The organism is Friedmanniella luteola, from assembly GCF_900105065.1.
In the GTDB taxonomy this organism is placed as follows: Bacteria; Actinomycetota; Actinomycetes; order Propionibacteriales; family Propionibacteriaceae; genus Microlunatus; species Microlunatus luteolus.
Genome location: NZ_LT629749.1, coordinates 3967866 through 4081270, shown reverse-complemented (window position 1 = coordinate 4081270; position 113405 = coordinate 3967866). Strand labels below are relative to the sequence as shown.

Here is a 113405-nt window from a genome sequence, read left to right as displayed (position 1 = left end):
GCGCGGCAGGTGCAGGCGCTGCGGACCCTGGCCGACGGGCTGCGCCGGGACCTGACCGCGGCGCCGTAGCGCTCAGTCGCCGCCCTGCCCCTGCCCCTGCCCGCGGCCCTGGTGGGTGCTGGTGGGCTTCGCCTTCTTCGCCTTCTTCGTGGGTTCCTCGGTCGCCGTGCTCGTCGCCGACGCCGTCGGCTCCGGGTCGCTGGTGGGGCTGCGGGTCGTGGGGGCGCTGCTGGTCGGCGCCTCCGAGGTCGGCTCGTCGTCGTCCGGGGCCTCGCTGGTCGCGTCGCCGCCGGGGTCGCTCGTGGGGCCGCCGGCCTCGTCGTCGTCGGCCGACGCGCTGGGGGCGCTCGAGCGGGTCGGTGCCCGGGTCTGCGTGCCGCCGCCGCCCGACGTCGTCGCCTCCGTCGCGCGGGCGAAGCGGACGCGGACCGCCGCGTCCAGCGCCGCCTCCTTCCCCTCGCCGGGCTTCACCGAGACGACGTCGCCCGGATCGACCTCGCCGTCGCCGTCGACGGCCTCGGTGCTCACGTCGGTGAAGCCGAGGTCCTCCAGCTGGGCCTCGACGTCGGCCACGGGACGACCCACCAGGTCGTCGGGGATCGCGGCCGTGGCGGGACCGGCGTTGACCCGGAGCGTCACCGTGGTGCCCGCCGCCACCCGCGCGTCGGCGGCCGGGGCCTGGTCCAGGACGGTGCCGACGGTCTTGTCGTCCTTCCCGGCCGTGGGGGTGACCCGCGGCACCAGGTCGGCGTCGCGGAGCGCGGCCTCGGCCTGCTCCCGGGGCTGTCCGTCCACGTCGGGGACCGTGACGGCCGCCGCCCCGTCCGCTGCGGGCCCGAAGACGCGGAACAGCCCGAACGCGCCGAGGCCGAGGACCAGGAACACGGCCAGGGCGACGAGCACGGCCCGACCCGCGGCGGACCGGCGGCGGTCGGGGGGCTCGGACGGGTCGGCCGGCGACGGCGCCCCGGCGGCCGGGCCGACGAGGGCCGTGGGAGCGGTCGGGGACCCGGAGCTGCCGTCGGTGCCGGCCGCAGCGGTGGCGGTCGCGGCGGCGGGAGCGGCCACCAGGCGTCCGGGCAGCGCGGCGGTGTCCGCCGTCGCCGCCGGGCTGGACGGCGGGGGTGGCGGAGCCACGGCCTGGCCGGCGAGCAGCCGGTCGACGTCGTCCCGCATCTCCGCCGCGGTCTGGTAGCGGTCGGCGGGGTCCTTGGTGAGCGCGCGGAGCACCACGGCGTCCAGGCCGGGCTCCAGGGACGGGTCGAGCCGGCTGGGGGGCACGGGCTGCTCGCGGACGTGCTGGTAGGCGATGGCCAGCGAGGTGTCGCCGACGAACGGCGGCCGACCGGTCACCAGCTCGAAGAGCAGGCAGCCCACCGAGTAGAGGTCGCTGCGCAGGTCGACCGTCTGGCCGAGCGCCTGCTCGGGGGACAGGTACTGCGCCGTGCCGATCACGGAGGCCGTCTTCGTGAGGCTCGTGGCGCTCTCGTCGACCGCGCGGGCGATGCCGAAGTCCATCACCTTGACCGCGCCGTCGGTGGTGATCATGACGTTCGCGGGCTTGATGTCGCGGTGCACCAGGCCCATCGCGTGGCTGTGGGCCAGCGCGTCCAGCACGCTGCGGGTGATCCGCAGGGCGCGCTCTGGCGGGAGCGGCCCGGCGTCGAGGATCGTCCGCAGCGTCGAGCCCTCGACCAGCTCCATGACGATGTAGGGGAGCGAGACGCCGGTGGCCGGGTCGGCACCCTCCCCGGTGTCGAAGACCGACGCGATGGCCGGGTGGTTCAGGCTGGCGGAGGCCTGCGCCTCGCGCCGGAAGCGGGCCTGCGCCGTCGGGTCCGCGGCCAGGTGGAGGCCGAGCCGCTTGACCGCGACGGCCCGGTCCAGCCGGCGGTCGAGCGCGCGGTGCACGGTCGCCATGCCGCCCTGCCCGAGCGGCTCGCCGAGCTCGTAGCGGTCGCCGACGACGACGGGTTCCCCGCTCACCCGTCCGCGTCCCGGCTCTGTCGCTGCACCCGCACAGTCTGCCGTCTTCTCCGGGCGGAGGGGTCGCGGGTGCCGCACCGCGGTCGGGCCCGGAACTGTCGGCGCCGGCTGGTAGCACGAGATCCTCGACGACGAGGGGAGCCGCGATGCGCTTCGGGATGAACGTGCCGATCTTCGGCGAGTACGCCGACCCACAGCTGCTGGCGGCGCTGGCGGTGGAGGCCGAGGACTCCGGCTGGGACGGCTTCTGGGTCTGGGACCACCTGCAGTGGAGCGGCGAGGGCGACGGAGAGCCGCGGCAGCCGTCGGTCGACCCGACGGTGGCGCTGGCCCTGATCGCCGCGGCCACCTCGCGGGTGCGGATCGGGCCGATGGTGCTGCCGCTGGCCCGTCGTCGGCCCGCCAAGGTCGCCCGCGAGCTGGCCACGCTCGACCACCTGTCCGGCGGGCGGCTGACGGTCGGCGTCGGGCTGGGCGGGCCGCCGGGCCTGGAGTTCGGGGACTTCGGCGAGGAGACCGACGCCCGCGTCCGCGCCGCCAAGCTCGACGAGGGCCTGGCGGTGCTGCAGGGGTTGTGGAGCGGCGAGCCGTTCACCTTCACCGGGGAGCACCACACCGTCCGGGAGGCCCAGCTGCTGCCGCCGCCGCTGCAGGAGCACGTGCCGATCTGGGTCGGCGGCGAGTGGCCCCGCCGGGCCCCGTTCCGGCGCGCCGCCCGCTTCGACGGGGTCCACCCGCTGATGTTCTCGGTCCCGCCGGACGAGCAACCGGCGGCGCTCGCCCAGCTGGTCCGCTACGTGGCGCAGCACCGCACCGGGTCCGGCCCCTACGACGTCGTCTTCGGCGGGGACACCGTGGGCGACGGCGGGGCCGCGGACCGGGCGCTGGTGGGCCGCTTCGCCGACGCCGGCGTCACCTGGTGGATGGAGGGCATCTCGCACTGGCGGGGACCGCTGGTCGCGATGCGGGAGCGCATCCGGCGCGGCCCGCCGGGCCCGTGACGACCAGGGGCCGGCGTCCTCGGCCGGATCCGCGCGGCGGTCAGGCCAGGGCGACGCGGACGGCGGCGGTGACGTCCAGGTCCCGGCCGCGGTCGAACGCCTCGTCGTAGGCGGCCGCGCCGAGCACCGCCCGCGCCTGCCGCTCCGCGGCCGCGCCCAGCGACGCGTCCGGGACGTAGTAGGCGTACACGCCGCCGACGACGTCGCGGAAGCCGCGCGCCGCGCCCAGCAGGACGGGCACGCGGTCGTGGCGGCCGTCGACGGACTCGACGACGGCCAGGCTGTCGAGGAAGTAGGCGAGGTTGGCGAGGTCGACGGTCTGCTCCGACAGCACGATGCCCTCCTCGAGGTAGGCCCGCGCCCGCCGGTACTCGTGCGCGGCCAGCGCCGCCTGGGAGAGGTTGTAGAGCGCCACGTAGGTGGAGAGCCGGTCACCCCGGCGGCGGGCGATCTCCAGGCCCTCGTGGACCTGCGCCTCCGCGCCGACGGGGTCGCCCTGCAGCAGCACCACCGTGCCCAGCCAGACGTGCGTCAGCGAGCTCATCCAGATCCCCGGCTCGCCGGCCTCGGCGCAGGCCGGCAGCGCCCGGCGGAAGCGGTCGGCCGCCACGGTGAGGTCCCCGACGGCCAGCGCCGCGAGCCCGGTCCCCGCCAGCGCCTTGCAGACCACCTCCGGGTCCTGCAGCTCCTCGCCCAGGCGCAGGGCCTCCGCCCAGTAGCGCGCACTGGCGGGCATGTCGCCCCCGGCGTAGGCCATGGTGGCCGCGCTGAGGGTGACCCGGGCGAGCACGGCCGGGGTCAGCGCGGCGGGCAGGCAGCGCTCGGCCTGCTCGCGGCCGCGGCGGAACTGCCCGCGGAGCCACCAGTACAGCCACAGCTCCCAGACGATCCCGCCCGAGGTGTCGGGGTCTCCGCCGGTCAGGCCGCGCTCGACGGCCACCAGCAGGTTGGGCTCCTCGGCCTCGGTCCGGGCCAGCCAGAGCACCTGGTCCGCGCCCTCGTAGCCGCTGGCCGCCTGCCGGGCGAGCGCCCGGTAGACCTCGGCGTGGGCGCGGGACGCGCTCTGGGCCAGCGGGCCGTCCAGCAGGGCCTGCGCGTACTGCGCGACCGGCTCCAGCATCGTGTAGCGGCGCCGGCCGTCCTCCCCGGTCCGCAGCACCACCATGGACTGCTCGACCAGCACCTCGAGCTGCTCGACGACGTCGGCCGCCGAGAGCGCGGTGCTGGCCACGACGACCTGCTCGACGGCGTCCAGGGTCGCGCCGCCGCGGAACACCGACAGCACGGTGAACAGCAGCTGCTGGGCGGGCGTCAGCAGGCCGTGGCTCCAGTCGAGGGTGGCCCGCATCGTCCGCTGCCGCTCGGGCAGGTCCCGGGCGCCGGAAGAGGAGTCGAGGACCGAGTCCAGCCGCTCCAGCAGCGCGCGGGGCGTCAGCAGCCGGAGCCGGGCGGTCGCCAGCTCCAGCGCCAGCGGGATGCCGGACAGCCGGGCGCAGAGGGTCGCGAGCGCCTGGACGCGGTCCGGCGTCAGCTCCAGGCCGGGGGCGACGGCCCGGACCTGGTCCAGCACGAGCGCCCCGGCGGGGGAGGCGGCCAGCTCCTGCTCGGTGAGCGCGTCGGGGGAGGGCAGCGCGAGCGGACCGACGGGGTACTCGTGCTCGCCGCGGACGCGGAGCGGCGCGCGGCTGGACACCAGCACGGTCACCGCCGGGCAGAGCGCCACCAGGCGGCCGAGGTCGGCGGCCGCGTCGACCAGGTGCTCCAGGTTGTCCAGCAGGACCAGCACGCATCGCCGGCCGAGGTGGGCCGCGACCAGCTCCACGGCGTCCGGGCCGTCGGCCCCGGAGAGACCGAGGGCACGACCCAGGGTGTCGAGGACGGCGGCCGGGCTGGCCACCGAGGCGAGGGCGACCTGGACCACGCCGTCGGGGAAGTCGTCGGCCAGGGCAGCGGCCAGCGCCACCGCCAGCCGGGTCTTCCCGACGCCGCCCATCCCCGTCAGGGTGACCAGCCGGACGCGACCGGAGCGCACGAGGCTGGTCAGGGCGGCCAGGTCGCCGTCGCGGCCGTGCAGCGGGGTGGGCGGCACGACGACGCCGGGCGGCGGCGTCGGCGCGGACGACGTGGGCCGGCGCTCGGGGGTGGCGGGGGCCGGCGTCGGCTGCGTGGCCGCGGGGGCGCGCCGGCTGGGCAGGGACGCGATCAGGGCCGCCTGCTCCGCGCCGTCCAGCTCCAGCGCGGTGGCCAGGGCGCGGACGGTGTGCGGGTAGGGGCGGGTCCGGGCGCCCCGCTCCAGCGCGCTGACCGCGTGCGAGGTCAGGCCGGCCCGGCTGGCCAGCTCCTCCTGGGTCAGCCCCACCCGTTCCCGCAGCGCACGCAGCCGGTGCGCGAAGGGTGCGGCGGCCCCGTCCGCCTCGTGCAGCACGCCTGTGATCGTAGAAGACCGTCGCCGAGTGTGCGAGAACTGTGCGGGTTCCGTCCGTGGCCGTGCAGCACCCGGCAGGACGAGGATCGTCCCCGTCGCCTACCGGGGACGGGCAGGTCGGACGGAGTCGGGGGGGCCGCCGTGGACGTGCTGAGGTACACCGCCTTCAGCCAGCACCCCGCCGGGGGGAACCCGGCGGGAGTAGTGCTCGACGCCACGGGCGCGGACTCCGAGGTGATGCAACGGGTCGCCGCGGACGTCGGCTACTCCGAGACGGCCTTCCTGTTCCCGGTCGGTGACGACGACTACGTCGTGCGGTACTTCAGCCCCCGGGCCGAGGTGTCGTTCTGCGGGCACGCGACCATCGCGGCGGCGGTGGCGCACGCCGAGCGGCACGGTCCGGGCACGATGACGCTGCACACCCGGTCGGGCCGGGTCAGCGTGCAGACCACGTCGTCGACCTGCGGGATGCTGGCCGCCACCCTGACCAGCGTGCCGACCCAGGTCGCCGCGCTGCCGGCCGCCGACCTGGAGGCGCTGCTCGCGGCGCTGGGCTGGTCGGCGACCGACCTCGACCCGGCGTTGCCGCCACGGGTGGCCTTCGCCGGGGCCTGGCACCCCGTGATCGCCGTCCGCGAGCGCGCTCGGCTGGCGGACCTGGTCTACGACTTCGCCGCCCTCCGGACGCTGATGAGCTGGCGCGGCTGGACGACGGTGGACCTCGTCTGGCGCGCCTCGCCGTCGGCCTTCTTCGCGCGCAACCCCTTCCCGCCGGGCGGGGTGGTCGAGGACCCGGCGACCGGGGCGGCGGCCGCCGCGCTGGGCGGCTACCTGCGGGCCCTCGGGGCCGTGCCCCTGCCCAGCACCATCGCGGTCTTCCAGGGCGAGGAGCTGGGCCGGCCGAGCCAGCTCTCCGTGCACATCCCGGAGGCGGCGGGCAGCGGGGTGGACGTGACGGGGCACGCGGTCGAGCTCCCGCGACTGGCGCTGGCCGGCACGGGGCTCGCGCACCTGGTGGGACGGGGCTGACCGGACCACCACGACAGGCTCCGGGAGCGGGCCGCGGTCTCGGGGGAGCCGCAGCCCGCTCCCGGTGCAGGACGCACCCGGCTCCGGCCGGGTGCCAGGGGGAAACACCCAGGGGGGCCGGCTCGGTGGCCGCGACGGTCGGCCACCGGACCGGTCCGGGTGCCCGGCGCGGGGCCGATGAGTTCGACCACCGACAGCGGTCTGCCCGTCATCACCCTGCGCGTCCCACGGCGACGAGGCCAGGACGGGCGTACGAGCGAGGAGCGGGCATGAGCGGAGCAGTGCTGCTGGTGGGGACCAAGAAGGGGCTGTGGATCGGGCGGTCGGACGACCGGGACCGCTGGACGTGGTCGGCGCCGGAGTTCTTGATGCAGGGCATCTACGGGCTCGGCGTCGACGACCGCGGCGCCGTCCCGCGGCTGTTCGCCGGCGGCACCAGCGAGCACTGGGGGCCCGGCATCTACTACTCCGACGACCTGGGCGCGAGCTGGACCGAGGCGCACGGGGCCGCCGTGCGGTTCCCGGCCGACCTCGGCAGCAGCGTCGAGCGGGTCTGGCAGATCCAGCCGTCGGTGGTGGAGCCGGACGTCGTCTGGGCCGGCACGCAGCCGTCGGCGCTGTTCCGCTCCGAGGACCGCGGCGAGTCGTTCACGCTGGTCCGCTCGCTGTGGGACCACCCGCACCGGGAGGAGTGGGGGGCCGGGTTCGGCGGTCAGGCCATCCACACGATCGTGCCGCACCCCGAGAACCCCCAGCAGGTCACGGTGGCCATGTCGACGGGCGGCGTCTACCGGACCGCCGACGGCGGTGGCACCTGGGCGCCGGCGAACCAGGGGATCAAGGCCTACTTCTTCCCTGACCCGTGGCCGGAGTTCGGGCAGTGCGTGCACAAGGTGGCCGCGCACCCCGCCGCCCCGCAGCGGCTCTTCGCGCAGAACCACCACGGCGTCTACCGCTCCGACGACGGCGGCGACCGCTGGGTCTCCATCGCCGACGGGCTGCCCGCCGACTTCGGGTTCCCGATCGTCGTGCACCCCCACCAGCCGGAGACCGTCTACGTGTTCCCGCTGGTCGCCGACGGCGCCCGGATCCCGCCGGAGGGCCGGGCCCGGGTCTGGCGGTCGACCGACGCCGGGGAGAGCTGGACGCCGTCGGGTCGCGGTCTGCCCGACGACTTCTGGGCCGCGGTCATGCGGGACGCGATGACGACCGACCACGGCGACCAGGCCGGGCTCTACCTCGGGGCGCGGGACGGTTCGGTGTTCGCCAGCCTCGACGACGGCGACTCCTGGGACCAGCTGGCCGCGCACCTGCCCGACGTGCTGGCGGTGCGGGCGCTCGCCGTCTGAGGGGTCGTCGCCGGTCACGAGGGGGGTGGGCATGGACGGTGGGGCCGGCGCCGAGGCCTACCCGCGTCAGCCCGAGGAGCTGACGGCCGGCTGGCTGACGGAGCGGCTGCGCGCATCGGGCGCCCTGCCCGAGGGGCGGGTCGCCGGCTTCGGCTCGGAGCCCCTGCACCCGGAGCGGGGGATGACGGGGGTCCTGGTCCGGCTGCGGCTGACCTACGACGGGGCGGCGCCGGGTGCGCCGGCCACGCTGGTGGCGAAGTTCTCCTCGCCCGACCCGTACGTGCGCGCCCTCGTGCACTCGCTCGGCTACGTCGAGCGCGAGGTCCGTTTCTACCGCGAGCTGGCGGCGGACACCCCGGTCCGCACCCCGCGCTGCCACGCCGCCGCGGTCGACCTCGCGGACGGGGCGGCGGTGCTCCTGCTGGAGGACCTGGCGCCCGCGGACCACGGCGACTGGCTGGACGGCGCGACCGTCGCGGACCTGCGGCTGGTCCTCGACGCGATCGCCGCCGTCCACGTGGCCTGGTGGGAGGACCCGCGGATCGCGGCGGAGGACTGGCTGGAGCTGCGCGGACCGCTGTCGGTGCCGCACCTGCACGACCTGGTGGACGCGACGTGGCCGACCTTCCTCGCCCGGCTGTCGGTCCCGGTCACCGCGGAGATCGAGCAGGCCGGAGCGCTGTTGAGCGAGCACCTCGAGGCGGTCGCCGGGTACCTGCTGCTGACGCCGCCCCGCACCCTCGTCCACCAGGACCTCGACGGCCCCAACCTGTTCTTCCCCGAGGCCGACGGCGACCGGTCCGTCGCCGTGATCGACTGGCAGGCCGCGACGCGGGGCCGGCCGGCGGTCGACGTCGCCTGGTTGCTGGCCGGCTCCTGCGTGCCCGAGCAGCGCCGGGCGGCCGAGCGCGAGCTGCTGCGCGGCTATCACAGGCGCCTCGTGGCGCTGGGCACCACCGGCTACCCGTTCGAGCGGCTGTGGGACGACTACCGGCTGGCCCTGCTGCTGCCGGCGGCCCGGCTGGCCGGTGCCGTCGGGGTGCAGGTCGGTCCGCGCGGTGGGTTCTGGGACGTCGTGTTCCCGCGCTACGCGCAGGCGATCGCCGATCTGGAGGTGGGAGCACTGCTGGCCGCGGGCGACTGGGGCCCTTCAGCGGCGTGCTGAGGAGGAAGATGGGGTGCCGCCCGGCAGACGCCTCTCGGCGAGTGGCCGCTCGAAGCGGCGAAGGGGTGAGGCCCGGGGGTCTTGCACCGGACGGCACTGGTCTGCACAACCAGCGGTCGGGGCCGGGTATTCCGGGGCGAGCGGGGTGACGTGCAGCACACGGGCCGTCGGTCCGACGGTGTGTGCGCTCCACCGGCGGTGGGTACCCCCGGGCGCAGGGCACGGCGACGGCGGCGTGTCCTGTCCTCGACACCGTGCTCTCCGGAAGTGCCACCCGTGCCCGTAGCTCCTCTCGTCCCGCAGCCCGCCGTCCGCCTCGTACGCCGGAGCGTCTCGTGATCCCCCACCCGGTCTGGACCCGCTGGTTCCACGTCCTCACCCTGAGTGGCCGCCCGGCCGAGCCGCAGGGCCGGCGGACGGCCTGGCTCGCGGCCCGGCACGTCGTCTGCCCGCACTGCACCAACCTCGACACCACCAGCCCGCACTGCAGCAACCGTCGGTGCGACTGGGCGTCCTGCACCTGCGGCGCCGTCATCTACGGGGGCCGGCGGCACCGCCACCCCCGGCACGGCAGCGGGGCCGACACTTGCCACGACCCCGTCGCCGCGGCCTGACCACCTTCCCGCGACGCCCCGAGGCCGCCATACTGCGGGCGTGACGTACGACCTCGAGCTGGCCGACCGGCTGCGGGAGCGGCTGGCGTCGGAAGCCGACGTGACCGAGCGGCGGATGTTCGGCGGGCTCGCCTTCCTGGTGGCCGGGCACCTCGCCGTCAGCGCCAGCGGCCAGGGCGGCCTCCTGGTCCGCTGCGACGCGAGCGACCAGGAGGCGCTGGAGCGGGACCCGCGGGTGGGCCCGTTCGTCATGCGGGGCCGGCCGATGACCGGCTGGGTGCACGCCGACGTCGACGGCTCCGTCGACGACGCGGACCTCGACGGCTGGCTCGACCACGGTCTGGCCTTCGCCCGCTCGCTGCCGCCGCGCTGAGCGCCCCGGCTCGGCCGGCCGGCACGGGGGCGCGTCAGACTGCCGCCATGACGGATGCGGACGGGGCCGGACAGCGGGCGCTCTCGGTCGTGGGGGCCGCGGTGGTGGTCGTCGACGGGGTCGGGCGGTCGACCGCGCCGGTGCACGTCGTCGACGGCCGGGTGAGCGTGGAGCCTGCGCCGGGCGCCGAGGTCCTGGAGGCTGACGGCTGCGTCGTGACGCCGGGGCTGGTCAACGCGCACCACCACCTCCTGCAGACGGCGTTCCGGACCCTGCCGGGCACCCGCGGCGTGCCCATGGCGACGTGGCTGCCCACGATGGCCGCCGCCTACGCGGCGGCAGGGGTGGACCCGGAGCTGTGCTCGGTGGCCGCCCGGGCCGGGTTGGCGGAGGCGCTGCTCTGCGGGGTCACGACCGTCGCCGACCACCACCTCACCTGGCCGGCCGGCGCCGACACCGTCGGGATGGCCCGGGCCACCGCCGCGGCGGCCCGGTCGCTGGGCGCCCGGCTCGTGTTCGTCCGCGGCACCGCGCGGGACGACCCGGAGACCGCCGCGGCCTCCGCGACCGCGATCGCGGAGGCCCTGGTGCCCGGCCGGCCCGACGGGGTCAGCGCGGACGGGCTGCTGCAGCTGGCCGTCGGCCCGGCCGGGGTGCACAGCGACGGCGAGGAGACCTTCCGCCTGCTGGGGGAGGTCGCGGCCCGGTTCGGGCTGCGCCGGCGGACCCAGAGCAACGAGCAGGTGGACGTGGCGGTCGCCGCCGAGCGGTACGGCCGCCGTCCGCTCGAGCTGCTCGCCGCGTGGGGGTGGCTGGCCCCCGACGTCACCCTCGCCCACCTCTGCGACGTGACGCCGGCCGAGGTCGAGCGGATCGCCGACGCGGGGGCGACCGCGACGCACGCCCCCGGCTGCGACCTGCCGATGGGCTGGGGCGTCGCCCCGGTCGCCGCGCTCCGGGTGGCCGGCGTCCCGGTCGGGCTGGGGACCAGCGGCGGCGGCAGCAACGACGCCGGGCACCTGCTGGCCGACGCGCGGCTGGCGATGCAGGTCGCCCCGCTGGGGGGCGGGGCGCTGGCCGCCCGGGAGGTGCTGGAGATGGCGACGACGGGGTCGGCCGCCGGCCTGGGCCGGCCCGAGCTCGGCCACCTGCGCCCCGGCGCGGCCGCCGACCTCTGCGTCTGGGACGTCTCCGGGGTCGCCGACGCGGGGGTCGCCGACCCCGTCGACGGGCTGCTCTGGGCCGCCCCCGGCCGCCGGCCCCGGCACGTCGTCGTCGCCGGGCGGGTGGTCGTCCGCGACGGCCGCCTGGTCAGCGCCGACGAGCAGTCCGTCGTCGCCGGCCTCCGGGCCCGCGTCGGTCGCTGACGGTCGGACTTCTGGCGCCTGGACCACCCTGGGGGTGGTCGAACCGCCAGAAGTTGCGGCGAGGAGGTGGCCAGCGGGTCAGAGGTCCAGCACCAGCCGCGGCCCGGCGGCCCGGGAGACGCAGATCATCATCGTGTCGGCCGCCTCCTGCTCGTCGGGGGTCAGCACGGAGTCGCGGTGCTCCACCTCGCCCTCCAGCACCGGGGTTTCGCAGGTCCCGCAGGTGCCCTTGCGGCACGAGGAGACCACGAGGACACCCTGCTCCTCCACCACGTCGAGCACCGTCTTCTCCAGGGGCACCAGGGCGGTGACCCCGGTGAGCGCCAGCTCCAGCTCGAACGGCTCCTGCCAGACCGGGGGGCCGAACTCCTTGGCCTCGAAGTGCTCGACGTGCAGCTGCGAGGACGGCCGGTCGCCCCAGGCTCCCTCCACCGCGCTGATCAGCGCGACGGGGCCGCACGCGTACACGTGCGCCGTCGACGGCAGCGTCGCCAGCGTGACCGCGACGTCCAGCCGGGTGGCCTCGTCGCTGACGTGCACCCGGACGCGGTCGCCGTAGCGCCGGACCAGGTCGTCGACGAAGGCCATCCGCCGGCGGGACCGGCCGGCGTAGAGCAGGGTCAGGTCCCGGCCGTCGGCGTCGGCGGCCGCCGCCATGGACAGGAACGGGGTGATGCCGATACCGCCGGCCACGAGGACGACGGGCGCTCCCGGCGGCGGCTCGAAGACGAAGTGGTTGCGCGGTCCGCGGATCCGGAGCGGTGCGCCCTCGCGGAGGTCGCTGTGCACGGCCGCCGAACCGCCCCGGCCGTCGACCTCCCGCAGCACCGCGACCCGGTAGCGCGACCGGTCGGCCGGGTCACCGCACAGCGAGTACTGCCGCTCCAGCACGTCGGTGGTGGAGCCCGTCAGCAGCAGGTCGACGTGCGAGCCCGGCTCCCACGGCGGCAGGTCGCGGCCGTTCTGCGCGACCAGCTCCAGCAGCACCACGTCGTCGGCGACCTGCCGGTGGACGCTGATGACGCAGTCGCGCTCGACGTCGCTGAACATGCCGCTCACGGGGCCTCCTGGCTGCGGGTCTCCATCGAGGCTCGACTGTAGGACGTGGGGGACCCGGGCTCCTGCCCGGAGCCGCCCGGCGGGACCGGCTCCTCCGGGCCGCCGGCAGGCTTTTACCGCCCGGGAATCGGGCAGTCACACGACCGGAACATCGGCTCCCTAGCGTCCTCGACATCGGCGTCGTCGACGTCGCCAGCGGGAGGGGGAGCAGGTGCCGGGTCCCGCGGAGCTGTCGCTGCTCAGGAACGCGACCCTGGCCGACGGGTCCCGCGTCGACGTCGAGATCGCCGCCGGGCGGGTGGTCGCGGTGCTGCCGGCCGGGCAGGCCGAGCCGACCGCGGCCGAGCTGGACCTCGACGGCCACCTGCTGCTGCCGGCCACCGCCGACCCCCACGCCCACCTCGACAAGGCCCGGTCCTGGGACGCGATCCGGCCCCCGATGGGGGACCTGGGCAGCGCCATCGCCGCCTGGCGGGCCCACGCCGCCACCATGACCGAGGACGACGTGGCGGCCCGCGCCCGCGCGCAGGCCCTCGCCATGCTGGCCGCCGGCACGACAGCGATCCGCTCCCACGTCGACATCCGCACCGGCGACGACCCGACGCTCGGCACCCGGGCGCTGGTCCGGGTCCGCGAGGAGCTGGCCCCGCTGCTGGACCTCGAGCTGGTCGCCCTGGCCGGGCCGGAGACCACGGACCGCGCCGTGGAGGAGGCCCTCGACCTCGGCGTCGACCTGGTGGGCGGCGCCTGCCACCTGGCCCTGGACCCGCACGACGACCTGGCGCGGCTGCTGGCCATCGCGGAGCGCCGCGGCGTCGGGGTCGACCTGCACGTCGACGAGTCCCTGGACGGCCCCGTGACGCTCGACGCGTTCGCCCGCGCCGTCCGCGGCTGGACGGTCAACGTCTCCGCCGGGCACTGCTGCCGCCTCGGCACCCTGCCCGGGCGTGAGCGTGCCCGGGTGATCGCCGAGGTGCTGGCCAGCGACGTCGGGGTCATCGCCAACCCGATCACCAACCTGTACCTGCAGGGCTGGCAGCACCCCACGTCGACCCCGCGCGGGCTGACGCCGGCCCGGGAGCTGCTCGACGCCGGCGTCCGGTTCGCCGCCGGAGCCGACAACGTCCGCGACCCCTTCAACCCGCTGGGCCGCGGCGACGCCCTGGAGACCGCGATGCTGCTCGTCGTCGCCGGCCACCTCACCGTCACCGAGGCCTACGCCGCGGTCAGCTCCGGAGCCCGGGAGGTGATGCGGCTGCCGGTCGCCGGTCCCGTGGTGGGCGCCGTCGCCGACCTGCTCGCCGTCCGGGGCGCCGACCTGGCCGCGGTCGTCGCCGACGCCCCGGCCGACCGGGTGGTGGTGCGCGGCGGTCGGGTCGTCGCCCGCACGACCACGGCGACCGAGGTCGCGCTGCCGTGGTCGGCCCCCCTCGCTCCCGCGCCCGTCTCCCCCGAGCCCGTCCCACCCGCCATCACGTTGGAGGCCTCCCGGTGACCGCACCCACCACCCCTGCCGCCGGGCCGCGGGCGCCGGCGGGTCCCGAGCCGGACGCGGCGGGGGAGTCGCTCGTCGACTTCGCCGGCGTCGCCATGCAGTTCCCCAACGGGACCGTGGCGCTGTCGGGTGTCGACCTGACCGTGCGCCGCGGCGAGTTCGTGACCGTCGTGGGGCCCAGCGGGTGCGGCAAGAGCACCCTGCTGCGGATCGCCTCCGGACTGGAGACGGCCAGCGAGGGCACGGTCGCGCTGGGCACCAGGCGGATCGGCTACGTGTTCCAGGACGCGACGCTGCTGCCGTGGCGCACCGTGCAGGCGAACGTCGAGCTGCTGGCCGAGCTGAACAAGCAGCCGCGGGCCGCCCGGGCCGAGCAGGCCCGGCAGGCCATCGAGCTGGTCGGGCTCGGCGGGTTCGAGAAGTCGCTGCCCAAGCAGCTGTCCGGCGGCATGCGGATGCGGACCTCGCTCGCCCGGTCGCTGACCCTGGACCCCGAGCTGTTCCTCTTCGACGAGCCGTTCGGCGCGCTCGACGAGATCACCCGGGAACGGCTCGGCGACGAGCTCCTGCGGATCTTCGGCGAGCGCCGGTTCGCCGGCCTGTTCATCACCCACTCGGTGGCCGAGGCGGTCTACCTCTCGACGCGGGTGGTGGTGATGAGCGGGCGCCCCGGCCGGATCGTCGACACCTTCGAGGTCGACCAGACCTACCCGCGCGACCCCGACTTCCGGTTCACCCCGGAGTTCGCGGCCCTCAGCGGCCAGGTCTCGCACGCGCTCCGCGGGGCCCACTCGTGACCGCCACGGCGGTGAAGCAGGCGGCCGCCGAGGCCCAGCCGAAGGTCCCCTCGACCCCCGGCCGCACCGGCGGGGACCGGGTGAAGGTCTACGGCCCGCCGCTCGCGGCCTTCGCCGTCATCCTCGTGGTCTGGTACGCGCTGGCCGCCTACCTGGAGTCCATCGGCCGGACGACGATCCTGCCCGACCCGACGCGGATCGTCGTCGACTCCTTCTTCCCGGCCGACCCGCGGGACCGGCCGATCACCGGTGACCTGCTCGACGCCCTGGCGCTCTCCACCGGGGTGGCCCTGACCGGGCTGGCGATCTCCATCGTGATCGGGATCGGCTGGGCGGTGATCATGTCCCAGGCCCGCTGGGTGGAGCGGTCGCTCTTCCCCTACGCGGTGATCCTGCAGTGCATCCCGATCCTGGCCCTGGTGCCGCTGATCGGCTCCAGCCTGGGCTACAGCCTGTCGAGCCGGGTGCTGGTCTGCGTGCTCATCTCCCTGTTCCCCATGGTGTCGAACACGCTGTTCGGGCTGCAGGCGGCGGACAAGAGCCAGCGCGAGCTGTTCCAGCTGCAGGGGGCGAGCCGCTGGACGGTGCTCACCAAGCTGCAGTTCCCCGGGGCGATGCCGGCGATCTTCGCGGGCATGCGGATCTCCGCCGGGCTGGCGGTGATCGGCGCCATCGTCGGCGACTTCTTCTTCCGACGCGGGCAGGCCGGGCTCGGGATCTTGATCAACAATTACGCATCGCGGCTGCAGACCGCCGAGCTGTGGGCGTCCGTCCTCACCGCCTCGCTGCTCGGCGTCGTGATCTTCCTGGTCTTCGGCTGGATCCAGAAAGCGGCCGTCGGCCGCTGGTACGAGCCGTCCTCCTGACCCACCGGCCCCCGAGCCCGTCGGAGGACCGACCCCGCGTCCCGAGCCCCACCCCGCGTCCCGAGCCCCACCCCGCGTCCCGAGCCCCACCCCGCATCCCGAGCCCCACCCCGCATCCCGAGCCCCACCCCGCGCCCTGAGCCCGTCGAAGGGCCCGCTCGACCCGACCCGCCTCTGAAGGAGAACTATGCTCGCTCCCCGGTCCCACCGCCTCGCCGCCGTCGCCACGCTCGCCCTCCTGGTCGGGCTCGGTGCCTGCTCTGGTGCCAGCCAGGAGCAGGAGGCGGCGCCCGTCGCCGCGGAGGCCGGCGCCGTCGACCTCTCGGCCGACTGCCCGGCCACCGTCGTCATCCAGACGGACTGGAACCCCGAGTCCGAGCACGGTGCGCAGTACGCGATGCTCGGCACCGACTACACGGTCGACACCAAGCTCAAGACGGTCAGCGGTCCGCTGATGAGCCAGGGCAAGGCGACGGGCATCGACGTCGAGATCCGCGCGGGCGGCCCGGCCATCGGCTTCGAGGCGGTGGCGGCGCAGATGTACAAGGACGACGACATCACCCTCGGCTACGCGAGCACCGACGGCCAGATCCAGACGTCGCAGGAGCTGCCCGTGAAGGCGGTGATGGCCCCGCTGGACATCAACCCGCAGATCATCATGTGGGACCCGGCCACCTACCCGGACGTGAAGACGATCGCGGACCTCAAGGCGGCCGGGGCGATCGTCCGCGTGTTCGGCGGCAACTCCTACGTGGAGTACCTCGTCGACAGCGGCCAGCTGGACCGCGAGCAGATCGACGAGGGCTACGACGGCACCCCTGCCAACTTCGTGGCCGCGCAGGGCAAGGACGCGCAGCAGGGCTTCGCCAGCGCCGAGCCCTACATCTACGAGAACGAGGTCAAGGACTGGGCCAAGCCGGTCGCGTTCCAGCTGATCCACGACGCCGGCTGGAAGATCTACGCGGGCGCGATGTCGGTGCGCACCGACCGGTTGGAGGAGCTGACGCCCTGCCTCAAGAAGCTGGTACCGGTCATGCAGCAGGCCGAGGTCGACTACTACGCCGACTCCGCCGCGACCAACGCGCTGATCCTCGACCTGGTCGAGCAGTACGACACCGGCTGGGTCTACTCCGAGGGCGTCGCCACGTTCTCCGAGGAGCAGCAGAAGAAGCTCGGCCTGGTGGGCAACGCCGGGAACGCGACGATCGGTGACTTCGACACCGCCCGCGTGCAGGGGATCCTCGACGTGATGGTGCCGATCGCGGAGAAGCTGGGCTCGCCCGCCCAGGAGGGCCTGACCGTCGACGACCTCGTCACCAACGAGTTCCTCGACCCGGAGATCGGGCTGGCCGGATGAGCGCCGTGCTGGCCGGAGGGGTGCGCTGATGTCGGTCGAGAGCCTGCACGCCGAGCTGGTCGAGCTGCTCGGTCCGCGCGGGGTGTCGACGGACCGCCGCGTCCGGGAGAAGGCGTCGCTGGACGGCGCCAAGATGTCGCCGATCATCGTCGAGCAGCTGCCGCTGGGGATGGCCGACGTCGTCGCCTTCCCCACCGACGCGGAGCAGATCGCGGCCGTCGTCGGCGCCGCCGTCCGGCACGGGGTGGCGATCACCCCGCGTGGCAAGGGCACCGGCAACTACGGCCAGGCGATCCCGATGCCCGGCGGGCTGGTGCTGGACGTGTCCCGGGCCCGCGCGGTCGTCGAGGTCGGTGACGGCGTCATCACCGCCGAGGCCGGCGCGTCGATGGTCAGCCTGGAGCAGGCGGCCCGGGAGACGGGGCAGGAGCTGTGGATGTACCCGTCGACGGCGCAGTCCAGCATCGGCGGGTTCCTCGGGGGCGGCTCCGGCGGCACCGGCTCGATCGAGCACGGCAGCAACAGCATGGGCTTCGTCGCGGCGCTCGACGTCGTGCACGCCGTCCCCGACGCCACGCTGCTGCACGTGGAGGGTGAGGAGGCGCAGGCCTACCTGCACAACTACGGCGTCACCGGGATCATCGCGCGGGCGACCGTCCGGCTGGACCCGGTGCGCGACTGGCACGGCTTCTACGCCAGCTTCGACACCTTCGACGACCTGCTCGGCGTGCTGCGGCCGATCGGCGGGCTGACCCCCCTGCCGCGGCTGGTCTCGGGTGACCTGCCGACCCTGGCGAACGCGCTGCCGTTCGACCCGGCGATCCCGGCCGACCGGGCCAGCCTGCGGGCGATCCTCGACGTGGCGACGCTGCCGCAGGCGACCGCGCTGGTGCAGGCGGCGGGCGGCCGGGTGGAGGACGTCCGGCCCGGTCCGCAGCCGTGCGTCAAGATCAGCACGCTGTCCTACAACCACCCGATCGAGTGGCTGCAGAAGACCGCGCCCGGGCGCTACTTCCACCTCGAGGTGGGTGGGCACGCGCTGGTCGACCGGATCGACGAGGTGCACGCGGTGTTCGAGGGCGGGATGCTGCACATCGAGGCCCAGTACGACGGGTCGCCGATCGGCATGCTGGCCGGGGTGTACGTGAGCCCCGAGCAGGTCTACGCCGGGATCGACGCCCTGCGCGCCCTCGGCGTCGGCGTGCACAGCCCGCACCAGTGGCACGTCGACTTCGAGGTGGAGCGGACCCGGGCCCTCGCCGCCCGGACCGACCCGCAGGGCCTGCTCAACCCGGGCAAGCTGGTCACCGAGCTGGCCCCCGGCGCGGGCAAGACGATGGGCGGCCGGACCACGGTCGGGTCGTCGTCGTGACCCGGCTGCTCGCCGAGCTGTCCGGACCGGCGGTCGCGTCCACGCTGACCGCCGACTCGGTGGTCGTCCTCCCCACCGGGGCGGTCGAGCACCACGGACCCCACCTGCCGCTGGTCACCGACGCCCTGCTCGCGGAGTCCCTGGCCAGGGCCGCGGTGGAGCAGGGGGTGGCCGAGGGGCTCGACCTGTGGCTGCTGCCCACGCTGACCTACACCAAGTCCGACGAGCACCACTGGGCGCCGGGCACGCTGTGGCTGAACCACGACACGCTGATGTCGACGCTGGTGGACCTCGGCCGCTCGGTGGCGGCGACCCCGGCCCGCAAGCTCGTCTTCATGAACGGCCACGGCGGCAACACGGCCCTGCTGCAGGTGGCGAACCGCGAGCTGCGGCGCCGCTTCGGCCTGGTCACCTTCTCGATGCCGGCCGGGATCCAGACGGCCGGGACCGGCGGGGGTGACGGTGCCGACGAGCTGGGGCTCGGCATCCACGCCGGGCACGGCGAGACGTCGCTCGTGCTGCACGTCCGCCCCGACCTGGTCCACATGGACCGGGCCGAGCGGCACGTGCCCGAGCACCTGGCGGAGCTCCGGTACCTCGGCATCAACGGCAAGCCCGTCTCCTTCGGCTGGCTGAGCGACGACTTCGACGACTCCGGCGTGATCGGCGACCCCACCCAGGCCACCGCCGAGGCGGGCAAGGCGATCTTCGAGGCCTCGGTGGCCGGCTCCGTCGCCGCACTGCACGAGATCGCCGCCTTCGCGCACCGGCGATGACGCCACCGCTCCCCGAGCCGGGCACGCCGCTCCCTGAGCCTGCCGAAGGGCCTTCGACAGGCTCAGGCCGCGGCGTCTCCCCTGAGCTCGTCGACGGACCGCACGCCTGGGCCCGCTCGTGGCTCCCGGCCGACGACGACCCGGCGCGACCGCTGATGACCCTGGCGACGCTCGGGCTCGACGGCGGCCCGTCGGCGCGGACGGTCCTGCTGTCCGCCGTCAGCGAGGTGGGCTTCCGCTTCCACACCGACGCCCGCTCCACGAAGGCCCGGGAGCTGGCCGCCGACGACCGGGTCTCGCTGGTGATCGTCCTCCCCGAGCGGGCCCAGCAGCTGGTGGTGCAGGGCCGGGCGGTCCCGGAAGCCGCGGACGAGAGCCGGGAGGCCTTCGGCCGCCGGTCGGCCTACCTGCGCCACCTCGCCTGGGTCAACGACGCCGAGCACGCCCGGCTGCCCGACGAGGAGCGGCAGCAGGCCTGGGCGGTGGCGGTGGCGGAGACCCCCGACGGCCCGCTCGACCCGCCGGGGACCTGGTGCGGCTACGAGGTCGTCCCGCACCGCTACGTGTTCTGGGAGGGCCGCGCCGACGGGGCCAGCCACCGGACCGCGTTCGTGCGGACCGCCGGCGGCTGGTCCGTCGATCACCTGCCCGGCTGAACCCGCCCCGCCAGGTACTGCCGCCAGCCCCCGTGCGCGGTGATGTCGAGGGCGTCGGCCGTCGCGGCGGGTTCGACCAGGAACCCCGGACGTCGGCGACCGTCGGCGAGCGCGACCGAGCCGATGGTCATCGGCGCGGGCAGGGCTGCGACGAACAGCCCGAAGGCGGCCGCGGGGAGCGCCCAGAGCTCCCCGACGACCGCGGCCCCGCCGCTGGCGACACGGAGCAGCCCCGGCTTCGGGGGCACCGTGGCCAGGGCCCAGAGCCGGTAGGTCGCGGCGGTGCGGACGGTGCCGACCAGGGCTCCGCCCAGGGTGAGCAGCTCGTGGTTCAGGGGCTGGCCGCTGAGGTGCGCGCCCAGCACCAGCAGCTCGACCGACGGGGCTGTCGGGACGTGCGGTTCCGCCGTCCAGCACTCCGTGCCCGCGACCGCCACTCCTCAGCCCTCGGCCGGGACGGAGCCGTCGACGGCGTCCGTGGCTGGCGGCTGGGTCGGGCCGGACGCGTCGGGCGCGACCCGGTGCAGCAGGCTGAAGCCGGCCATCGTCGCGGCGAGCAGGAGGTAGCCGAGGGCGACGCCGGGCGCAGCCGCCCAGCCCACCTGGTCGGCGTGCAGCAGGCCGATCCAGGACAGCGCCGCGCCGACGAGGGCGGCGAGGGCCGCCCGTCGGAGCTGCTTCTCCAGCACGAAGGTGACGATCGCGCCCAGGACGATGCCGGCCAGGGTCGCGCCCTGCCCCAGGACGTGCAGGCCGTGGTAGACCAGCCCGGCGTCGCCCAGCGCCGCCTCCCCGACCTCGGCCGCCGTGGTGCCGGCGGCGGCGAGGGCGTTGTCGATCAGCCCGGCCCCCCACGCCGCCAGGTTGGGGATGATCGCGGCGACCACGGCGGCGGCGTGCAGCCGCGGGGTCGACTGGAACGCCTGGGCGCCGATGAGGAGGCCGATGTAGAGCAGGATCGGCACGATGGCGGGCAGCGGGAGCACGGTCGAGAGCAGGCCGAACAGGCCGGCGAAGCACAGCACGGCGATGAAGGCCCCGCTCGCCAGCGAGTAGCTCGCGCGGCCGCCGGCCTCCTTCCAGCCCGGGTGGCCGATGTAGACCGCCGGGGGGAACGGCGAGCCCAGGGCCGAGCCGATGATCGCGCCGGTCCCGTCGGCCAGCAGGACGCTGCGCAGGTTGTAGCTGTCGCCGGCAGCCGACGCGCTCTCCACGTTGCTCATGGCCTCCAGGAAGTTGTAGACCCCCAGCGGGACGGCGGTGGCCAGCAGCGGGGCCATCTCACCCAGCCCGGCGGCCAGCAGCGAGAGGTTGAGGCTCGGGACGGCGATCGCGACGTCGGCGGCGGCGGACGCGACGTCGGGCACCGACAGGTACCCGCCGATCCAGCCGACCGCCGTGCCGACCAGCAGTGCGGCCAGCCCGATCGGGACCCCGCCGGGCAGCTTCAGGTCGGTGAAGAAGCCGACGAGGATGATGCCCAGCACGGGCAGGCCGATCCACGCCGCCTCCCAGATCTGACCGGCCGGCCGCATCGAGATGAAGCTCAGCGAGATCCCGGCCAGGGTGCCGAGCAGCGCCGCCCTCGGGGTGATCCTGCGGATGAACGGTCCGACGAAGGCGCCGATCAGCACGATCACGCCGATGATGAAGGCCCAGGCGAGACCCGCTTCCCACGCCCGGACCGGATCCCCGGTGGCGAGGAAGATCGGCAGCATGATCACGAACACGACGATGAACATGTGCGGCACGCTCGGGCCGTAGGGCAGGGCGGTGACGTCGGTGCGCTGCTCCTTCCGGGCCAGTCTCCTGGCCAGGAAGGTGTAGTAGGCGTTGCCGGCGATCAGGGCGATGCCCAGGGCGGGCAGGACCGTGCCCAGGACGCGGTCGGCGGGCAGCCGGACGACGAAGATCAACAACGACGTCAGGGTGAGGACGTTGACCAGGATGTTGAAGGCGAGACCGAAGAAGGCGTTGAGGTCGCCCCGGGTCCACCAGGGGACGGAGAAGCGTTCGGGCGTGGCGGTGCCGGGGCGTGCGGCGGTGGTGGTCATGGTGTGGCTCCTGGTCAGGCGGCCGTGGTGGCGGCACGGGGGAGGGCGGCGAGCAGGGCGGCCGAGTCGCTGACCCAGCCGAAGATGCCGCCCTGGGCGGCGATCATGTCCAGGCCGACGCGCTGGAACTCCGGGAAGTAGGAGCCGACGCAGTCGGCGAGCACGAGCACCTCGTAGCCCCGGTCGTTGGCCTCCCGGACCGTGGTGTGCACGCACACCTCGGTGGTGACGCCGGTGACGACCAGGGCCTGGACCCCGGCCTCGTCGAGGACCTGCTGGAGGTCGGTGCCGTAGAAGGCGCCCTTGCCGGGCTTGTCGAGCACGACCTCACCGGGCAGGGGCGCGAGCTCGTCGATGATGTCGTGGCCGTACTCGCCGCGGACGAGGATGCGTCCGTACGGGCCGGGGTCGCCGATCCGCAGGGACGGCCTGCCCCGGCGGTGCTTGGCGGGCGGCAGGTCGGAGAGGTCGGGCAGGTGCCCCTCGCGGGTGTGGACGACCAGCAGACCCGCGGCGCGGGCGGCGGCCAGGACGCGCTGCAGCGGGGGCACCACGGTGGCCAGCTGTGCGACGTCGTTGCCCAGCGTCTCGCCGAAGCCGCCGGGGAGCAGGAAGTCGCGCTGCATGTCGATCACCACCAGGGCGACCTGGTCGGGCGCGAAGGTGAACGGCTGCGGTTCGGCGGGGACGGTGACGGGTTCGGGCATGCCGGAGCTCCTCGGGGCGCAGGGAGTGCGAGGGGACGCGCCCGGGCAGGAGGGCGCGCAGGGTGGGTCGGGGGCGCCGTTGCCCAGCAGGTCAGTCGGTGAGGGCGATGCGGGCCGCGACGGCCAGCACCTGGTCGTCGCTCAGGGCGGGTCCGAGGACCATCAGGCTGGCCGGGCGGCCGTCGGCGGTGAGACCGGCGGGGACCGCGACGGCGCACAGGTCGAGCAGGTTCGCGAAGTGGGTGTAGTGCCCGAGCACCGTGTTGGTCGTGACCGGGTCGGCCAGCACCTCGGGGACGGTGAAGGTGGTGCCCACGGTGGGGAGGACGAGCACGTCCGTCCGGGTGAAGACGCGGGCGACCACCGCGCGCAGCTCGGCGAGCCGGTACTGGGCGCGGAAGACGTCGGCGGCGCTGAACCGGCCGCCCCCGCTGATGATCTGACCGACGACGGGCAGCACGTCGTCGGGGTGCTCGGCGAGGAAGTCGCCGAACTCGACCAGCCGCTCCGCGACCCAGGGTCCGGAGTAGAGCAGCTCGCCGGCCTGCAGGAACGGCTGCAGGCTCGGCGTGCTGGTGCCGAAGAGCTCCTGCACGCGGGCGCGGGCCGCGTGGTGGGCCGCCGCCATCGGGGCGTCGCCGAAGAAGGAGAGCTCGGCCGGGTCGGGGAGGCCGACGACCAGGTCCTCCACCGACGACGTCCAGCGCACCCGGGGCCGGGTCCACGGGTCCCGTTCGTCCAGCCCGACCATCACGCCGAAGACCGTCCGGAGGTCCTCGACCGCGGTGCCGATCAGGCTGATGCAGTCCAGGGACCGGCAGGCGGGCACCAGACCGACCGTGCTCAGCAGGCCGCGGGACGGCTTGAAGCCGAGGACCCCGTTCAGGGCCGGCGGCACGCGCCCGGACCCGGCCGTGTCCGTGGCCACCGCGAACGGCACCTCCCCCACGGCCACGGCCACGGCCGAGCCGGAGCTGGACCCGCCCGAGATCAGGTCCCCGCCGTACACGCTCCGGGGCACCGGGTACGGCGTCCGGGTGCCGTTGAGCCCGGTCGCGAACTGGTCGAGGTTGGTCTTGCCCACCAGCACCGCACCGGCGTCGAGCAGCCGCTGCACCACGGGGGCCGTGGTCGTCGCGGTGTAGGCGTAGGCCGGGCAGGCCAGCGTGGTGGGCCAGCCGGCGACGTCGATGCTGTCCTTGACCCCGAACGGGACGCCGTACAGGGGCAGGAGTCGTGCCTCGGCGTCCGCCTCCAGCGCGGCGGCCCGGGCGAGGGCGGTCGGGCGGTCGACGACCGTGATCCACGTGCCGTCGGACCCGCGGGCCTCGACGAGGTCGAGGGTCCGGCGCAGGGTCTCCGTCGGGGTGCTGCGGCCGGAGCGGTGGTCCCCCAGCAGCGCGGCGACCGTCGGTCCGATGCTCGGACCCGTCCCCGTCTCGGCCGCCGGCGCTGCTGTCATCCCCATGCCGTCGATTGTTGACAATCGGGCGGTCGCGGGGGAAGGGGCTGGACGTTACGAGTGTGTTATTCCGCCCGTGACGCCAGGAGCGAGGCGGGGAGGAACCGCCGGGTGCCGTGGTGCTCGAGCTCGTGCAGGATCCGGTCGAGGTCGTTGGAGCGGAGCGCGTCGATGATCCGCTGGTGCCGGGCCAGGCCCTCGTCCGGACCGAGCGCCTGCGCCTCGCGCCGCAGGTTCAGGGCCATCGGCCGCTGCAGCTTCAGCAGGACGGGTTCGAGGGCGAGGTCCAGCTGCCGGTTGCCGGCCAGGGCGACGACCGCGGCGTGGAAGGCCCGGTGGGCGTCGTCCTTGGTCAGCGCGTCCCCGTCCTGTTCCGCATCGCGCATGCGGTCGAGCCAGCGGTGCAGCCCGGCGAGCTCGGCGTCGCCGGGGGGGACCGGCCGCGGGAACACCGACCGCACGGCGTGCTGCTCCAGGGCGAGGCGGATGCCGAAGAGCTGCGCCACGTCGGTGTCGCTCAGCTCGGTGACCCGCACGCCGCGGCGGGGCGCGTGCTCGACGAGGCCCTGCTGGGTCAGCAGCCGGAGAGCCTCCCGCAGCGGCCCCCGGCTGATGTCGAACCGCAGGCTGATCTGGTCCTCGATCAGCCGCTGTCCCGGCCGCAGCTCGCCGGCCAGGATCTCGGCCCGCAGCTGGCGGACGGCGACCTCGACCAGGCTCGGGGCGTGGAGTCCGGCGGTGGGTGAGGTCACGCACTCCCTCTCGGGCTCGCGGGTGGGCTCCCAGTCTCCCACCGGTCCCGCGCCGCTCCTCGTTACCCGGCCCTCACGCGTCGACCCCGAGCCGGCGGCCGATCTCGGCCAGCGCCTCGGCGAAGGGCAGCTCCTGGCCAGGTGCGCTGCCGCCGGACAGGTTGACCCCGGCGACGCCCGGAACCGCGAGCAGCGCCTCGCTGAGCTCGACGGCGGACGCGATCCCCGCCTCCCGCGGGTCGCGCGCGCCCAGGATGCGGTCGAGGTGGCCGGGCGGCAGGACCAGCCCGGGGAACGAGGCGAGCAGCGCGGCGCTGGCCACGTCGACGACGACCGGCACGCAGGGCAGGAACCACGGGTGGGCGCCGAGGTCGTGCACGTGCTCGACGAAGACCCGCACCGGCCCCGCGCCGCCGCAGTGGTTGACGAAGCAGACCTCCGCCCCGGTGCCGAGCTTCTCGACCAGCCGGGCCGCCCGGTGCGCCGTCGGGGGAGCGGTCGGGGACTCGCCGACCGAGGTGAGCAGCCCCGCGCCGACGGCGAGCTCGGCGAGCTGGGTGGAGTCGAGGTCGAAGACGGCGGCCGCGTCGGCGCGCGAGCCGAGCGCCGGGTGGTCGCCGGTGACGCAGTGCACGGCGTCGACGCCGAGGTGGGCCAGGGCGGCGAGCTCGCCCTCGAGCGCGACGCGGTTCCGGTCCCGGCAGGTGAGGCCGGTCCAGGCGCGGAGGCCGGCGGCGCGGACGAGGGCCGCCCGGTAGGCGGGTGGGAACTGGACCCGGCTGCGCGGGGAGTCGCCGGCCAGGACGGCGTGGACGGTGCTGCGGAGGAGGTTGCCGACGGCGGTGAGGGAGCCGGCGTCGAGCGCGGCGGCCGGCAGGTCGGCGACCACGACGCGGCCCTGGCGGAGCAGGTCGCGCAGGTCGGTGGGGCGCGGCGTCCCGGCGGGACCTGCGGGGCCGGCGAGCGGGTGCCGGGGCACGACCGGGACGTCGACGAAGGAGCAGCGGCGGTCGCCCAGCTCGCAGCTGCCGTCCGTCCCGACACCCCCGCAGGGCCCGTGGACCATGTGCTTGGGGCAGGCCTCGGTCGGGCCTCCCCGCTCGGGCCTCAGCGCAGCGGACCCGGGTCGTCCCGGCCGTCGCCCGGGCGGTCGTCGCCGGTCCTGCTCGCGTCGCCCGGTCGACCGTCCTCGATCCGGTCGTCCACCCCGCGGCGGCCGACCTCGTGGCCGCGCTGCTGCTCGGGACCGTCGACGAGGCCCGGGTCCAGCCGGGCGGCCTTCTGCTGCAGCTCGTCGGCCTGGCTCCGCTGCCGCTCGGCCTCGGCCATCCGCTCGCGGGCCTCGCGCTCACCCTCGGCGGCGCGGAGCTCGGCCTCAGCGCGGTCGCGACGGACGCGGGCGGCCTGCTCCTCCGCCTGGGCGCGTGCGGACTCGGCCTCGACCGACAGGCGCTGGGACTCCTGCAGCCGCTCCTGGGCCTCCGCCCGGTCACGCTGCTGCTTCTGCCGCCGCAACCGCGGGACCAGGGCGAGGACGAGGATCAGCAGCACGACGACGATCACGACGATCACGACGATCACGGTGGTGTTCACGGCGGGCCTCCTGGCCGGATCCTAGTGGCCCACCCGCGTTCGCCGCAGGCCGTTGGTCGCGCTGGGGATCAGGGCTGCAGGAGCTTCCGGGTGATGCCTCCGACGGCGTCGGCGCCGGTCAGCGCCATGGTCAGCTCCAGCTCGGCGAGGAGGTTCTCCAGCACCTGGCGGACGCCGTCGGCCCCGGCGAGCGCCAGCCCGTAGAGGTGGGGGCGGCCGAGCAGGCAGGCGTCGGCACCGAGGGCGAGCGCGACGAACAGGTCGGTTCCGGAGCGGATGCCGCTGTCCAGCAGCAGGGTCGGCCCGGCTCCGACGGCGGCGCGGATGGCGACGAGGGCGTCCAGCGAGGCGATGCTGCGGTCGACCTGGCGGCCGCCGTGGTTGGAGACGACGAGGCCGTCGACCCCGAGGTCGAGGGCGCGGCGGGCGTCGTCGGGGTGCAGGACGCCCTTCAGCAGCACGGGCAGGGAGGTGCGGTCGCGCAGGGTGGCCAGGTGGTCCCAGGAGAGGGCGGGGTTGGAGTAGACGTCGAGGAAGGTCTGGACGGCGGCGCGCGGCTCGGGCGAGCGGAGGTTGGCCAGCAGCGGGCCCGGGTGGTGGCGGCTGATCGACCAGAGGCTGCGCAGGGCGCCCAGGGTGACCGGGGCGCGTCCGGCCGCCGTCGTCGCTGCCTCCAGGCGCTCGCGGACCAGCGCGGCGAAGCGCGGGTCGGAGGTGTACTGGGCCAGACCGAGCCCGCGGGCGAACGGCAACGAGCCCCGGTCGAGGTCCTGCGGCCGCCAGCCCAGCACGGTGGTGTCGAGGGTGACGACCAGCGCGCCCGCCCCGCTCGCCTCGGCCCGGCCGATCAACGAGTCGACGAGGGCCTCGTCGCTCGACCAGTAGAGCTGGTACCAGAACGGCGTGGTGCCCATCGCCGCGGCCGTCCGCTCCATCGGGCTGCCGCCCTGGTTGGAGAGGACGTAGCCGACGCCGGCCGACCGCGCGCCCTCCGCGATGAGCACGTCGCTGTCGGGGCGGAGGAGGTCGGCCGCCCCGACCGGGGCCACCAGCAGCGGTGCGCGGTGCCGGACGCCGAGCAGCGTGGTGCTGAGGTCGCGCTCGACGACGCCGTGCAGCATCCGCGGCACGATCCGGTGGCGCTCGAACGCCTCGCGGTTGTGCCGCATCGTCGTGCCGCTCCCGGCGCCGCCCGCCACGTAGGCCCAGGCCGTCCGGCTCATGGCCCGCCGGGCCCGGCGCTCGAGCTCCTCGGCGTCGGTGGGGACGGCCGGCTTCCGGCCGAGCACCCCGGCCCGGTAGATCGCGTTCTGCCGCGCACGGCCGGCGCCCTGGCCCCGGGTCGGGCCGGCGGGGCGGTCGTCCGGTGACGCTGCGCTCATCCGGCGGTCGGTGCGAAGGCGTTGACGGCCTCGTGCCCGGCCCGCAGGCTGCCGTCGGCCTCGAGGAAGTGCAGGCACTCCGGCAGCCCGACCGGCCCGAAGGCGTCGCGGTGCAGGTCGGACACCAGGCTGTGGTGCAGCGCGTGCACCGTGAACCCGATCCCGCGCCGGCGCAGCTCGCCGAGGGTGTAGCGGAGCACCTCGACATGGGTGGCGTCGTCGCGGGCGCCCCACACCGTCTCGGTGGCCAGCAGGCCCTTGCCCGCCCTGGTGGCGATCGCCAGGCAGGCGTCCAGGTGCTCCTCGAACACCTGCTGCGACGCCATCGGGGTGCTGGCCGGGTCGAGGTTCCACATCCAGTACGGGTGGATGCTCACGACGTCGCTGAGCGGCTCGGTGAGGGTGACGGCGGTCGTGTTCGTGTAGTTGCCGATGGTCAGCGGCTGGGTCACCCCCAGGTGGTGGCAGACGTCGCGGAGCCAGCCGAGCCAGCGCAGCTCCGCGGCCCGCGCCGGGCTGGTCGGGTCGTCGACGTAGCCGCCCATCAGCGGCTCGTTGCACAGGTCCCACAGCACGACCCGGTCGTCGTCGCGGTGCCGGCCGACCACGTCGGTGAGGTAGTCGTGGTGGACCTCCTCGACGGGGCTGCGCCGCCGGCCGTGGGCCTCGACGTCGGCGAAGAGGTCGTCGGTCCGGTTCCAGGCGCTGTGCTGCGGGATCAGGTGGTCCAGCGGCACGCCGCCGAAGTCGCACACCGGGTCGAGCCAGCGGTTGAACAGCAGCGGGACGACGCCGATGCCGGCGGCGGCGAAGATGCCCAGCCCGGCGTCGAAGTTCGCGAGGAAGCGCGCCGGGTCACGCTGGTAGGCGTCGGGCGACAGCCACCAGCGGGCGGTGTTCCAGGCGGGGAAGTGCTCCTTGCCCCGGGCCACCTCGACCGCCATCCGGCCGTGGTCGTGGTGCTGCCACAGGTCCAGGCCGCTGGTGCCCCAGGACCCGTCGTAGTTGAACCCGAAGACCTCGCTGCTCTGCACGCTCGTCCCCTTCGACGCAGTCAGGAGGTGATCATGCCGTCCGTCGCCGCCGTGGCGGCGAGCAGGGCGAAGGACACCAGCCAGTGGGTCGCCATGAAGTCCCCGGCGACGATCTGCGCGGTCGCGGCCGCCTCCTGCTGGGCGGCCGCCGACGCGACCTGCGGCTGGACCCCGGCGGGCAGGTGGGGGGTGAGCAGCCGCAGCTGCCAGGCCCGGGAGAGCGCCAGGCCGACCAGGTGCACGGACTGGCCGTCGGTGGGGTCCCGCACTTCCGGCACGGCCAGGAGCGGGTCGTCCGGACCGCCCAGCCCGGGCAGGAAGGCGGCCAGCCACGGCCCGAACGCGGCCGAGGGCAGCAGTCGGCGCACGAGGTCCGCCTCGCACAGGGCCGGGGAGAGGAAGTCGCTGCCGCTCGGCTCCCACGCCGCGGGGTAGTCCCGGTCGCCGACGAACCAGCGGCGCCCCGCCTCAGCCACCGCCGCCACGACGTCGGCCCGGCCGAGCGCGCCGTACGCCTCGTGCAGCAGGGCCAGGGCGAAGGCGGTGTTGGCGTGCACACCGTGCCGGACGGGGTGGTCCAGCCGGGGTAGCCAGCCGAGCAGGTGCTCGGCCACCACCGTGCTGAGCGGTGCGAGCCCCGCGGACCAGCGCTCCGCCTCCGGCCGGGGGCAGCCCGCCACCGCCGCGGCCAGCGCCACCGTCCACGCCCAGCCGTAGGGCCGCTCCCAGGACGGGTGGTCGCGCAGGTAGGCGGCCTCGACCCCGAGCGCGGCGGGCGTCAGCCGCTCGTCGAGGAGCTCCACCAGGTCCCGCCGCGTCGCGTCGGCGAGGTGCTCGGGGGCCAGGGTCAGCAGGCGGACGGCGGACCACTGCATGTGCACCGAGGAGTGCCAGTCGAAGCTGCCCCAGAAGGCGGGGTGCAGCCGGCGCGGGTCGACGGTGAGGTCGTCCGGGCCTGCGCTGACGTGCCCGGCCGCGTAGGGGTGCGCCGTGCCGAGGACCCGGAGGACGGTTCGCGCCCACGCGTCGGCGGAGCCCCGCCAGCCGGCGGCGTCGTCGGGCATCAGAGCGGGGTGACGCGGAGCCGGCGCCAGCGGCAGGCCGCGCCCGGTCCCCACCGGTCGGCGCCCATCCCGGGGTCGTTGTCGTGGACCTCGAGAGCGATGTGGCCGGCAGGGCCCAGCAGCTCGGCCACCGCCTCCGGGTGCCAGTGCGGGTCGTCCAGCGTCGCGGTGTCCAGCTCGGCGACCAGCACCCCGTTGACCCAGGTCGTGAGGACCGGCAGGCGGCCGACGCAGCGGACCCGGAACGCGTTCCAGTCGTCCCAGCGCCAGGCCCGGAGGAACTCCTCGCCCGTCGCCGCGGCCCGGAGGTGGGCGCGCTTGTCGTCGGTGAGCGGCTCCAGGGTGGTCGCCGGGTCCTCGACGACCAGCCCGTCCGGCCGGCCGTCGGCGTCCCGACGGACGTCGAGGGTGAAGTTGATCGCGTGCACGCCGCCGATGCCGTTGCCGTAGAAGCCGCCGATGTTGCCCGACTTGCGGTGGTCCAGCAGCACCTGGAAGCCCTGGGAGCCGAGGGGGGTCGCGCGGAGCAGGAGGCCCGTGTCGGCGGGCCAGTCGGGGCGGGCCTCGAAGGTCAGCTCGACGTCGCCGTAGGTGGCGTCGGTCAGCAGGTAGGCGCCCTCACCCGGGACGCTCTGCCGGCCGACGACCGCGCCGTCCTCGACCGTCCAGTCGCCGGTGCTGGTCAGCGCGCGGCGGTAGCCGTCGGTGTCCCGGTCCGGCTGCGGTCCGCCCGGCTCACGGGGGACGGGCAGCCGCGGCACGGCGTGCCAGCCGCGGAGGCTCTCGCCGTCGAACAGGGCGATCGACTCGCCGGTCGGCTCGGTCGGGGTCACGGTGCTCCTGGTCCTCGGTCGGGGTGTCGGCCTCATCGTCGCTCGATGCATTCTGCGCGCGGGACGGCGGGGCCCGGGCCGTGCAGCTCCCTGCCGGCCCGAGAGGCTGTGTGAGCAGTCGGGGCCCCCGGTGACGGCCCTGTCCCGGCGGCGCGCGGTGTCCTACGGTGAGGCGTGCCCACCTCCCGGTCCTGCCGTCTCGGTGTCTCCCTGGTCACCGTCGCCGTCCTCGTGTCGCCCGCCGCCGGGGCCCCGGCCGCGGCGGCCGCACCCACCCGCCCGCCGGCTTCCGCGGCTGAGCTCCCCCTCGGCCCGGCCGGGCTGGGCGAGCAGCGGACCAGGACCGCCGTGCAACCCGGCGTCACCCTCACCACCATCGTCCGCGGGGCGGTCGACCCGGCGGCCGTCTGGACGGTCGAGCTCGCCATCCCTGGGGGTCCCACCTCGCCGGACCCCGACGCGCCGCCGGCCGCGCTCTCCGACCGGGCGAGCGCGGACGGGCTGGCCGCCCGCGTGCGCAGCGCGGGCTTCGACCCCCGCGTCGAGGAGGTGGTCACGGCGCCCACCGCCGACGACGCCGGCGGCAGCCTGGGCTGGCGGGTGCGGGTGGGCGGTGAGGCCATGAAGGCCGGCGCCGACGCCCTGCTGGCCCGGCTGGCCGCCGCCGGCTTCACCGGCAGCAGCCGCTACACCGGCTGGGACGGCGGCTCGACCGCGCGCGGTCCGTGGCAGGTCCGGGTGCTCACCATCGACCCGCGCCGGTTCTCCGGGTCCCTCGTCGCCTCCTACGGTCCCGACCTGGAGCGGCGCGAGACGACCAGCGCGCTGGCCCGGACCGCCGGGGCGACCGCGGCGACGAACGCGGGCTACTTCGTGCTCGACCCGAAGGCGGGCGCGCCCGGTGACCCGGCCGGCGTCGGGGTCTACGACGGCCGGCTGCTGAGCGAGACCGTCGGCCGTCGGCCCGCCCTGGTGCTGCACGAGGACGCCCGGCGCACGGCGGTGGAGCGTCTGCGGTGGACGGGCTCGGTCGCGCGCGACGGCCGGCGCCTGGTCCTGGACGGCATCGACCGGGTGCCCGGGCTGATCCGCAACTGCGGCGGCACCGCCGACGACGCGCCGACGGCGCGGCCCCGGCACGACGTCACCTGCACCGACGACGAGGAGCTGGTGGTGTTCACGCCGCAGTTCGGCGCGAGCACTCCCGTCGGTGCGGGCGCCGAGGTGGTCCTCGACCGGCGCTCGCGGGTCGTCGCGGTCCGGGCGTCCCGCGGGGTCGCGCTCGCGCAGGGTCAGCGCTCGGTGCAGGCCACCGGCGACCTGGCGCCGCGGCTGACCGCGCTCGCCCGCGTCGGGCAGCGGCTGCGGGTGACCACGGGGCTGCAGGGGTCCGGTCACCGGCTCCTCCGGCCGGGCTCGGGCGCGTTCGTCGTCAACGGCGGTCCGGAGCTGGTGCGCGAGGGCCGGGTGCACGTGACGGCGCGGGCCGACGGCTTCGTCCAGCCGTCGACGAGCGTCTACTACGGCTTCAGCCACCAGCGGAACCCGCGCACCTTCGCCGGCGTCGACCGGGCCGGCCGGACCCTGATCGCGACCGTCGACGGCCGCAGCACCACCAGCCTGGGCACGAGCATCGTCGAGACCGCCGCCCTGGCCCGGGCGCTGGGGATGCGCGAGGCGGTCAACCTGGACGGCGGCGGCTCCACGACGATGGTCACCGGCGGTCAGGTGGTCAACAGCCCGTCCGACGCCACCGGTGAGCGGCCGGTCGGCGACGCGCTGCTGGTCCTGCCGCGGGCGGCGTCGCACCGGTGAGCGCGCCGTCGGACCGGGGCGGGCGGGTGCCGCTCGACCGGGCGCAGGGGCCGTTCGTCCTCGCACTGGACATCGGCTCCACCGGGAGCCGCGGCGACGTCTACGACGCGGCCGGGCAGCCGGTCGAGGGGAACCGGCACAAGGTGCCGCATGCGTTCGCCGCCGGCGGCGACGGCACCTCCGTCCTCGACGCGGACGCCGTGGTCGGTGAGGTGGAGGAGATCCTCGACGCGCTCGCCGTCTCCCGGCTCGCGGGTCGGGTCGGCGGGGTCGCGATCGACACCTTCGCCTCGTCGCTGGTCGGGGTCACGGCGGACGGCCGGGCCTGCACGCCGTGCTTCACCTACGCCGACTCGCGCTGCGGTGCCCAGGTCGTCGCACTCCGGGAGGAGCTCGACGAGGCCGCGGTCCACCAGCGGACCGGGACCCGCCTGCACTCCAGCTACCTGGCGCCGCGGCTGCGCTGGCTGCGGGAGACCGACCCCGAGACGTTCCGCCAGGCGCGGCGCTGGATATCGCTGGGGGAGTACGTCTACCTCCGGCTGGCCGGCGTGACCGCCGCCGGGACCGCGACGGCGGCCTGGACCGGGCTGCTCGACCGGCGGACGGGGGCCTGGGACCCCGAGCTGGTCGCCGCAGCCGGGGTCGACGTCGAGCAGCTGTCGGAGGTGCGGGACCCCTCGGCCCCGCTGCGGGACGTCGCGGCGTCGGTGGCGTCGCGGTGGCCCGCGCTGGTCGGGGCCGCGTGGTTCCCGGCGGTCGCCGACGGGCTGTCGAGCAACGTCGGCGTCGGGGCGGTCGACGGCTCGGCGATGGCCGCGTCGGCCGCGACGAGCGGCGCGATGCGCGTGCTGGTGCACCACGTGCCGGACGAGCTGCCGTCCGGGCTGTGGTGCTACCGCGTCGACGCGTCGCGCTCGCTGCTCGGCGGCGCGGTCAACGACGTCGGCCGGGCGGTGACCTGGCTGGAGTCGACGATCCGGCTCGCGGCCGGTGCCTCCCTCGACACGGTGGCGGCGGCGGAGCCGGGGCCGGGTGCGCCGCTGGTCCTGCCGTACTTCTCCGGGGAGCGGGCGACCGGCTGGGCGGCGAACGCCCGGGCGACGCTGACCGGGGTCTCGGCGGCGACCACCGGGTCTGAGGTGGCCCGCGGGGTCCTGGAGGGTGTGGCGATCTCCTACGCCCGGATCGCCGACCAGCTGCGGTCGGTGTCGGGGCCGGCGTCGACGATCCTGGCCAGCGGCCGGGTGGCCCAGGACGTGCCGTCGTTCCTGCAGATCCTGGCCGACGTGCTGGCGGCTCCGGTGGTGCCGGTGACGACGAAGCGGGCCACGCTGCGCGGGACGGCGTTGCTGGCGCTGGAGGTGCTCGCACCCGACGTCGAGCGGGTGGGCCCGGCGGTGGGGGAGACGCTGACGCCCGTCGAGGGGCGGGCGGAGTACTACCGGGGCCGGCGGGAGGCGTACCAGGGGCTCTACGCGGCGGTGGTGGGGTAGGTCCGCCGCGGGGCGGTGCGGAGGTCTAGCGTCGGGCGGGTGGACGCCGACCTGAACTTCTACTTCGACCCCGTCTGCCCGTTCGCCTGGATGACCTCGAAGTGGGTGCGGCTGGTCGCGGCCCAGCGCGACTACGCCGTGGACTGGCGGTTCATCTCGCTGCGGATCGTGAACGAGGGCGTGGACTACGCCGCCCAGTTCCCGCCGGAGTACGAGGCGGGGCACACCGCCGGCCTCCGGCTGCTGCGGGTGGCGGCGCGGGTGCGCGCCGAGCACGGTCGGGACGCCGTGGGCGACTTCTACGCCGCGCTCGGCGAGCGGGTGTTCGAGACCGAGGCGCAGGGGGACTGGGCCGCGGGGGAGAACCGGGACACCCCGGAGTTCCTGGCCCCGGCGCTGGCGGCGGCGGGTCTGCCGGCCACGCTGGTCGCCGCCCTCGACGACGCCGACCAGGACGCGCTGATCCGGGCCGAGACCGAGGAGGCGCTCGCCCTCACGGGACGCGACGTCGGGACCCCGATCCTGCACGTCGAGCCGCCCCAGGGCACGGCGTTCTTCGGCCCGGTGATCAGCCGGCTCCCCAGCCCCGAGGACGCCGTCGCGCTGTGGGACCACGTCGTCGGGCTGGCGCGGTTCCCCGGGTTCACCGAGCTCAAGCGCAGCCTGCGGGAGCGCCCGCAGCTGCCCGCGTTCGGGGTGGTGGCCGGGGCGGTCGGGCAGCAGGAGGACTGGCACGGCGGGAGCCGTCGACAGCACGGCTGAGGTTCTGCCGGGCCAGGCAGCAGCTGCGGGGAGCAGACACGTGTGCGGCCGCCGAAGGGGCGTCCTTCCGCAGTTTCCAGCTGACTCCCGGTCCTCGCTCCCCGGCCGGCCGCTTACCGCCACCTGTTCAGTGATCCTCCAGCGCCTGCCGCAGCGCCGCGTTGGGGTGCGCCCGCGGCAGCACCCGCAGCACGTCGTCCAGGCAGTCCGCTGCGGGCCGCCCGGTCAGCAGCGCCCCGTACAGGGCCGCGACGGTCGGGGTCCGGCTCTGCGCCTGGACGCAGTGCAACAGCACGGTCCTGCCCTCGGACCGCAGCTGCCGGACGGCGGCTGCGGCGTCGTGCAGCACGAAGGTGAGGTGCGGGTTCTTGGCCGGGTCGGAGGAGTCGATGAGCCAGATCTCGACGTGGTCGCCTGCAGCAACTCCGGTGGCCGGCACCTCGTCGGCACCCAGCCGGCACAGGGAGACGACCGCGTCGACACCGGCCGGCAGCCGCTCGAGCGCGCCGACGCCGCTCAGCCAGACCTGCGGGTCGTGCGGGTGCCGCACGAGCACGTGCCGCTCGGCCCAGCGCCCGTAGTCGACCACGGCGTCGCTCGGCCAGCCGGCGCGGTCGGGCCGCCCCTGCTGGGCGCTGAGGACGCCGAGCCGGACCAGGTCGCGGGCTCGCAGTCCCGGCCAGCCGTGCAGGAGGCGACGCCAGGCCGACGGCACGGCGGATGCGCCCCAGGTGGCCCCGAGGCAAGCGCCGGCGATCGCCGCCACGGTGTCGGTGTCCCGGCCGCCGCGCACGGCGGCTTCCAGGGAGAGCCGCAGGTGGTCGGCGGGCTGCAGGCTGCCGTCAGACCCCTTCGGCACCGGCGTCCGGCTGATCGCCGACCAGGCCCCCTGCAGCGCCTCGACGACCCAGCCGTTGTGCGCGAACGACGACGGCTCACGCTCCTCCGCCACGTCCAGCCGCTCGGCCCACGCCGCTCGACGCTCCGCCGGCAGCCGGTCCAGGCCGAGGCGCAGCCCGTCGACGGTGCCGTGCACGACCGCATGTCGGATGGCCAGGCACCACAGCACGCAGGCCTCGCCCGCCTCGGGATCGGCGTGGGTGAGGGCGCTCAGCGCCATGGCGGCCTCGACGAGGGCGTCGGCGTCGTGCAGGAAGGCCAGGGCGACGGGCGCCGTCCGCATCAGCGAGCCGTTCCCACCCGTGCGCCCGGTTCGCCGGTGCAGCTCCTGCGCGGCGGCGCGCAGGTCGGCGGCCGACGGTGGACCGGACCGGCCGGCGGACGCCGCCGTGAAGACCGCGCGGGTCTGGACGCCGACGTCCTTCGCCTCGCGACCCCAGCCGACCCAGCGCCTGGCGACGCGGTCCTGGGCGGCGGACGAGCGGAGATCGGCGCCGGCAGCGCTCACCTCGGCGAGGGCCACGGCCATCGAGGTGTCGTCGGTCCACTCCCCGGGCGCCCAGCCGAACGAGCCGCCGCCGTGCATCTGGATCTCGACGTCGGCGGCCAGCGGCGGGCCGAACTCGTAGCCGGCGCCGAGGGCGTCGCCGCACGCCAGGGCGAGCAGGACGCCGACGGCCCGGTCGGACTGGGCGGCGGTCAGGGACGATCCTGGGGAGAAGTGCGTCATGGCGTGGCCTCTCGGTCGGCGAGCGGGGACGGGGGCGTGGCGGGCTCGCCGCGCCACAGGGGCGGGTTGAGCAGGGTGGCGGTCCCGGCGCGGTAGACCGCGGCCGGACGGCCGCGGCCGCTGCTGCGCTCGCCGGGCGCCCGCTCGACGAACCCGGGTGCACCGACGACCTTGCGGTGGAAGTTGCCCGGGTCCAGCGGCCGTCCCCAGACCGTCTCGTAGACGTGCCGCAGCTCGGCGATGGTGAAGGTCGGGCCGGCGAACGCCGTGGCCAGCGTTGTGTACTCGAGCTTGCCCCGGGCCCGTTCGACCCCGGCGAGCAGGATGTCGTGGTGGTCGAAGGGCAGCTCGCGGTCGAGCACCGCCTCGACCGGCTGCCAGCTGGCCCCGGCGGCGTCGGTGCCGGCCACGGGCTCGGGCAGGGCGGGCAGGACGGCCAGGTGGGCGACCGCGACCGTGCGTGCCCGCGGGTCGCGGTCCGGCCGACCGAAGGTACCCAGCTGCTCGAGATGGACGGGCTCGACGGCCAGCCCGGTCTCCTCGCGGAGCTCCCGCCGGGCGGCCTCGGGCAGGTCCTCGTCCTGGCGGACGAACCCGCCTGGCAGAGCCAGCCACCCCCGCCAGGGCTCGGAACCGCGCTCCACCATCAGCACGTGCAGGCGGTCTGCGCGGAGGGTGAGCAGCACGACGTCGACGGTGACGTAGACCGGCGGGAACGCCGAGGTGTAGCTCACCGGGATCAGGCGGCGGACGCGCTGCTGGCGCTGTGGAAGGTGGTTCCACCGTGCAGTGCGGTGAGCACCGGGCCGATGCTGTCGGCCAGGTGCAGCACCCGGCCGACCACCGCCGTCAGGGTCTCCTCGGTCACGGCGTCGGCGAACACGAAGCAGTCGACCACCACCAGCCCCTCGACCCAGTAGACGCGGGTGCCCAGGTGGGCCGCGTTCTGCTCGTTGATCTCCCGGAGGACGGCGACGCGAGCGGGGACGTCGCGGGCGGCGGTGGCGAAGACCTGGACGCCCCAGGGGTCGCCCGTCCGGGGCCGCACCCACGCCTGCGACGTCAGGCCGCGGACGGGGAAGTCGCCGTCGCCGTCGGCGGTGACGGGCTCGCCCGTGATGGTGGCGAGCAGGGTGGAGAGGTGGCTGCGGAGCCACCGGCGCTGGGTGCTGGTGCGAACGTCCATGAGGACCTCCTCGGGTCGGTCGTGCTGACACCGAGAACGCTATCTTGTGCTCCTGACAAATTTCCGAGAACGTCCAACCAGACGCCCAGGGCGCGCTCCAGCAGGTCCGAGCCCCGTCGAACCTGCTGCAGCGCGCACTCGATCTCGCCGGCGCGAGGGGCCGGCCCTCAGTCGTCGTCCCGGATCGTCCCGGCCACCGCCCGCGGCCCGACCACGGTGGCGTTGAACACCTCCCCGAGCTGCAGCCGGAACGTCTCGGTCGGCTCGGCGACCCGGTCGTCGACCAGGGGCACCTCGATCACCCCCGTCGCGCGGCCGACGTCGACGAAGCCGAAGGTCCGGGCCGGCTCGCCGGGCTCGCCCTCGACCTGCCAGTCGGACCCGCGCACCGCCGTCCCGGGCAGGACCACCGCGTCGACCGCGACGCCCGCGTCGCTCGCCGCCGACAGGGTCAGCGGGAACCGCAGCACGCCGGCGCCCTCGTCGGCGGTCGCGGCGCCGACCCGGAGCGTCGGGGCCGGGTCGTCGTCGAGGACGGTCGCCTGGCCGGTGTTCGCCCCGAGCACCGCGCCCGCGGGGGACGACAGGCCCGCCAGCGCGACCTGGTTGAAGCCGTCCCGGTCGTTGCCGAGCACCGGGACCCTGACGGTGAGCTTCGTGGTGCCGGCCGGGATCCGCACCCGGCCGGTCCGGCGGGGGATGACGACCGACTCGGCGGGCGGCGGGATGAGCTCCCCGCTGTCGCGGAACGCGCTCCACTCGACCGTCACGTCGCGGTCGCTGGCCCGGGACAGCACCGCGGTGAACCGGGCGGCCGTCGTGACGCCGGTGGGGCCCTCCGCGACCCGGGGGGCTCCGACCAGCCGCAGCGACGGCAGCCGCACGGGCTTCGACGTCCCGCGGGTCGAGCGGGTGAAGGCCACGTCGCTGACGTAGACCGCCCCCCGTGGCTTCCGGTCGGTGACCAGCTCGACCGCGCGGACGTCGCGCAGGTCCAGGCCGCGGAGCTTCCCGACCGGGACCCGCACGGTCCGCAGCTCCGTCCGGGGCAGGTCGCGCCCGGCACCCGGCAGCGGCTTCAGGGCGTCGCTCACAGCGCCCACCCGGACCCGGACCGACCGGCCGCGGCCGTCGACCACCCGGACCGTCAGGTCCTGGGTGCCGGCGACGCCCGGATCAGGGGCCGCCAGCAGGCGGAGCGCGTCGGCGCGGCGGACGTCCCGGCGGCCGGCGGCCAGCGGGAGCCGGACTGCACCTGTCGCCGTCCAGCGCAGGTGGCCGACGGTGGTCCCGGGCGGGTTCCCGACCAGCGGGGACGCCGACCAGGACGACGCCGTCAGCAGCTCGCGACTGCAGGCCGCCCGCCCGCGCGCCGTCGTCGGCACCGGGTCGGGCACCTCGCCCGGCTCGGGGTTGACCGGCTGCAGCCCCGCGCACAGGGTGAGCCGGGCGCCGCCCGACGCCGTCAGCCCGACGGGCAGCACCCGGTTGAGCGGGGCCACCTCGACCCGGTCGGGCGCGGGCGCGGTGTAGGTGGTCCGGACCACGGCCCGGCCGGCGGACCTCGCCCGGGCGCCGGTGCCGTCGAAGAGCGGCAGGAAGCGGGTCTCGCGGCCGACGGCGGTGCGGAAGAAGCCGGTCAGGTAGGCGCGGCCGGCGGCCCGCTGCTCCGCCGCCGTCAGCCGGTCCGGGTGCCGGGCGTCGCACGGCGACGCCGGGTCGTCGGGCTGGGAGTCGTCCGTGCCCTCGGAGACCGAGCCCGGCGACCACTCGGTGTTGAAGTAGTTGTGGTTGGCCCCCAGCATCAGCACGCCGGTCTTGACGCTGCGGTCGCCACCGGCCGCGCGGCGGGTGTCGTCCAGGTAGTGCTGGCCCTGCAGGTCGGCGACGTCGCCGTCGCAGTAGGGCAGCAGGACCCCGGTCGAGACCCCGGGCACGGTCAGCCGGGCGAAGTCGGTGGGGGCGATGAGGAACAGCCCGACGATGCCGTACGGCTTCGCGCGCTGGGTGTTCATCAGCGCGGCCCGGGCCACGCCCTCGCCGCCGCGCGAGTGCCCCATCAGCCCGACGCGGTTCAGGTCGACGCGGCCGCGGAGGAACGCCAGCGCGCCGCTGCCCCCGCCGCCGCGGCGGACCAGGTCCAGCGACGCCAGCACCAGCTCCCCGCGCGCCCGCTGGCCCGCGTCGAGGTCGGCGTTGCTGTAGACGTTGACGCCGTTGGCGCTGAGGGAGGCGACGACGTAGCCGCGGCTCGCCAGGGAGCGCGCCATCGCCGCGTAGCCGAGGTGGTTCGGCACCGGCTTCTCGCCCCGCGGGCACGGCCACACGCTGAGGTCAGGACCGAACCGCCCGCCGTAGCAGGCGCTGTGCATCCCGTGCAGGAACAGCACGACCGGGCGCCTCCCGGACGCGCCCACGGGCAGGTACACCCGTCCCCGCAGCTCGGTCTTCTTCCCGCCCAGCGCGGCCAGCGCCAGGGCCCGGTCGCCGAGGTCGTAGTCGCGGGTGCGCACGGCGTAGCGCCCGGTCGCCGCTGGGTCGTCGGCCAGCACCGGCCCGGTCGGGGCGCCCCAGCCGCCTGCCCCCGCCCCCGCGGCCCGGCGACCGGCCGCGGCGCCCCCGTCGCTGGCCCAGCCCAGGGTCACCGACGTCGCCAGCCGCACCCGCGCGTCGGTGGTGGTCGCGGTGTAGGTGCGCCCGCCGGCCGCGGCGCGGGCCACGCCCACCCGGCGGCCGTCCGCCAGCAGCACGGGCACGTCGTCGCGCACCGGGACCGGTCCGTCGGCCCGCCAGGTCACCGTCCAGCCGCCGGCGGTCCGTTCCACCTCCCAGGCCCGCCCCGCTCGGGGTGCCGGCGGGGCCCCGGTGGCCGGTGGGGCGACCAGCAGCAGGGCCGTGGTGAGAGCGAGCAGGACCGCCAGGATCAGCCGTCCGCGGGCAGGACTCGACAGGGAGGACATGAGCCCCACCCTCCCGCTGGCCCGCCGTCCGCGGCAGGACCACTCGGAACTGTGCGGGCAGTGTCCGAGTCCCCGCCCGGGGGGACGCCTAGCTGCCCGTCCACTGCGCCAGGTTGTCGCTCGGCGCCCCGCCGGCGACCGGGAACTGGCCGCCGACCCAGAGTCCGTCGGACCCGCTGGGGGCGAGGGCCAGCGCCCAGCTGGCGCCGCGCTCCCCGTCGCTCAACCCGCTGCCGAGCACGCTCCAGCTCCGGGCCGCCGGGTCGAAGGTGGCGACCCGCGCCGCGGGGACGGCGCCGGCCCGGCTGAACCAGCCGCCCACGCCGAGGACGCCGGCCGTGGTGGTCAGCGCCGTCACCTGGTGGTCCGTCCCGCCGCCGCAGGTCTCCCACGAGCCGTCCCCGGCGAAGTGCCAGACGGCGAGGTTCGCGGCGGGGAAGCCGGGCGAGGGCTGGTCGCCCAGCGCCATGATGCCGGCGACGTCGAACCAGCCGCCGACGTAGAGGTCGCCGCCGAGGACGTGCAGCGCGTGCACCCAGCCGGGTCCGCCGTAGCGGCTCGTGCCCTCCAGCAGCCGGTAGCCGGTGAGCAGGTCGTCGGTGTGCTCCGCGGCGGTGTCGAAGAGGACCATCCCCCACAGGCCGTCCACGACGGTCGTGTTCTGGTCGAAGAAGCGCTGGAAGGTGCCGCCGACCACCAGGTAGCGGTCGTCGATCGCCGCCAGCGCCCGGACCTCGTCGTCGTAGCGGGGGCTGTTCCCGACCGCCGACCAGGACGACGTCGCCGGGTCCCAGCAGGCCAGGTGGTCCGCCCGCACCCGGCCGGCGAGGTTGAACGTCCCGCCGACGTAGAGCTTCCCGCCGAGCACCGTCAGCGCGTACCCGGCGTCGTCGAGGCCGTCGCCCAGCGGGAGCCACGCCGAGCCGTCCCAGCGGGCGATGTTGTTCATCACCCTGCCGCCCGCGGTCTGGAACGCGCCGGTCGCGTAGAGGTCGCCGCCGAGGGAGGTCATCGCGAACACCTGGCCGTGGCTGATCGTGGCCGTCACCCCGCCGGCCAGGGCGTCCCAGCCCTGCCCGTCCCAGCGCGCGACCGAGCGGACGGGCAGCTGGCCGGCCTGGTCGAACAGGCCGCCGACGTAGACGGCGTCGCCGTCCGGCACGAGCGCGGCGACCGTGCCGCCCCCGTAGGGGTCGGCGTTGACGCCCTGGCCGAACGTCCGCCACCCGGTCCCCGACCAGACGGCGCCGTGCACCACCCGCAGCGCGCCGGAGAAGACGAAGTCGCCGAGGACGACGACGCCGCCGTCCGGGGTGGCGGCCAGCGCGCGGACGACGTTGTCGACGCCGTCGCCGACGCCCGCCCAGGCGGTGCCGTCCCAGACCGCGAGGTGCTGGGTCGCGGCGTTGCCGACGGTGGTGAAGGACCCGCCCAGGTAGAGGCCGCTGCCGGTGACGGCGAGCGCGGCGACCTCGGCGTTGGAGCCGCCGTAGGAGCCGACGTCGCCGAGCGAGGCGAAGCCGTCCGCGCCCAGCACGGCCAGGTTCCAGGCGTGCACGTCGCCCGCCCGGGTGAAGCGGCCGCCGAGGTGGACCGCGCCGGTCGCGTCGTCGACGGCGAGCGCGTTGACGAACCCCTGCAGGTCGTCGTCCCGGACGCCGGTGCCGTACGCGGTCCAGGTCCCGCTGGCCGGGTCCAGGGAGGCGAACGAGGAGACCTCCGTCTGGCCGGCCCGGTCGAAGGAGCCGCCCACGAACAGCTCCGTCCCGCGCAGCGCCAGGGCTCGCACCTCGGACGGCTCGGTGGAGTAGCTGGAGCGGACCCCGCCACCGGGCTCGGACCAGCGGCCGGTGGCGAGGTCGAGCGCCGCCAGGCTGTGGCAGTCGACGTCCCCGGCCCGGGTGAAGGTCCCGCCGACGTAGAGCGTGGTCCCGTCGCTGGCCAGCGCGCGGACGGTGGTGCCGTAGCTGCGGTCGGGGTCGGTGGGGCTGCCCGGGACCGCGGACCAGGCCCGGCCGTCCCAGCGCGCCAGGTGCGGGCTGACGACCGTCCCGCCGGCCACGGTGAAGTCGCCACCGACGTAGACGTCGGTGCCGACGACGGCGATCGCGCGCACCGCCCCGTCCAGCCCGGCGCCCAGCGGGTGCCAGCCGTGGCCGTCCCAGTGGGCGATCCGCAGGTGGCTGTCGTTCGCCATCCCGGCCATGCCGTAGATGAAGTTGCCCCCGACGTAGACGTCCGGCCCGGACACCGCGACCGCGACGAGGTCCCCGGGCAGCGCGGGTGAGCCGAACAGCGGCGACCAGCCGGCGTCGGCCGCGGCCGGTCCGCCCGAGGCGACCGGCGGTCCGGACGTCTCGGACGGGGTCGCGCCCGCTGGGGCGGTGGTGGGCGGAGGTGCGGTCACGGGGGCGGCCGCCCCGGCCGTCAACGGACCCCGACCCAGCTCGACGACGGCAGACGACAGCTCCACGACAGTTCCCCCCCGGGCCTCGGCGACGGGTCGATCGTGCCGCACCGGCGACGGGCTTGGGAAGACGCAGATCGTGTGAACCGGCGTGGTGCAGTCACCTCGTCGATCCGCACGCTGGTGCACGGGACCGGCGGTCCGACCGGGGCTTGCCCGCCGTGCCCGGCGCTCCTACGGTGAGGGATGGCCCAGCTGAGCATGAGCGCGCCCGTCGCGAGCACCCGGGCGACCCCGGCCGCCGACCTCGACCGGGCGGTGGCCGAGCTGCAGGAGCGGGCCCGCCCCTTCGCCCGCCTCGCCCCCGGCGCCAAGGCCGACCTGGTGCGCGCCTGCCTCCCGCGCGTCGTCGCCGTCGCCGCCGCGTGGTCGGCCCGCGGGCTGGAGGCGAAGGACCTGCCCCCGACGGCGGCCGAGGAGTGGCTGGCCGGTCCGCTGCCCGTGGTCCGGCACCTGCGCCTGCTGGCCGACGCCCTCGACGTCGTGGCGCGCGACGGGCGGCCGCCGCTCGGCACGGGCCACCGGCTGCGGGAGGACGGCCGGGTGGAGGTGGACGTCTTCCCGGTCAGCCGGGCGGACCGGCTGCTCTACGCGGGCACGACGGCGCACGTGCTGCTGCAGGAGGGCGTCGACGTCGACGAGGCCCGCCGGCTCCAGGCGCCCTTCTACGCCGAGACCGACCCCGACGGCGGCGTCTGCCTCGTCCTGGGCGCGGGCAACGCGTCGAGCATCCCGGCCATGGACGTGCTGACGAAGCTGTTCAACGAGGGCCAGGTCTGCCTGCTCAAGATCAACCCGGTCAACGAGTGGGTGGGCCCGCTCCTCGAGCAGGCCCTGGAGCCCCTGGTCAGCGGCGGCTACCTGCGCGTCGTCTACGGCGGCGCCGACGAGGGCCGCCACCTGGCGGAGCATCCGGGCGTCGACGCCGTGCACCTGACCGGGTCGGCCCGCACGCACGACGCGCTGGTCTGGGGGCCGCCCGGCGCGGACCAGGACCGCCGGCGGGCCGCCGACGACCCGGTGCTGCGGGTCCCGATCACCTCCGAGCTCGGCAACGTCACCCCGGTGGTCGTCGTGCCGCACCGCTACAGCGACCCGGAGCTGGCCTTCCAGGCCCGCTACCTGGCCACGATGGTGGCGAACAACGCCTCGTTCAACTGCATCTCCGCGAAGGTGCTCGTCACCGCGGCGGGCTGGCCGCAGCGCGAGAAGTTCCTCGCCCTGCTGACCGGCTACCTGCGGGCCATCCCGACCAGGCTGGCCTACTACCCGGGCGCGGCCGACCGCTACGACGCGCTGACCGGCGGCCGGGACGTGCAGACCGTGGGCGAGCGGGTCGGCGGCCGGCTGCCGTGGACGCTGGTCCGCGGTCTCGACGCGGGCGCCGACGACCCGCTGTTCCGCACCGAGCCCTTCTGCGCCGTGCTGTCCGAGACGGCCCTGGGCGGCACGGACCCGGTCACCTTCCTGGCCGACGCCACGACCTTCTGCAACGACACCCTGTGGGGCACCCTCAGCGCGGAGCTCGTCGTCCCGCCGGCACTGCAGCAGGACCCGGCGGTGGCCCGCGCCCTCGACCGCGCGGTCCTCGACCTCCGCTACGGCAACGTCGCGGTCAACCACTGGCCGGCCGTCAACTACGCGCTGGTCTCGCTGCCCTGGGGCGGGCACCCGAGCGCCACGCTGCAGGACGTGCAGAGCGGGCTGGGCTGGGTGCACAACACCTTCATGCTCGGCGGCCTCGAGAAGGCGGTGCTGCGCGGCAGCATCCGGAGCCGCACGACCCCACCCTGGTTCGCCGACCTGCCCGACGCCGGCCGGGCGGGAGCCGACCTGGTGCGGTTCGAGGCCGACCCGCGGCTGCGTCGACTGCCGGGCCTGCTGCGCCACCTGGTCTGACCGGCTCCCGCGGTCGGGCGTTCAATGGGACGCATGGCGCGGCGGTGGGTGGCGACGGACTTCGGCGGGCTCGACGTGTTCCGGGCGGTGGAGGTGGACGTCCCACCCCCCGGCCCCGGCGAGGTGACGATCGAGGTGCGCGCGGCCGGGATGAACCCGGCCGACCACAAGCACGTGGCCGCCGGCACGGACCGGAGCCTGCTGCCCGTCCCCGTGGGCTACGAGGTGGCCGGCGTGGTCAGCGCGCTCGGACCGGGCACGACCCTGGCCTCGGGCGGCGGAGCCGTGGGTGACGAGGTGCTGGCGTTCCGGGTCGTGGGCGGCTACGCCACGGCGCTCACCGTGCCCGCGCGGGACGTCTTCGCCAAGCCCGCGTCGCTCGGCTTCCCGGAGGCCGCCAACCTGCTGCTGGCCGGGGCGACGGCGGCCGAGATGCTGCACGTCACCACGGTCGCGCCGGGCGAGACGGTGCTGCTGCACGGCGCCTCGGGGGCGGTCGGCGTCAGCGTCCTGCAGCAGGCGCGGCTGCTCGGGGCCCGGGTGGTCGGCACCTGCGGCCCGGGCCGCGACGACGTCGTCCGCCGGTTCGGCGGCGAGCCGGTCCGCTACGGCGACGGCCTGGCCGAGCGGGTGCGGGCGCTCGCCCCGCACGGGGTCGCCGCCGCCCTCGACGCCGTCGGCACGGACGAGGCCGTCGACGTCTCCCTCGCCCTGGTGGCCGACCGCGCCCGGGTCGTCACCATCGCCGCCCGGGACCGCGCCGAGCGGGAGGGCTTCCCGATGATCGGCGGGGCGATGCCGGCCAGCCGGGCCTTCCGGGACGCGGCCCGCGCCCGGCTGGTCGCCCTGGCCGCTTCCGGCGACCTCGTCGTCCCGGTGGCCCGGACCTTCCCGTTCGACCAGGCCCGGGAGGCGCTCGAGCTGCTCAGCAGCGGGCACCCCGGCGGGAAGCTGGCCCTGGTCCCCTGAGGGCGACTGTGCGCTGAGGGTTCCCGGCGGGGGTGGTCGAGCCACATGAGCGCACAGTCGCGCGCCCCAGGACCGTCGGCGGCCGCCGACCCCTTCACAGCCACGGCTCCCGCGGTGGACGATCGTGCTGCCCACCCGGCTCGTCGTCCAGGAGACCTGCATGCCCAGCGACACCCGCAGCGCCAGCCCCGAGCTCGGGGAGGCGTACCGGAACAGCGGCTTCGACGCCCTGCGACCCACCGACCTGCTCCACGACGAGGTCCTCCAACGCCGCGAGAGCGGCTACGACGTCGACGCGGTGGTCGAGCAGGCCAACGCCACCGACCCGGACGACCGGGAGGCCGTGCTGGCCCTCGTCGACGGCATGACCACCCTCGAGCGGCGGCGAGACTGGGCGTACGAGGAGCCCGACGGCCTGGCGGCGATCCGCGCCAGCCTGGAGAGGGTCCCCGCTGGCTCCGCCGCGCCGCCCGCCCGACTGACGGACCAGGTGCACGCCGCGTGGCTCGGCCGGATCGCCGGCTGCAACGTGGGCAAGCCGGTCGAGATGGGCTCCCACTGGACCGTCGAGCACATCCGGGACTACCTGGAGCGTGCTGGCGCCTACCCGCTCGACGACTACGTCCCGGTGCTGGACCCGATGCCGGCCGGGTTCGAGCTGCGGGACAACTGGCCCGACACCACGCGCGGCAACGTCGACGGCTCGGCCCGCGACGACGACATCGACTACCCGATCCTCGCGCTGCACCTGCTCGAGACCTGGGGGACCTCGCTGCGTCCGGAGCACGTCGGCGAGGCCTGGACGATGCTGTTCCCGCTGAAGCAGGTGTACACCGCCGAGCGGGCGGCCTACGTCAACCTGACGAACGGCCTCCGCCCGCCGGACGTGGCGACCCACCGCAACCCCTACCGCGAGTGGATCGGTGCGCAGATCCGCGGCGACGTCTTCGGCTACGTCTTCCCGGGCGACCCCTGGGCCGCCGCCGCCCTGTCCTACCAGGACGCGGCCCTGTCCCACGTCGGCAACGGGATCTACGGGGAGATGTGGGCCGCCGCCCTGGTCTCCGCCGCCTTCACCGCGAGCTCGGCTCGCGAGGCGATCACGGTCGCGCTGGGGGTCGTGCCCCCGCGGTCCCGGCTGGCCGAGGCGATCGGCCACGTCCTGCGCCTGCACGCGGACGGGCTCACCTGGGAGGCCGCCCTGGAGCAGATCCGCCGGTCGTACGGCCACTACAGCTGGGTGCACACCATCAACAACGCCGCCGTCGTGGTGGCCGGCCTGCTCTGGGGCGAGGGCGACTACATGGCGGCCCTCGGCAAGACCGTGATGAGCGGCTGGGACACCGACTCCAACGGCGCGACCGTCGGCTCGGTCGCCGGGATCCTCGGCGGCACCGCCGGGCTGCCGGCCCGACTGGTGGAGCCGCTGCACGACCGGACCCGCTCCGCGCTGTTCGGCTTCGACAACTCCCGGATCAGCGACCTCGCCGAGCGGACCCTCGCGCTCGCCACCGGTGGGCTCACCGCCGGCCCCGCGCGCTGAGCCGGACCGGCGAGGACGTTGCTCCGTCGTGCCGCGAGCACGCGGCACGACGCAGCAACGTCAGGTAGTCAGGGGACCAGCCATCCCGAGCGGGCTGGTCCCCCGAGGACGGGGCGGCTCAGCGGCGGCGGCGGAGCAGCGTCCCCCCGGCCACCGTGAACAGCAGGCCCCAGAGGGCCAGCGCCAGCAGCCACGGGCCCGCACCGGTGTGCGCGAGCTGGGAGCTGCTCGACGCCGGACCCGCCGACGCCGTCGCGGCGGCCGTGGTGCTGGCGGGGACGACCTGCTGGGGAGCCGTGGTGAGGTCGGCGGCGACCGCGGTGACCGTGGTCGGGGCTGAGTCGGCGCCGGCGACCGGCCGCGGGTCGGACCCGTCGCCCGGCGTCGTGCCGTCGTCGGTGCCGTCGTCGGGGCCGGTGCCGGTGCCCGGGTCGGTGCCGGTCCCCGGGTCAGTCCCGGTGCCCGGGTCGGTGCCGCCGTCGGGGTCGGTCCCGCCGTCGGTCACGGCGCCGCAGTCACCACCGTTCACGCGGAGGCAGACCGAGCCGTCGGTCACCCCGGGCACGTCGACGTCCACGTCGACCCCGACGCCCGGCAGGACCGGGACGGTCGGGACGGCGTCGGTGCTGCCGCCGGTGCAGCCGGCGGCGTTGAGCAGGACGCAGGCGCTGACGGGGAGGTCGAGGACCTCGGCACCGGCGTCGACGACCGCACCGGGGAGGGTCGGCAGCGTCGGGCCGGTCGGGCTGCCGTCGGTGCTGCCGCTGGTGCAGCCGGTGGCGTTGAGCAGGACGCAGGCGCTGACGGGGAGGTCGAGGACCTCCGCGTCGGCGTCGACGACCGCGCGGGGCAGGACGGGCAGCACGTCCCGGACGCCCCTGCCGCCGGCCGTCGTGCCGCCGGTGCAGCCGTCGGTGTTCAGCCGGACGCAGACGTCGACCGGCAGGTCGAGCACCCGGGCGTCGACGTCGGCCGCGGCCAGCAGGCGCCGGGGCGCCGCGACGGGGGCGACCTCGACGTCCGCCGCCGCCCGGACGGACGGCTTCGTCGTCCGGGGCTCCGGCGCGGGCGTCGGGCGGGTCGCCCGGGGCCGGTCGACCTCGGCCTTGACCGTGGCCTTGACCGCCGGGCGGACCGGCGTCCGCGGGGTGGTGGCCCGGGTGGAGCTCCGGGTGCCGACCGCGACCTTCGCGCGCACCGCCGGTGCGGCGGCCTTGACGACCGCCCGCGGCTGCTGCGGCCGGACCGCGACGGCGACGCGCACCGGGGCCGGACGCGCGGGAGCGGTACGTGCCGCCGGGGTACTGGGCCGGCTGACCGGCCGCGACTGCTGCGGACGGGGAGTGGCGGACCGGCCGACACGGACGTCGGCGCTGATCTTCAGGGGGCGGGACCGGGCCTCGCCCCGGGGCTCGGCGGACGCGCCGGTGACGGTCTTGACGACGGCCTCGACGTCGAGCAGGCCGGTGTCGTGCTCCTCCGCCTGGGCGGCGCCGGCGCCGGCGGCGAGGGCGGTGACGGTGAGGGCTGCTCCTCCGAGCAGCCGGACGAACCATGCGTTCATGGGGGATCTTCTCTCTGGGTCTCACTCGATGAGGGGGAGCGGACGCCGGCGGGTGGCCAGGCGTCCGGTGCGGCCGAGCACGGGCTCAGGTCGCTCGCTGCGCCCGCCAGGAGGCGGGGCAGCGCCGGGGGAGTGAGGAGAGGTCAGTCGGGGGCGAAGCCGGGGAGGCGCGGCAGGCTCCAGGCCCGCAGCCGTCCGGTCCGCAGGGTCCGGCGCGCGGCAGCGCCGGCCAGGGCGGCGAGGCCGCCGTCGAGCAGGGCGAGCAGGGAGACGCCGCCCCCCAGGCCGGTCGCGGTGCCGGTGGCCGCCGCGGTCGCCGCGCCGGCCGCCAGGCCGCCGGTCACCAGGCTGAGCCCGACGACGGCGCCCCGCTGGGAGGCGTCGTCCGCGACGAGGGTGCGGGTGACCGTGTCGGCCGCCGCCGCGAGGACCGGGACGGCCGAGCCCAGCAGGGCGGTCCGGGCCACGGGGGTGTTCGGACGGAATGCCGGGGCCGCAGCCGTCCGGGCCACCGTCACGGGAGCGGGGTCGGCGTCGCGCGCTGCCGCGGCCTGGTCGGATGACGGCGCTCGGCCGACGGCCGGGACGAGGGGCGTGGTGACCCCGGGCCGGGGGACGCCCGGCGTCAGGACCGGTGGCCGCACCGGGCCGAGCGCCGGCGGCAGCACCGGTCCGACGAGGGGCGGGAGCGTGGTCACCGGCGTCAGCACCGGGTCCAGGACGGGACGGACGACGTCGTCGACCGTGCCCAGGACCTCCGGGACCACGGGCAGCCGGTCGACCGTCGCCGACAGGTCGGCGGTGAGCTGGTCGACCGTGCTGACCACGGGGGCGAGCGGGAGCGCCTCGACGGCGCCGTCGACGACGGGTGTGCGGGTGACCCGGGCGACGAGGTCGGCCACCGGCCGCACGGGCTCCACCGCCCGCCGGACCACCGGGGCGACGGCCTTCGTCGTCACCGTGCGGGTGACGTCGGCGGGCTTCGCGGCGCGGACCGTCCGGACGGGCGTCGCCCGGGTGACCGGTGCCTTCGCGACGTGGGCCTTGGCGACGGGCGCCTTCGCGACGTGGGCCTTGGTGACCGGTGCCCTCGTCGGGCGCGACTGGGGAGCGCGCGGCTTCGGCGCCGGTGTCGCCGGGGTGCTGCGCGCAGGGGTCGGCGGTCGCGACGCCAGCCGCGCGGGGGCCTCGACGACGCGGCGGACGGTCCGCTGCACCGGCGCGGTGACCGTGCGGGTCGGCCGGGCCGCCACCTTCTGCGCCTGGGCCGGCACCGCCTCGACGGTGCGGGCGGTGGTCCGGCTGGCCTCCGACGTGGTGGTGCGGACCGCCCCGGTGACGGTGTCGGCGAGGCCGTCGAGCCCGCCGTCGGCGTGCGCGGGGGTGGTGAGCAGACCGAGTCCGGCGACCGCACCGGCGACGACCAGGCCGGCGCGGACCAGCCAGGGACGCAAGCCAGCAGGGACGGACCGGGGAGTCGTCACCGCGGGCCGCCACTCTTCTCCCCCGAGCAGGAGGGCGTCGATGACTCGAGGATAAGCACGGCGGCGGACGGTCCGCAGGCGTTCTCCTCATCCCGGTCCCGAAGTATTCCGGCCACGCCCGGGGATCGGTCCGCCGCCGGGTGCGGCAGGCTGGGCGGGTGACGACACCCCGCCGGACCGACCGCACCGCCCTCGGCCTGGCCGCCCTGCTGACGACGACCGGCGCGATCCACCTCGTCGACCCGCACCGCTTCGACCCGGCCGTGCCCGGCTGGCTGCCCGGCAGCCGGCTGGCCTGGGAGCTGGCCTCGGGCGTCGCCGAGCTGGGCTGCGCCGCCCTGCTCGCGCTGCCCCGGACCCGCCGGTTCGGCGGGGCCGCCACCGCGGCGCTGTTCGTCGCCGTCTTCCCGGGCAACCTCCACATGGCGAGCCGGGCCCGCTCGCCGAAGGGGCGGGCGATGACCCTGGCCCGGCTGCCGCTGCAGGTCCCGCTGGTGCTCTGGGCCTGGCGGGTGGCCCGGCCGTCCTGACCGGTCGGACGCCACCGGGCCCAGGGCCGCGCCGACGTCTGACCGGTCCGCCCGGCCGGTGGCAGCGTGCGACGCGTCAGCCCCGGCGCGGCTCCTGCCGCGTCCACCAGGCGGCGACGGCCGCCCGGGAGCGCGAGTCGAGCTTGGTGAGCACGTGGCTGACGTGGCTCTCGACGGTCCGCTCCGACACCCCGAGCCGGCCGGCGATCGTCGCGTTGCTGAGACCCTCGGCGACCAGGGCCGCGACCTCGCGCTCACGGGTGCTCAGCCGGCCCGCGCGGGGCTCGGCGGCCTCGACCAGCGCGGTCAGCTCGTCCACCAACGGCGCCATCCCGAGCCGTCGCGCGAACCGCAGCCCCGTCTCGGCGTGAGCCCGGCCGGACCGGGTGGCCGCGCCGTCGAGGCGGGCGAGGGCGGCGTGGGTGAGCGCCAGGTACGGCAGCGCGTGCAGCCGCTCGGTCCGCGCGAGCGCGTCGAGCAGCAGCCGACGGCCCTCCTCGACCTCGCCCAGCAGCACGGCGAGCCGGCCCAGCGCGTAGCTGACGGGTCCGGTGTAGGGGGTGCTGGCGTAGGCGCTGGCTTCCAGGTCGGACCAGGGCGCCAGCAGGTCGCGCAGGACGGCCGCCGTCGCCGTGTCCCCCAGCCAGACGCAGATCTCGGCGTGGCTGACGGTGGCGATCAGCCACTCCGGGGCCCGTTCCGGCATCTCCTGCACGTGCGGGGCGATCGAGCGCCAGAGCGCGGCACCCTCCTCCCGCCGGTCCGCGGCGCAGAGCAGCGAGCACAGCCAGGCGCGGGCGAAGTAGGGCAGCCCGTCGACGGCGTCGGCGACGGCACCCGTCGCCGCGTCGAGCGCGGGACCCCCGGTCAGCTGCGCCGCCGCCGCGACCATCACGAGGTGGAGGTGCCGGACGTCGCCGGCCCCGCCCGAGGTCTGGAGCGCGGCGTCGGCGCGGGCCACCGCCTCGTCGAAGCGGCCGTCCCAGAGCCGCTGCGCCGCCTCGGTGAGCTGCAGGTGCGCCGTCCAGGTCCGGCTGCCCAGCCGTTCGGCGGTCCGCGCCGCGGCGGCGAGCTCGGCGAGCAGGTCGACGCGGTTCCCCCGGACGGCGTGCACGTCCATCCGCCAGCGCCGCCCCCAGAGCGCGTACTCCGCGACGCCCGTCCGTCGGCCGAGGGCGATCCCCGACCGGCCCAGCGCCAGCCGCTCGTCAAGGTGCGCGACCCCGAGCAGCTCCGCGTGCCGGGCCTGGAGCGCCAGGAAGGCGCCCTCGGCGTCGGCCCCCGGCGCTCCGTCGTCGCCGTCCGCGTCGGGGTCCTCGCGCAGGAAGGGGTCGGCCGTGGCCACCAGCTGGGCGCGCAGCCGGGCGGAGCGGACGGGGTCGCGGCCGCCCAGCCGGGCCAGGGCCTCGGCGGCCAGGGCGTGCACCCGGCCGTTCAGGACCGGGTCGGGCGTGCTGCGCAGGACGGTCGCCGCGTCGGCGAGCCCCGCGGCGTCGTCGGCCTCCCGGCTGAGGGCAGCGAGCCGCAGGCAGTCCGCCCAGGCGTCCAGCAGGTCGCCCGCCCGGTAGGCCGCGCGGGCGCGGGCCAGGACGTCGGCCCGGAGACCGGCGTCCGTGGTGCGCTGCTCCGACGTCTCGGGCACGGTCGCCACTCTAGGGTCGACGCGACCCGGACGGATCCCCCTTTTCCGTGGTCCGCTGCGTGCTTCCACCGATGGCGGGAGGGTCGTAGCGCTCCTAACGTCGCCGTCATGACCACCTCCCCGTCGCGGACCCGATGGCCGCGCGTCGTCCCGGCCGCTGCTCGTGGTGCCGCGCCGGCGCCTCCTCCCGGCACCGTCCGGGCCGGCTGGTCCGGCGTCGTCGGCGGGCTGCTCGGCGCCGTCCAGGCCGCGGTCGTGCTGGCCTGGCCCGACCAGGTCGGGCCCGAGCGCTACAGCCACCCCTTCGACGCGGGCGGCTGGGTGGTCGCCCAGCTCTCGTTCGCCCTGCAGCACCTGCTGCTGCTGGTCCTCGTGCTCGGGCTGGCCCGGCTGGCCTGGCGGCCGCGTTCCTGGCTCACCCGGTCAGGCCTCGTCGTCACGGCGGTCGGGCTGGTGGTCCTCACCGGGTGCGAGCTGTTCGCGCTGACGGCCGCCTCGGCCCCGGTGGGCAGCCCGGCGGCGACGGCCGTCGACACCAGCTACGGCCTCCCGATGACCGTCCTCGGGGTGGGGCTGCTGCTGGCCGGGGTGGGGTCGGCCCGGCGCGGACCGCTCCCCGGCCGGACGCGGTGGCTGCCGCTGGTCCTCGGCGGCTACGTCTTCGCCGTCCTGGTGCCGGCGGTGTTCGGCACCGACCTGGCGGGCCGGCTGGCGATCGGCGGCTGGATGCTGCTGTTCGCGGTGCTGGGCTGGGCCCTCGTCCGGGTGGGCCAGGGCGCGGGCCCGCCGTGACCGTCGTGCGGCTCGGGCCGCGGCCCACCGCGCCGCCCGCCGAGGACGCCGCACCGTGGCGGTGGCGCCCGGTGCTGGTGGGCGCGGTGGTCGGGCTGGCCTGGGCCGCGGCGCTCCGCGGCTGGATGACCCAGCTCGCCGGCCCGGGCTCGAGCACCAGCTGGCTCGGCACCGTGGGCCTGGTGCTCCTGCCCGGCCTGGTGCTCGGTGGCCTGCTCGGCCGGGCGGACGTCCGGCGCCGGGCCGGGGCAGCCCGGCGCCCGCTGCTCGTCGCCGCCCCCGGCCTGATGGCGGTGGCCCTCGCGGACCCGAGGATCGCGCGGGCGCTGGTCGAGACCGGGCAGGGCGGCGGGGCGATCGGGGTCGTGCTGGTCGGGCTGGCGGGCGGCTACGCCCTCGCGGGCCGGGGACGGCGCGTGCTGCGGGGGGCGGCGGGGCTCGTCGCCGTCCTCGGGGTGCTGCTGGTCGGGGTGGTGACCACCGAGCTCTACCCGCTCAGCACTCCGCGCGGGGTCTGGGTCTCGGTGCTCGGCTCCGGGCTGGTGACCGTCTTCTGCCTGGCCTGCGCCCTGCCGCACGCCGGCCCGCCGCAGGCCCGGGCGTGGCGCCCGGTGGTGGTCGGGGCGCTGCTGGGTCTCGTCTGGGCGGCGGCGCTCCGGGTGCTGATGGCGCGGCTGGTGGGGGCGGGGACGACGACGACCTGGGTGGGGACGGTCGTCTGGGTCCTCGCGCCCGGGGCGGCGGTCGGCGCGCTGCTGGGCCTGGCCGAGCACCACCGGCGGACCGGCGGCCGCCGGCACGGGGGCTGGCTGGTGCTGGCCCCGCTGCTCTTCAGCGCCGTCGTGGTGGCCGGTCCGGTGCGCGACCCGACGGCGGTGCTGGCGGGCGGGATCGGGGGCGGGGCGCTCGCCGTGCCGCTGCTGGGAGTCGTCGGGGGCGTGGCCCTCGGAGCCCGTGGCCCGCGGGTCGTCCGGCTGCTCGCCGCCGCCGTCGGCCTCGCCGTCGTGCCCGTCTGGGTGCTGGTCGCCCCCGACGTCGGCGGCCCCGGGTTCGCCGTCAGCACCCCTCAGGGTGCGTGGGCGACCGCGCTCCACCTGTCCCTGCTGGCGACCCTGGCGCTCGCGGCCGCGGTCCCGCTGCGGCCGCCCGAACCGGCTCCGGCGCTCAGGCCGCCGGTGCCGGGATGATCAGCAGCGTCGAGGTGGCGTGGGCCAGCAGCCGACCGGCGGCGTCGAGCACCTGCGCCTCGGCCAGCGCCGTCCGCCGGCCCTGCGACAGCACCGTCCCGACGCAGCGGACGCGGCCCGTCCCGGCCGTGACCGGTCGGGTGCAGGTGACGTTCAGGGAGGTGGTGGTGTAGCCGACCCCGGCCGGCAGGGTGCTGTGCAGCGCGCAGGCCGTGGCACTGTCGAGCAGCGTGGCGAGCACCCCGCCGTGCACCGTCCCGAGCGGGTTCTCGTGGAACTCCGCCGGGTCCAGCCCGAAGACGACGCGGCCGTGCTCGACCTCCTCCACCTCGAACCCGAGGGTGGCGGCGACCGGCGGGCCCGGCAGGTCGCGACCCATCCGACGGAGCAGCTCCAGGCCGGTGAGGCCGGGCTGGCGGGTGAGGGCGGCCGGGTCCTCCCAGGTGTAGCTGCGGGTCCGGGCGGCATCGGTCACGGCGTCACCCTACGACCGGCGCGGGCGCGGTCCGCCGTCGCCGTCGAGGCCCCTCGGCCGGCGCCCACCCGGTCGGCGCCCGCCCGGTCAGCGCCCGACGGCGTACCCCTGGCCGCCGCGCGGGTTGGCCGCGGCGCTCAGCTCGCCCGTCGCCGGGTCGCGGACGACGGCGGACAGCCGGCCCAGCGTCCAGTCCCCGGCGCGCGTCACCTGGTGCCCGCGGGCCTCGAGACCGGCGATGACGTCCGCGCCCAGCCGGTCCTCGACGACGGCGCTGGCTGGGGACCAGGTCCGCGGCCAGAACGAGCCGGCCATCGCGCCGGTGTGCAGGCTGGGGGCGTCGATGGCCTCCTGCGGGGTGTACCCGCCGACCAGCACGCGGACCAGGTAGACCAGCTGCCACTGGTCCTGCTGGTCCCCGCCCGGGGTGCCGAGCGCCGAGACGGGGACGCCGTCACGGAGCAGCAGCGTGGGGGTCAGGGTGGTCCGCGGCCGTCGGCCGGGTCGCAGCACCGACGGTGAGGCCGGGTCGAGCCAGGCCATCTGCAGCCGCGAGCCCAGGCAGAACCCGAGCTCCGGGATGTGCGGCGAGGACTGCAGCCAGCCGCCCGAGGGCGTGGCCGCGATCATGTTGCCCCAGCGGTCGACGACGTCGAGGTGGCAGGTGTCCCCGCGCGTCTCTCCGGCCCTGGACACGGTCGGCTCGCCGACGCCCTCGGCGCCCGGGTCGGGGGAGTCGGTGGTCAGCGGCGCCCGGTGGGCGGGGTACCCGGGCACGGCGCCCGGGCGGACCTCCGTCGACGCCCGGTCGGTGACCAGGGCGCGCCGCTCGGCGGCGTAGCCGTCGGAGAGCAGCACGTCCAGCGGGACCGGGGCCTCCCCGGCGTCGACGTCGGGGTCGCCGTAGTAGGCGTCGCGGTCGGCCATCGCCAGCTTCAGCGCCTCGAGCAGGTGGTGCGCCCCGTCGACGGTCGACGGGTCGAGGGCCTCGTCGGGGTAGCCCTCGAGGATCTTCAGGGCCTGCAGCAGCACGGGGCCCTGGCCCCAGGCGCCCGTCTTGGCCACCGTCCAGCCCCGGAACTCCGCGGTGGTCGCCGGTTCCCACGTCGCCTCGTGCGCGGCGAGGTCCTCGGCGGTGAGCACCGCCGCGTGGTCGCGGCCGTCGGAGTGCCGGTGCGGCGCGGCCAGGAAGGCGGCCGCGGCCGTGCCCACCAGCCCCGTCCGCCACTCGGCCCGGGCGGCGTCGATCCGTGCCTCGCGGGTCGCGGCGTCCCGGCCGGCGTCGAGCATCCCGCGCAGCACCGCGGCGTAGGCCGGGTTGGTCATCAGCTCCGACGCAGGCCGGGGCCGCCCGTCGACGAGCCAGAAGTCAGCCGAGGTCGTCCAGTGCTGGGTGAACAGCTCATGCACCGAGGCCACGGTGGCGGCGACCCGCGGCACCAGCGGGTAGCCCTGCTCGGCGTAGTCGACGGTGAAGGCCCAGACGTCGGCGAGCTCCCAGCTGCCGTGGTCGCGGAGCAGCAGCAGCCAGGCGTCGACGGCCCCGGGCACGGCCGCCGCCAGCCCGCCCGCGCCGGGCACCAGGTCCAGACCCTCCGCCGCGAAGTGCTCGAGGGTGGCCCCGCGGGGGGCCGGACCCTGGCCGACGAGCACCTTCGGGGCCGGGTCGTCCGCGGTGACGACCAGCGCGGTCATGTCCCCGCCCGGGCCGTTGAGGTGCGGCTCGACCAGGTGCAGCACGAAGGCGGCCGCGACGGCGGCGTCGAACGCGTTGCCGCCCCGCTCCAGCACGGCCTGGGCGGTGGCGCTGGCGGTCCAGTGCGTGGTGGCGGCCATCCCGAAGGTGCCGCGCAGGTCGGGACGGGTGAGGAACGCGGGAGGTGGGGTGAACATCGGGCCCTGTCGGGTAGTCGGCCGCCGGCCCGGCCGGGTCGTGGCGGCCTCCAGACCTACCACGCGACGGCACGCGACCGTGCGCCGGTGGGCAGGGGTGATCATCGAGGCAGGGCGCCTGGTCGCCCCCACGTCTGCAGGAGGACACCATGCACCGTCGACGTCGCGTTCCCGCCGTGCTCGCCGCCGCCCTGACCCTGACCGCCGTCCTCGGCTGCTCCGGGACCGCCGCCCGGACCGGGACCTCGACCACGCCGACCGCGGGTGGGACGGCCACCCCCGACGCGGCGGCCGCAGCGGTCGCCCCCGCCGGCGACGTAGCCCCGGTGCACGACCCGGCGCTGATCGTGTCCGAGGGCGTCTGGTACGTCTTCTCGACCGGTCCGGTCCAGCGCGAGCAGGGGGGCACCGTCCAGGTCCGGCGGTCCCTCGACCAGGGGCGGACGTGGGAGACGGTCGGCCCGGTGTGGGACGCCATCCCCGCCTGGATCGACCGGCACTACGCGGGCGGCACCCTGCCGGACAACCTTTGGGCGCCCGAGGTCGTCGAGCACGACGGCACCTTCTACCTCTACTACTCGGCGTCGACGTTCGGGAAGAACGACTCGATCACCGCGCTGGCCACCAACCAGACGCTGGACCCGGACGATCCTGACTACCGCTGGGTCGACCGCGGGGCCGTGGTGACGTCGCCGCAGCCCTCGCTCGGCGGCGACGCCGACCTCGCGTTCAACGCGATCGACGCCGGCGTCGTCGAGGACCGGGACGGCCGGCCCTGGATGGCCGTCGGCTCGTTCTGGAACGGGATCTTCCTGGTGCCGCTGTCCTGGCCCAGCGGCAAGGCGGTCGCCGGCTGGCAGGACCGGACGGTGCACCTGGCCGAGCGGCCCGGGGTGGAGTTCGACCCGGTCGAGGCGCCGTACGTCGTCCGGCACGGGGAGCACTTCTACCTGTTCACGTCCTGGGACTTCTGCTGCCGGGGCGCCGACTCGACCTACAAGATCGCCGTCGGCCGCTCGACGTCGCTGCAGGGCCCCTACGTCGACCGCGACGGCCGGCGTCTGCTGGACGGCGGCGGGACCATCCTGCTCGAGACCCGCGGCGAGCACGTCGGGGCGGGTGGCCAGTCGGTGTTCGAGGACACGCTCGCCTACCACTACGACGACGGCGCCAACCCGACCACGCCCCACCTGCCCACCCTGGGACTCGGGACGATCCGCTGGGCGGAGGGCTGGCCCGAGCTGCGCTGAGCGCGGGCCGGACCCGGGTGCTGCTCAGCGGGCCGAGGCGACCGGCTCGTCCTCGGTCTCGTCGACGTCCGGCTCGGGGGCCTCGACGGGGGCGACGACCCGGTCGTAGACCACGGCGCCGAGGATGCCGCCGATGATCGGCCCGAGCACGTAGGACAGCAGCGAGGGGAACTCGAGGTTGAGGATCATCGGCCCGAGCGCCCGCGCCGGGTTGGCGGCCCCGCCGCTGACGGGCCCGGCCACCAGGACGCAGGCGGCCAGGGCGAAGCCGATGCCGATCGCCGCGCTGCCGGGCGGCACCCGGGGGTCGGTGGCCATCGCGGTGACGACGAAGACCAGCAGGAAGCCGATCAGCAGCTCCAGCAGGAAGGCCTGCGCGTCGCTCACCCCGGCGGCGGGGGCGGTGGCGCCGAGGTGGGCCTCGGACCGTGCCCGGTCGCCGTAGGTGGCCCACAGGGCGAGGGCGGCGAGCACGCCACCCACCAGCTGTGCGCCGAGGTAGGCGGGCACGTAGCTCCAGGGGAACTTGCCGGTGACGGCGAGGCCCAGGGTGACGGCGGGGTTCACGTGGCAGCCGCTGGTCTGGCCGAGCGCGCCGACGAGGGCGGTCAGGGTCAGCCCGAAGGCGAGCGCGATGGCCAGCGAGTCGTAGGCCGGGCCGGCCGTCTCCCGCTCCAGGAACGCGGCCACCGCCACGGCGGTGCCGACGACGACGAGCAGGAAGGTGCCGATCAGCTCGGCGAGGGCGGCCCGCGCCCTGTTCGCCTCGGGGTGCAGCCGGCGCCGGCCGGGGATCGCGGTGGTGGTCATGTCGGCTCGTCCTCCTGGGACTGGGGGATGGTGCGGTCCGGGGCCGGACCGCGGACGTCCCCGCCCGGGACCCGGACGGGGACGTGCGTGCGTCGGTGGTGCTGGGTCGGAGCTCAGACCTCGTCGTGCGTGGCGCGGTCGACGCGGCGGTGGTAGCGCATCCCGGCGAGGCCGCCGAGGACGGCGCCCAGCAGGGCGGCCAGCGCGACGGCGACCGCGGTGATGATGGCGCCCGTGGTCAGGTCACCCTCGTTGACCGGGATCCGCGGGAAGCCGTTCAGGTTGGCCAGCAGGTTGAACCGGTCACCGGCGATGGCGCCGAGGACCGCGACGACGACGGCGATGATCAGGGCCCAGAGCCAGACGCCGATGCCCTGCTTGGCGCCGTTGAAGCGCGCCATCCGGCCGGCGACGTAGCCGCCGGCGAGGTAGGCGATGAAGATCACCACGAGCAGCACGATGCCGCCGACGAGGCCGATGGTCCGGGCGTTGTCCGTGGCCTGGCCCGCGTCGACCCGCTGGGTGAGCCCGACCCCGGCCCCCACCGCCGAGAGCAGCGCGGTCAGCAGCAGGGCGGTGCCGGTGGCGGTCAGCCAGCCGAAGAAGCACGACCCGAACTTCATGCCGCCGAAGCGCTCCTTCTGCTGCCGCACCACCTCGCGGCTGCTCGGCCCGCCGGCGGTGGTGCCGGCGGAGGCCGCACCGGTGGTGCCGGCCCGGGTGCCGGTGTCGCCGTCGGCGCCGCGGTTCGTGTCCTGGTCGTGCCCGGACGGGGGGGTGACTGCGCTGCTCATGGTTCCTCCAGGTGCTGGTGCTCGCCGCGTCGTGTTTACGGCGTAAACCCCTGTACCCCGAAGCGCTCGTCGGCAACCAGGACGACCGGTTGTGACGATCGTGTGAAGGTTCCGGGTCGGTCGTCCGCGATCGCCGGGACGCGGCCGGGCCCGCCGCCCCGGCCTGATATACCTGCCTGACATCAGGACCGACGGAGGAGGCCTCGTGCCCGCGGCAGAGCTCAGCACGGCGGTCGACCCGCAGGTCGCCGAGGTCGTAGCGGCCGCGCGCGCCGCGGGGGTCCGGCTGGTCCGCTTCGAGTACTGCGACGTGAGCGGCGTCGCCCGGGCCAAGGCCGTCCACGTCGACCAGCTGGCGCACAAGCTCGTCGAGGGCGTCGGGCTGACCCGCGCCCAGATGGCGATCGACCTGCTGGAGCAGGTCGTCCCGGTCGAGGGCATGGAACCGGTGGGGGAGATCCGGCTGGTGCCCGACCCCGCGACCTTCACTGTGCTGCCCTGGTCGCCGGGGAGCGCGAGCGTCCTCTGCGACCAGCTCGACCACGACCGCCAGGACTGGGGCGCGTGCCCGCGCTCGTTCCTGCAACGCGTCCTCGCCCGCGCCGCCGGTCTCGGGATCACCCTCCAGGCGACCTTCGAGAACGAGTACTACCTGGCGACCGAGGTCGAGGGTGGCTTCCAGCCGGTCGACGGTCCGACCCACTCCCCGGTCTACAGCGCCATCGGGCACGACCACGCCGACGCGCTGATGCTGGAGACCGTCGACGCGCTGACCGCCCAGGGGATCGTCGTCGAGCAGTGCATCAACGAGTACGGGCCCGGCCAGCGCGAGATCTCGGTACGGCACACCGACGCGCTCGCCGCCGCCGACCAGCAGATGAAGTTCCGCGACACCGTCCGGGGCGTCGCCCAGCGGCACGGCATCCTGGCCTCGTTCGCCGCCAAGCCCTTCCCCGACGCCATCGGCAGCGGGGCCCACGTCCACTTCAGCCTGTGGGACGCCTCCGGGACGCGCAGCCTGCTGTACGACCCCGACGTCGAGGGGGGCCTGTCGGCGCTCGGCCGGCACTTCATCGCCGGCGTCGCGGAGCACCTGCCCGCGCTGACCGCTCTCACCGTGCCCAGCTACAACTCGTTCCGCCGGCTCGTGCCCAGCGCCTGGGCCTCGGCCACCACGGCCTGGGGCTTCGACAACCGGGAGGCGGCGCTCCGGGTCGCCTCGCCGTTCTACCGGCGCGAGGAGCAGACCTTCAACATCGAGTACAAGGTCTCCGACCCCAGCGCCAACCCGTACCTGTCGCTGGGCGCGCTGATCGCCTGCGGCCTGGACGGCATCGAGCGCCGGCTGGAACCGGGCGAGCCGTCCGCCCACGACCCGGCCCGGATGGGCCCCGAGGAGCTGGCGCGGGGCCGGGTCCGGCCGCTGCCGTCGTCGATGGACGTCGCGCTCGACCTGCTGCAGGCCGACCCGGTGCTGATGGACGCGCTGGGGCCGCTGCTGTCGCGCTGCTACCTGGCCGTCCGCCGTTCCGAGCACGCCGCGTTCGCCGCCCAGGACGTCGCGTTCGAGGTCCGTCACCACTTCTACCGGTTCTGAGATGGCCGCCCCCGCGACCGACCTGGGCGACGTGGCCGTGGTCGACAACCACTGCCACGCGGTGCTGCGCGACCAGGGCCAGCGCGACGTCACCGCCTGGCGGGGGCTGTTCACCGAGTCGCCCGACCCGCGGACCCGGGCCGTCGACGTGGCCAGCACGGTGTTCTACCAGCGGCTGGTCACCGAGATGGCGCTCTTCCACGACGTCGACCCGGTCGAGGAGGTCGTGCTGGACGCTCGTGCGGCCCTCGGGGCCGAGCGGCTGACCGCCGACCTCCTGGGGGACGCCCGGCTGGGGGGCCTCGTCGTCGACACCGGCTTCCCCGACGCCGCCACCGCGCTGACCGTCGAGGACATGGGGCGGTCGGGCGGGTGCCCGGCGGTGGGCCTGCTCCGGCTGGAACCCGAGTTCGAGCGCCTCGTCGGCGAGACCGGCTCCTACCCCGCCCTGGTCGACGCCGTCCGCGCCCTCGTCGCCGACGCCCGCGGAGACGGGTGGGCCGGCTTCAAGTCCGTCGTCGGCTACCGCACCGGCCTGGCCGTCGCCCGCTGGTCCGACGACGCCGCCCGTACGGCGTGGGCCGAGGCCCGCGCGGAGGCCACGTCCGCCGGCTCCGTCCGGCTCGGCCACCAGCCGCTGCTCGACACCCTGCTGCACCTGGCCTTCGCGGCGGCCGCCGCGCAGGAGCTGCCGGTGCAGCTGCACGTCGGCTACGGCGACCCCGACCTGGACCTGCGGCTGGCCGACCCGCTGCTGCTGCGCCCGGTGCTGGAGGAGCCCGCCTACCGCGGGATGCCGGTGGTGCTGCTGCACGGCTGCTGGCCCTACGTCCGCGAGGGCGCCTTCCTCGCGGCGGTCTACGGCAACGCCTGGCTCGACCTGTCCTACGGCATCCCGTTCCTGTCCCGCGGTGAGATGCGCCGCGTGACCCGGGCCGCGCTCGGCACCGCGCCCGCCAGCCGGCTGATGTACAGCTCGGACGGCGCCCGCGTGCCCGAGCTGCACCGGATGGGCGCCCACGACGGCCGACGGCTGCTGGGCGAGGCCCTCGACGAGCTGGTCGCCGACGGCGACCTCACCCCCGACCAGGCCCAGCTCACCGGCGAGCGGGTCCTGAAGGACAACGCCTGGTCCCTCTACGGCTTCGGCGCCGCCCGCTGACCTCGGACCTCGCGACGACCCCCGTCGTCGCCTCCCCCAGGAGATCCCATGTGCCGCCTGCTCGGATCGGTGTCCCGCACGCCGGTGACCATCGACGAGGTCCTCGCCGACCGTCGTGACGACTTCTTCGCCCTCGCCCGCAAGCACGGCGACGGCTGGGGGCACGCCTGGAGCTCGGGGGCGGACCTGCGCGTGCGCAGGGAGGCGGGTTCGGCGCTGACCAGCCCGGCGCTGGGCGCCCTGGCCGCCGGCGAGCCAGCCGTCGCCGCCATCACCCACCTCCGATGGGCGACGCTGGGCCTGGCCGTGGGCCCCGACAACACCCACCCCTTCACCGACGGCACGGTCGCCTTCGCGCACAACGGGTCGGTCAAGCCGCCGGCCGCCCTGGACGCCCTGGTGGCGCCCGAGCTGGCGGGCGAGCGCCGGGGCACGACCGACAGCGAGCGCTACTTCCTGGCGCTCCGCTCGCGGATGCGGGAGGAGGAGCCGGGGACCGCGCTGATCCGGACGGTCGAGGCGGTGGTCGCGAGCGGCGCTGTCGTCAGCAGCCTGAACGCACTGCTCCTGACGCCGAGCCATCTGTACGCTGTCTCCTCCCACGACCCCGCGGCCGACGCCGACCCGGACTACTTCACCCTGCTGCACCGGCGCAGCGGCGACCGCGTCGTCGTCACCTCGACGGGCTGGACCGACAGCACGGGATGGAGCGCGGTGCGCAACGGTCAGATGCTGGTCGTCGACCGGAGCACGCTGCAGACCTCGGTCGTCCCGGTCGCGACCCCGGTGCCCCGCGACGTCGCGGCGGCGGGCTGAGGTCGGCGTGACCGCCTCCCCGCGCGCCAGCGACCGGGCCTACGACGTGCTCCTCGAGATGATCCTCGACCTCCGGCTCCCCCCGGGCGCGGTGGTCAACGAGGTCCAGCTCTCCCTCGACATCGGCTTCGGCCGGATGCCCGTCCGGGAGGCCATCGCCCGCCTCTGCGGCGACCGGTTCGTCACCGTCGTGCCGCGGCGGGGGACGTTCGTCACGCCGGTGACCCTGGAGGACGTCCTCGACATGTTCGAGGCGCGGGAGGCCGTGGAGTGCGGCGTCGCCTACATCGCCGCCCGGAGGGCCACCGACGCCGACCTGGCGCGGCTGCGCGAGCTGGTCGAGGCCGCCGACCGGGCCCGCTCGGTCGACGGGTGGACGGAGTACCTCCACGACGACCACGAGATCCACCGGTTCCTGGTCCAGATGGCCGGCAACGGCCTGCTCGAGGACGCCGCCGGCCGGTTGCTGCAGCACAACCTCCGCTTCTGGCGCTCGTACTGGTCGAGCCGGCCGACGCAGCCCTCCAGCATGCTCTCCCACGCCGACCTGCTGGCCGCGCTCGAGGCCCGCGACTCCGAGGCCGCCGAGAAGGCCATGCGGCACCACGTCGGCTCGTCGCGGGAGCTGCTGCAGGACCTCTTCGCCCGCTGACGCCCGGGCTGGGCCGGCGCGGCGACGGCCTCGCTCCGAGCCGGCCTCAGAAGATCCCGTGGCCGCCGTCGACGGCGATGGTCTGCCCGGTCACCCAGGACGAGGCCTCGGCGGTGAAGAACCGGACGCCGTGGGCGATGTCGGCCGGGGTGCCCAGCCGGCGGACGGCGATCCCGGCGAGCAGGGCGGCCTGGCCCTCCTCCCCGTAGCTCTCCCACTGCGCCTCCGTGCTCGGGTTGGAGAGCACGAAGCCCGGCGCGATGCAGTTGACGGTGATCCCGAACCGGCCGAGCTCGTGCGCCATCTGCCGGGTGAAGCCGATCTGCCCGGCCTTGGCGCTGGCGTAGGCCTGGATGCCGGTGAGGCTCACGCTGCGGCCCGCCCCCGAGGAGATGTTGACGACCCGGCCCCAGCCGCGGGCCTTCATGCCGGGGACGACGGCCCGGGTGCAGACGAAGGTGCTGGTCAGGTTGGCGTCGACGACGGCCCGCCAGTCCTCGTCCGTCACCTCCTCGACCGGTCGACCCGTCTGGCCGGCCACCCCGCCCGCGTTGTTGACCAGCACGTCCACGGGACCGACCCGCGCGACGAAGGCCGCCACCGCGGCGGCGTCGGTGACGTCCAGCGGCTCGACGCCGGGCGCGGGGACGCGGTCGACGCCGTGCACCGTCGCCCCGTCCGCCGCGAGCGCCGCGGCGATCGCCGCCCCGATCCCGTGCGCAGTCCCGGTGACCAGCGCGACCTTCCCGGCGAGCCCGCTCACCGGGCGTGCCCTCCGACGGGCCCAGGGCGCCGCGGACCGGGCCCAGGGCGCGGGGAACCGACCAGCACCTGCTCCACCACCGCGGCCACCGCCAGCAGCCCGGCGTCGTCGCCGCGCCGGCCGGCCAGCTGCAGCCCGACGGGCAGGCCGCCGGCGTCGCCGCAGGGCAGCGACAGCGCCGGCTGGCCCGTGAGGTTCGCCGTCATCGAGAACAGCCCTTCCAGCTCGCCCTCCGGCGAGTCGAGCAGCGGGGTGCCCGTCGGGGCGACGAAGGCGACCGCCGGCCCGAGCAGCCCGTCCAGGCCGTCCAGCACCGCGTCGGCGGCGGGCAGCAGGGCGGCCCGCCGGTCGAGGGCGGCCCGGTAGGTCGACGGCGCCACGGTGGCGCCGAGCCGGAGCAGCCGGTCGGTGTCGGGGCCGAACCAGGTGGGATCAGCCGTGGCCCGCTCCCCGTGCTCGGCCCAGGCCTCGAACAGGAGGATGGGTTCGAAGGTCGGGTGCAGCGCCTGCAGGGGTGCGGCGTCGACGTCGACGAGGGTGACCCCGGCGGCGACCAGGCGCTGCAGACCCGCCTCCAGCGCGGCCCGCACGCCCGGCTCGACCCGCGGGTCGTCCAGCTCGGCCCGCAGCAGCCCGAGGCGCAGGTCCACCGCCCGCCGGGGCGCTCCGGGTCGGACGTCGCCGAGCACCGCCAGCACCCGTGCGGCGGTGGCGACGTCGGCCGCCAGCACGCCCACGTGGTCGAGCGACGGGGACAGCGCGGTCACCCCGTCGACCGGGACGACGCCGTGGCTCGGCTTGAACCCGACGCAGCCGACGTAGGCGGCCGGGATCCGGATCGAACCGCCGGTATCGGTGCCCAGCGCGGCGGGGCAGACGCCGGCGGCGACCAGCGCGGCCGAGCCGCCGCTGGACCCACCGGCGGTGCGGGTGGGGTCGACGGGCAGCCGGGCCTCGGGGAGGTCCGGGTGCGGGGCCCCGGCCGCGTACTCCAGCAGGCTGGCGGTGGCGAAGACGTCCGCGGCGGCCGCCCGCAGCCGGGCGACGACGGGCGCGTCGGTGGTGGCGGGCGGCTCGAGCATCGCGCGCGGGTTGCCGTTGCCGCGCGGCACCCCGGCGACGTCCATCATGTCCTTGACCGCCACCGGCACCCCCAGCAGCGGCCCGTCGGCCGCCCGGGCGGGAGCCGGCAGCGCCCGGACGACGGCGTGCAGCGGCCGGCCGAGCCGCTCCAGCCGCTCGTGGGCGGCGAGCAGGTCGAGGTTGGCCACCTCGCAGCGCCGCGCGCCCCGTTCGATCGCGCGGACCACGGCGACGACGTGACCGGTCAGCCGGCCGCCGAGCCCGGCCAGGTCGTCCACCTCGGTCCTGCGGTGCCGGACGGCGAGGTCGCGGTAGACGCCCGTCCGGACCTTGGCGCTGGCCCGGTTGAAGCGGACGAGGCGGTCCAGCGACCCCTCGAGGTCGTCCGGGTCGAAGCCGTCGAACGCCTCGAGCCGGACGGGTGGGTGCTGCGCCCGGGCCAGCCCCACCACCTCGCGGGCCAGCCCCAGCATCAGCGGGCGGTACCGGGGATCGGCGAGGGCGTCGGCGATCGTGAGGTCGGAGACGGCGGTGGCGAAGAGCATGGCGCCGTAGGCCTCCTTGCTCCACCGGTAGCCGTCGATGTTGTCGGTGGCCTCCGCCCAGGGCAGCCGGCGCGCCCACGCCCGCACCCGGTCGGTGACGGGCCCCGACGGCTCGCCGACGCGGACGGTCGCGACGTTGCCCAGCAGCACCACGCCCGGCTCCAGCAGGTCCGCCCCGAAGTTCACGAAGCCGACCACCACCCGGTCGGCGCCCACGGCCTCCGCCAGGGCCGGCGTCGTCATCCCGTTCTGCAGCGAGAGCACGTGCCCCTCGGGAGCCAGCCGGTGCCGCAGCAGGGCCGCGGCGTCGGCGGTGTGGTGGGACTTCACGGCGACCACCGCCCGCTCGACCCGGTCGGGCAGGTCGGCGGGCAGTGCGGCCCGGACGGGCACGGTCAGCTCCCGCACGGGCCCCACGACCCGCAGGCCGTGCGCGTTCAGGGCGTCGACGTGCACGGGGTCGACGTCGCAGAGCAGCACGTCCTCCCCGGCCTCGACGAGATGGGCCGCCACGGTGCCCCCGACGGCCCCGGCCCCGATCACCACGGTCTGCACGTCCCGCAGCATGGCAGCCGGTCGGAGGGGTCCCGACGCCGCCACCCACCTGTTACACGGCCGTGATCTACTCCTGACATATCAGCCTTAGGTTGAGCACCTGCGTTCGCCCACCCTGTCTCGGAGGATCTCTTGCGCAAGCCCATCGCCCTCCTCGCCGCCGCTGTGCTGGTGCTCGCCGCCTGCAGCGACAACGGCTCCACCGGCTCCACGGCCAACGCCGACGGGACCGGTGGGGACCTGACCATCGTCCGCGCCGGCGACTCCCTGTCGATGGACAACACCACCGTCTTCAGCAACGACTCGATCTGGGTGTTCCAGCAGATGTTCGAGTCCCTCTACGAGGTGACCCCGGACGGCAAGAGCGTGCAGCCCCTGCTGGCCGAGAGCCACACCGTCTCCGACGACAAGCTGACCTGGACCTTCAAGCTCAAGCAGGGCGTCACCTTCAGCAACGGCCAGCCGATGACGTCGGAGGACGTCAAGTTCTCCCTCGACAAGGCCCGCGCCACCGAGGGCGGGTGGGAGTTCCTGGACGTGGCGATCAAGACGGTCACCGCGCCCGACCCGGCCACCGTCGTGATCAAGACCAAGTACCCGTGGGCGCCGCTGCTGGCGGACCTGGCGAACTTCAACAACGCCGTGCTGCCCAAGGACTACGCCGGCAAGAGCAAGGACGAGTTCTACCAGGCGCCGATCGGCACCGGCCCGTTCGTGTGGGACCACTGGACCAAGGGCAGCGAGATCAAGCTGGCCAAGAACCCGACCTACTGGGACACCGGCAAGCCGGCCCTGGACAGCGTCACCTGGAAGGTCGTCCCCGACGACAACGCCCGCACCGTGCAGATCCAGGGCGGCCAGGCCCAGATCAACCAGGCGCCGCCGTTCTCCAGCGTCGAGCAGCTCAAGGGCCAGCCGGGCGTCACGGTCACGCTGTTCCCCAGCACCAAGACCGACTACATCATGATGAACCAGAACGAGAAGCCGTACGACGACGTGCACGTCCGCCGGGCGATCTCCTACGCCATCGACCGCGAGGCCCTGGTCAAGACGCTGCTGTTCGGCAACGGCACCCCGGCGAACTCGTTCCTGATGCCGAACGTGCCCTTCTACGACCCGGCCACGCCGGGCCTGCAGTACGACATGGCCAAGGCCAAGGAGGAGCTGGCCAAGTCGAGCGTGCCGGACGGGTTCGAGACGACCTTCCTCGCGTCCTCCGGTGACTCCACCGACGCCGCGATCGCCCAGGTGCTGCAGTCCTCGCTCAAGGAGCTGGGCATCACGGTCAAGATCCAGAACACCGACCCGAGCGCGGCCCGCGACCTGCAGAACGCGCAGAAGTACCAGATCAGCCACTCCTACTGGACGATGGACATCGCCGACCCGGACGAGCTCGTCACGTTCGCCGTGGACCCGGACGCCGGCAGCCGCTCGTTCTACACCAGCTACCGCAACGCCCAGGTGATCGCGAACACCAAGAAGGCGCAGCAGACCTTCGACGACGCCGGCCGGCAGGAGCTGTACAGCGCCATCCAGGAGCAGGCCGCCGAGGACGCGTTCCTCGCCTTCCTCTACTACTCGCCCTTCAGCTACTCCTACAGCACGAAGGTGCAGGGGTTCCAGGTCTACCCGACCGGGAACTACCACCTCGAGGACGTGACGTTGACCCAGTGATCGCCACCGACGCCTCGACGACCCGTCCGTCCCCTCGCGCAGGGGGACGGACGGCATGAGGCACCTGGTCTACGTCCTCCGGCGCCTGGTGGCGATGGTGCCCGTCCTGTTCGGCATCTCGCTGATCGTGTTCTTCATGATCCACCTGGTGCCGGGGGACCCGGCCCGGACGCTGCTCGGCGTCCGCGCCACCGACGAGTCCGTGGCCGCGCTGCACCGTGAGTTCGGCCTGGACCAGCCCATCTGGCAGCAGTACCTGGACTTCCTCGGCCGGCTCCTGCACGGAGACCTCGGACGCTCGTTCTTCTACGACGCCGACGTCAGCGAGCTGGTCGCCGGCCGGCTGCCGGCCACCCTCTGGCTGCTGGTCGCGGCCACCCTGATCGCGCTGGCGATCAGCGTGCCGCTGGCCGTGCTGGCCGCCAGCCGGCGGGGCAGCGCGGCCGACCAGCTGATCCGGGCCCTCCCGCTGATCGGGCTCGGCATGCCGGCCTTCTGGGTCGGGATCATGCTCGTGCTGCTGTTCGGGCTCAAGATCAAGGCCTTCCCCGTCGCGGGCTTCGGCACCACGCCGGCCCAGCACGTCAGCTCCATCGTGCTGCCCGGCCTGACGGTGGCCCTGGCCCTGACCCCGATCCTCATCCGGAGCCTGCGGACGTCCATGATCGGCGTCCTCGACAGCGACTACGTCGTCACGGCCCGGGCGAAGGGGCTCAGCCACCGGCGGGTGATCATCGGGCACACGCTCCGCAACGCGTCCGTGTCCTCGATCACCGTGCTGGGCGTCAACATCGCCTACCTGGTGGGGAGCACCCTCGTCGTCGAGCGGGTGTTCGCGCTGCCCGGCATGGGCACGCTCATGCTCGACTCGATCTTCAACCGGGACTTCCCGGTGGTGCAGGGGGTCACGCTCGTGTTCGCGATCATGGTCGTGATCATCAACCTGCTGACCGACGTCGCGCACGGCGTCCTGGACCCGCGGGTGGAGCTCGGATGAGCGCCGCGATCCTGACCGCCCGCTCGCGGCGGGCCACCCTCACCGCGCCCCTGCGGCTCAACCGGACGCTGACCGCCGGCCTGGTGCTGCTGACCCTCATCGTCCTCGCGGCGGTCTGCGCGCCCCTGCTGACCAGCTGGGACCCGATCCAGCAGGACCTGACGAAGTCGCTGCTGCCGCCCGGCGACGGGCACCTGCTCGGCACCGACCAGCTGGGTCGCGACGTGTTCGCCCGGCTGCTGTACGGAGCCCGCGTCGACCTGCGGGTCGGGGCGCTGGCCGTCCTGTTCCCGTTCCTCATCGGCACCACCCTGGGGCTGCTGGCCGGCTGGTTCGGCGGCTGGTTCGACCTGGTGCTGATGCGCGTCGTCGACATGGTCGTGGCCTTCCCATTCTTCGTGCTGGTCATCGCCCTCGTCTTCGCACTCGGCTCGGGCACCTCGAGCATCTACATCGCGATCACCCTCGTCGGCTGGGTGGCCTACGCCCGGATCGTCCGGGGTGAGGTGCTGGTGGCCAAGGAGCAGGAGTACGCGCTGGCCGCGCGGGCCAGCGGCCTGCCGACCTGGCGCATCCTGCTGCGCCACCTGCTGCCGAACGTGATGCTGCAGGCGTTCGTCTTCGCGATGAGCGACGTCGTGCTCTGCATCCTGGCCATCGTCACGCTCGGCTACCTGGGGCTCGGGGTGCCGCCGCCCACCCCCGACTGGGGCTCGATGATCCAGGAGGGGCAGGCCTTCATCCTGACCAAGTGGTACCTGGCCGCGGTGCCGGGGCTGGCCGTCGTCGTCACCGGGCTGTCGCTCGCGCTGATCGCGGACGGCTTCGTGCAGAGGAGCGGACGATGACGGCTCCGCCGTCGGGGGAGTGGACGATGACGGCCCCGCCGTCGGGGGAGTGGACGACCATGAGCGCACCGACGCCGGCCTCGGGCCGACCGCTGCTGGAGCTGCACGACGTCGACGTGGAGATCCCCCTGCCCGACGGCACGCTGCACGCCGTCCGGCAGGTGTCCCTGACGGCCACGGCCGGCCGGTCGGTGGGCCTGGTGGGGGAGTCGGGGTCGGGCAAGAGCCTCACCCTGCGCGCGGCCATGGACCTGCTGCCGAGCCCGGCCCGGGTGACCGGCGGCAGCATCGTCGTGGACGGCGTGGACGTCACCGGGCTGGCCCCGGCCAAGCGGCGCGAACGGCTGTCCTCGGTGATGGCGATGATCTTCCAGGACTCGCTCACCGCGCTGAACCCGACGATGCGGGTCGGCGACCAGGTGGCCGAGGTGCCGCGCCGCCGGCTGGGGATGAGCCGCTCGACGGCGCACGCCCGGGCCGTCGACCTGCTGTCCCAGGTGGGCATCCGTGACCCCGAGAGCCGCTACCGGGCCTTCCCGCACGAGCTGTCGGGCGGCATGCGGCAGCGCGTCTGCATCGCCATCGCGCTGTCGGCCGAGCCCGGGCTGATCCTGGCCGACGAGCCCACCACGGCGCTCGACGTCACCATCCAGGCGCAGGTGCTGGGCGTGCTCGAGGGGCTGCGGCGGGAGCGCGGCGTCGGCCTCGTGCTCGTCACCCACGACCTGGCCGTGGTGAGCGGCACCTGCGAGGAGCTGAACGTGATGTACGCCGGCCGGATCGTGGAGCACGGCGCGACGTCGGTCCTGCTGGACTCCCCGCGGCACCCCTACACCGCGGCGCTGCTGCGCTCGGTGCCCGACCCGGACCAGCCGGTGCACCGGCTGCTGACCATCCCCGGTCAGCCCCCGGACCTGCTGCAGGAGATCGTCGGCTGCTCCTTCGCGCCGCGCTGCCCCGCCCGGGTGGACCGGTGCACGACCGTCGCGCCACCCCTGGTGGTGGTCGGCAGCGGGCACGACAGCGCCTGCTGCCGGGCCGACGAGGCCGAGGACTGGCCCGGTGTCCTCGGCGAGGTCGCCGCCGAGGGGGTGCGGGCGTGAGCGCGTCGACGCGGGCCCTTCGACAGGCTCAGGGCGCAGAGGGACGGGCTCAGGGCGCGGCGGGACGGGCTCAGGGCGCGGAGGGGCAGGTCCGGGGCGCGGAGTCGCAGGGCGCGGAGCCCGGCGAGGAGCTGCTGGCCGTCGAGGGGCTGGTCCAGCACTTCAGCCGGCGCGGCGGGGTGTGGGCCAAGCTGACCCGCGGGGCGCCGGCCGTGGTCAAGGCGGTCGACGGGGTGGACCTCGCCGTCCACCGCGGCGAGACGGTCGGCCTGGTGGGGGAGTCGGGCTGCGGCAAGTCGACGTTGAGCCGCTGCGCGGCGGGGCTCTACGTGCCGACGGCGGGCACCGTGCGCTACGCCGGTCAACCGCTGCACGGGGCACCCAGCCGGGAGCAGCGGCGGCTGGTGCAGATGGTGTTCCAGGACCCCTACAGCTCGCTGAACCCGCGGATGACCGTCGGCCAGACGCTGGCGGAGGTGCTGCGCTACCACCGGGTCGTGCCCCGCGACCAGGTCGGCGCCCGGGTCCGCGAGCTGGTCGACCTGGTCGGCCTGCCCGCCCGGGCGCTCGACCAGCTGCCCCGCTCGTTCTCCGGCGGGCAGCGGCAGCGGATCGGGATCGCGCGCGCGCTGGCGCTGGACCCGAAGGTGCTGATCGCCGACGAGCCCGTCTCGGCGCTGGACGTCTCCGTGCAGGCCAACATCATCAACCTGCTGCTGGACCTGAAGGAGACCCTCGGGCTGTCCATGCTCTTCGTCTCGCACAACATGGCCGTGGTCCGGCAGATCAGCGACCGGGTCGCCGTCATGCACGACGGCGTCGTGGTGGAGGAGGGCGCCACCGCGGACGTGTTCGCCCACCCGGCCGACCCCTACACCCAGCTGCTGCTGTCCTCGGTGCCCCGGCTGGCCACCCAGCAGATCCCCGCCGTCGAGGCGGGGCTGCGGTGACCGACCCCGTCGTCATCGGGTCCGAGCGGAGCGAGATCGGCCTGCCCGCGGCCATGGACGTGCTCCGCGCCGGCGGGTCGGCGCTCGACGCCGTCGAGGTGGCCCTCCGGGCGTGCGAGGACAACCTCGCCGACCACTACGTGGGGACGGCCGGGCTGCCGAACGCTCGCGGGGTCGTCGAGCTGGACGCCTCGGTGATGGTCGGTTCCAGCCGCGCGTTCGGCGCCGTCGCCGCCCTGCAGGACTACCCGCACCCGATCTCGGTCGCCCGCGCGGTGATGGAGCGGCTGCCCCAGCACTGCCTGCTGGTGGGCGAGGGGGCGGCGACCTTCGCCGCCGAGTGCGGCTTCGAGACCGCCGAGCTGCTGACGGAGGAGTCCCGGCGGCTCTTCCGCGAGGCTCTGCAGCTCGAGCAGAACGTCGAGGGGGAGCGGACCGCCGGGCAGGAGGGCGACCAGGCCTACCGGCTCGCCGCCCTGGACCTGGTGCAGCGCTTCGCCCCGCACGACGGCCCGTGGGGCACGATCAACGTCCTCGCGCTGGACGCGAGCGGGGAGCTGGTGGTGGGCGTCTCCACCAGCGGCTACCCCTGGAAGTACCCGGGCCGGGTCGGCGACTCGGCCCTGCCCGGCGCCGGCAACTGGTGCGACCTGCGATCCGGCGGTGCGGCCTGCACCGGCCGCGGTGAGCTGAGCCTGCGCGCCGGGACGGCCCGCACCGTCGTCGAGGCCCTCGGCCGCGGCGCGGACGTCACCCAGGCCTGCCGCGCGGCCCTGGCCGACGCCGCCACCCTGCCGGACCCCTTCCGGGCCGAGCTGCGCGTGCTGGCCCTCACCCCCGACGGCCGGCACGGGGCCGCGGCCGGCTCGGCCGGGGCCACCTACGCCGTCATGACCACCGGGTCGTGCGGACCTGAGATCCACCCGAGGAGCGTGCTGTGAAGGTCTTCTTGTCCTCCGACATGGAGGGCACCGCCGGTGTCGTCGACTGGAGCCAGTGCCTCGGTCCCGGCCCCGAGTACCAGTACTACCGGCGGCTGCTGCAGGACGAGGTCAACGCGGCCATCGAGGGCGCGCTCTCGGCCGGGGCGACCGAGTTCCTGGTCAACGACTCCCACTCGACGATGCAGAACCTGCGGCCGGACGAGCTGCTGGGCAACGCCCGCTACCTGTCCGGACGGCACAAGCCGCTGTACATGATGCAGGGGCTCGACGCGAGCTTCGACGCCGTCTTCTTCGTCAGCTACCACGGCTCGATGGCCAGCGAGGCCTCGACGCTCTCCCACACCTACAACCCGCGCGCCATCGCCCGCGTGCTGCTGAACGGGGTGGAGGTGGGGGAGTCGGGCATCAACGCCCTCGTCGCCCAGGGCCACGGGGTGCCGGTGGTGCTGGTCACCGGCGACGACACCACGGCCGAGGAGGCCGCCCGGGTCAGCCCCGGCCTGCACACCGCCGTCGTGAAGCACTCCGTGACCCGGTTCGCGGCCGAGTCGCTGCACCCGACCGAGGCGAAGGCGCTGATCCGGGACGCCGCCGCCGCGGCCATCGCCGGTCTCGCCGATGCCGTCCCGCCGCAGATCGCCCTGCCCGCCACGCTGGAGATCCTGTTCCAGAACGGCGACTTCGCCGAGATGGCCACCTGGGTGGCCGGGGTGGAGCGGGTGGACGCCCGCACCGTCCAGGTCACCGGCGACGACCCCGTCCGGCTGTTCCGGACGTTCGTCACCATCGTCATGCTGACCCGCTCGATCGTCGAGTCGTGACGCACCGGGAGGGCGGGGAGGTCGCGACGGGGCTGGAGGGCCGGGTCGCGCTGGTCACCGGCGCCGCGGGCGGCATCGGGGCGGCGATCGCCCTCGCCCTCGCCGCCGACGGCGCCCGGGTGGTGGTGGCCGACGTGGCGGACGGCACGGGATCCGTCGACGCGGTCGTCGCGGCCGGGGGCGAGGCGCTGGCCGTCCGCTGCGACGTCTCCGACCCCGGGCAGGTCGCGGCGGCGGTCGACGCCACCCTGCAGCGGTTCGGCGCCCTCGACACCCTGGTCAACGACGCGGGGATCTCGGGCGGCTCCGGCCTGCTGCACGAGACGGACGTCGAGGACTGGCTGCGGACGGTCGCGGTCAACCTCACCGGGCCCTTCCTCTGCACGCGCGCGGCCATGCCGCACCTGCTCGCCTCCGGGCGGGGCCGGGTCGTCAACATCGCCTCGACCTACGGCCTCGTCGGAGCGCCCGGGGCCCCGGCCTACTGCGCGACCAAGGGGGGCGTGGTCAACCTGACCCGCCAGCTGGCCGTCGACTACAGCCCGCTGGGCGTCCGCGTCAACGCCATCTGCCCCGGGTACGTCGACACCGACATGGGCGGCTACCGTGCGTCCCTGGGCCCGGAGGGGTCGGCGGAGGCCAACCGGCGACGGGAGTCGGCGGCGGCGCTGCAGCCGATCGGACGCCAGGCCCAGGCCGAGGAGATCGCCCGCGTCGCGGCCTTCCTCGTCTCGGACGCGTCGTCGTTCATGACCGGCGCGGTCATCCCTGTCGACGGCGGCTGCACGACCACCTTCCGCCACCCCTGACCGCTCGCCCGACCCACCGAAGGACGGTTCCCCGTGCTCGCCACGCTCATCCACGGCCCCCGCGACATCCGCGCCACCGAGGTCGCCGACCCCCGCGTCGAGAAGCCGACCGACGCCGTCGTCCGCGTCGTCGCCTCCTGCATCTGCGGTTCCGACCTCTGGCCCTACCGGGGGGTGCAGGAGACCAAGAAGACCCACCCGATCGGCCACGAGTTCGTCGGCGTCGTCGAGGAGGTCGGCGACGAGGTCCGTGACCTCCGCGTCGGGCAGTTCGTCATCGCCCCGTTCGTCGTCAGCGACGGCACCTGCGTCAACTGCCGCAACGGCGTCCAGACCTCCTGCCTGCACGGGGCCTCGTGGGGCGCCGACGACCAGGACGGGCTGGCCGTGCCCGGCGGGCAGAGCGCCCGCATCCGGGTGCCCTGGGCCGACGGCACCCTCGTCGGCACCGACGAGATGCCGCCGGACGCGCTGATCCCCTCGCTGCTGACGCTCTCGGACGTCATGAGCACCGGCCACCACGCCGCCGTCTCCGCCGGCGTCGGGCCCGGCAGGACCGTCGCCGTGGTCGGCGACGGCGCCGTCGGCCTGTGCGGGGTGCTGGCCGCCAAGCGACTGGGGGCCGAGCGTGTCGTGCTGTTCAGCCGGCACCCCGACCGGCAGGCCCTGGGCCGGGAGTTCGGCGCGGACACCGTCCTCGAGGAGCGCGGCGACGCCGGCGTCGAGGCCGTCCACGCCCTCTTCGACGGCGTCGGCCCCGACTGCGTGCTGGAGTGCGTCGGCACCAAGGAGTCGATGGACCAGGCGCTGCGCTCGGTCCGCCCGGGCGGGCACGTCGGCTACGTCGGCGTGCCCAGCGGCGGTGCCGAGCTGCCCATCCGGCTGATGTTCGGCGGCAACATCAACGTCGCCGGCGGCGTCGCTCCCGCGCGGGCCTACATCCCGGAGCTGCTGCCCGACGTCCTGTCCGGCGCCATCGACCCGGGCCGGGTGTTCGACCTGACCCTGCCGCTGGCGGAGGTGGCCGACGGGTACACGGCGATGGACGAGCGCCGGGCGATCAAGGTCCTGCTGCAGCCCTGACCGGGCCGATGATCATGGGATCTCCTGTCCTGGCAGGGCGGACGGCGCTGGTCACCGGCGCGGCGAGCGGCATCGGGGCCGCCGTCGCGCTGGCCTTCGCCGAGGCGGGCGCGTCGCTGGCCCTGGTGGACCGGGCCCAGGGTCCGGGGCTGGACGCCGTGCGGGACCGCTGCGCGGAGCACGGCGTGGACGTGGTCGCCGTCCGGGCCGACGTCGCCGTCGAGGACGACGTCCGCCGGATGTTCGGGGACGCCCGGGCCGCGCTGGGTCCGGTCGACACCCTGGTCAACAACGCGGGCATCCTCACCGAGAGCCCCGTGGCCACCATGCCGACGGCGCTGTTCGACGAGATGGTCGCGGTCAACCTGCGCAGCGTCTTCCTCTGCTGCCGGGAGGCCGTCGGCCCGATGGTCGACGCCGGGTTCGGCCGCGTCATCACCATCGCCTCCCAGGTGGGCCAGCGGGGCGGGGCGGGCCTGGCGCACTACGCGGCGGCCAAGGCCGGCGTCATCGGGTTCACCAAGTCCCTGGCCCGCGAGCTGGGGGGCAGCGGGGTGACGGCCAACTGCATCGCCCCCGGTCCCGTCGACACGCCGCTGGGTGGCGGCTCGCTGTCCCCGGCGTGGACGCAGAGCCTGATGGCCGGGCTGCCCCTCGGGCGGCAGGGGCGACCGGACGAGGTGGCGCCCACCGCCGTGCTGCTCGCCAGCGTCCCGGGCGGCAACCTCTACACCGGGCAGACGCTCGGTCCGAACAGCGGGGACGTGATGCTGTGAGCGTGCTGCTCGTCACCGGCGGCGCCAGCGGGATCGGCCGGGCGAGCGCGCTCCGGGCCGCGGCGGCCGGCTGGGCCGTCGCCGTCGGCACCTTCGCCGGCGACCCCTACGACGCCGCGGCCGTGGTCGCCGAGATCGAGGCCGGCGGCGGCCGCGCGCTCGCCGTCCCGGCCGACGTCCGGGACAGCGCCGAGCTGGTCGCCGCGGTCGGCGCGACGGTGGCGGAGCTCGGCGGCCTGGACGGCGTGCTGGCCAACGCCGGCGTCCTCAAGCGGGCGGCCCTCGTCGACGTCAGCGACGAGGACTGGCACCGGATCCTCGACATCGACCTCACCGGCGTGATGCGCACCGTCCGGGCGGCGGTCCCGGTGCTCGGCCCGGGAGGTTCGGTGGTCGTGGTCTCCAGCATCGCGGGCGCGGCGCTGGGCTGGGCCGGCCACACACCCTACTCCGCCGCCAAGGCGGGGCTGCTCGGGTTCGTGCGCAGCGCCGCCCTCGAGCTGGGCCCGCGCGGCGTGCGGGTGAACGCGGTGCTGCCGGGGGTCATCGAGTCGCCGCAGTCCCTCGACCCGGTGAACTCCGGCGGCGCGCAGGGGCTGGTGGACTCCGCCCGCGCCATCCCGCTCGGCCGGGTCGGACAGCCCGACGACGTCGCGGACGTCGTCACGTTCCTGCTCTCCGACGCCGCCCGCTACGTCACCGGGCAGGCGCTGACCGTCGACGGCGGGCTGACAGCGGTCTGGCCCAGCTGAGCCGACCCGGCGACGGGCCGGGCCGGTGACGGCGGCGGGGGAGCAGGTTCGTCGGCCAGCAGCCGTTCGGCCTCGGCCACCCGCTCGGGACTGCCGACGTCGGTGAACAGGGCGTGCGCCCGGAGCAGCTCGGAGCGGCCGCCCTCGACGTCACCGGCGGCGGGCAGCACCCGGCCGAGCGCCAGCCGCAGCAGTCCCTCGACCCAGCGGCTGATCGCGTCCGCCGGTTGGGCGAGCGCCGCGCGGTAGGCGGCCGCCGCCACCGCCGGTCGGCCGGCCTGCTCGTGCAGCCGGCCCAGCAGCCGGTGCACCTGGACGGCGGTGGAGGTGGCCACGGGGTCCGCGGGCGCCTGCCCGGGATCGGTCAGCGCGACCAGCAGCTCCTGCGCCGCCGCCGCGGCGGCGGCGGGCCGTCCGAGGTCGAGCAGGGCGGTGGCGGCCAGCAGCCGGGCCTGGCTGGCCCCCTCGCGGTCCCCGGCTGCGGCGAACAGCGGCCCGGCCTCGGTCACCCGGGCCAGCACGGCGGCCGGGTCCGCCAGCCGGGACGCGGCGAAGGCGGCGTAGGTCAGGGCCCAGCCGGCCTGGCCGTCGTCGCCGGTCCGCCGGGCCAGGGCCGCGGCCTCGGCCGACGTCGTGAGGCTGAGCTCGTGCCGGCCCAGGCACACCGACTGCGCCCAGGCCAGGTAGTTCAGGTGCACGACCTCCAGGTGCGGGTCGCCCAGGCCGCGGGCCGCGACCAGCGACAGGGTGAAGACCTCGTCCCAGTGCCCCCAGAACACCCAGCGGTCGGAGAACCAGTGCATGGCCTCGGCGACCTCGACGACCCGCGCGTGGTCGCCCGCCGCGGCCGCGGTGCGCAGGGCCGGGAGCCAGTTGACGCCCTCGGACTCCAGCCAGCCCTGCGCCGCGGTGGCGTCGGGGAGCGGGGCCCGGGGGTCCGGTCGGGGTGGGGCGGCCGCCCAGGACGGCTCGAACCAGCGCCCTGCGTCGACGGCGGTGCGGAGCAGCCAGGCGGTGAGCCGGCTCCCGGCGTCGGCCCGCTCGACGGCGGACGTCTCGGCCTGCAGCCGGACGCGGGCGTACAGGTGCAGCAGGTCGTGGAAGCCGTACCGGTCCGCCGCCACCGGGTGCAGCAGGCCCAGCTCCAGCAGCTCGTCGAGGACGGGCTCGACCGTGCCGAGGTCCAGGTCGGTGACGGCGGCGGCGACGCCTGCCGAGAAGTCGGGGCCGGGCACGAGGGCCAGCAGCCGGAACGTCTGCCGGGCCTGCGGTGACAGCTGGTCGTAGGAGGTCATGAAGGCGCCCTCGACGCCCAGGTCGCCCGCGGTCAGCCGCTGCAGCCGGGAGTCCTCGTCGGCGAGCCGGCGGGCGAAGGTCGCCGCCGTCCAGCCGGGCCGGCTCCGCAGCCGGTTCCCCGCGATCCGCAGCGCCAGCGGCATCCCGCCGCAGAGCCGGGCCACCTCCGCCAGGGCGGCCAGCTCGTCCGACCCCGGCCGGGGACCGGCGATGCCGGCCAGCAGCGCGCCGGCGTCGACCGGCTCCAGCGAGCCGAGGACGAGCCGCTCCGCGTGCTCGACGCCCGTCAACGCCCGCCGGCTGGTGACCAGGGCGAAGCTGGCACCCGAGGTGGGCAGCAGGGCCCGCACCTGCGCCTCGTAGGCGGCGTTGTCGAGGACGAGGAGGACGGCCCGGTCGGCGACCGTCCGCTGGAACAGCTGCGCCTTCTCCTCCGCGCTGACCGGGATGCGGCGTTCCGGCACGCCGAGGCCGCGCAGCAGACGGACGAGGGCCTGCTCCGGGCTGACCGGGTCGGGGTCGAGCCCGCGGAGGCCGAGGAACAACCGCCCGTCGGGGAACCGGCCGGCCAGCCGGTGCGCGGCGTGCACGGCGAAGCTGGTCTTGCCCTGGCCGGCGGTGCCGGACACCACGACGACGTGCGGGTGGCCGAGGTCGTCGCGACCCTCGAGCAGGGCGGCCACCGTCGCCAGCTCCCGGGCCCGGCCGGTGAAGTCGGGCACGTCCGGCGGCAGCCCGTCCAGCGGCGCGGGGACGGCACCCGACCGTGGGCGCCCCGCGGCCGCCGCCGCGCTGAGGCGGTCGCGCTCCTCGGCGCCCAGGTGGAGGGCGTCGGCCAGGGCCTCCACCGTGCGGGCCTGCGGGCCGAGGCTGCGGCCGCGCTCCAGGTTGCTGAGGGCCCGGTCGCTGACGCCCGACCGCTCGGCCAGCTCCTCCAGGGTCCAGCCGCGGGTCCGGCGCAGCCGGCGCAGCAGGGGGCCCAGCTCGTCGACCTGCCCCACCCGACCTCCGACCCATCGTCCGACCGGCACGCAGCCCCGGGGGGAGCTAGTTGTGCGTGCCGTTGTTCCTGGTGGCGACATGCGAACCGGCGTTGGATCGGCACCAGGGCCCGCCGACGGGGCCCCGCCGGCCATTCTGGCGCGAACCGGGGGAGGACGCACGTGGAGTGGATCGCCGGCGTGCGGCTGCCGGACGCGCCGGTCGCGGCGGCGGCCGACGCCCTGGTGCGCGGCACCGGCGACGCGGCGCTGTTCCACCACGGTCGCCGGGTCTTCGTGCTGGGCACGCTGCGGGGGCGACGGCACGGCCAGGTGGCCGACCCGGAGCTGCTGTACGTGGCCGCCCTGGTGCACGCCCTCGGCCTGGTGCCCGCCCACCGCACCCCCGGCCGGCGCTTCGAGCTGGACGGCGCGGACCTGGCGGCCCGGCTGCTGCTGGACGCCGGCCGGGGCCACGCCGACGTGCGCACCGGGTGGCTGGCGGTCGCCCTGCACACGACGCCCGAGGTGCCGGCGGGGCTCGAGCCCGAGGTCGCGCTCGTCGCCGCCGGGGTCGACGCCGACCTGTGGGGTGACGGCCTGGCCGACGTCGAGCCCGAGCTGCTGCGCGCTCTCCTCACCGCCCACCCCCGGCGCGACTTCGGTGAGCGGTACGCCGCCCTGCTCGTCGCCGGGGTGCGGGACCGGCCGCCGACGCGCACCTCCACGCTGGCCGACGACGTGCTGACCGACCCGTCGCGCCCCCGGCCGGACCCGCTGGCCGCCCTGACCCGCCCGGCCTGGCCGGCGTGAACGACCCCCGCGGCAGTGCCGCCGCACCACCCGTCCCGGGGACCGTCCCCGGGGCACCTGCACGAGGAGGACCTCCATGCCCCACATCACCACCGCCGACGGCGCCCAGATCTTCTACAAGGACTGGGGCTCGGGCCAGCCGGTGCTGTTCAGCCACGGGTGGCCGCTGAACGGCGACGCCTGGGACGTCGAGATGAAGCTCGTCGCCGACCACGGCTTCCGCGCCATCGCCCACGACCGCCGCGGCCACGGGCGCTCGTCCCAGACCTGGTCGGGCCACGACATGGACACCTACGCCGCGGACCTGGCCGCCCTGGTCGAGGCGCTGGACCTGCGCGACCTCGTCCTCGTCGGTCACTCCACCGGCGGCGGCGAGGTCGTCCGCTACGCGGCCCGGCACGGCGGCGACCGGGTGGCCAAGGTCGTCACCGCCGGCGCCGTCCCGCCCGTCATGGTGAAGTCGGACAGCAACCCCGAGGGCACGCCCCTCGAGGTCTTCGACGGCATCCGGGCCGGGGTGCTGGCCGACCGCTCGGGCTTCTACCAGGAGCTCTCGGCCGCGTTCTTCGGCACCAACCGGGAGGGCTCGACCATCTCCCAGGGCCAGCGGGACCAGTTCTGGCGCCAGGGCATGCAGGTCGGCCTCGCCGCGGCGTACGACTGCGTCAAGGCCTTCTCCGAGACCGACTTCACCAGCGACCTGCAGGCGCTGACGGTGCCCACCTTCATCGCGCACGGTGACGACGACCAGATCGTGCCGATCGCGGCGGCGGCGCTCAAGTCGGCCGACCTGGTGCCGGACGCGACGCTCAAGGTCTACCCGGGCGCCCCGCACGGCATCGCCGGCCCCTACCAGGCGGCCTTCGACGCCGACCTGCTGGCGTTCATCCGCGGCTGACCGGTCCCGCCCGGCCCGGTGAGCGCGTTTTGCCCCCACCGGGCCGGGTATCCCTCCCCGTCAGTGCCGGACGACGACGTGAGGAGCAGGACCCATGGATATCGCCGAGCGGTACCGGGCCGCGGTGGTCGCGGCCTTCGACGCCTCCCGGGACGACGGGGAGCTGCTGCCGAAGCTGCTGTCCGAGGCCTGCGTGGCGGTGCTGCCCGTCCAGGGGGCGGGCATCAGCGTCCTCCAGGACCTGCGCGTCCCGCTGGGTGCCAGCGACCCGATGGCCGCCCTGGCCGAGCGGCTGCAGACGACCCTGGGCGAGGGTCCGTGCCTCGACGCGGTCAAGACCCCGCTGCCGCTGGCGGTCGGGGAGGACGCCATCCAGGAGCGGTGGCCCGTCTTCGGCGCCGAGTTCCTCACCCGGACCCCCTACCGCTCGGTCGCCTCGCTGCCGTTGATCCCGCCGCGCGGGACCCAGCGGCTCGGGGCCATGGACCTCTACCTGACCGCACCCGAGCCGATGGGCACCCGGCTGCTGTTCGAGCTGGCCGCCAGCGTCGCCAACCCGGTGGCGGCCGTCCTCGCCGGATCGCCGGTGGGCGAGGACGCGGCCGGCATCACCATGCCGGTGTGGTTGAACAGCGACCTCGTGCACGCCCGGATGGAGGTGTGGGCGGCGGTGGGCGTCGTGCTGGTCGCCACGCCGATGGAGAACGCCGACGCCCTCGCCCTGCTGCGTGCCTACGCCTACGGGCACGGCACCAGCCTCGACGACGTGGCGTCCCGGCTGACCAGCGGCGCCCTCGAGGTGGGCGAGATCGTCGAGGCGGCCGCGCTGGGCTGAGCCCGCTGCAGGGCCCGGGCGCCCGCCCGCGGCCGGTCTGCGGCGTCCGCCGGTGCGGTCCGGCCGGTCCTGGGTAGGGGAGCAGGCGACGCGCCGCACGAGCGGGGCGACGCCGTGCACCGGAGGGACCCCATGAGCCACACCGTCGACGACCAGCAGCAGGGCCGGTCCGCCGTCCAGAAGGGCGCCGTGGTGGTGGGGGTCGTGTTCCTGCTGGTGGGCGTGCTCGGCTTCGTCCCCGGGGTGACCACCGACTACAGCCGGCTCGCGCTCGCCGGCCACCACTCCGAGGCCCAGCTGCTCGGGCTGTTCCAGGTGTCGGTGCTGCACAACGTGCTGCACCTGGGCTTCGGCGTCGCCGGGCTCCTGCTGGCGCGGACCGCGCTGCGCGCCCGCAACTACCTGCTCTACGGCGGCTTCGTCTACGCCCTGCTGTTCTTCTACGGCGTGGTGGTGGACTACGAGTCGAAGGCGAACCTCGTGCCGCTCGACGACGCCGACAACGTGCTGCACTTCGTGCTGGCCGCCGGCATGATCGCCCTCTCGGTCCTGCTGGACCGCGGGCCGGGCTGGGAGCGCGTGGTCCGGCAGGGCCGGGCGCAGGTCTGAGCGGCCCCGGGCCGGCCCGCGCCTACCCCCCGAGGTCGCGGTCCCGGCGGCTGGCGTCGGCCACGATGCGCGCGGCCACCTCCGTCAGCGGCCGGTCCTGGTCCGACGCCGCCCGCACCAGCAGGGCGTAGGCCGCCGGGGTGTCGACCCCCCAGTCGTAGGCGAGGACGCCCTTGGCCTGCTCGACCACCACCCGGCTCTCCAGGGCCTGCAGCACCAGCTGCTCGACGCTGCTGGTGGACTGCTCGGCGGGCCGCGCCAGCGCGAGGGACGCCATGGTCGCGAAGGTGGCGCCGGTCTCCTCGGCGTCCGGGTCCAGCGGCCGGTCCTCGGCGTGGAGGACGGTCAGCGCTCCGAGGACGTCGTCGTGCCAGAAGACGGGGAAGGCCTCCAGCCGGCAGAAGCCGGCGTCCAGCACCGCCACGCCGATGCCGTTCCACCGCTCGCCCAGCTCGTGCGCGCCGGCCACCACCACGCGGCCGGTCCGGACGGCCTGCACGCACGGCCCCCAGCGCTGCTGACGCTGGTAGAGGTCGAGCTCGGCCGGCCGGTGCGAGGTGCTCGCCACCAGCTCCAGGGTGTTGTCGGGGCGCCGCACCAGCAGGCCGGCCGCCTGGCCACCGAGCAGGGCGGCGGCGTCGACCAGCAGGGCGACGACGTTGCCCAGGACGTCGGTCCGGCCCGCCAGCCGCCGCGCCGCGTCCGCGTAGGCCTCGGCGAGCGTCTGCGCGGTCACCGCTCCTCCCGGCCGTCCGGGCGCTCCGCCGGCCGCTCGGCGTCGCCTCCCTTGAAGTCGAGGCGGCGCTCCACCACCTCGCCGGCGATCTGGCCCAGCGAGGCCTGGTGGGCGTAGGCGTGGGCGCGGAGCAGGGCGAGGGCGTCGTCGGGTCGCATCCGCAGCTGCGCCATCACCATCCCGACCGCCTGGTTGATGCGCGCCCGGTCCACCCAGGACCCGGCCTGCTGCTGCAGCACGTCGTCCTCGGCGTCGGTCTGGGTCAGCGCCACCCCGACCGCGTCGACGAGCAGCCGGACGGTGGGCCCCGGCAGCGGCAGGCTGGTGTCGACGCGGCGGCGGTAGAAGGTCGCGACGCCGATCGGCCGGTCGCCGGGGCTGATGGGCACGGCGACGACGGTGCACGGACCGCCCAGCGCCTGCTGCACGGCCGCGGTGAACAGCGGCCACCGGGGGTCCGGCTCGCCGTCGACGGTGACCGCGACCATCCGGTTCTCCCGGGCGGCGGCGTAGCTGGGCCCCTCGCCGAGGATCTCCTGCAGGTCCTCGACCTGCGCGGCGCGCTCGTCGGTGACGCAGAGCGTCGTGCGTCCCGGGTCCTCGTAGGCGAGCGTCACCGCACCGCCCTGGAGACCGAGGATGGAGGTGCAGGCGGCGCAGAGCCGCAGCGACAGCGGGGCGTCGGGCTCGGCGGCGGCCACCACCCGGGCGAGCTGCTGCAGCACGTGCGCCTGGTCCGGCTCGTCCATGGCCACCTCCTGGGCCCACCCTGCCACGTCGCTGCCGCGACGTCAGACCGCGCCGGTCCCCAGCAGCAGACCGAGCAGGTAGGTGACGGCGGCGGCGCCGTAGCCGATCGCCAGCTGCCGCAGCCCGCGCCGGAGCGGGGGCGCCCCGGACAGCAGGCCGACGGCGGCCCCCGTGGCCAGCAGGGCCGCCCCCACCAGCACCGACGCGACGACGACGGCGGTCAGCCCGGTCAGCCCCACGAGGTAGGGCAGCACGGGGATGACGGCGCCGGAGGCGAAGAAGCAGAAGCTCGACAGGGCGGCGCCCAGGCCGGTGCCGATGGCCTCGTGCTCGTCCACCTCGGCGAGGGCGGGTGCGTCGGCGACGTCGGGGACGGGCCGGCCGAGCACCTCGGCGGCGTGCGCCTCGGCCTCCTCCGGACCCATCCCGCGCGCGCGGTAGACCAGGGCCAGCTCGTTGCCGTCGAGGTCGAGGTGGGGGAGCGCCGTGCCGGCCTGGGGGTCGGGCGTGGACGCCTCCAGCAGCTCGCGCTGCGAGCGGACCGACACGTACTCCCCGGCCCCCATCGAGAGCGCCCCGGCCAGCAGGCCCGCCAGACCGGTGAGGAGCACGACGCTCGTGGCGACGCCGCTCGCGCTCACCCCCAGCACCAGGGACAGGTTGCTGACCAGCCCGTCGTTGGCGCCGAAGACGGCCGCCCGGAAGGTACCGGAGAGCCGGTTCCGGCCGCGGGCGGCCAGCCCTCGGACGACCTCCTCGTGGATCCGCTCGTCGGCGGCCATCGCCGCGGTCGCGTCGTCGTCGGCGTCGTAGGGGGAGCGGGCCTCCGCGCGCTGGGCGAGGGCGAGGACGAACACCGAACCGAAGCGGCGGGCCAGGAAGCCCAGCACCTGCGTCCGCACGTCGGGTCGCCGCGGCCGGCCGGCCCGGTCGCCGAGCAGGGTCTGCCAGTGCGCCTCGTGCCGGCCCTCCGCCTCCGCCAGGGCCAGCAGGATCTCCCGCTCCTCGCCGGACCGGTGGGTGGCCAGGTCGCGGTAGACGGCCGCCTCGGCGCGCTCGTCGGCGAGGTACTGGCGCCAGCGCCGGACGTCGGCGGCGGTCGGCGCCGCGGAGGTCTGCGGTCCCGGACGGGCTCCTGGGGTCACCGGATCGCCTCCTCAGGTGCTCGGTCGGGCCGACGGCTCCTCCGTCTCGGCCCGCAGCAGCGTAGTCGGGTCACGGCCGTCGACCCAGCTCGCCGCCGGCGGCCTCCTCGCCGAGGGGGGTGACCCCGCCGGGACCGACCGGTCCCGGCGGGGCAGCGGCTCAGGGCCCGGTCGGACGCCGGTAGCCCGGCCGGCCCGCCGTGCCGGCCGCGGTGACGACACTGCGGCCGACGGCGCTGGCCAGCCGGTTGAACGCCGACGGCGGCTCGCCCGAGACGCGCGGCGGCATGACCACCACCGGGCACGACGCCGCGTAGACCAGCCGGTGGGCGAACATCGGCCCGGCCAGCAGCTGCCGCGGGGCGTCGATCACCAGCAGGTCCGCGCCCGCCGCGGCCTTCACCAGCACGCCGTACTTGCCGCCCCGCACGAGCCGCAGCTCCACGTCGTGGTCGGCGCCCAGGGCGGCCGCCACGTCCTCGGCGAGGGCGGCCTGCGCGGCCTGCTCGACGTCCTGCTCCCGGGAGATCCGCCCCGCCGGCGTCCCCGACGGGGTGGCCTGCGGGTTGGGCATCCGCCAGGCGCGGACCGCGACCACCCGGCCGCCGTTCTGCCGGGCCTGGGCCTCCGCCCAGGCCAGCGCCGTCGGTGACTTCGACGTCGCGCTGACGCCGACGACGACGGTGTAGGGGTGCTCTGCCTGCTGCTCGCTCATCACCGGCCCCCTACACCGGCAGCTTGGTGAGCTGGTTGCCGTGCTCGTCGTAGCTGCTCAGCGGCGGCGCGATGTCCTCGAGGGCCTTGCCCTCGGCGTCGACGCCGAACTTGAAGGCCACCAGCCCGCCGAAGAGCATGATCACCGACGCCATCACGTAGCCCCAGAACAGCGGCCCCCGGTCGGTGCCCTCACCGATCAGCGCACCGAAGATCACCGGGCCGAGCGCGCCGAAGAGCTGCGCGATCGAGAAGAAGTAGGAGATCGCCTGCCCGCGGACCTCCAGCGGGAAGATCTCCGAGACCGTCAGGTAGCCCGCCGACGCCCCGGCCGAGGCGAAGAAGAACGAGAGGCACCACAGGGCGGTGTGGGTGCCCGCGCTCAGCACGTCGGCCTGGAAGAGCAGCGCCGACAGGAACAGCACCACGGCGGCGAACGTGTAGCAGCCGCCGATCATCTTCCGCCGGCCGACGGTGTCGAAGAACCGGCCCAGGATCAGCGGGCCCAGCAGGTTGCCGACGGCGAACGGGAAGAAGTAGAGCGCGGCGCTCGACGGCGTCTTGTCGTAGAAGTTCTGCAGCACCAGCGAGTAGGTGAAGAAGATCGCGTTGTAGAGGAAGGACTGCGTGATCATCAGCGTCAGGCCGAGGAACGTGCGCTTCGGGTAGAGCTTGAAGAACACGTAGCGCAGCTGCTTGGGCGTGACGCCCTCGTGGGCCTTGATCCACCAGCCCTCGGACTGGTCGATGTGCGGCAGCTGCTTGCCCTGGGCCTGCACGTCGGCCTCGATGTCCGCGACGATCTTCTCGGCCGCCTCGCCCTGGCCGTGCGTCACCATCCAGCGCGGGCTCTCGGGGATGTGCCGGCGGAGGTAGATGATGATCAGGCCCAGCACCGGGCCGATGAAGAAGGCGATCCGCCAGCCCAGGTCCTGGTCGAAGCGGTCGGTGTCCAGCAGGTAGAAGCTGCCGAGGGCTCCCAGCATCGCGCCGAACCAGTAGGTGCCATTGATCGCGAGGTCCACCCGACCGCGGTACTTGCCGGGGATCAGCTCGTCGATCGCGGAGTTGATCGCGGAGTACTCACCGCCGATGCCCATCCCGGCGACGAACCGGAAGATGTAGAGGAACCAGACCTCGGTGGAGAGGCCGGCCACGCCGGAGCCGATCAGGTAGACCAGCAGGGTGATGATGAACAGCTTCTTGCGGCCCAGGGTGTCGGTCAGGCGCCCGAAGATGAGGGCGCCGCTGACCTGCCCGAGCAGGTAGATCGTCGAGGACAGCCCGACCTGCGTCGAGCTCATCCCCAGGGTCTCGGCGTAGCCCGCCGAGGCCACCAGCTGGACCTCCAGGCCGTCGAGGATCCAGGCGGTCCCCAGCCCGAAGATGACCAGCCAGTGGAACCGTGACCAGGGCATCCGGTCCATCCGCACCGGGATCAGGCTCCTGACCGGCTTCTCCTCGTCCACCGTCGTCGGTGACATCGTGGTCGTCCCTCCCGCTCGGTCCGACTCCTGCCAGCGAGGCCCCCGATGCGCGGGCCGTCCCCGCTCCCGGAGCCGGAACTTCCATGTTCGAGCGATCAATCTAGGACCTGGCCCCGGCCCGGTGCAGGGGGGTCGGCCCGGCGTGCCGGCGACCCGGTGGCCGGCGGGGACCAGGTGCCGACGGGGACGCCGGGACGGGTGGGGCCAGCGGGTCAGGAGGGCTGGCCGGCGGTCGCCTCGTCGACGCGCCGCAGCAGACCGGCGATCGCCTCCCGGCTGCCGATCGGCAGGACGGGACCGGGCATCCGGGACCGCCACGGGTGACCGGACTGGAGGCCCAGCGCGAGGTGCAGGCCGGGCAGGGTGGCCACGGTCGCGATGGCCTCGTGGAGGAGGTGCTGCAGGCCGGCGGTCTCGGAGCCGTCCCGGACCGCCGCCCGGAGCCGGGCGAACAAGGTCGGGAACGCTGCGGGGGCGGCCGACACGATGCCCTGCCCGCCCGTGACGAGCGCCTGCGGCAGCACGGTGTCCTCGGCCGACCACAACCGCTGCCCGGGCCGCAGCACAGCGGCGTAGGCGGGGGCCTGGGCGGCGGCGGTGCCGCCGATGCTGAGGCCACCCACCCCCTCGACCGCCGCCAGCCGGGCGGCGGTGCCCGGGGTGACGGTGACCCCGGTGCGCTCGGGCTGGAGCGCGACGACCAGCTCACCCTCCTCGATGGCGCCGGCCACGCTGGTGTACCAGTCCAGCACCGCCGCGCCGTCGACGGGCAGGAAGTAGGGGGTCAGGCAGACGAAGCGCCGGAGCCCGATGCCGGCGGCGGCCTCGGCGAGGTGCCGCACCTGGGCGAGGCCGGGGGCCCCGATGTGGCCGAGCACCCGCTCGGGGCCGAGGGCGTCCAGGGCCAGGTCGAACAGCAGCAGGCGCTCGTCGTCGGTGAGGGCCGGGAACTCCCCGGCCGAGCCGGCGACCAGGACCGCGTCGACGGACGGCTCGAGGTCGCGCAGCAGCTCGCGCACCGCCTGGCTGTCCAGCCGGCCGTCGGCGCCGAACGCGGTCGGGACCGAGGCGACGAGGGTCTCGGCGGACGTCATGGGTTCACGCTAGGGGGTCGCGCCCACCAGGCTCCGTCGGCGGGGCGGGTCAGCCCGCCACCCGCTCCCGCAGCCCGTCGACGAGGGTGCGCCCCAGCGGGGCCGGCTGGAAGGCCAGCGCCGCCGCCGTGAGGGCGTCGACGGCGTCGGCGCCCAGCTCGAGGTCGGCGGCCGCGACGTTGGACTCGAGCTGCTCGACGCTCGACGCGCCCGGGATGACGACCACCCGGGGCTGCGCGAGGAGCCAGGCCAGGGCCACCTGGGCGGGTCGCGCGTCGACGGTCGCCGCGACGTCGCGGAGCAGGTCCAGCAGCGGGGCGACCCGGCGCAGGTTCTCGGTGCCGAACAGCGGGTTGGCCGCCCGCACGCCACCGGGTCGGTGGTCCGGGCCGTACCGCCCGCCCAGCAGCCCCTGCGCCAGCGGGCTGTAGGCCATGACGATCCGGTCCTCGCGCTCGGCGAAGGGCACCAGGTCGGTGAGCGGCCCCGGTTGCGCGAGGGAGAACTGGACCTGGTTGCTGACCACCGGCCGGCCCAGCGCCGCGTCGGCGCGCTGCCAGCGGTGCAGGGAGTAGTTGGAGACGCCGACGGCACCGATCCGGTCCGCGTCCAGCAGCCGGCGGAGCGCGGGCATGGTCACCGTGTCCGGGACCACCGGGTTCGCCTGGTGCACCTGGTAGAGCGGGATGCGGTCCAGCTGCAGCCGGCGGGCGCTGCCGGCGGCCCGGCGGCGGACCACCGGGGCGAACGGCGCGAGCGGGAACAGCTTGCTGGCCACGACGACGGACCCCCGGCGCTCACCCAGGGCCTCGCCGAGGATGCGCTCGCTGCGGCCGAACCCGTAGACCTCGGCGGTGTCGAAGAGGGTGACGCCCAGCTCGAGGGCGCGGGCGACGATGTCGCGCGCGGCGCCGCCGGCGTACGCGGCGCCGTAGCCCCACTCGCGCGAGCCGAACTGCCAGGTCCCGAGGCCGACCCGGCTGACCGGGTCCAGACCGTCGACGGTGAGGTGCTCCATGCGTCCAGTGTGGTCGCCGTCGTCGGAGGGCCGGGGGGCCGGGGTCCCGGGGTCGATCTGGACGCGAGGGGCGACAGAGTGGCGGGGATGTGGTTAGGGTAGCCTCACCAAACTCTCGGAAGGTTGATGTGAAGCTCCTCGCCCCCGCGGCCGCCGCCCTGGCCCTGGCCCTCGCTCTCGCCGGCTGCGCCAACCCCGACAACGCCGAGCAGCCCGCGGCGGCGCCGTCCGCGAGCGGCAGCGCCTTCCCGGCGACCGTGGCCACCAAGTTCGGCGACGTGACCGTCGACGCCGCCCCCACCCGGGTGCTCGCCCTGGGCTGGGGTGACGCGGAGACCGCGCTCGCGCTCGGCGTCCAGCCGGTCGGGGCGTCGGACTGGCTGCAGTTCGGCGGCGAGGGCGTCGGCCCGTGGGCCAGCGGCCGCTACGACACCGCGCCGGAGATCATCGGCACGCTGGAGCCCTCCTACGAGGCGATCGCCGCGCTCGACCCCGACCTGATCCTCGACACCAAGAGCTCCGGGGACCAGAAGCGCTACGACCGGCTGTCGGCGATCGCGCCGACGGTCGGCGTGCCCGAGGGCGGGGACAGCTACCTGACCACGGGCGAGCAGCAGCTGACGATGGTGGCCACCGCGCTCGGCCGGACCGCCGAGGCGACGGCGCTGCAGGAGGGCCTGGACCGGGCGTTCGCCGACGCGCGGACGGCCCACCCCGACTGGGCGGGCAAGACGGTGACGGCCGCCACCAAGACCAGCGAGGGCTGGGGCGCCTACATCGAGGGCAGCGAGCGCGTGCAGTTTCTGCAGGACCTGGGCTTCGTGCAGAACCCGCAGATCGCCGCGCTGGACACCAGCGCGACCGGCTTCACCGTCTCCATCTCCACCGAGCAGCTGGACCTCGTCGACGCCGACCTCGTCGTCGCCTTCCCGATCTTCATCGACAGCTCCGAGCTGACCGGTGACCGGTTCTTCGAGCGGGTCCCCGCGGTGGCCGACGGCCGCTCGCTGGTGATCGACGGCGACCTGGCGTCGGCCTACTCGCTGGGCACGGTGCTCGCGCAGCAGTACGCGCTGGAGAACCTCGTGCCCCGCATCGACGAGACGCTCCGCCGATGAGCCGCACGGCCCGCCCGCACCACCCCCCGCTGCGGCTGGAGGTGCTCCGCAGCACGCCGATCTCGCCCAGCTTCCGCCGGGTCACCGTCGGGGGTCCGGCGCTGGCGGGGTTCGTGCCGCAGGGCTTCGACCAGTGGTTCCGGCTGTTCGTCCCACGGCCGGACCAGACCACCTTCCGGCTGCCCGCCAGCGGCACCGAGCTGTGGTACCCGCAGTGGCTGGCGCTGCCCCCGGGCGTCCGGCCGGAGTGCCGCAACTACACGGTCGCGGCCTTCCGCTCCGGGCCCGCCGAGCTGGACGTCGACTTCGTCGTGCACCGCGGCCCGGACGGCACCGTCGACGGCGTGGCCGCCGGCTGGGCGGAGGCGGCGCAGCCGGGCGACCCGCTGGGCCTGCTCGACCAGGGCCTGCTCTGGGACCCGCACCCCGACCACGACGGCGTCCTGCTGGTGGCGGACGAGACCGGGGTGCCGGGGATGGCCGGCGTCCTCGCCTCGCTGCCGGCCGACGCGCACGGCGACGCCGTCCTCGAGGTGCCGGAGGCCGACGACCGCCGCCCGCTGGTGCACCCGGAGGGGGTGCGGGTGACCTGGGTGGTCCGGTCCGCCAGCGCCCGCTCGACCGGGCTGCCCGGCGCCGCCGCCCTGGAGCACGTCCGCCGGGCACCCCTGCCGAGCCCGGGCGCCTACGCCCTCGCCGTCGGCGAGTCCGGGCTGGCGGCCGGGGTCCGCCGGCATCTGGTGGTCGGGGGCCACCCCAAGCAGCACATCCGGTTCAGCGGGTTCTACAAGCTGTCCGACTGACCACCGACGCCCGACGCCCGACCGACCGAGGAGACCGCATGGCCCGGACCCCCACCCCCACGCCGGCCGAGCTGGCCCGCACCGTGCTGGCGGTCGCCGGGCCGGCCGGCTGGCGCCTCGAGCCGTCCGGCGAGGTGCTGGTCGCGCCGTTCGTGGCCACCGGCGGCACGCCGCTGCTGCTCGTCGAGCGGGAGCGCACCGACGACCTGCTCGGCCGGCCCGCCGTCTCCGTCACCCTGGCACCGGGGCTCGGGCTGGCGACGGTCACCCTGGTCGGCCGGCCCCGTCCGCCGCGACCCCACGAGCTGGTGGGGGAGCTGCGGGCGTACCGCCACGACCACGCCGGCTGCGGCCCGGCCTGCGGCACGTCGGGGCTGCCCGTCGCGCTGGAGCTCGTCCGGGTGGCCGTGACCCGACCGGGGGAGCGCGACGCCGTCCCCGTGGCCGTGGCCGACCTGCAGGCGGCGCGGCCGCTGGAGGGCGTGCTGGCCGGCTACGACGTCGCCCGGCACCTGAACGCCGACCACACCACCGAGCTGCTCCGGCTCGCCGCCGACGTCACCGGCCGCGATCCGGGCGAGCTGGTCGCCGCCCAGGTGGCGGCGGTCAGCGCCGACGGGGTCCGGCTGACCCTGATCGACGCCGACGGCGTGAGCGAGCTCGACGTCGTCTTCGCCGCCCCCGCGCCGACCCCGGCCGCGCTGGGCCGCGAGCTGCACCGGCTGCTCGCCGACCCCTCGACGCACCCGCGCGACTGACGCCGCGAGTGCTGACTTCCCGTCGTCCGGGCGGCTCGGTGGCGACGGGAAGTCAGCACTCGTCCGGCCACCGGGCCGCTGCCCGCGCCCGACCGCCCGCACCCCACCGGGAGGCGTCGACCAGCGCACGCCAGGCGCGCAGCCGGCCGCCGTCCCAGGCCCGGCCGAGCGCGGCGTCGGCCGAGGCGACGAGCGGGCCCCCGCGCAGCACCTCCGACGCGGTCCAGCCGTAGCGCTGCAGACCGACGTCCAGCAGTCGACGGTCGCGGTCGAGGTCCGACCGGTGCACCGCCCGGTCCCGGTGCACCTCGCCGTCGTCCTCGTGCAGCCGTCGGGTGCCGACGATCCACAGGTCGGCGCGGGCGACGAAGCGGCCGTCGGCGTCGCGCACCACCCGCTGGGGCTCGACCGGGATCCCGGCCACCCCGTGCAGCACCCGCATCACCGACTCCCAGGCCGACTCGCTGCGGACGTCGAGCAGGGGGAGCGCACGACGCAGCACCGCGGCACCCGGTCGTCCCGTCGCCCCGACGGCGGCGAGCTCCTCGAGGGTGCAGTCGCGCGCCCGCAGGGCGGAGTCGGCGAGCGGGACCAGGTCGAGGACGGCCAGGTCACGGGCGGCGGCCAGCAGCGTCTCCGCCGCCGTCGCCACCCGGAAGCCTCGGACCAGCTCGGCCTGCGGCGGCTCGCGGAGCCGGAGGACGGCGAGGCCGCGGCGCTGCGGGTGCCGGTCAGCTCGCGCGACGGCCGCGAACACCGGTCGCGGCACGGCCGCCGGCAGCCACCAGCCCCGGAGCTGCGCTGCGGTCAGGGAGGTCCAGACGGCCGACGGCGGGAGCACCAGCCCCCACGCGCGCAGCCGGTCCTCCGCCGTCCAGGGTCCGTCGGCGTGCAGGCCGTGGGCGATGCGCAGCCACCGACGACCGCGCCGCTCGCTGCGGACCACCTCGACCACCCGGCCATCCTGGGGCCCCGACGTGGCCGCCGACCCCGCCCGCCGCAGATCTGTGGACGACGGACGCGAGTGCTGAGCAACCGTCTCCTGCGACGCTCCGAGGCGACGGGAAGTCAGCACTCGCGGGCCGGAGCCGTGGCGCGCGGGGCGCGGGGCGCGTCAGCGGGGCCGGAACAGGTCGGCCTGGAAGCGGTAGGAGTCGCCGCGGTAGTGCGTCGTGCCCAGCAGGACGGGTCGGCCGCCCTCGACGTAGCCCACCTCGGCACCGACCAGCACGGGCCAGCCGACCTCGACGCCGAGCTGCCCGGCCAGCGTGGCGTCGGCGACCTCGGCCCGGACGGCGTAGGCGGACCGCTCGATCCGCAGCCCGCAGCGCTCCTCCAGCTCGGCGTAGAGCGACCGGTCCGTGAGGTCGACGTCCACCAGACCGGCCGCGACGGCGAGGGGCAGCACGCTCTCGTCGAGGCAGATGACGGTCTCGTCCATGCCGCGCAGCCGGACCACCTCGAGCACCTCGGCCGCGGGCGCCGTGCCCAGCTGGTCGGCCTCGCCCAGGGTGGCCGGGCGGACGTGCTGCGCCAGCACCCGCGCCGTCGGCCGCAGTCCCCGGGCCCGGGCCATCTCCGAGAAGGTCTGCAGCACGCTCGGCGGCTCGCCCACCACCTGCGGGGCGACGAACCAGCCGCTGCCCAGCACGCTCTCCAGCCGGCCCTCCTCGGCCAGCCGGCGGAGGGCGTTGCGCACCGTCACCCGGGAGACGCCGAACCGCGCCGCGAGGACGCGCTCGGCGGGCAGCCGGGCGCCGGGGGCGAAGACCCCGTGCCGCAGGGCGTCGACCAGCTGCCGGTACGTCTGCATCGAGGCACCTGACTCACGCACGGCCTCAGGGTAGCGAGCCGGCGCGTGAGGGTGCCTTGACCCGCTTTTGGTCTAATTGGTACCTTCACGCCCTGGCGACCGCGCGGTCCCAGCAGCCGATCCCGACCCTGCCCGGCCCACCCGAGGAGATCAGCGTGCGCGTCGCCCCCGACGTCTTCGCCGACCCGCAGGCCCTCGGCCGGCAGGCCGCCGAGCTCGTCGCCGACGGGCTCGAGCGATCCCGCCTGGCGGGCCGGCCCTACCTGCTGGGCTGCCCGGGCGGCCGCAGCGCCGCCACCACCTACGCGGCGCTGGCCCAGCTCGTCGGCCGGCGACGGCTGGACCTCGGTCACCTCGTCGTCGTGATGATGGACGACTACCTCGTCCCCGGTCCCGGCGGACACCTCGAGCACGAGGACGACAGCGCCCCGCACTCCTGCATCCGGTTCGGGCGCGAGGAGGTCGTCGCGCCCCTGAACCGGGCCGCCGGCCGCGGCCGGGGGATGCCGCCGGACCAGCTGTGGGTGCCCGACCCGGCCCACCCCGACCGCTACGACGACGCGCTGGCCGCGGCCGGTGGCGTCGACCTCTTCCTGCTCGCCTCCGGCGCCGGGGACGGCCACGTCGCCTTCAACGCCCCCGGGTCACCGGCCGGCAGCCGCACCCGGGTGGTGTCGCTGCCCGACAGCACCCGCCGCGACAACCTGGCCACCTTCCCCACCTTCGGCGGCCGCCTGGACGCGGTCCCGGGACACGGGGTCACCGTCGGCATCGACACGATCGTCCGGCACTCGGCCTCGGTCCTGATGCTGGTCTCCGGCCCGGACAAGGGCCGTGCCGCCGCCCGGCTCTGCGCCGCCACCGGGTACGACCCGGCCTGGCCGGCCACCGTCTTCGCGGCCTGCGCCCGGCCCCGTCTCTTCCTGGACGACGCCGCCCGCCGCGCCGCGGCCGCCGTCACCGCCCCGGTCGGCTGACCGCAGCCCCCGCACCCCAGCAGCCCCGCACCGCCCCGAACCCGAGGAGCCGCATGGCCCGGATCAAGCTCGCCTACCTGGGCGGCGGCTCGTCGCGCGCCGCCGGCACCATGGCCTCGCTGATCGACCACGGCGAGGAGTTCGCCGGCTCCGAGGTGGTGCTCGTCGACCAGCGGCCCGAGGAGCTGGAGATCGTCCGGACGCTGGCCCAGGGCATGGCCCGGGCGGCCGGCCTGGACCTCACCGTCAGCGCCACCACCGACCGCCGGGCCGGCTTCACCGACGTCGACGCCGTCCTCACCAGCTTCCGGCCCGGGGACTTCGCCATGCGGGTCCAGGACGAGCTGATCCCGATGCGGCACGGCGTCATCGGCCAGGAGACCCAGGGGCCGGGCGGGCTGATGATGGCGCTCCGCTCGGTGCAGGTGTTCCAGGGCCTGCTCGCCGACCTGGACGCGGTGGCGCCGGCCGCCCGGGTGTTCAACTACACGAATCCGGTCAACGTCGTCTCCCAGGCGGTCCTCGACCACACCGGCACGCCCATCCTGTCGATGTGCGAGGGGCCGATGATCTTCTGGCCGTCGGTCCTGCGGACCGCCGGGCTGGACCCCGAGCGCGCCCACGTGGTGATGGCCGGGGTCAACCACAACTGCTGGTCGACCACCCACCTCTACGACGGCCAGGACGTGATGCCCCTGCTCGCGGAGGGCCTCGACCGCGTCCGCGACGACCCGGCGGTGCCGCTCTGGGACCGGCGGATGCTGCACCTGGCGGTGGCGATGCAGTCCATCCCCGCCGACTACTTCCGCTACTACTACTTCGGCCAGGAGGCCTTCCGCGAGGCCCAGGGCCGGCGGCTCACCCGCGCCGGCGTCATCCTGGAGCACGTGGAGGACTACTGGCAGCACTACCGCGAGCAGGCCGCCAGCCCCGCCCCCGTCCTGGACCCGGCCCGCTCCCGCGGCGGCATCCACGAGCTGGAGCTGGCGATCGACGTGATGAGCGCCTTCTACAACGACGCGCCGGCCGAGCTGCCGGTCAACCTGCTCAACACCGGCGGGGTGCTGCCCGGTTTCGACGACGACACCGTCGTCGAGGTCTGGTGCACCGTCGACGGCCGCGGCGCGACGCCGCTGCCGCAGCAGCCGCTGCCGCACGCCGTCCGCGGGATCACCCAGCAGCTCGCCGAGTACCAGCGGCTGGCGGCCGTCGCCGCCTGGGACGGCACCCGGGCCGACGCCGTCCGCGCGCTGGCCGCGCACCCCTTCGTGCCGACCCTGCCCGTCGCCGAGGAGCTCTACGACGACCTGGCCCATGCCAACCGGGACTTCCTGCCGGAGCGCCTGCTGCGGTGAGCCGCTGCTACCTCGGCGTCGACGCCGGCAACTCCAAGACCGTGGCCCTGCTCGCCGACGCGGACGGCCGGGTGCTGGGCCGGGGGCGGGCCGGGGTGGGTGACATCTACGGCGTCGCGACGCCCGAGCGCGCCGTCGACGCCGTGCTGGACGCCGTCGGTCAGGCCCTCGCCGCCGCCGCGACCGGTCCCGACGCGGTGGCCCACGCCGCCTTCCGGCTGGCCGGCGTGGACTGGCCCGAGGACGAGGAGCTGTGGACGGCGGCGCTCGCCGCGCGGGCGCCGCGGCTGCGCTCGCTCAGCGTCCGCAACGACGGCTACGCGCTGCTGCGCTGCGGCCGGCCCTCGGGCGTCGGCGTGGCCGTCACCGCCGGCACCGGGCCGGCCGTCTCCGGCCGCGGACCGGACGGCCGCGAGTGGTCGGCGGGCTGGTGGATCCAGCACGAGCTGGCGGGCCGCGGGCTCGGCGCCGCCGGCGTGCGGGCGGTGGTCGACGCCGAGACCGGGCTCGGCCCGCCGACGGCGCTGACGGGGCTGCTGCTGACCCTGTTCGGCGAGCCGGACGTGGCGGCCCTGCTGCACGCCTTCACCCGGCGCGAGCACCCCCGGCCCGACCGCGACACCTGGAGCGCCGCCCGCAGCGTGCTGCTCGCGGCCGGGGCGGGCGACCCGGTGGCGGCGGGGATCGTCGACCGGCACGCGACCGTGCTGGCCGGGCTGGTCGCGGTCACCGCCCGGGAGACCGGCCTCGACGCCGGACCCGGACCGGTGCCCGTGGTGCTGGGCGGGTCGGTGCTGAGCTCGGAGCACCCCGCCTACCGCACGGCGCTGACCACGGCCCTCGTGGGGGCGGTCGGCGCGGTGGACGTCACCGTCAGCACCGCCTCGCCGGTCGTCGGGGCCCTGCTCGACGCGCTGGCCGAGGGCGGCGTCGTCCTGGCGCCCGCCCTGCACACGCGGGTGCTGCGCACCGCGCACCCGCCCGCGTTCCTGCTGACCTGACACCTGAGGAGTGAGGTCGCCGCCGCCCACTCAGCCGGGGCCCAGCCGGCCCAGTGCGGCGTCCGCCTCGTGCCAGACCGTGCGGTGCCCGGCCCAGGTGCGCCAGTGCGCCGCCAGCTCGGGGGCGTCCCAGATCGGGGACAGGTCGCGGTCCTCGCCGTAGTAGATGCGGTTGATCGCCGCCGCGGTGATGCCGTGCGCGGGCACCGGGCCGAGGACGACGGCGTCGCCCGCCGCCAGCACCCCGTCCTGCAGCACCCGGAGCAGCACCCCGGGCCGTCGCGACGCCGCCGCCCGGCGTGGGAACGCGGGGTCGTCCATCTTGAGCCCGAGCTTCCAGCAGGGGGTGCGGGGCTCGGTGACCTGGAGGACCGCCGTGCCCACCTGCCAGGTCTGGCCGATCGCGGCGTTCGTCAGGTCGAGGCCGGTGGTGGTGAGGTTCTCCCCGAAGGCGCCGTCGGGGAACGGGCGCCCCGTCTCGGACTCCCACCAGTCCTCGTCCTCGCGGGCGTAGGCGTAGACGGCCTTGTCCCGGCCGCCGTGGCTCTTCCGGTCCGACTGCTCGTCGCCGGTGAGGCCCTCGGCGTCGACGGCGACCGGGCCGGTCGCCGGGGTCTTGAAGATGCTGCTGACCAGCTCGCGGCCCAGCCAGGTGTAGGTCTGGGGGGTGCCGACCGAGACGGTGCGGACGCGGCCGGGCGGGGCGGGGCACGGGGGGTGGGGCGCGGTCATGGGGACCTCCGGACGGGCTCCGGACGGCGCCCCGTCCGGTCACGGTACCGGCGGGTGCGTCCCCCGCCGCGGACGGTCCGGGACCCTGCAGGCGTCAAGATCTGCGGAGTCAGCGACGGACCGATGTGTGCAGACACTAGACCAATGAGACCAAAGTGCGCGACGCTGGGCGCGGTCGCGTCGGCTCCTGCCGATCCGCGCCGCTCAGCCGCGCACCACCGTCGAGGGGATGTCGTCATGGACCAGGGACCGGGGCACGACCAGCAGGGGGAGCGGGGGTCAGCGCTCCGGCCGAGCCGTCGCCGCCTCCTCGGGATGACGGGGGTGGGCCTGGCGGCCGCCTCGCTCGGGCTCGGCCTCACCGGCTGCGGCACCGCCCAGACCCGCAGCAGCAGCGGGGACGGCTCCGCCGCCTCGGGTCGGCCCGGGGCGTCGGGGGACACCCTGTTCGTGTTCGTGCAGTCGGGGGTGCCGACCAACTTCAACCCGCTGGGCGCCACCCCGGCCTGGCCGACGGCCAACGGCCACACGGCGCTCATCTACGAGACGCTGCTGCGGTTCAACCTGCTGGACGGCTCGCTGCAGCCGGGCCTGGCGCGGGAGCTGCAGGAGCCGGACGAGACCTCCCTCGTGCTCCCGCTGCAGGAGGGCACCCGGTGGAGCGACGGCACCGAGCTGACGGCCGACGACGTCGTCTACACCTTCGAGCTGGCGCAGAGGACGGCGCTCAACTACTCCAACCTCTGGGAGTACCTGGAGTCGGTGGAGGCCGTCGACCCCCGCACGGTGAAGTTCACCGCCAAGACCGAGCCCTACAACCCGGGCTCGATCAAGGACGCCCTCGCGGGCACCTTCATCGTGCCGAAGCACGTCTGGGAGCCGTTCGGCACGGAGGTGACCAAGGAGAAGAACCTGGAGCCGGTGGGCAGCGGGCCCTTCACCCTGGAGAGCTTCGACCAGACCCAGATCAACCTGGTCCGCTCCGACTCCTACTGGGGCACCCCCGTCTTCGGCACGCCCGCGATGACCACGATCAACCACCCGATCTTCAAGGACAACAACGCCTCCGACCTCAAGCTGGAGAGCGGTGAGCTCGACGCCGCGCAGACCTTCACCGCCCAGATCTGGAAGATGTGGGAGAAGGGCGCCCCCGTCGGCACCTGGCTCAAGGACAAGCCGTACTACCTACCCGGCAACCTGCCGCTGCTGGAGATCAACGGCACCGTCAAGGGGCTGGACGAGCCGAAGGTGCGCCGCGCCATCGCCTACGCGATCGACTACCCGGCCATCGCCAGCACGGCCATGTCCGACTACTCCGACCCGGCGCAGGCCAGCCTCATGCTGCCCTCGGGCGCCGAGGGCAAGTACTTCGACCAGGCGGCGGTCGACAGCCAGGGCTGGACCCACGACCCGGCCAAGGCCGTCGACCTGCTGGAGAACGAGCTGGGCTGCACGAAGGGCGAGGACGGCATCTACTCCCTCCCCGACGGCACCCGGCTCGGACCCTGGGAGGCGATCACCCCGACGGGCTGGACCGACTGGAACACCGCGCTCGAGATCGTGGCCAAGTCCTGCAAGGCGGTCGGCATCGACGTCTCCACCAAGTTCCCGCAGGCACCCCAGGTCACCACGGCGATCCAGAACGGCAACTTCCAGCTGGCGTGCTGGAACGCCTCCGGCGTCAGTGTCGCCAGCCCGTGGACCCGGTTCCGCGACGTCCTCGACGACCGGGGCATCCCGCCGATCGGCAAGACCGCCTTCGCCAACTTCACCCGCTTCTCGCACCCGGACGTGCCCGCGCTGCTCGACTCCGTCGGCTCCGCGGCCGACGACGCCGCGCTCAAGGAGATCTACGGGAAGCTGGACGCGATCTACCGCGAGGGCATCCCCGTCGTCCCGCTGATGTACCGGCCCAACGAGTTCTACGAGTTCAACAGCTCGAACTGGACCAACTTCCCCGACGAGACCAACCCCTACGCCCCGCCCGGGTGGACGGGCGCCTCCATCGGCTGGATCTTCGGGATCAAGAAGGTGGGCACCTAGCCGGGCCCTGCAGGCCGAGGACGTCGCTGCCCCCGGGGACGTCGGTGCGCCGTGCCGTGAACGCGCGGCACGGCGCAGCAGCGTCCGGGTGGGCGGTCAGGTCCGGGCCGGCTCACGTCGGCGGACGGTGAGGAACAGCCGGTGCGCCGTGACCACCAGGGCGAGCCAGGCGAGCCCGATCACCCACCCGACCATGACGTCGGTCAGCCAGTGGTGGCCGAGGAACACCCGGCTCAGCCCGATGGCGAGGGCCCACACGCCGGCGAGCACCACGGTGAGGACCCGGGCCAGCCGGCCCTCCAGGTGCAGCAGCAGCAGGTAGGCGACCATCCCGGCGATGGCGGTGCTGTTGAGCGCGTGGCCACTGGGGAAGGACGGGCTCGACTCGAACGGCGGCACGGCGTCGACGCGCGGCGGCCGGAGCCGGCCGACGGCGTTCTTGCCCACCACGGTGGCCAGCAGCGAGCCGGCGACGGTGATGAGCATGAGCACGAGGGGCGTCCGGGACCGCCAGCGCCACACCATCAGGGCGGTGATGGTGGCGGCGATGACCGTCATGCCCAGCGGCCCGCCGAGGTGGGTGAAGAAGGTGAGCGCGGAGTCCAGACCGGGTCTCCGCGCGGCCAGCGCCTGGTCGAGCACGGGCCGGTCCAACCCGGCGATGCCCTCGGACTCCTCGACGGCGTCGTAGATGCCGCCGGCGGCCAGCACCAGACCGAGGGTCAGCAGCAGGCCGACGGCCGCGGTCACGGCTAGCACCCCGTGCGCGCTGACCACCCGGGCCAGCGCGACCATCCGGTCGACGAGCCACCGGCCGCCCGCCGTCCCCCAGCGGGTGAGCGGGCGTCCGCCGATCTGGTCCTCCCCGGGTGCGGTCTCGGCCAGGCCCAGCCGGTCTCTCTGCTGCATCCGACCATCCTCTCCCGCCCCCGGTAACCGGCCGCCCCGGCTTCGGCCGCCCACCTACAGTGGCGGCCATGGGCGTGCGCTGGCTGGTGGTGCTGCTCGTCGCCGTGGCGCTCGTGGGCACCCCCCTCGCGCTGGGCGCGCGGCCGGTGCCGGACCCGCCGCGTGACCCCGTGGCGCTGGCCCGGCTGGTCCGGACGTCGGCGACCTGGGGCTGGTCGGGCACGGTGCGGACGGCCGGAGCCCTCCAGGTGCCGGAGAGCGAGTCGTTCGCCACCCTCGGCCAGCTGCTCGGCGAGGACAACCAGCTCCGGGTCTGGTGGCGGGGGCCGGAGGAGTGGCGGGTCGACCGGCTGCGCAGCACGGGCGAGACCGACCTGTTCCGCTCGCGGGGGCTGCAGGTCCGCTGGGTCTTCGAGTCCGACACCGCCACCGTGTCCCCGGTGAGCCGGATCCGGCTGCCCGACACCGCCGACCTGCTGCCCGCCACCCTCGCCCGTTCGCTGCTGCAGGGCGTCCGGGACGACGAGCTGGGCCGGCTGCCGGCCCTCCGGGTGGCCGGGGTGGTCGCGCCCGGCCTGCGGATCACCCCCGACGACCCGGCCGCCAGCGTCGCGCACGTCGACGTCTGGGTGGAGCCGGGCAGCGGGCTGCCGCTGCGCGTGGAGGTGTACGGCGCGGAGGACGTCCGACCGGTGCTCAGCAGCATCGTCACCCGGCTCGACCTGGCGCCGCCGGACTCCGCCACCACCGTCTTCCGGCCGGCGGCCAGCACCACGCTGACCTACGAGGACGCCGTCGACGCGGCCGCGGCCGCCAACGCGCTCGCGCCCTACGACCTGCCGGCGACGCTGGCCGGGCTGCCCACCCGCGGCGAGGACCCGGCCGCCGTCGGGATCTACGGCCGCGGCCCGACCGCGCTGATCGCGCTGCCGCTGCGCGGCCAGGTGGCCCGTCCGCTGCGCGACCGGCTGGCCGCCAGTGGCAGCGCCCGGCAGACCGCGGTCGGCACCGTGGCCCCCGTCGGGCCCGTCTCGCTGCTGGTCACGCCCGGGCAGCGGGGGCGGGGCGCCTTCCTGCTCGCCGGCACGGTCACGCCCGCGACGCTGGAGCGGGCCGCGACGGAGCTGCTGGCGGTGACCCGGTGAACGTGCGGAGCTCGGGTGCGCGGGCCGAGCTGGTCGAGCAGCTGCCACCACCCCCCGACGAGGCCGTGGTCATCCGCACGCGCGGGCTGACCAAGCGGTACGGCGAGCTGCGCGCCGTCGACGGCATCGACCTCGAGGTCGGCCGGGGCGCCGTGTACGGCTTCCTCGGGGCCAACGGCTCCGGCAAGACGACCACCGTCCGGATGCTGCTGGGGCTGGTGCTGCCCACCTCGGGGACCGCCGAGGTGCTGGGCCGGCCGATGCCGGCGGGCCGGGCGGAGGTGCTGCCCCGGGTGGGCGCGCTGATCGAGGGCCCGGGCGCCTACCCGCACCTGTCCGGCCGGGCGAACCTGGCGCTGCTCGACGCCAGCGGTGCCGACCGGCTGCCGCGCCGCTCCCGGCACCCGCGGATCACCGAGGTGCTGGCCGAGGTCGGCCTGGACCCGGCGGACCGGCGACCCACCCGGGCCTACTCCCTCGGCATGCGGCAGCGGCTGGGGCTGGCCGCGGCGCTGGTGCGCCGGCCGGACCTGCTGGTCCTCGACGAGCCGACCAACGGCCTCGACCCGCAGGGCATCCAGGAGATCCGCGAGCTGCTGCTGCGGCTCAACGCCGCCGGCACGACGATCTTCCTCTCCAGCCACCTGCTGGCGGAGATCGAGCAGATGTGCAGCCACGTCGGGGTGCTCGACCGGGGCCGGCTGGTGCTGCAGGAGCGGCTGGACGTGCTGCTCCGGCCGACCGGCCTGGTGGCCGTGCGCACCCCCGACGTGCAGCGCGCCACCGAGCTGCTCGGCTCGGCCGTCGCCGGGGTCGAGGCGGACCGGCTGCTCGTCCGGGCCCTCGACGCCGCCGGGCTGAACGCCCACCTCGTCGCCGCCGGCCTCCGGGTCGCCGAGCTGGGGCCGCACCGCCGCGACCTGGAGCAGGTCGTGCTCGAGGCGGGGCGGTTGCCGTGATCACCGTCGAGCTGGTCAAGATGCTGCGCCGCCCGCGGACGTGGGTGATCATCGCGATGCTGGTCGCCCTGCCCACGCTGGTCGCCGTGCTGCTCGCGGTCACCGACCTCGCGCCCGCGCCCGGCGACGGGCCGCCGTTCCTCTCCGCGGTGCTGAGCGACGGGACGCTGTTCCCGCTCGCCGCGCTCGGGGTGGTGCTGCCGCTGTTCCTGCCGATCGCCGTCGCCGTGCTGGGCGGCGACGCCATCGCCGGCGAGGCGCAGACCGGCACCCTGCGCTACCTGCTGGCCCGCCCGGTCGGCCGCACGCAGCTGCTGCTGGCCAAGCTGGTGACCGTCGTCGCCTTCGTGCTGCTCGCCGTGCTGGTGGTCGCGGCGGTCACCGCCGTCGAGGGCCGGCTGCTGCTGGGCGACGTCCCGGCGAGCGGGACCGTGAGCCTCAGCGGCTCCACGCTGACCCCCACCGACATCGCCGTCCGGACCGCGCTGGCCCTCGGCTACGTCGTCGTCTCGATGCTCGGCGTGGCCGCGGTCGCCCTGTTCTTCTCGACGCTGACCACCTCCTCCATCGGCGCCGCCCTCGGCACCATCGGCCTGCTGATCGCCTCGACCGTGCTGCTCGGCCTGGACGCCGCCGGGACCCTGCACCCGTACCTGCCCACCCGCTACTGGCTGGCCTTCGTCGACCTGTTCCGCGACCCGATCCTCTGGACCGACGTCGGCCGCGGCCTGGTGGTGCAGCTGGGCTACCTGCTCGTCTTCGCCCTGGCCGCGTGGGCGAGCTTCAGCACCAAGGACGTCGACGACTGACGCGCCCGCGGCCACCTCTCGCCCCGCCCGGAGCCCGTCGCCGGGTCAGCAGCGGACGTCGGCGGGCGCCGCCGGGTCACCGGCGCCCAGGGCCGAGCCGAGGAGGGCCAGGGTCACCGGGTCGGTCGGCAGGCCGCCGTGCGGCGTCCGCGCCGCCGGGCAGAGGTCCTGGACCACCACGTCGAGGGCGCCGTCGAGGGCGGCGGAGTCGACGGGGGTGACCACCTGGTCGGCGGTCGAGCGGAGCGTGACCCAGCCGGGACCGGCGGGGGTCTCGTCGCGGGCGTTGAGCCGGCGCAGCAGCGCGCTGCCGGGGACCAGCTGCTCGCAGGCCGTCGGGCAGCCGCCTGCCAGGCTCGCGCCCAGCGCCGCCTGCGTCGTGCCGTGGTGCGGGGAGCCCAGGGTCAGCACCCGGCGGGCCACCGCGTCGCCGCCGTGGTCGCGGACCCACAGCCGGGCCACCACGCCGCCCGCGGAGTAGCCGACGACGTCGACCGACGGGGCACCGGCCTCGTCCCGGGCCTGCTCGGCGACCCGCGCCAGGGCCGCGGCCTGCGCGTCGAGGTCGCCCGTCCCGTCGCCGACCTCGGGGACGACAACGGCGTTCCGCCCGGCGGCGCGGACCGCGGCGGCGAGAGGTTGCAGGGAGGAGCCGTCGCCGCCGTAGCCGGGCACGAGCAGCACCGGGCCGAGGACGTCCTGCGGGACGGCGGCCACCGGCCGGCCGGCTCGCACCACCAGGCCGCCGACCAGCACGGCCAGCAGCAGGGCGACGACGGCGACGCCGGCCAGCACGACGCGTCGGCGCTGGGGGCTGAGGGCGTCGAGCACCCAGCGAGGCTACGTGGGACGGGACGGCCCCGGGTCGTCCGGTCGACGGCCGGATGTCTCGTAGGCTGAGCGGGACACCCGAGGGTCGTGACCCCGGGTCACGCACACCGGGACGAGGAGAGGGGGCAGCATGGACGACGACGCCTTCCGCCACCAGGTCTGGACCCGGCTCGAGCGGAGCGTGGTGGAGACGACGTCCGTGCAGGACTACCTCCAGGACGCGGTGCTGGCGACCGAGGCCGTGGTGGGGGTCGAGGGCTCCTTCAGCCTGTCGGTGCTGCTCTACGGGAACCTGCTGACGGTGGCCACCACCGACCGGTCGGCGTGGGACGCCGACCAGGTCGAGTTCGACACGGAGGCGGGCCCCTGCGTCGAGGCGCTGCGGAACGGGGTGGACACCGGGGTCGTCGACCTGCGCACCGAGCAGCGCTGGCCCGCCTGGGCCGCCGTCTCGACCCTGCTCGGCTTCCACGGGGCGGCCGGCATCCCGGCCGAGATCACCCCTGGCCAGCGGCTCGCCCTGAACCTCTACACCCCGGATCCCGAAGCCCTGCACGGCGAGCCCGTGCACCGGGCGCGGCTGTTCAACCAGGAGGTGGCGCGGACCCTGCCCACCGTCCTGCGGATCACGGAGCAGGGCCAGCTGGCCGAGCACCTGCAGGAGGCGCTGGCCGGCCGCTCGACCATCGACCAGGCGCTCGGGGTGCTGATGGCGCAGAACCGCTGCACCCGCGACGAGGCCTTCGGCATCCTCCGGCGGGCGTCGCAGCACCGCAACCTCAAGCTCCGCGAGGTCGCCGCGGCGGTGATCGAGCGGTTCACCGGCCACGCAGCCGCGGAGCCGCCACCGTTCACCCCGCCCCGCCCCGCTCGGGACCGTCCCGTCCGGTAGCGCCCCGGTCGACCCGCACCCGCTCGGGCGCCGTGGTCAGTCCAGCGGCCGGGTGCGGCCGATGGTCGCGGCGGCCCACCGGCGCTCGCGCGCCTGCTCCGGCAGCACGGGGAGCCCGTCGAGGAACGCGTACCGGCGACGCAGCGACGTCAGGTAGGCACTCGAGCCCGGGGCGCCGGTGATGCCGTGCCACCAGTCGAGGACGTCGCCGAAGCCGGGCGCGGCCAGCGAGCCCCCGAACTGCTGCACCGCGAGCGCCGAGCACAGCGCGCCCAGGGCCAGCCGGTCCACCAGCGGCCAACCGTTGAGCGTGCCCAGCACCAGGCCGCTGACGAAGACGTCGCCCGCCCCGGTCGGATCGATCGCCGGGACCCGCAGCGCCGGCACCTCGGCCTCCTCCCCCGTGCTGGCGTCGATGGCCAGCGCGCCGTGCGGGCCGTTGGTCACCACCGCCAGCGGGACCAGGTCGGCCAGCGCGTAGAGCGCGTCCCGGGGGGTGTCGGTGCGGGTGTAGGCCATCGCCTCGGCCGCGTTGGGCAGGAAGGCGTGGCAGGAGGCCAGCGGTTCCAGGGTGCGGGCCGACCACTGCTCCGTCTCGTCCCAGCCCACGTCGGCGAAGACCAGGGCGCCGTCAGCCCGGGCCCGGTCCACCCACGAGGGCTGGTCCGGCTCCCCCGACCAGCCGTGGGCGAGGTCGACGACGACGGCCCGGGACCGGGGCGGGACGCCGATCATCTCGTCGGCGCGCATCGGGGCGTCGTGGGCGTGCGTCACCATGCTGCGGTCGCCCTGGGTGGCCATCGAGACGGTGACGGGGGAGTGCCAGCCCTCGAAGGTGCGCGAGCAGGAGAGGTCGATGCCCTCCTGGTCGGCCAGCGTGCGCCAGCAGAACTCGCCGTACACGTCGTCGCCGAAGGCGGCGGCCAGGGAGGTGCTCAGCCCGAGCCGGCTGGCCGCGGTGGCCAGGTTGGCCACGCCACCGGGGGACGACCCCATCCCGCTGGCGTGGGTCTCGACGCCCGGCGGCGGGAAGGCGGAGAGCCCGGTGAAGATCAGGTCGAGGAAGACCGTCCCGTGCACGAAGAGGTCGAACCGGGCGGGCTCCGGCGCACCGGGGGTGGTCCTCGCCTCGTCCGTCACGCTCGCCTCCGCTCCGGTGGTGCCGGCGTCCCCGGTCCCGGGACCAGTCTGGCCCCCCTCGCCGCCGGGCAGGGGTCGACGCCCGGAGCCCGGACGCAGGGCGCCGGTACGCTCTCGGCCCATGGCCAGACTGACGGTCCTCGGCGGGGGCGGCTTCCGCGTCCCGCTCGTGCACGGCGCCCTGCTGGGCGATCACGGTGACCCGCGCGTCGACGAGGTGGTGCTGCACGACGTCGACCAGGGCCGGCTGGACGCCGTCGCCCACGTGCTGGCCCAGCAGGCCGCGGGGGTGCCGGACGCCCCGCGGGTCCGCACCAGCACGGTGCTGGCCGACGCGCTGGAGGGCGCCGACTTCGTCTTCTCCGCCGTCCGCGTCGGCGGGCTGGCCGGCCGGTCCCGCGACGAGCACGTCGCCCTCGACCTCGGGGTGCTGGGCCAGGAGACCACCGGGCCCGGCGGGATCGCCTACGGCTGGCGGACCATCCCGGTGGCGCTCGAGGTGGCGCGCACCGTCAACCGCGTCGCGCCGGGCGCCCAGGTCATCAACTTCACGAACCCGGCCGGGATGATCACCGAGGCGATGCAGGCCGAGCTGGGCGCGCGGGTGGTGGGCATCTGCGACTCCCCGGTCGCGCTGGCCCGACGGGCCGCCCTCGCCCTGGGGCTGGACCCGGCCCGGACCCACGCGGACTACGCCGGGCTCAACCACCTGGGCTGGTTGCGGGCGCTGGTGCACGACGGCGTCGACGTGCTGCCCGCCCTGCTGGCCGACCCGGCGGCGTTGGCGACGATCGAGGAGGCCCGGCTGCTGGGCGCGGACTGGGTGGCCGCGCTGGGGGCGCTGCCGAACGAGTACCTCTACTACTACTACTACGCCCGGGACGCGGTCGCGGCGATCCGCTCGGAGCCGCAGACCCGGGGCGACCACCTGCTGAGGACCCAGCAGCAGTTCTACGCCGACGTGGCCGCCGAGCCCGACCGGGCGCTGCAGCACTGGCGCCGGGTCCGCCGCGAGCGCGACGCCAGCTACCTCGCCGAGGTCCGCGGGGCCGACGACGAGCGGTCCGAGGCCGACCTGGCCGGCGGCGGCTACGAGGGCGTCGCGCTGGCCTACATGGCCGCGGTGCTGCGCGGTGAGACGACGACGATGATCCTCGACGTCCGCAACGGCTCGACGCTGCCGGGGCTGCCCCCCGAGGCGGTGGTGGAGGTGCCCTGCCTGGTGGACGCCACCGGGGCCCGGCCGCTGGCGACCGCGCCGCTCACGGGTCACCAGCTGGGCCTGGTGCAGCAGGTCAAGGAGGTCGAGCAGCGCACCATCGCCGCCGCCCGTGACCAGGACCCCGACGCCCTGGTCACCGCCTTCGCGCTGCACCCGCTGGTCGACTCCGTCACCGTCGCCCGCGACCTCGCCCGCGGCTACGGCATCACCCGCTGACCCCCACGCCCTGCGCCGCCCCCGCGCCGCTCCGCCCTCCGATCCCGTCGACGGGTCAGACCGCCCGCGCCAGCACCACGACCGGCGCCAGCGACCCGGCGCGGATCGCGGCGACGTCGTTCCGCAGGCGCTCGACGAACCCGGGACCGAAGACGGCCGCCGGGCTGAGCGGGGGCGGCCCGGGGGTGCGGGCCGCGATCTCGGGCACGGCCGCGCTCCGGTCCTCGACCTCCTCCACCTCGAACCCGGCCGAGCGCAGCGCGCCGGTCAACGTGTCGAGGTCGACCAGGAAGGAGGACCCCTCCGCCTCGGCCCAGGGGAGCGGGTAGGTCAGCGCGCCGGGGCCCGTCCGGACCTGCTCGAAGAGGCCGAAGACGCCGCCGTCGGCCAGCACCCGCCGGACCTCGGCGAAGACGGCGGGCTTGTCCGGCAGGTTCATCCCGACGTGGATCATCATCGCGGCGCTGAACCGGCCCGTCTCCAGGTCGAGCTGCTCCGCGGAGCCCAGCCGGTGCTCCACCCGGTCCCCGAGCCCCACCCGGTCGGTGAGCGCGCGGGCGGCCTGCACGAAGTCCGGGGAGAGGTCGACGCTCACCACGGGGCACCCGTGGCCGGCCGCCGCGGCGCGGGCCGGCCCACCCAGGCCCCCGCCCACGTCCAGCAGGGGCGTGCCGGGTCCCAATTCCAGCCGGCCGAGCAGGTGGGCCGTCGCGGCCGCGCCGCCGAGGTGCAGCTGGTCCACCGAGCCGAGGGCCTGGGGGGTCAGGCGCTCCGGGTCAGCGCCGCTCGCGGCGACCGCGTCGAGCACCACCTCGGCCAGCCCCTCGCGGCTGTAGTGGCTGCGCACCATCTGCTGCACGTCCTGCTGCAGGTCCTGCTGCCCGTCCATGGCGACCCCCTGCCCGAACCTAGACCTCCGCCGCGGTGCTGACCAGGGTCGTCGGGCGGGGTCGACGGCGGCTACCGTCGGTCCGTGTCCCGACCCCTCTCCGACCTGCCCCCCTTCGTCTACGGCACCACCCGCCTGGGACATCCCGACGTCCCGCGCGAGCAGCAGCTGGCCATGGCCCGGACGGTGCTGGCCGAAGGCCTGTGGATGCACACGTCGCGCCAGTACGACCACGCCCTCGAGGTGCTCGGCGAGGCCTTCGCCGAGAACCCCGACGCGATCCCCCCGGTCATCGTCAAGCTCGGCGGCGGCACGGTGGACGAGGTCCGCGCGACCATCGCGGCCAACACCGGCCCCCTGGGCATCGGCTCGATCGCCCTGGGCCAGCTGAACCCGGTCGGCCGGCTGGCTGACGACCTGGTCGCCGGCGGCGCGGCCCTGGACGGGCTGCGAGCGGTCCGCGACGAGGGGCTGGTCGGCCGGTTCGTCCTCGAGATCTTCCCGTGGACCAGCGCGGCCCCGCTGGAGGCGCTGCGAGCCGGCCACCTCGACGGGCTCGTCGAGGGGGTCATCACCTACCTCAACCCGCTGCAGCGGTTCGCCTCCAACGCGCTCTGGGACGAGCTGCGCGAGCGCGGCACCAGCATCATCTCGATGCGCACGGTCTGCGGGGCCCCGGTGCAGATGCTGCGCGACGTGCCGGGTGCGGCCTGGCAGCCCTACCTGCAGGAGCGGGCGGTCGAGGTCGCGCCGGTCTTCGAGCGGTCCGGCGTGCCCACCTGGGCCGAGTTCTGCTTCCGCTTCGTCCGCAGCCACCCGCAGGTGGTCTCGACCGTCGGCTCGACCAGCCGACCGGAGCACCTCGACGAGCTGCTGGCCGCGAGCCAGGGCAGCGGTGGCCTCGACGCCGACGTGCTGGCCGAGCTGGAGGCCCTGCATCGGCGCTGGTCCGACGAGACCGACGTGCACGCCGAGCCCTGGACGATGTAGCCGACCTGACAGCTCGGTTCAGACCGAGGACTGCCGGACCACGAGGTCGCAGGGCTGCCGGTGCACGCCGCGCGGCAGCTCCTTGCCGTCGATGGCGTCCATCAGCCGGGTCGCCGCGTGCTGGCCGAGGGCGGTCAGGTTGGGGTCGACGGTGGTGAGCGGGGGGCGCGCGGCCTCCACCATGACGTCCCAGTTGTCGAAGCCGACGACGGCCACCCGGCCCGGTACGTCGGCGCCCGCCTCGCGCAGGCCGTCAGCCACCCCGCGCGCGATCTGGTCGCTCCCGCAGACCACCGCGTCGACGCCCGAGTCCCGCCGCAGCAGCTGGGCGGCGGCCGTCCGTCCCCAGGCCTCGCTCCACTGGCCGAGCAGCACCAGCTCCGGGGCCAACGGGAGGTCGGCCGCCTCCAGGGCGCGCCCCACGCCCTCCCGGCGACGCTGGGTCGACCAGTGCCGCTCGGGCCCGCTGACGTGGGCAAAGCGTTTCCGCCCCGACGCCACGAGGTGCTCGGTGGCCAGCGCGGCGCCCTGGACGTCGTCGTAGGTGAGGGACAGGTCCTCCGGGTCGTCGGACTGCACCAGGACGTAGACGACGGGGATCGGCAGGCGGCCCAGCGACGGCCGGGGGTCGGGCCGGCGACCCGTCACCACCAGCCCGTCCACCCGGCGGTTCAGCAGCTCCTGCACGTAGTGCCGCTCGCGCAGCGGGTCGCCCCGGCCGTCGCACAGCAGGGTCGACATCCGGCCGGCGCCCAGCGCGTCCTCGATGCCGACCATCACGGGGGTGGTGAAGCGGCCGAAGCTGTCGCTGGTGAGGATGCCGACCGTGTAGGTCCGGCCCTCCAGCAGGCTCTTGGCGAGGTGGTTGGGCCGGAACCCCAGCTCCTCGGCCGCCGCCGCCACCCGGTCCCGGGTGGCCGCCCGCAGCTGCCCGGTGCCGTTCAGCGCCTTCGACACCGTCCCGGGGGAGACCCCCGCGCGAGCGGCGACGTCGCGCACCGTCGGCGGGGCTGACCGCGACCGCATGGGTGGACCTCCGGGCGTCGAGGCTCCCGGCGGTGACCCGGGTGGGACACCGCGGAGAAACCGTGCTCCCGCTCTTGACCCGAGCGGAAGCGGAACACTAGCATCCGGCACGGAAAACCATTTCCGCACGTTCCGCGCCCCGTGGCGCGTCGAGGGCGAGGGAGCCGGATGACGATGCGAGACCCCAGGTGGAAGATCGGTGCACTGCTGAGCGCCGTGGCGATGATGGCCGCCGCGTGCAGCGGCGGAGGTGGCGGTGGCGACACCGGTGGTGAGGGCGGGAGCGACGCGGCCCCGACGGGCACCATCACCGTCTGGGCCCGCGACTCGCAGCAGGTGTTCATGAGCAAGCTGGTCGACCTGTACAACAAGAACCACGCGGTGCAGGCGAAGGTCACCGTCATCCCGGCTGCCAGCTTCGTGCAGAAGCTGGGGACGGCGGCCTCCTCGGGCAGCGGGCCGGACGTGGCCTCCATCGACCTCGTCTACGCGCCCTACTTCGCCTCGGCCGGCGCGCTGGAGGACATCACGGAGCTGTCCGACGCGCTGCCCTACAAGGACGCGCTGAGCCCCTCCCACCGTGCGCTCTCCACCTGGGAGGGCGCCACCTACGCCCTGCCCTTCACCGCGGAGGCGTCGGCGCTCTACTACAACAAGGACCTCTTCGAGAAGGCCGGCCTCGACCCGGAGAAGCCGCCGACCACCTACGCGGAGATCCGCGAGGCGGCGCAGAAGATCCGCGCCCTCGGCAAGGACTACTACGGCTTCACGTTCGCCGGCGCGTGCGGCGGCTGCAACGTCTTCGAGCTCACCCCGCACGTCTGGGCCAGCGGCGGGGACGTCCTGTCCGCCGACGGGAAGACGGCCTCGCTGGACTCACCGCAGATGACGGCGGCCCTGCAGCTCTACCGGGACATGTGGACCGACGGCTCGATCCCGAGCGCGGCCAAGAACGACGCCGGGACCCAGCAGGTCCCGCTGTTCACCAGCGGCAAGCTGGGCATGACGCCGCTCGGCGCCTTCGCGATCCCGACGATCGAGCAGGCCAAGATCAACTTCGGGGTCACCCCGCTGCCCGGCCAGGACGGCGGCACGGGATCCTTCGCCGGTGGCGACGTGATCTCGGTCATGACCGGGACCAAGAACCAGGCGGGTGCCCAGGACTTCGTGAGGTGGGCGACGGACTCCGAGGCCCAGGACTTCCTCGCCCACAACGGCAGCGTGCCCGTCCGGACCGACCTCGTCGGCACCATCTACGCGCCCCAGGGCGAGCCCTACAAGGTGTTCGGTGACCTGATGGGCATCGGCAAGACGCCCTACAGCGTCGTCGAGAACCCGATCTTCAACGACAACAACGGGCCCTGGATCAAGATGATCAACGACGCCACGTTCGGCGGCGACATCGCCGGCGCCCAGGCCGCGGGCCAGCAGGCGGCGCAGGCGCTGATCGACGACGCGGGCTGACGCACCTCCCCTCGTCAGCCCCCGCTCCTGGTCCGCACCGCCCCCGTCCGGCCGGCCACCGCCGGTCGGACGGGGGGTGCCCCCGATCCGACCCGTCGACTGGAGAACGCGATGACCTCCCTGGCTCCCGGCCGTGCCCTGCGGTCCGCCGACGCGCCGACGCCGCCCCGCTCGGGCCGCCGGCGCGGCAGCACGGCTCGACGCCGGTCCCTGCTGGGCCTGGCCATGGCCGCCCCGGCGCTGGTGCTGGTGACGGTGTTCTTCCTCGTCCCGCTGGTGCTGACCTTCTGGA

Annotated in this window: 103 protein-coding genes (2 of these 103 cut by a window edge); 59 read left to right on the top strand and 44 right to left on the bottom strand. The window is 75.6% G+C overall.

All coding sequences use genetic code 11. The annotated features are described in order from the left end of the window. Positions 1 to 69: the final stretch of a hypothetical protein gene (locus BLT72_RS19105; RefSeq protein WP_091414888.1), read on the top strand. It extends 1491 nt beyond the left edge of the window; only the last 69 of its 1560 coding nucleotides appear in the window; its start codon lies off the left edge, out of view; its stop codon occupies positions 67 to 69. 3 nt (positions 70 to 72) lie between these two features. Here BLT72_RS19105 and pknB read toward each other — a convergent pair whose 3' ends face one another. Next, positions 73 to 1986 carry a Stk1 family PASTA domain-containing Ser/Thr kinase gene (gene pknB, locus BLT72_RS19100; RefSeq protein WP_091414886.1) on the bottom strand — a complete coding sequence of 638 codons (1914 nt, stop codon included), beginning with the start codon at positions 1984 to 1986 and terminating at the stop codon, positions 73 to 75. 146 nt (positions 1987 to 2132) lie between these two features. Between pknB and BLT72_RS19095 the strand changes: the two genes are divergently transcribed. Then, positions 2133 to 2987, top strand: coding sequence for an LLM class flavin-dependent oxidoreductase (locus tag BLT72_RS19095; RefSeq protein ID WP_091414884.1), 855 nt, complete (start codon positions 2133 to 2135; stop codon positions 2985 to 2987). A gap of 40 nt (positions 2988 to 3027) precedes the next feature. On the opposite strand, the gene BLT72_RS22585 is transcribed toward BLT72_RS19095, so the two are convergent. Beyond that, a complete protein-coding gene (locus BLT72_RS22585) occupies positions 3028 to 5412 on the bottom strand; it encodes an ATP-binding protein (RefSeq protein WP_091414883.1) in 2385 nt (794 codons plus the stop codon). A 141-nt stretch (positions 5413 to 5553) separates the two neighbouring features. Between BLT72_RS22585 and BLT72_RS19085 the strand changes: the two genes are divergently transcribed. The 6 genes from BLT72_RS19085 to BLT72_RS19060 all read left to right on the top strand — a co-directional run bounded on the left by BLT72_RS19085 (position 5554) and on the right by BLT72_RS19060 (position 11309). Next, complete coding sequence (locus BLT72_RS19085; protein WP_091414881.1) at positions 5554 to 6441, top strand: PhzF family phenazine biosynthesis isomerase; 888 nt, start codon at positions 5554 to 5556, stop codon at positions 6439 to 6441. A gap of 269 nt (positions 6442 to 6710) precedes the next feature. Further along, positions 6711 to 7790, top strand: a complete 1080-nt coding sequence (locus BLT72_RS19080; RefSeq protein WP_091414879.1) for a WD40/YVTN/BNR-like repeat-containing protein — start codon at positions 6711 to 6713, stop codon at positions 7788 to 7790. A 31-nt stretch (positions 7791 to 7821) separates the two neighbouring features. Further along, positions 7822 to 8955, top strand: a complete 1134-nt coding sequence (locus tag BLT72_RS19075) for a phosphotransferase (protein WP_091414877.1) — start codon at positions 7822 to 7824, stop codon at positions 8953 to 8955. 335 nt (positions 8956 to 9290) lie between these two features. Next, positions 9291 to 9569 carry a hypothetical protein gene (locus BLT72_RS19070; RefSeq protein ID WP_091414875.1) on the top strand — a complete coding sequence of 93 codons (279 nt, stop codon included), beginning with the start codon at positions 9291 to 9293 and terminating at the stop codon, positions 9567 to 9569. 40 nt (positions 9570 to 9609) lie between these two features. Further along, entirely contained in the window at positions 9610 to 9942 is a 333-nt protein-coding gene (locus BLT72_RS19065) for a TfoX/Sxy family protein (RefSeq protein ID WP_091414873.1), read from the top strand. 47 nt (positions 9943 to 9989) lie between these two features. Beyond that, positions 9990 to 11309 carry an amidohydrolase family protein gene (locus BLT72_RS19060; RefSeq protein ID WP_091414871.1) on the top strand — a complete coding sequence of 440 codons (1320 nt, stop codon included), beginning with the start codon at positions 9990 to 9992 and terminating at the stop codon, positions 11307 to 11309. Positions 11310 to 11387: 78 nt separating this feature from the next. On the opposite strand, the gene BLT72_RS19055 is transcribed toward BLT72_RS19060, so the two are convergent. Then, the gene (locus BLT72_RS19055) at positions 11388 to 12359 is read right to left on the bottom strand and encodes a PDR/VanB family oxidoreductase (protein WP_091417910.1); all 972 of its coding nucleotides are present in this window, start codon (positions 12357 to 12359) and stop codon (positions 11388 to 11390) included. Positions 12360 to 12579: 220 nt separating this feature from the next. Between BLT72_RS19055 and BLT72_RS19050 the strand changes: the two genes are divergently transcribed. The 7 genes from BLT72_RS19050 (at position 12580) to BLT72_RS19020 (ending at position 19687) form a co-directional block, all read left to right on the top strand. Continuing rightward, entirely contained in the window at positions 12580 to 13863 is a 1284-nt protein-coding gene (locus BLT72_RS19050; RefSeq protein WP_091414869.1) for an amidohydrolase family protein, read from the top strand. Further along, a complete protein-coding gene (locus BLT72_RS19045; RefSeq protein WP_231930160.1) occupies positions 13860 to 14660 on the top strand; it encodes an ABC transporter ATP-binding protein in 801 nt (266 codons plus the stop codon). The genes BLT72_RS19050 and BLT72_RS19045 overlap by 4 nt, the downstream gene beginning before the upstream one ends. Further along, positions 14657 to 15526 carry an ABC transporter permease gene (locus BLT72_RS19040; protein ID WP_091414867.1) on the top strand — a complete coding sequence of 290 codons (870 nt, stop codon included), beginning with the start codon at positions 14657 to 14659 and terminating at the stop codon, positions 15524 to 15526. The genes BLT72_RS19045 and BLT72_RS19040 overlap by 4 nt, the downstream gene beginning before the upstream one ends. Before the next feature lie 187 nt (positions 15527 to 15713). After that, entirely contained in the window at positions 15714 to 16883 is a 1170-nt protein-coding gene (locus BLT72_RS19035) for a type 2 periplasmic-binding domain-containing protein (RefSeq protein ID WP_091414865.1), read from the top strand. 28 nt (positions 16884 to 16911) lie between these two features. Beyond that, entirely contained in the window at positions 16912 to 18255 is a 1344-nt protein-coding gene (locus BLT72_RS19030; protein ID WP_091414863.1) for an FAD-binding oxidoreductase, read from the top strand. After that, a complete protein-coding gene (locus tag BLT72_RS19025) occupies positions 18252 to 19031 on the top strand; it encodes a creatininase family protein (RefSeq protein WP_091414861.1) in 780 nt (259 codons plus the stop codon). Before BLT72_RS19030 ends, BLT72_RS19025 begins: the two co-directional genes overlap by 4 nt. Next, positions 19028 to 19687: a pyridoxine/pyridoxamine 5'-phosphate oxidase gene (locus BLT72_RS19020; protein WP_091414859.1), complete on the top strand. Its 660-nt coding sequence runs from the start codon at positions 19028 to 19030 to the stop codon at positions 19685 to 19687. Before BLT72_RS19025 ends, BLT72_RS19020 begins: the two co-directional genes overlap by 4 nt. On the opposite strand, the gene BLT72_RS19015 is transcribed toward BLT72_RS19020, so the two are convergent. The 11 genes from BLT72_RS19015 to BLT72_RS18965 all read right to left on the bottom strand — a co-directional run bounded on the left by BLT72_RS19015 (position 19672) and on the right by BLT72_RS18965 (position 30568). After that, complete coding sequence (locus BLT72_RS19015; protein WP_091414857.1) at positions 19672 to 20124, bottom strand: allophanate hydrolase-related protein; 453 nt, start codon at positions 20122 to 20124, stop codon at positions 19672 to 19674. The genes BLT72_RS19020 and BLT72_RS19015 overlap by 16 nt on opposite strands. 3 nt (positions 20125 to 20127) lie before the next feature. Beyond that, positions 20128 to 21741, bottom strand: coding sequence for a regulator (locus BLT72_RS19010; protein ID WP_197677098.1), 1614 nt, complete (start codon positions 21739 to 21741; stop codon positions 20128 to 20130). 14 nt (positions 21742 to 21755) lie between these two features. Then, positions 21756 to 22448, bottom strand: coding sequence for a cysteine hydrolase family protein (locus tag BLT72_RS19005; protein WP_091414855.1), 693 nt, complete (start codon positions 22446 to 22448; stop codon positions 21756 to 21758). Between the two features lie 91 nt (positions 22449 to 22539). Further along, entirely contained in the window at positions 22540 to 23916 is a 1377-nt protein-coding gene (locus tag BLT72_RS19000; protein WP_231930158.1) for an allophanate hydrolase, read from the bottom strand. A 59-nt stretch (positions 23917 to 23975) separates the two neighbouring features. After that, entirely contained in the window at positions 23976 to 24662 is a 687-nt protein-coding gene (locus BLT72_RS18995; RefSeq protein WP_091414853.1) for a GntR family transcriptional regulator, read from the bottom strand. Positions 24663 to 24735: 73 nt separating this feature from the next. Further along, positions 24736 to 25773 (bottom strand): methylenetetrahydrofolate reductase C-terminal domain-containing protein, encoded by a 1038-nt coding sequence (locus tag BLT72_RS18990; RefSeq protein WP_280949265.1) that lies wholly within the window; start codon positions 25771 to 25773, stop codon positions 24736 to 24738. Then, positions 25770 to 26255: a hypothetical protein gene (locus BLT72_RS18985; protein WP_091414849.1), complete on the bottom strand. Its 486-nt coding sequence runs from the start codon at positions 26253 to 26255 to the stop codon at positions 25770 to 25772. The genes BLT72_RS18990 and BLT72_RS18985 overlap by 4 nt, the downstream gene beginning before the upstream one ends. A gap of 68 nt (positions 26256 to 26323) precedes the next feature. Next, positions 26324 to 27637 carry an alpha-hydroxy-acid oxidizing protein gene (locus tag BLT72_RS18980; protein WP_091414848.1) on the bottom strand — a complete coding sequence of 438 codons (1314 nt, stop codon included), beginning with the start codon at positions 27635 to 27637 and terminating at the stop codon, positions 26324 to 26326. After that, on the bottom strand, positions 27634 to 28671 hold the full coding sequence (locus BLT72_RS18975) for a glycoside hydrolase 5 family protein (RefSeq protein WP_091414846.1): 1038 nt from the start codon (positions 28669 to 28671) through the stop codon (positions 27634 to 27636). The genes BLT72_RS18980 and BLT72_RS18975 overlap by 4 nt, the downstream gene beginning before the upstream one ends. Before the next feature lie 20 nt (positions 28672 to 28691). After that, on the bottom strand, positions 28692 to 29735 hold the full coding sequence (locus tag BLT72_RS18970; RefSeq protein ID WP_091417899.1) for a DUF2891 family protein: 1044 nt from the start codon (positions 29733 to 29735) through the stop codon (positions 28692 to 28694). Continuing rightward, positions 29735 to 30568 (bottom strand): 3-keto-disaccharide hydrolase, encoded by an 834-nt coding sequence (locus BLT72_RS18965; protein ID WP_197677097.1) that lies wholly within the window; start codon positions 30566 to 30568, stop codon positions 29735 to 29737. The genes BLT72_RS18970 and BLT72_RS18965 overlap by 1 nt, the downstream gene beginning before the upstream one ends. 174 nt (positions 30569 to 30742) lie before the next feature. On the opposite strand from BLT72_RS18965, the gene BLT72_RS18960 reads away from it, so the two are divergent. Genes BLT72_RS18960 through BLT72_RS18950 form a run of 3 tightly spaced genes read left to right on the top strand, consistent with a single transcriptional unit; the run spans position 30743 to position 34641 of the window. Continuing rightward, positions 30743 to 32383, top strand: coding sequence for a phosphodiester glycosidase family protein (locus BLT72_RS18960; protein ID WP_231930156.1), 1641 nt, complete (start codon positions 30743 to 30745; stop codon positions 32381 to 32383). After that, positions 32380 to 33879: a gluconokinase gene (locus tag BLT72_RS18955; protein ID WP_091414843.1), complete on the top strand. Its 1500-nt coding sequence runs from the start codon at positions 32380 to 32382 to the stop codon at positions 33877 to 33879. Before BLT72_RS18960 ends, BLT72_RS18955 begins: the two co-directional genes overlap by 4 nt. A 39-nt stretch (positions 33880 to 33918) precedes the next feature. After that, positions 33919 to 34641, top strand: a complete 723-nt coding sequence (locus BLT72_RS18950; RefSeq protein WP_091414841.1) for a mycothiol-dependent nitroreductase Rv2466c family protein — start codon at positions 33919 to 33921, stop codon at positions 34639 to 34641. 127 nt (positions 34642 to 34768) lie between these two features. On the opposite strand, the gene BLT72_RS18945 is transcribed toward BLT72_RS18950, so the two are convergent. From BLT72_RS18945 to BLT72_RS18925, 5 genes are all read right to left on the bottom strand, one after another. Next, positions 34769 to 36271 (bottom strand): ADP-ribosylglycohydrolase family protein, encoded by a 1503-nt coding sequence (locus tag BLT72_RS18945; RefSeq protein ID WP_091414839.1) that lies wholly within the window; start codon positions 36269 to 36271, stop codon positions 34769 to 34771. Next, positions 36268 to 37005 carry an NUDIX hydrolase gene (locus BLT72_RS18940; protein ID WP_231930154.1) on the bottom strand — a complete coding sequence of 246 codons (738 nt, stop codon included), beginning with the start codon at positions 37003 to 37005 and terminating at the stop codon, positions 36268 to 36270. The genes BLT72_RS18945 and BLT72_RS18940 overlap by 4 nt, the downstream gene beginning before the upstream one ends. A 5-nt stretch (positions 37006 to 37010) precedes the next feature. Continuing rightward, positions 37011 to 37457 carry a T3SS (YopN, CesT) and YbjN peptide-binding chaperone 1 gene (locus tag BLT72_RS18935; protein ID WP_091414837.1) on the bottom strand — a complete coding sequence of 149 codons (447 nt, stop codon included), beginning with the start codon at positions 37455 to 37457 and terminating at the stop codon, positions 37011 to 37013. 167 nt (positions 37458 to 37624) lie between these two features. Further along, on the bottom strand, positions 37625 to 40417 hold the full coding sequence (locus BLT72_RS18930; protein WP_091414835.1) for a hypothetical protein: 2793 nt from the start codon (positions 40415 to 40417) through the stop codon (positions 37625 to 37627). Between the two features lie 88 nt (positions 40418 to 40505). Continuing rightward, on the bottom strand, positions 40506 to 42890 hold the full coding sequence (locus tag BLT72_RS18925; protein WP_091414833.1) for a Kelch repeat-containing protein: 2385 nt from the start codon (positions 42888 to 42890) through the stop codon (positions 40506 to 40508). A 180-nt stretch (positions 42891 to 43070) separates the two neighbouring features. On the opposite strand from BLT72_RS18925, the gene BLT72_RS18920 reads away from it, so the two are divergent. The 3 genes from BLT72_RS18920 to BLT72_RS18910 all read left to right on the top strand — a co-directional run bounded on the left by BLT72_RS18920 (position 43071) and on the right by BLT72_RS18910 (position 47295). Next, on the top strand, positions 43071 to 44783 hold the full coding sequence (locus BLT72_RS18920) for an aldehyde dehydrogenase family protein (RefSeq protein ID WP_091414830.1): 1713 nt from the start codon (positions 43071 to 43073) through the stop codon (positions 44781 to 44783). Between the two features lie 33 nt (positions 44784 to 44816). Further along, on the top strand, positions 44817 to 45752 hold the full coding sequence (locus BLT72_RS18915; RefSeq protein ID WP_091414828.1) for a quinone oxidoreductase family protein: 936 nt from the start codon (positions 44817 to 44819) through the stop codon (positions 45750 to 45752). Between the two features lie 160 nt (positions 45753 to 45912). Continuing rightward, the gene (locus BLT72_RS18910) at positions 45913 to 47295 is read left to right on the top strand and encodes an ADP-ribosylglycohydrolase family protein (RefSeq protein ID WP_197677095.1); all 1383 of its coding nucleotides are present in this window, start codon (positions 45913 to 45915) and stop codon (positions 47293 to 47295) included. A 118-nt stretch (positions 47296 to 47413) separates the two neighbouring features. Here BLT72_RS18910 and BLT72_RS23380 read toward each other — a convergent pair whose 3' ends face one another. Beyond that, positions 47414 to 48859, bottom strand: coding sequence for a hypothetical protein (locus BLT72_RS23380; RefSeq protein WP_157720567.1), 1446 nt, complete (start codon positions 48857 to 48859; stop codon positions 47414 to 47416). Between the two features lie 143 nt (positions 48860 to 49002). Beyond that, positions 49003 to 50313: a hypothetical protein gene (locus tag BLT72_RS18900; RefSeq protein WP_091414827.1), complete on the bottom strand. Its 1311-nt coding sequence runs from the start codon at positions 50311 to 50313 to the stop codon at positions 49003 to 49005. A 188-nt stretch (positions 50314 to 50501) separates the two neighbouring features. Between BLT72_RS18900 and BLT72_RS18895 the strand changes: the two genes are divergently transcribed. Next, positions 50502 to 50873: a DoxX family protein gene (locus tag BLT72_RS18895; RefSeq protein WP_091414825.1), complete on the top strand. Its 372-nt coding sequence runs from the start codon at positions 50502 to 50504 to the stop codon at positions 50871 to 50873. Positions 50874 to 50949: 76 nt separating this feature from the next. Here the strand turns inward: BLT72_RS18895 and BLT72_RS23190 are convergent, their stop codons facing one another. After that, on the bottom strand, positions 50950 to 52515 hold the full coding sequence (locus tag BLT72_RS23190; protein WP_157720566.1) for a helix-turn-helix domain-containing protein: 1566 nt from the start codon (positions 52513 to 52515) through the stop codon (positions 50950 to 50952). A 108-nt stretch (positions 52516 to 52623) separates the two neighbouring features. Between BLT72_RS23190 and BLT72_RS18885 the strand changes: the two genes are divergently transcribed. Both BLT72_RS18885 and BLT72_RS18880 read left to right on the top strand, forming a co-directional pair. Continuing rightward, on the top strand, positions 52624 to 53307 hold the full coding sequence (locus tag BLT72_RS18885) for a hypothetical protein (protein ID WP_091414821.1): 684 nt from the start codon (positions 52624 to 52626) through the stop codon (positions 53305 to 53307). After that, a complete protein-coding gene (locus BLT72_RS18880; protein ID WP_091414819.1) occupies positions 53304 to 54494 on the top strand; it encodes a hypothetical protein in 1191 nt (396 codons plus the stop codon). Before BLT72_RS18885 ends, BLT72_RS18880 begins: the two co-directional genes overlap by 4 nt. On the opposite strand, the gene BLT72_RS18875 is transcribed toward BLT72_RS18880, so the two are convergent. Both BLT72_RS18875 and BLT72_RS18870 read right to left on the bottom strand, forming a co-directional pair. Next, positions 54472 to 54969, bottom strand: a complete 498-nt coding sequence (locus BLT72_RS18875; RefSeq protein WP_197677094.1) for a PaaI family thioesterase — start codon at positions 54967 to 54969, stop codon at positions 54472 to 54474. The genes BLT72_RS18880 and BLT72_RS18875 overlap by 23 nt on opposite strands. An 87-nt stretch (positions 54970 to 55056) precedes the next feature. Beyond that, on the bottom strand, positions 55057 to 56862 hold the full coding sequence (locus BLT72_RS18870; RefSeq protein ID WP_091414817.1) for a gamma-glutamyltransferase family protein: 1806 nt from the start codon (positions 56860 to 56862) through the stop codon (positions 55057 to 55059). Positions 56863 to 57011: 149 nt separating this feature from the next. Between BLT72_RS18870 and BLT72_RS18865 the strand changes: the two genes are divergently transcribed. Beyond that, positions 57012 to 58112, top strand: a complete 1101-nt coding sequence (locus BLT72_RS18865; RefSeq protein ID WP_091414815.1) for an arabinan endo-1,5-alpha-L-arabinosidase — start codon at positions 57012 to 57014, stop codon at positions 58110 to 58112. Between the two features lie 24 nt (positions 58113 to 58136). On the opposite strand, the gene BLT72_RS18860 is transcribed toward BLT72_RS18865, so the two are convergent. Beyond that, a complete protein-coding gene (locus BLT72_RS18860; RefSeq protein ID WP_091414814.1) occupies positions 58137 to 58922 on the bottom strand; it encodes an MIP/aquaporin family protein in 786 nt (261 codons plus the stop codon). Between the two features lie 113 nt (positions 58923 to 59035). Then, the gene (locus BLT72_RS18855; protein WP_197677093.1) at positions 59036 to 59716 is read right to left on the bottom strand and encodes a hypothetical protein; all 681 of its coding nucleotides are present in this window, start codon (positions 59714 to 59716) and stop codon (positions 59036 to 59038) included. Positions 59717 to 59921: 205 nt separating this feature from the next. Between BLT72_RS18855 and BLT72_RS18850 the strand changes: the two genes are divergently transcribed. From BLT72_RS18850 to BLT72_RS18835, 4 genes are read left to right on the top strand one after another with little or no spacing between them, the layout of a single operon-like run. Continuing rightward, positions 59922 to 61313, top strand: a complete 1392-nt coding sequence (locus BLT72_RS18850; protein ID WP_091414812.1) for a glutamine synthetase family protein — start codon at positions 59922 to 59924, stop codon at positions 61311 to 61313. A gap of 1 nt (position 61314) precedes the next feature. Further along, complete coding sequence (locus BLT72_RS18845) at positions 61315 to 62475, top strand: amidohydrolase family protein (protein WP_091414810.1); 1161 nt, start codon at positions 61315 to 61317, stop codon at positions 62473 to 62475. 48 nt (positions 62476 to 62523) lie between these two features. Continuing rightward, positions 62524 to 63291, top strand: coding sequence for a class II glutamine amidotransferase (locus BLT72_RS18840; protein ID WP_091414809.1), 768 nt, complete (start codon positions 62524 to 62526; stop codon positions 63289 to 63291). A 7-nt stretch (positions 63292 to 63298) separates the two neighbouring features. Beyond that, entirely contained in the window at positions 63299 to 63943 is a 645-nt protein-coding gene (locus BLT72_RS18835; RefSeq protein ID WP_091414807.1) for a GntR family transcriptional regulator, read from the top strand. A gap of 46 nt (positions 63944 to 63989) precedes the next feature. On the opposite strand, the gene BLT72_RS18830 is transcribed toward BLT72_RS18835, so the two are convergent. Then, on the bottom strand, positions 63990 to 64706 hold the full coding sequence (locus BLT72_RS18830; protein WP_091414805.1) for an SDR family NAD(P)-dependent oxidoreductase: 717 nt from the start codon (positions 64704 to 64706) through the stop codon (positions 63990 to 63992). After that, positions 64703 to 66889 (bottom strand): amidase family protein, encoded by a 2187-nt coding sequence (locus BLT72_RS18825; RefSeq protein WP_172826118.1) that lies wholly within the window; start codon positions 66887 to 66889, stop codon positions 64703 to 64705. Before BLT72_RS18825 ends, BLT72_RS18830 begins: the two co-directional genes overlap by 4 nt. Before the next feature lie 132 nt (positions 66890 to 67021). Between BLT72_RS18825 and BLT72_RS18820 the strand changes: the two genes are divergently transcribed. Genes BLT72_RS18820 through BLT72_RS18770 form a run of 11 tightly spaced genes read left to right on the top strand, consistent with a single transcriptional unit; the run spans position 67022 to position 77646 of the window. Then, complete coding sequence (locus tag BLT72_RS18820) at positions 67022 to 68563, top strand: ABC transporter substrate-binding protein (RefSeq protein ID WP_091414802.1); 1542 nt, start codon at positions 67022 to 67024, stop codon at positions 68561 to 68563. Positions 68564 to 68618: 55 nt separating this feature from the next. After that, a complete protein-coding gene (locus tag BLT72_RS18815) occupies positions 68619 to 69560 on the top strand; it encodes an ABC transporter permease (RefSeq protein WP_091414800.1) in 942 nt (313 codons plus the stop codon). After that, a complete protein-coding gene (locus BLT72_RS18810; RefSeq protein ID WP_091414798.1) occupies positions 69557 to 70408 on the top strand; it encodes an ABC transporter permease in 852 nt (283 codons plus the stop codon). The genes BLT72_RS18815 and BLT72_RS18810 overlap by 4 nt, the downstream gene beginning before the upstream one ends. Further along, complete coding sequence (locus BLT72_RS18805) at positions 70405 to 71511, top strand: ABC transporter ATP-binding protein (RefSeq protein ID WP_091414796.1); 1107 nt, start codon at positions 70405 to 70407, stop codon at positions 71509 to 71511. The genes BLT72_RS18810 and BLT72_RS18805 overlap by 4 nt, the downstream gene beginning before the upstream one ends. Then, positions 71508 to 72461 (top strand): ATP-binding cassette domain-containing protein, encoded by a 954-nt coding sequence (locus tag BLT72_RS18800; RefSeq protein WP_197677092.1) that lies wholly within the window; start codon positions 71508 to 71510, stop codon positions 72459 to 72461. The genes BLT72_RS18805 and BLT72_RS18800 overlap by 4 nt, the downstream gene beginning before the upstream one ends. Beyond that, a complete protein-coding gene (locus BLT72_RS18795; RefSeq protein WP_091414794.1) occupies positions 72458 to 73402 on the top strand; it encodes an isoaspartyl peptidase/L-asparaginase in 945 nt (314 codons plus the stop codon). The genes BLT72_RS18800 and BLT72_RS18795 overlap by 4 nt, the downstream gene beginning before the upstream one ends. Continuing rightward, positions 73399 to 74226 carry a M55 family metallopeptidase gene (locus BLT72_RS18790; RefSeq protein ID WP_091414792.1) on the top strand — a complete coding sequence of 276 codons (828 nt, stop codon included), beginning with the start codon at positions 73399 to 73401 and terminating at the stop codon, positions 74224 to 74226. Before BLT72_RS18795 ends, BLT72_RS18790 begins: the two co-directional genes overlap by 4 nt. Further along, positions 74223 to 75035, top strand: a complete 813-nt coding sequence (locus BLT72_RS18785; RefSeq protein WP_091414790.1) for an SDR family NAD(P)-dependent oxidoreductase — start codon at positions 74223 to 74225, stop codon at positions 75033 to 75035. Before BLT72_RS18790 ends, BLT72_RS18785 begins: the two co-directional genes overlap by 4 nt. A gap of 33 nt (positions 75036 to 75068) precedes the next feature. Further along, positions 75069 to 76118 carry a zinc-dependent alcohol dehydrogenase family protein gene (locus BLT72_RS18780; RefSeq protein ID WP_091414788.1) on the top strand — a complete coding sequence of 350 codons (1050 nt, stop codon included), beginning with the start codon at positions 75069 to 75071 and terminating at the stop codon, positions 76116 to 76118. A 14-nt stretch (positions 76119 to 76132) separates the two neighbouring features. Beyond that, positions 76133 to 76894: an SDR family NAD(P)-dependent oxidoreductase gene (locus tag BLT72_RS18775; RefSeq protein ID WP_091414787.1), complete on the top strand. Its 762-nt coding sequence runs from the start codon at positions 76133 to 76135 to the stop codon at positions 76892 to 76894. A gap of 2 nt (positions 76895 to 76896) precedes the next feature. Further along, positions 76897 to 77646, top strand: coding sequence for an SDR family NAD(P)-dependent oxidoreductase (locus tag BLT72_RS18770; RefSeq protein ID WP_197677091.1), 750 nt, complete (start codon positions 76897 to 76899; stop codon positions 77644 to 77646). Here the strand turns inward: BLT72_RS18770 and BLT72_RS18765 are convergent. Continuing rightward, complete coding sequence (locus BLT72_RS18765; protein ID WP_172826117.1) at positions 77586 to 79943, bottom strand: ATP-binding protein; 2358 nt, start codon at positions 79941 to 79943, stop codon at positions 77586 to 77588. The genes BLT72_RS18770 and BLT72_RS18765 overlap by 61 nt on opposite strands. 162 nt (positions 79944 to 80105) lie before the next feature. Between BLT72_RS18765 and BLT72_RS18760 the strand changes: the two genes are divergently transcribed. From BLT72_RS18760 to BLT72_RS18745, 4 genes are all read left to right on the top strand, one after another. Further along, on the top strand, positions 80106 to 80735 hold the full coding sequence (locus tag BLT72_RS18760; protein WP_091414783.1) for an HD domain-containing protein: 630 nt from the start codon (positions 80106 to 80108) through the stop codon (positions 80733 to 80735). A 76-nt stretch (positions 80736 to 80811) separates the two neighbouring features. Beyond that, positions 80812 to 81633, top strand: a complete 822-nt coding sequence (locus BLT72_RS18755; RefSeq protein WP_091414782.1) for an alpha/beta fold hydrolase — start codon at positions 80812 to 80814, stop codon at positions 81631 to 81633. A 94-nt stretch (positions 81634 to 81727) separates the two neighbouring features. After that, a complete protein-coding gene (locus BLT72_RS18750) occupies positions 81728 to 82468 on the top strand; it encodes a GAF domain-containing protein (protein ID WP_091414781.1) in 741 nt (246 codons plus the stop codon). A 132-nt stretch (positions 82469 to 82600) separates the two neighbouring features. Further along, positions 82601 to 83077, top strand: coding sequence for a DUF4383 domain-containing protein (locus tag BLT72_RS18745; protein WP_091414779.1), 477 nt, complete (start codon positions 82601 to 82603; stop codon positions 83075 to 83077). A gap of 22 nt (positions 83078 to 83099) precedes the next feature. Here BLT72_RS18745 and BLT72_RS18740 read toward each other — a convergent pair whose 3' ends face one another. The 7 genes from BLT72_RS18740 to BLT72_RS18710 form a co-directional block, all read right to left on the bottom strand. Beyond that, a complete protein-coding gene (locus BLT72_RS18740; protein ID WP_091414778.1) occupies positions 83100 to 83813 on the bottom strand; it encodes a GAF and ANTAR domain-containing protein in 714 nt (237 codons plus the stop codon). Beyond that, the gene (locus BLT72_RS18735) at positions 83810 to 84562 is read right to left on the bottom strand and encodes a GAF and ANTAR domain-containing protein (RefSeq protein ID WP_091414777.1); all 753 of its coding nucleotides are present in this window, start codon (positions 84560 to 84562) and stop codon (positions 83810 to 83812) included. Before BLT72_RS18735 ends, BLT72_RS18740 begins: the two co-directional genes overlap by 4 nt. A gap of 42 nt (positions 84563 to 84604) precedes the next feature. Further along, positions 84605 to 85708, bottom strand: coding sequence for a VIT1/CCC1 transporter family protein (locus BLT72_RS18730; RefSeq protein ID WP_091414776.1), 1104 nt, complete (start codon positions 85706 to 85708; stop codon positions 84605 to 84607). A 160-nt stretch (positions 85709 to 85868) separates the two neighbouring features. Next, positions 85869 to 86423 (bottom strand): universal stress protein, encoded by a 555-nt coding sequence (locus BLT72_RS18725; protein WP_091414774.1) that lies wholly within the window; start codon positions 86421 to 86423, stop codon positions 85869 to 85871. 10 nt (positions 86424 to 86433) lie between these two features. After that, a complete protein-coding gene (locus BLT72_RS18720; protein ID WP_091414772.1) occupies positions 86434 to 87906 on the bottom strand; it encodes an MFS transporter in 1473 nt (490 codons plus the stop codon). Positions 87907 to 88121: 215 nt separating this feature from the next. Further along, positions 88122 to 89003 (bottom strand): dihydrodipicolinate synthase family protein, encoded by an 882-nt coding sequence (locus BLT72_RS18715; protein WP_091414771.1) that lies wholly within the window; start codon positions 89001 to 89003, stop codon positions 88122 to 88124. Between the two features lie 49 nt (positions 89004 to 89052). Next, complete coding sequence (locus BLT72_RS18710) at positions 89053 to 90021, bottom strand: aldo/keto reductase (RefSeq protein ID WP_091414769.1); 969 nt, start codon at positions 90019 to 90021, stop codon at positions 89053 to 89055. Positions 90022 to 90149: 128 nt separating this feature from the next. Between BLT72_RS18710 and BLT72_RS18705 the strand changes: the two genes are divergently transcribed. The 3 genes from BLT72_RS18705 to BLT72_RS18695 are packed head-to-tail and all read left to right on the top strand — an operon-like array spanning position 90150 to position 92700. Next, on the top strand, positions 90150 to 91139 hold the full coding sequence (locus BLT72_RS18705; protein ID WP_091414767.1) for an iron-siderophore ABC transporter substrate-binding protein: 990 nt from the start codon (positions 90150 to 90152) through the stop codon (positions 91137 to 91139). After that, positions 91136 to 91942 carry a siderophore-interacting protein gene (locus tag BLT72_RS18700; RefSeq protein WP_091414766.1) on the top strand — a complete coding sequence of 269 codons (807 nt, stop codon included), beginning with the start codon at positions 91136 to 91138 and terminating at the stop codon, positions 91940 to 91942. The genes BLT72_RS18705 and BLT72_RS18700 overlap by 4 nt, the downstream gene beginning before the upstream one ends. Before the next feature lie 38 nt (positions 91943 to 91980). Beyond that, on the top strand, positions 91981 to 92700 hold the full coding sequence (locus tag BLT72_RS18695; RefSeq protein ID WP_091414764.1) for a DUF2470 domain-containing protein: 720 nt from the start codon (positions 91981 to 91983) through the stop codon (positions 92698 to 92700). A gap of 52 nt (positions 92701 to 92752) precedes the next feature. On the opposite strand, the gene BLT72_RS18690 is transcribed toward BLT72_RS18695, so the two are convergent. Both BLT72_RS18690 and BLT72_RS18685 read right to left on the bottom strand, forming a co-directional pair. After that, positions 92753 to 93655 carry a hypothetical protein gene (locus BLT72_RS18690; protein ID WP_091414761.1) on the bottom strand — a complete coding sequence of 301 codons (903 nt, stop codon included), beginning with the start codon at positions 93653 to 93655 and terminating at the stop codon, positions 92753 to 92755. Between the two features lie 159 nt (positions 93656 to 93814). Continuing rightward, positions 93815 to 94534, bottom strand: a complete 720-nt coding sequence (locus BLT72_RS18685) for a GntR family transcriptional regulator (RefSeq protein ID WP_231930152.1) — start codon at positions 94532 to 94534, stop codon at positions 93815 to 93817. A gap of 134 nt (positions 94535 to 94668) precedes the next feature. On the opposite strand from BLT72_RS18685, the gene BLT72_RS18680 reads away from it, so the two are divergent. From BLT72_RS18680 to BLT72_RS18670, 3 genes are read left to right on the top strand one after another with little or no spacing between them, the layout of a single operon-like run. Beyond that, positions 94669 to 95490, top strand: coding sequence for a 6-phosphogluconolactonase (locus BLT72_RS18680; protein ID WP_091414757.1), 822 nt, complete (start codon positions 94669 to 94671; stop codon positions 95488 to 95490). Positions 95491 to 95543: 53 nt separating this feature from the next. Then, positions 95544 to 96845 carry a family 4 glycosyl hydrolase gene (locus tag BLT72_RS18675; protein WP_091414755.1) on the top strand — a complete coding sequence of 434 codons (1302 nt, stop codon included), beginning with the start codon at positions 95544 to 95546 and terminating at the stop codon, positions 96843 to 96845. Beyond that, a complete protein-coding gene (locus BLT72_RS18670) occupies positions 96842 to 97846 on the top strand; it encodes an N-acetylglucosamine kinase (protein WP_091414753.1) in 1005 nt (334 codons plus the stop codon). The genes BLT72_RS18675 and BLT72_RS18670 overlap by 4 nt, the downstream gene beginning before the upstream one ends. Positions 97847 to 97876: 30 nt before the next feature. Here BLT72_RS18670 and BLT72_RS18665 read toward each other — a convergent pair whose 3' ends face one another. Continuing rightward, a complete protein-coding gene (locus BLT72_RS18665) occupies positions 97877 to 98578 on the bottom strand; it encodes an MOSC domain-containing protein (RefSeq protein ID WP_091414751.1) in 702 nt (233 codons plus the stop codon). Positions 98579 to 98815: 237 nt separating this feature from the next. Here BLT72_RS18665 and BLT72_RS18660 point away from each other — a divergent pair, with 237 nt between their 5' ends. Then, the gene (locus BLT72_RS18660; RefSeq protein ID WP_231930151.1) at positions 98816 to 100621 is read left to right on the top strand and encodes an ABC transporter substrate-binding protein; all 1806 of its coding nucleotides are present in this window, start codon (positions 98816 to 98818) and stop codon (positions 100619 to 100621) included. A 96-nt stretch (positions 100622 to 100717) separates the two neighbouring features. Here BLT72_RS18660 and BLT72_RS18655 read toward each other — a convergent pair whose 3' ends face one another. Then, complete coding sequence (locus tag BLT72_RS18655; protein WP_091414749.1) at positions 100718 to 101530, bottom strand: phosphatase PAP2 family protein; 813 nt, start codon at positions 101528 to 101530, stop codon at positions 100718 to 100720. 68 nt (positions 101531 to 101598) lie between these two features. Here BLT72_RS18655 and BLT72_RS18650 point away from each other — a divergent pair, with 68 nt between their 5' ends. Genes BLT72_RS18650 through BLT72_RS18640 form a run of 3 tightly spaced genes read left to right on the top strand, consistent with a single transcriptional unit; the run spans position 101599 to position 104443 of the window. After that, positions 101599 to 102675, top strand: coding sequence for a hypothetical protein (locus BLT72_RS18650; RefSeq protein WP_091414747.1), 1077 nt, complete (start codon positions 101599 to 101601; stop codon positions 102673 to 102675). After that, positions 102672 to 103634 carry an ABC transporter ATP-binding protein gene (locus BLT72_RS18645; RefSeq protein WP_231930149.1) on the top strand — a complete coding sequence of 321 codons (963 nt, stop codon included), beginning with the start codon at positions 102672 to 102674 and terminating at the stop codon, positions 103632 to 103634. Before BLT72_RS18650 ends, BLT72_RS18645 begins: the two co-directional genes overlap by 4 nt. Beyond that, complete coding sequence (locus tag BLT72_RS18640) at positions 103631 to 104443, top strand: ABC transporter permease (RefSeq protein WP_091414745.1); 813 nt, start codon at positions 103631 to 103633, stop codon at positions 104441 to 104443. The genes BLT72_RS18645 and BLT72_RS18640 overlap by 4 nt, the downstream gene beginning before the upstream one ends. 45 nt (positions 104444 to 104488) lie before the next feature. Here BLT72_RS18640 and BLT72_RS18635 read toward each other — a convergent pair whose 3' ends face one another. Then, entirely contained in the window at positions 104489 to 105274 is a 786-nt protein-coding gene (locus BLT72_RS18635; protein WP_091414743.1) for a lipase family alpha/beta hydrolase, read from the bottom strand. Positions 105275 to 105404: 130 nt separating this feature from the next. Between BLT72_RS18635 and BLT72_RS18630 the strand changes: the two genes are divergently transcribed. Further along, complete coding sequence (locus BLT72_RS18630; protein WP_091414742.1) at positions 105405 to 106166, top strand: ANTAR domain-containing protein; 762 nt, start codon at positions 105405 to 105407, stop codon at positions 106164 to 106166. A gap of 36 nt (positions 106167 to 106202) precedes the next feature. Here BLT72_RS18630 and BLT72_RS18625 read toward each other — a convergent pair whose 3' ends face one another. After that, on the bottom strand, positions 106203 to 107306 hold the full coding sequence (locus tag BLT72_RS18625; RefSeq protein ID WP_231930147.1) for a carbohydrate kinase family protein: 1104 nt from the start codon (positions 107304 to 107306) through the stop codon (positions 106203 to 106205). 121 nt (positions 107307 to 107427) lie between these two features. Between BLT72_RS18625 and BLT72_RS18620 the strand changes: the two genes are divergently transcribed. Further along, positions 107428 to 108744: a family 4 glycosyl hydrolase gene (locus tag BLT72_RS18620; protein WP_091414738.1), complete on the top strand. Its 1317-nt coding sequence runs from the start codon at positions 107428 to 107430 to the stop codon at positions 108742 to 108744. Between the two features lie 55 nt (positions 108745 to 108799). On the opposite strand, the gene BLT72_RS22365 is transcribed toward BLT72_RS18620, so the two are convergent. Then, on the bottom strand, positions 108800 to 109633 hold the full coding sequence (locus BLT72_RS22365) for a class I SAM-dependent methyltransferase (RefSeq protein ID WP_157720564.1): 834 nt from the start codon (positions 109631 to 109633) through the stop codon (positions 108800 to 108802). Positions 109634 to 109717: 84 nt separating this feature from the next. Between BLT72_RS22365 and BLT72_RS22360 the strand changes: the two genes are divergently transcribed. After that, on the top strand, positions 109718 to 110623 hold the full coding sequence (locus BLT72_RS22360; RefSeq protein ID WP_157720563.1) for an aldo-keto reductase family protein: 906 nt from the start codon (positions 109718 to 109720) through the stop codon (positions 110621 to 110623). 18 nt (positions 110624 to 110641) lie between these two features. On the opposite strand, the gene BLT72_RS18610 is transcribed toward BLT72_RS22360, so the two are convergent. Continuing rightward, positions 110642 to 111649 (bottom strand): LacI family DNA-binding transcriptional regulator, encoded by a 1008-nt coding sequence (locus tag BLT72_RS18610; protein WP_091414734.1) that lies wholly within the window; start codon positions 111647 to 111649, stop codon positions 110642 to 110644. A 174-nt stretch (positions 111650 to 111823) separates the two neighbouring features. On the opposite strand from BLT72_RS18610, the gene BLT72_RS18605 reads away from it, so the two are divergent. Together BLT72_RS18605 and BLT72_RS18600 are read left to right on the top strand one after the other, a co-directional pair. Next, entirely contained in the window at positions 111824 to 113113 is a 1290-nt protein-coding gene (locus BLT72_RS18605; RefSeq protein WP_197677090.1) for an ABC transporter substrate-binding protein, read from the top strand. Between the two features lie 111 nt (positions 113114 to 113224). Then, positions 113225 to 113405, top strand: partial view of a carbohydrate ABC transporter permease gene (locus tag BLT72_RS18600; protein WP_197677089.1) — the start only. It continues 773 nt past the right edge of the window; 181 of the gene's 954 nt are visible here — the first part of the coding sequence; its start codon is at positions 113225 to 113227; its stop codon lies beyond the right edge, outside the window.

What these genes read in the sequence shown, in the direction of transcription:
- BLT72_RS18885 (WP_091414821.1), top strand. Translation starts at nt 52,624, where the DNA reads ATGACCACCTCCCCGTCGCGGACCCGATGGCCGCGCGTCGTCCCGGCC.
- BLT72_RS19095 (WP_091414884.1), top strand. Translation starts at nt 2,133, where the DNA reads ATGCGCTTCGGGATGAACGTGCCGATCTTCGGCGAGTACGCCGACCCA.
- BLT72_RS19010 (WP_197677098.1), bottom strand. Translation starts at nt 21,741, where the DNA reads ATGACCACCACCGCCGCACGCCCCGGCACCGCCACGCCCGAACGCTTC.
- BLT72_RS18720 (WP_091414772.1), bottom strand. Translation starts at nt 87,906, where the DNA reads ATGTCACCGACGACGGTGGACGAGGAGAAGCCGGTCAGGAGCCTGATC.
- BLT72_RS18855 (WP_197677093.1), bottom strand. Translation starts at nt 59,716, where the DNA reads ATGAGCAGCGCAGTCACCCCCCCGTCCGGGCACGACCAGGACACGAAC.
- BLT72_RS22365 (WP_157720564.1), bottom strand. Translation starts at nt 109,633, where the DNA reads ATGGACGGGCAGCAGGACCTGCAGCAGGACGTGCAGCAGATGGTGCGC.
- BLT72_RS18920 (WP_091414830.1), top strand. Translation starts at nt 43,071, where the DNA reads ATGGCCCAGCTGAGCATGAGCGCGCCCGTCGCGAGCACCCGGGCGACC.
- BLT72_RS19055 (WP_091417910.1), bottom strand. Translation starts at nt 12,359, where the DNA reads ATGTTCAGCGACGTCGAGCGCGACTGCGTCATCAGCGTCCACCGGCAG.
- BLT72_RS18610 (WP_091414734.1), bottom strand. Translation starts at nt 111,649, where the DNA reads ATGCGGTCGCGGTCAGCCCCGCCGACGGTGCGCGACGTCGCCGCTCGC.
- BLT72_RS18815 (WP_091414800.1), top strand. Translation starts at nt 68,619, where the DNA reads ATGAGGCACCTGGTCTACGTCCTCCGGCGCCTGGTGGCGATGGTGCCC.
- BLT72_RS18695 (WP_091414764.1), top strand. Translation starts at nt 91,981, where the DNA reads ATGGCCCGGACCCCCACCCCCACGCCGGCCGAGCTGGCCCGCACCGTG.
- BLT72_RS23380 (WP_157720567.1), bottom strand. Translation starts at nt 48,859, where the DNA reads ATGAACGCATGGTTCGTCCGGCTGCTCGGAGGAGCAGCCCTCACCGTC.
- BLT72_RS19035 (WP_091414865.1), top strand. Translation starts at nt 15,714, where the DNA reads ATGCTCGCTCCCCGGTCCCACCGCCTCGCCGCCGTCGCCACGCTCGCC.
- BLT72_RS18710 (WP_091414769.1), bottom strand. Translation starts at nt 90,021, where the DNA reads ATGGAGCACCTCACCGTCGACGGTCTGGACCCGGTCAGCCGGGTCGGC.
- BLT72_RS18910 (WP_197677095.1), top strand. Translation starts at nt 45,913, where the DNA reads ATGCCCAGCGACACCCGCAGCGCCAGCCCCGAGCTCGGGGAGGCGTAC.
- BLT72_RS18970 (WP_091417899.1), bottom strand. Translation starts at nt 29,735, where the DNA reads ATGCCCGACGACGCCGCCGGCTGGCGGGGCTCCGCCGACGCGTGGGCG.
- BLT72_RS19005 (WP_091414855.1), bottom strand. Translation starts at nt 22,448, where the DNA reads ATGCCCGAACCCGTCACCGTCCCCGCCGAACCGCAGCCGTTCACCTTC.
- BLT72_RS19060 (WP_091414871.1), top strand. Translation starts at nt 9,990, where the DNA reads ATGACGGATGCGGACGGGGCCGGACAGCGGGCGCTCTCGGTCGTGGGG.
- BLT72_RS18725 (WP_091414774.1), bottom strand. Translation starts at nt 86,423, where the DNA reads ATGAGCGAGCAGCAGGCAGAGCACCCCTACACCGTCGTCGTCGGCGTC.
- BLT72_RS18805 (WP_091414796.1), top strand. Translation starts at nt 70,405, where the DNA reads ATGACGGCTCCGCCGTCGGGGGAGTGGACGATGACGGCCCCGCCGTCG.
- BLT72_RS18745 (WP_091414779.1), top strand. Translation starts at nt 82,601, where the DNA reads ATGAGCCACACCGTCGACGACCAGCAGCAGGGCCGGTCCGCCGTCCAG.
- BLT72_RS18650 (WP_091414747.1), top strand. Translation starts at nt 101,599, where the DNA reads ATGGGCGTGCGCTGGCTGGTGGTGCTGCTCGTCGCCGTGGCGCTCGTG.
- BLT72_RS18700 (WP_091414766.1), top strand. Translation starts at nt 91,136, where the DNA reads ATGAGCCGCACGGCCCGCCCGCACCACCCCCCGCTGCGGCTGGAGGTG.
- BLT72_RS18605 (WP_197677090.1), top strand. Translation starts at nt 111,824, where the DNA reads ATGCGAGACCCCAGGTGGAAGATCGGTGCACTGCTGAGCGCCGTGGCG.
- BLT72_RS18755 (WP_091414782.1), top strand. Translation starts at nt 80,812, where the DNA reads ATGCCCCACATCACCACCGCCGACGGCGCCCAGATCTTCTACAAGGAC.
- BLT72_RS18840 (WP_091414809.1), top strand. Translation starts at nt 62,524, where the DNA reads ATGTGCCGCCTGCTCGGATCGGTGTCCCGCACGCCGGTGACCATCGAC.
- BLT72_RS18915 (WP_091414828.1), top strand. Translation starts at nt 44,817, where the DNA reads ATGGCGCGGCGGTGGGTGGCGACGGACTTCGGCGGGCTCGACGTGTTC.
- BLT72_RS18945 (WP_091414839.1), bottom strand. Translation starts at nt 36,271, where the DNA reads ATGACGCACTTCTCCCCAGGATCGTCCCTGACCGCCGCCCAGTCCGAC.
- BLT72_RS18665 (WP_091414751.1), bottom strand. Translation starts at nt 98,578, where the DNA reads ATGACCGCGCCCCACCCCCCGTGCCCCGCCCCGCCCGGCCGCGTCCGC.
- BLT72_RS19080 (WP_091414879.1), top strand. Translation starts at nt 6,711, where the DNA reads ATGAGCGGAGCAGTGCTGCTGGTGGGGACCAAGAAGGGGCTGTGGATC.
- BLT72_RS18630 (WP_091414742.1), top strand. Translation starts at nt 105,405, where the DNA reads ATGGACGACGACGCCTTCCGCCACCAGGTCTGGACCCGGCTCGAGCGG.
- BLT72_RS18930 (WP_091414835.1), bottom strand. Translation starts at nt 40,417, where the DNA reads ATGTCCTCCCTGTCGAGTCCTGCCCGCGGACGGCTGATCCTGGCGGTC.
- BLT72_RS18735 (WP_091414777.1), bottom strand. Translation starts at nt 84,562, where the DNA reads ATGGACGAGCCGGACCAGGCGCACGTGCTGCAGCAGCTCGCCCGGGTG.
- BLT72_RS18810 (WP_091414798.1), top strand. Translation starts at nt 69,557, where the DNA reads ATGAGCGCCGCGATCCTGACCGCCCGCTCGCGGCGGGCCACCCTCACC.
- BLT72_RS18870 (WP_091414817.1), bottom strand. Translation starts at nt 56,862, where the DNA reads ATGTTCACCCCACCTCCCGCGTTCCTCACCCGTCCCGACCTGCGCGGC.
- BLT72_RS19075 (WP_091414877.1), top strand. Translation starts at nt 7,822, where the DNA reads ATGGACGGTGGGGCCGGCGCCGAGGCCTACCCGCGTCAGCCCGAGGAG.
- BLT72_RS18775 (WP_091414787.1), top strand. Translation starts at nt 76,133, where the DNA reads ATGGGATCTCCTGTCCTGGCAGGGCGGACGGCGCTGGTCACCGGCGCG.
- BLT72_RS18715 (WP_091414771.1), bottom strand. Translation starts at nt 89,003, where the DNA reads ATGACGTCCGCCGAGACCCTCGTCGCCTCGGTCCCGACCGCGTTCGGC.
- BLT72_RS18980 (WP_091414848.1), bottom strand. Translation starts at nt 27,637, where the DNA reads ATGAGCGCAGCGTCACCGGACGACCGCCCCGCCGGCCCGACCCGGGGC.
- BLT72_RS19000 (WP_231930158.1), bottom strand. Translation starts at nt 23,916, where the DNA reads ATGGGGATGACAGCAGCGCCGGCGGCCGAGACGGGGACGGGTCCGAGC.
- BLT72_RS18750 (WP_091414781.1), top strand. Translation starts at nt 81,728, where the DNA reads ATGGATATCGCCGAGCGGTACCGGGCCGCGGTGGTCGCGGCCTTCGAC.
- BLT72_RS18660 (WP_231930151.1), top strand. Translation starts at nt 98,816, where the DNA reads ATGGACCAGGGACCGGGGCACGACCAGCAGGGGGAGCGGGGGTCAGCG.
- BLT72_RS18845 (WP_091414810.1), top strand. Translation starts at nt 61,315, where the DNA reads ATGGCCGCCCCCGCGACCGACCTGGGCGACGTGGCCGTGGTCGACAAC.
- BLT72_RS19030 (WP_091414863.1), top strand. Translation starts at nt 16,912, where the DNA reads ATGTCGGTCGAGAGCCTGCACGCCGAGCTGGTCGAGCTGCTCGGTCCG.
- BLT72_RS18655 (WP_091414749.1), bottom strand. Translation starts at nt 101,530, where the DNA reads ATGCAGCAGAGAGACCGGCTGGGCCTGGCCGAGACCGCACCCGGGGAG.
- BLT72_RS18860 (WP_091414814.1), bottom strand. Translation starts at nt 58,922, where the DNA reads ATGACCACCACCGCGATCCCCGGCCGGCGCCGGCTGCACCCCGAGGCG.
- BLT72_RS18865 (WP_091414815.1), top strand. Translation starts at nt 57,012, where the DNA reads ATGCACCGTCGACGTCGCGTTCCCGCCGTGCTCGCCGCCGCCCTGACC.
- BLT72_RS19020 (WP_091414859.1), top strand. Translation starts at nt 19,028, where the DNA reads ATGACGCCACCGCTCCCCGAGCCGGGCACGCCGCTCCCTGAGCCTGCC.
- BLT72_RS18935 (WP_091414837.1), bottom strand. Translation starts at nt 37,457, where the DNA reads ATGGACGTTCGCACCAGCACCCAGCGCCGGTGGCTCCGCAGCCACCTC.
- BLT72_RS18675 (WP_091414755.1), top strand. Translation starts at nt 95,544, where the DNA reads ATGGCCCGGATCAAGCTCGCCTACCTGGGCGGCGGCTCGTCGCGCGCC.
- BLT72_RS18620 (WP_091414738.1), top strand. Translation starts at nt 107,428, where the DNA reads ATGGCCAGACTGACGGTCCTCGGCGGGGGCGGCTTCCGCGTCCCGCTC.